General features: G+C 70.4%; 103 protein-coding genes and 1 pseudogene (1 of these 104 running past the window's edge). 68 read left to right on the top strand and 36 right to left on the bottom strand.

Annotated elements, in window-relative coordinates; all coding sequences use genetic code 11:
* The 3 genes from ACFSCV_RS05185 to ACFSCV_RS05175 form a co-directional block, all read right to left on the bottom strand.
* A protein-coding gene (locus tag ACFSCV_RS05185) for an acetyl-CoA carboxylase carboxyltransferase subunit alpha (RefSeq protein WP_378797664.1) crosses the window boundary here: on the bottom strand, positions 1–210 show its beginning. 744 nt of this gene lie to the left of the window's left edge; 210 of the gene's 954 nt are visible here — the first part of the coding sequence; it begins with the start codon at positions 208–210; its stop codon lies off the left edge, out of view.
* Between the two features lie 135 nt (positions 211–345).
* Positions 346–1,272 carry a site-specific tyrosine recombinase XerD gene (locus tag ACFSCV_RS05180; RefSeq protein WP_378797662.1) on the bottom strand — a complete coding sequence of 309 codons (927 nt, stop codon included), beginning with the start codon at positions 1,270–1,272 and terminating at the stop codon, positions 346–348.
* Entirely contained in the window at positions 1,269–1,487 is a 219-nt protein-coding gene (locus ACFSCV_RS05175) for a hypothetical protein (protein ID WP_378797660.1), read from the bottom strand. The genes ACFSCV_RS05180 and ACFSCV_RS05175 overlap by 4 nt, the downstream gene beginning before the upstream one ends.
* 148 nt (positions 1,488–1,635) lie before the next feature.
* On the opposite strand from ACFSCV_RS05175, the gene ACFSCV_RS05170 reads away from it, so the two are divergent.
* The gene (locus tag ACFSCV_RS05170) at positions 1,636–2,274 is read left to right on the top strand and encodes a shikimate kinase (RefSeq protein ID WP_378797658.1); all 639 of its coding nucleotides are present in this window, start codon (positions 1,636–1,638) and stop codon (positions 2,272–2,274) included.
* A complete protein-coding gene (aroB, locus tag ACFSCV_RS05165; protein WP_378797656.1) occupies positions 2,274–3,407 on the top strand; it encodes a 3-dehydroquinate synthase in 1,134 nt (377 codons plus the stop codon). The genes ACFSCV_RS05170 and aroB overlap by 1 nt, the downstream gene beginning before the upstream one ends.
* A gap of 22 nt (positions 3,408–3,429) precedes the next feature.
* Here the strand turns inward: aroB and ACFSCV_RS05160 are convergent, their stop codons facing one another.
* Positions 3,430–3,663, bottom strand: coding sequence for a hypothetical protein (locus ACFSCV_RS05160; RefSeq protein WP_378797654.1), 234 nt, complete (start codon positions 3,661–3,663; stop codon positions 3,430–3,432).
* 115 nt (positions 3,664–3,778) lie between these two features.
* Positions 3,779–3,988, bottom strand: a complete 210-nt coding sequence (locus ACFSCV_RS05155; RefSeq protein WP_271200716.1) for a cold-shock protein — start codon at positions 3,986–3,988, stop codon at positions 3,779–3,781.
* 343 nt (positions 3,989–4,331) lie between these two features.
* On the opposite strand from ACFSCV_RS05155, the gene cysD reads away from it, so the two are divergent.
* The 7 genes from cysD to ACFSCV_RS05120 all read left to right on the top strand — a co-directional run bounded on the left by cysD (position 4,332) and on the right by ACFSCV_RS05120 (position 11,998).
* A complete protein-coding gene (gene cysD / locus ACFSCV_RS05150) occupies positions 4,332–5,237 on the top strand; it encodes a sulfate adenylyltransferase subunit CysD (protein ID WP_378797652.1) in 906 nt (301 codons plus the stop codon).
* Positions 5,237–7,132: a sulfate adenylyltransferase subunit CysN gene (cysN, locus tag ACFSCV_RS05145; RefSeq protein ID WP_378797650.1), complete on the top strand. Its 1,896-nt coding sequence runs from the start codon at positions 5,237–5,239 to the stop codon at positions 7,130–7,132. Before cysD ends, cysN begins: the two co-directional genes overlap by 1 nt.
* A gap of 157 nt (positions 7,133–7,289) precedes the next feature.
* Positions 7,290–8,402 carry an aldo/keto reductase gene (locus ACFSCV_RS05140; RefSeq protein ID WP_378797648.1) on the top strand — a complete coding sequence of 371 codons (1,113 nt, stop codon included), beginning with the start codon at positions 7,290–7,292 and terminating at the stop codon, positions 8,400–8,402.
* 130 nt (positions 8,403–8,532) lie between these two features.
* Entirely contained in the window at positions 8,533–9,033 is a 501-nt protein-coding gene (locus tag ACFSCV_RS05135; RefSeq protein WP_378797646.1) for a retropepsin-like aspartic protease family protein, read from the top strand.
* Positions 9,034–9,103: 70 nt separating this feature from the next.
* Positions 9,104–10,756: a phosphoglucomutase (alpha-D-glucose-1,6-bisphosphate-dependent) gene (gene pgm / locus ACFSCV_RS05130; protein WP_378797644.1), complete on the top strand. Its 1,653-nt coding sequence runs from the start codon at positions 9,104–9,106 to the stop codon at positions 10,754–10,756.
* Positions 10,757–10,901: 145 nt separating this feature from the next.
* Complete coding sequence (locus tag ACFSCV_RS05125) at positions 10,902–11,324, top strand: EVE domain-containing protein (RefSeq protein ID WP_378797642.1); 423 nt, start codon at positions 10,902–10,904, stop codon at positions 11,322–11,324.
* Positions 11,285–11,998: a class I SAM-dependent methyltransferase gene (locus ACFSCV_RS05120; protein WP_378797640.1), complete on the top strand. Its 714-nt coding sequence runs from the start codon at positions 11,285–11,287 to the stop codon at positions 11,996–11,998. The genes ACFSCV_RS05125 and ACFSCV_RS05120 overlap by 40 nt, the downstream gene beginning before the upstream one ends.
* Here ACFSCV_RS05120 and ACFSCV_RS05115 read toward each other — a convergent pair.
* Both ACFSCV_RS05115 and ACFSCV_RS05110 read right to left on the bottom strand, forming a co-directional pair.
* A complete protein-coding gene (locus tag ACFSCV_RS05115) occupies positions 11,973–12,182 on the bottom strand; it encodes a hypothetical protein (RefSeq protein WP_378797638.1) in 210 nt (69 codons plus the stop codon). The two genes, ACFSCV_RS05120 and ACFSCV_RS05115, sit on opposite strands and share 26 nt — an antisense overlap.
* A gap of 23 nt (positions 12,183–12,205) precedes the next feature.
* The gene (locus tag ACFSCV_RS05110) at positions 12,206–12,424 is read right to left on the bottom strand and encodes a hypothetical protein (protein ID WP_378797636.1); all 219 of its coding nucleotides are present in this window, start codon (positions 12,422–12,424) and stop codon (positions 12,206–12,208) included.
* Positions 12,425–12,603: 179 nt separating this feature from the next.
* Between ACFSCV_RS05110 and acs the strand changes: the two genes are divergently transcribed.
* The gene (gene acs / locus ACFSCV_RS05105) at positions 12,604–14,559 is read left to right on the top strand and encodes an acetate--CoA ligase (RefSeq protein ID WP_378797634.1); all 1,956 of its coding nucleotides are present in this window, start codon (positions 12,604–12,606) and stop codon (positions 14,557–14,559) included.
* Positions 14,560–14,709: 150 nt separating this feature from the next.
* Here acs and ACFSCV_RS05100 read toward each other — a convergent pair whose 3' ends face one another.
* From ACFSCV_RS05100 to ACFSCV_RS05085, 4 genes are all read right to left on the bottom strand, one after another.
* The gene (locus ACFSCV_RS05100; RefSeq protein ID WP_378797632.1) at positions 14,710–15,456 is read right to left on the bottom strand and encodes a phosphocholine cytidylyltransferase family protein; all 747 of its coding nucleotides are present in this window, start codon (positions 15,454–15,456) and stop codon (positions 14,710–14,712) included.
* Positions 15,453–16,592: a 3,4-dihydroxy-2-butanone-4-phosphate synthase gene (gene ribB, locus ACFSCV_RS05095; RefSeq protein ID WP_378797630.1), complete on the bottom strand. Its 1,140-nt coding sequence runs from the start codon at positions 16,590–16,592 to the stop codon at positions 15,453–15,455. The genes ACFSCV_RS05100 and ribB overlap by 4 nt, the downstream gene beginning before the upstream one ends.
* A 90-nt stretch (positions 16,593–16,682) precedes the next feature.
* Positions 16,683–18,755: a response regulator gene (locus tag ACFSCV_RS05090; RefSeq protein WP_378797628.1), complete on the bottom strand. Its 2,073-nt coding sequence runs from the start codon at positions 18,753–18,755 to the stop codon at positions 16,683–16,685.
* A 146-nt stretch (positions 18,756–18,901) separates the two neighbouring features.
* Positions 18,902–19,120 (bottom strand): hypervirulence associated TUDOR domain-containing protein, encoded by a 219-nt coding sequence (locus tag ACFSCV_RS05085; protein ID WP_378797626.1) that lies wholly within the window; start codon positions 19,118–19,120, stop codon positions 18,902–18,904.
* A 125-nt stretch (positions 19,121–19,245) separates the two neighbouring features.
* Here ACFSCV_RS05085 and argE point away from each other — a divergent pair, with 125 nt between their 5' ends.
* Positions 19,246–20,403 carry an acetylornithine deacetylase gene (argE, locus tag ACFSCV_RS05080; protein WP_378797624.1) on the top strand — a complete coding sequence of 386 codons (1,158 nt, stop codon included), beginning with the start codon at positions 19,246–19,248 and terminating at the stop codon, positions 20,401–20,403.
* 10 nt (positions 20,404–20,413) lie between these two features.
* On the opposite strand, the gene ACFSCV_RS05075 is transcribed toward argE, so the two are convergent.
* Positions 20,414–21,034, bottom strand: a complete 621-nt coding sequence (locus ACFSCV_RS05075; RefSeq protein WP_378797622.1) for a TetR/AcrR family transcriptional regulator — start codon at positions 21,032–21,034, stop codon at positions 20,414–20,416.
* A 108-nt stretch (positions 21,035–21,142) separates the two neighbouring features.
* Between ACFSCV_RS05075 and ACFSCV_RS05070 the strand changes: the two genes are divergently transcribed.
* The gene (locus ACFSCV_RS05070) at positions 21,143–21,901 is read left to right on the top strand and encodes an SDR family oxidoreductase (RefSeq protein WP_378797620.1); all 759 of its coding nucleotides are present in this window, start codon (positions 21,143–21,145) and stop codon (positions 21,899–21,901) included.
* Positions 21,902–21,976: 75 nt separating this feature from the next.
* Here the strand turns inward: ACFSCV_RS05070 and ACFSCV_RS05065 are convergent, their stop codons facing one another.
* From ACFSCV_RS05065 to ACFSCV_RS05055, 3 genes are all read right to left on the bottom strand, one after another.
* On the bottom strand, positions 21,977–22,510 hold the full coding sequence (locus tag ACFSCV_RS05065; protein WP_378797619.1) for a tripartite tricarboxylate transporter TctB family protein: 534 nt from the start codon (positions 22,508–22,510) through the stop codon (positions 21,977–21,979).
* Between the two features lie 78 nt (positions 22,511–22,588).
* The gene (locus tag ACFSCV_RS05060; RefSeq protein WP_378797617.1) at positions 22,589–23,605 is read right to left on the bottom strand and encodes a tripartite tricarboxylate transporter substrate binding protein; all 1,017 of its coding nucleotides are present in this window, start codon (positions 23,603–23,605) and stop codon (positions 22,589–22,591) included.
* A 74-nt stretch (positions 23,606–23,679) separates the two neighbouring features.
* Positions 23,680–25,194: a tripartite tricarboxylate transporter permease gene (locus tag ACFSCV_RS05055; RefSeq protein ID WP_378797615.1), complete on the bottom strand. Its 1,515-nt coding sequence runs from the start codon at positions 25,192–25,194 to the stop codon at positions 23,680–23,682.
* A 213-nt stretch (positions 25,195–25,407) separates the two neighbouring features.
* Here ACFSCV_RS05055 and ACFSCV_RS05050 point away from each other — a divergent pair, with 213 nt between their 5' ends.
* A complete protein-coding gene (locus ACFSCV_RS05050) occupies positions 25,408–26,094 on the top strand; it encodes a GntR family transcriptional regulator (protein WP_378797613.1) in 687 nt (228 codons plus the stop codon).
* 64 nt (positions 26,095–26,158) lie between these two features.
* Here the strand turns inward: ACFSCV_RS05050 and ACFSCV_RS05045 are convergent, their stop codons facing one another.
* Complete coding sequence (locus ACFSCV_RS05045) at positions 26,159–26,581, bottom strand: FKBP-type peptidyl-prolyl cis-trans isomerase (RefSeq protein WP_378797611.1); 423 nt, start codon at positions 26,579–26,581, stop codon at positions 26,159–26,161.
* Between the two features lie 108 nt (positions 26,582–26,689).
* Positions 26,690–26,902 carry a hypothetical protein gene (locus ACFSCV_RS05040; protein WP_378797609.1) on the bottom strand — a complete coding sequence of 71 codons (213 nt, stop codon included), beginning with the start codon at positions 26,900–26,902 and terminating at the stop codon, positions 26,690–26,692.
* 313 nt (positions 26,903–27,215) lie between these two features.
* On the opposite strand from ACFSCV_RS05040, the gene rpsU reads away from it, so the two are divergent.
* The 4 genes from rpsU (at position 27,216) to ACFSCV_RS05020 (ending at position 31,239) form a co-directional block, all read left to right on the top strand.
* Positions 27,216–27,506, top strand: coding sequence for a 30S ribosomal protein S21 (gene rpsU, locus ACFSCV_RS05035; RefSeq protein ID WP_378797607.1), 291 nt, complete (start codon positions 27,216–27,218; stop codon positions 27,504–27,506).
* 169 nt (positions 27,507–27,675) lie between these two features.
* Complete coding sequence (locus ACFSCV_RS05030) at positions 27,676–28,794, top strand: CobW family GTP-binding protein (protein WP_378797605.1); 1,119 nt, start codon at positions 27,676–27,678, stop codon at positions 28,792–28,794.
* 154 nt (positions 28,795–28,948) lie between these two features.
* Complete coding sequence (locus ACFSCV_RS05025; protein WP_378797603.1) at positions 28,949–29,959, top strand: WD40 repeat domain-containing protein; 1,011 nt, start codon at positions 28,949–28,951, stop codon at positions 29,957–29,959.
* A gap of 95 nt (positions 29,960–30,054) precedes the next feature.
* Positions 30,055–31,239: a mechanosensitive ion channel family protein gene (locus tag ACFSCV_RS05020; protein ID WP_378797601.1), complete on the top strand. Its 1,185-nt coding sequence runs from the start codon at positions 30,055–30,057 to the stop codon at positions 31,237–31,239.
* A gap of 3 nt (positions 31,240–31,242) precedes the next feature.
* Here the strand turns inward: ACFSCV_RS05020 and ACFSCV_RS05015 are convergent, their stop codons facing one another.
* Positions 31,243–32,538: an alpha-hydroxy acid oxidase gene (locus tag ACFSCV_RS05015; protein WP_378797599.1), complete on the bottom strand. Its 1,296-nt coding sequence runs from the start codon at positions 32,536–32,538 to the stop codon at positions 31,243–31,245.
* A 211-nt stretch (positions 32,539–32,749) separates the two neighbouring features.
* Positions 32,750–33,262 carry a DUF1523 family protein gene (locus ACFSCV_RS05010; RefSeq protein WP_378797597.1) on the bottom strand — a complete coding sequence of 171 codons (513 nt, stop codon included), beginning with the start codon at positions 33,260–33,262 and terminating at the stop codon, positions 32,750–32,752.
* A gap of 198 nt (positions 33,263–33,460) precedes the next feature.
* On the opposite strand from ACFSCV_RS05010, the gene ACFSCV_RS05005 reads away from it, so the two are divergent.
* On the top strand, positions 33,461–33,634 hold the full coding sequence (locus ACFSCV_RS05005; protein ID WP_271200750.1) for a hypothetical protein: 174 nt from the start codon (positions 33,461–33,463) through the stop codon (positions 33,632–33,634).
* A gap of 38 nt (positions 33,635–33,672) precedes the next feature.
* On the opposite strand, the gene ACFSCV_RS05000 is transcribed toward ACFSCV_RS05005, so the two are convergent.
* On the bottom strand, positions 33,673–35,106 hold the full coding sequence (locus tag ACFSCV_RS05000) for a homospermidine synthase (RefSeq protein WP_378797595.1): 1,434 nt from the start codon (positions 35,104–35,106) through the stop codon (positions 33,673–33,675).
* A 214-nt stretch (positions 35,107–35,320) separates the two neighbouring features.
* Positions 35,321–36,334: a magnesium and cobalt transport protein CorA gene (locus ACFSCV_RS04995; protein ID WP_378797593.1), complete on the bottom strand. Its 1,014-nt coding sequence runs from the start codon at positions 36,332–36,334 to the stop codon at positions 35,321–35,323.
* A gap of 580 nt (positions 36,335–36,914) precedes the next feature.
* Between ACFSCV_RS04995 and ACFSCV_RS04990 the strand changes: the two genes are divergently transcribed.
* The 12 genes from ACFSCV_RS04990 to ACFSCV_RS04935 all read left to right on the top strand — a co-directional run bounded on the left by ACFSCV_RS04990 (position 36,915) and on the right by ACFSCV_RS04935 (position 50,063).
* Entirely contained in the window at positions 36,915–38,123 is a 1,209-nt protein-coding gene (locus ACFSCV_RS04990) for an aminotransferase class V-fold PLP-dependent enzyme (protein WP_378797591.1), read from the top strand.
* Positions 38,124–38,248: 125 nt separating this feature from the next.
* Positions 38,249–39,190, top strand: a complete 942-nt coding sequence (locus ACFSCV_RS04985; protein WP_378797590.1) for a D-2-hydroxyacid dehydrogenase — start codon at positions 38,249–38,251, stop codon at positions 39,188–39,190.
* A gap of 185 nt (positions 39,191–39,375) precedes the next feature.
* On the top strand, positions 39,376–40,242 hold the full coding sequence (locus ACFSCV_RS04980; protein WP_378797589.1) for an NADP-dependent methylenetetrahydromethanopterin/methylenetetrahydrofolate dehydrogenase: 867 nt from the start codon (positions 39,376–39,378) through the stop codon (positions 40,240–40,242).
* Complete coding sequence (gene fchA / locus ACFSCV_RS04975) at positions 40,242–40,871, top strand: methenyltetrahydrofolate cyclohydrolase (protein WP_378797588.1); 630 nt, start codon at positions 40,242–40,244, stop codon at positions 40,869–40,871. The genes ACFSCV_RS04980 and fchA overlap by 1 nt, the downstream gene beginning before the upstream one ends.
* Before the next feature lie 48 nt (positions 40,872–40,919).
* Positions 40,920–42,101, top strand: a complete 1,182-nt coding sequence (locus ACFSCV_RS04970) for a malate--CoA ligase subunit beta (protein ID WP_378797587.1) — start codon at positions 40,920–40,922, stop codon at positions 42,099–42,101.
* A 22-nt stretch (positions 42,102–42,123) separates the two neighbouring features.
* Positions 42,124–43,023, top strand: a complete 900-nt coding sequence (gene sucD / locus ACFSCV_RS04965) for a succinate--CoA ligase subunit alpha (protein ID WP_378797586.1) — start codon at positions 42,124–42,126, stop codon at positions 43,021–43,023.
* Between the two features lie 100 nt (positions 43,024–43,123).
* A complete protein-coding gene (locus ACFSCV_RS04960) occupies positions 43,124–45,895 on the top strand; it encodes a phosphoenolpyruvate carboxylase (protein WP_378797585.1) in 2,772 nt (923 codons plus the stop codon).
* Positions 45,896–46,016: 121 nt separating this feature from the next.
* Complete coding sequence (locus ACFSCV_RS04955) at positions 46,017–46,991, top strand: HpcH/HpaI aldolase/citrate lyase family protein (protein ID WP_378797584.1); 975 nt, start codon at positions 46,017–46,019, stop codon at positions 46,989–46,991.
* A 267-nt stretch (positions 46,992–47,258) separates the two neighbouring features.
* Positions 47,259–47,702: a hypothetical protein gene (locus ACFSCV_RS04950; RefSeq protein WP_378797583.1), complete on the top strand. Its 444-nt coding sequence runs from the start codon at positions 47,259–47,261 to the stop codon at positions 47,700–47,702.
* Positions 47,699–48,664, top strand: coding sequence for a tonB-system energizer ExbB (gene exbB / locus ACFSCV_RS04945; RefSeq protein WP_378797582.1), 966 nt, complete (start codon positions 47,699–47,701; stop codon positions 48,662–48,664). The genes ACFSCV_RS04950 and exbB overlap by 4 nt, the downstream gene beginning before the upstream one ends.
* Before the next feature lie 6 nt (positions 48,665–48,670).
* Positions 48,671–49,108 carry a TonB system transport protein ExbD gene (gene exbD, locus ACFSCV_RS04940; RefSeq protein ID WP_378797581.1) on the top strand — a complete coding sequence of 146 codons (438 nt, stop codon included), beginning with the start codon at positions 48,671–48,673 and terminating at the stop codon, positions 49,106–49,108.
* On the top strand, positions 49,095–50,063 hold the full coding sequence (locus tag ACFSCV_RS04935; protein ID WP_378797580.1) for an energy transducer TonB: 969 nt from the start codon (positions 49,095–49,097) through the stop codon (positions 50,061–50,063). Before exbD ends, ACFSCV_RS04935 begins: the two co-directional genes overlap by 14 nt.
* 347 nt (positions 50,064–50,410) lie before the next feature.
* On the opposite strand, the pseudogene ACFSCV_RS04930 reads toward ACFSCV_RS04935, so the two are convergent.
* From ACFSCV_RS04930 to ACFSCV_RS04920, 3 genes and pseudogenes are all read right to left on the bottom strand, one after another.
* Positions 50,411–52,657, bottom strand: a pseudogene (locus ACFSCV_RS04930) (DUF1989 domain-containing protein); the annotation flags it as partial.
* Between the two features lie 189 nt (positions 52,658–52,846).
* Complete coding sequence (locus tag ACFSCV_RS04925) at positions 52,847–54,211, bottom strand: NAD(P)-binding domain-containing protein (protein ID WP_378797577.1); 1,365 nt, start codon at positions 54,209–54,211, stop codon at positions 52,847–52,849.
* 158 nt (positions 54,212–54,369) lie between these two features.
* Positions 54,370–55,530, bottom strand: coding sequence for an aminotransferase (locus tag ACFSCV_RS04920; RefSeq protein ID WP_378797575.1), 1,161 nt, complete (start codon positions 55,528–55,530; stop codon positions 54,370–54,372).
* Positions 55,531–55,940: 410 nt separating this feature from the next.
* Here ACFSCV_RS04920 and ACFSCV_RS04915 point away from each other — a divergent pair, with 410 nt between their 5' ends.
* A complete protein-coding gene (locus tag ACFSCV_RS04915) occupies positions 55,941–56,996 on the top strand; it encodes an ATP-binding cassette domain-containing protein (protein WP_378797573.1) in 1,056 nt (351 codons plus the stop codon).
* A 7-nt stretch (positions 56,997–57,003) separates the two neighbouring features.
* Here the strand turns inward: ACFSCV_RS04915 and ACFSCV_RS04910 are convergent, their stop codons facing one another.
* A complete protein-coding gene (locus ACFSCV_RS04910) occupies positions 57,004–58,824 on the bottom strand; it encodes a diguanylate cyclase domain-containing protein (RefSeq protein ID WP_378797571.1) in 1,821 nt (606 codons plus the stop codon).
* A 145-nt stretch (positions 58,825–58,969) separates the two neighbouring features.
* Positions 58,970–59,743, bottom strand: a complete 774-nt coding sequence (locus ACFSCV_RS04905; RefSeq protein ID WP_378798070.1) for an SDR family NAD(P)-dependent oxidoreductase — start codon at positions 59,741–59,743, stop codon at positions 58,970–58,972.
* 224 nt (positions 59,744–59,967) lie between these two features.
* On the opposite strand from ACFSCV_RS04905, the gene ACFSCV_RS04900 reads away from it, so the two are divergent.
* Positions 59,968–60,831: a DUF2189 domain-containing protein gene (locus tag ACFSCV_RS04900; RefSeq protein WP_378797569.1), complete on the top strand. Its 864-nt coding sequence runs from the start codon at positions 59,968–59,970 to the stop codon at positions 60,829–60,831.
* 24 nt (positions 60,832–60,855) lie between these two features.
* Here ACFSCV_RS04900 and ACFSCV_RS04895 read toward each other — a convergent pair whose 3' ends face one another.
* A complete protein-coding gene (locus ACFSCV_RS04895; RefSeq protein ID WP_378797567.1) occupies positions 60,856–61,296 on the bottom strand; it encodes a MerR family transcriptional regulator in 441 nt (146 codons plus the stop codon).
* A 208-nt stretch (positions 61,297–61,504) separates the two neighbouring features.
* On the opposite strand from ACFSCV_RS04895, the gene ACFSCV_RS04890 reads away from it, so the two are divergent.
* The gene (locus ACFSCV_RS04890) at positions 61,505–62,086 is read left to right on the top strand and encodes a cation efflux transmembrane domain-containing protein (protein WP_378798068.1); all 582 of its coding nucleotides are present in this window, start codon (positions 61,505–61,507) and stop codon (positions 62,084–62,086) included.
* Between the two features lie 19 nt (positions 62,087–62,105).
* On the opposite strand, the gene ACFSCV_RS04885 is transcribed toward ACFSCV_RS04890, so the two are convergent.
* On the bottom strand, positions 62,106–63,458 hold the full coding sequence (locus ACFSCV_RS04885; RefSeq protein WP_378797565.1) for a PQQ-dependent sugar dehydrogenase: 1,353 nt from the start codon (positions 63,456–63,458) through the stop codon (positions 62,106–62,108).
* Positions 63,459–63,690: 232 nt separating this feature from the next.
* Between ACFSCV_RS04885 and ACFSCV_RS04880 the strand changes: the two genes are divergently transcribed.
* Entirely contained in the window at positions 63,691–65,886 is a 2,196-nt protein-coding gene (locus tag ACFSCV_RS04880; RefSeq protein ID WP_378797563.1) for a TonB-dependent receptor, read from the top strand.
* Positions 65,887–65,990: 104 nt separating this feature from the next.
* Entirely contained in the window at positions 65,991–66,896 is a 906-nt protein-coding gene (locus ACFSCV_RS04875) for a glycosyltransferase family 2 protein (protein WP_378797561.1), read from the top strand.
* A 115-nt stretch (positions 66,897–67,011) separates the two neighbouring features.
* On the opposite strand, the gene ACFSCV_RS04870 is transcribed toward ACFSCV_RS04875, so the two are convergent.
* Positions 67,012–68,040 carry a glycosyltransferase gene (locus tag ACFSCV_RS04870; protein ID WP_271200769.1) on the bottom strand — a complete coding sequence of 343 codons (1,029 nt, stop codon included), beginning with the start codon at positions 68,038–68,040 and terminating at the stop codon, positions 67,012–67,014.
* Positions 68,041–68,265: 225 nt separating this feature from the next.
* Between ACFSCV_RS04870 and ACFSCV_RS04865 the strand changes: the two genes are divergently transcribed.
* Complete coding sequence (locus ACFSCV_RS04865) at positions 68,266–69,369, top strand: polysaccharide pyruvyl transferase family protein (RefSeq protein WP_378797558.1); 1,104 nt, start codon at positions 68,266–68,268, stop codon at positions 69,367–69,369.
* 7 nt (positions 69,370–69,376) lie between these two features.
* On the opposite strand, the gene ACFSCV_RS04860 is transcribed toward ACFSCV_RS04865, so the two are convergent.
* Entirely contained in the window at positions 69,377–70,300 is a 924-nt protein-coding gene (locus ACFSCV_RS04860) for an ELM1/GtrOC1 family putative glycosyltransferase (protein ID WP_378797556.1), read from the bottom strand.
* 252 nt (positions 70,301–70,552) lie between these two features.
* On the opposite strand from ACFSCV_RS04860, the gene ACFSCV_RS04855 reads away from it, so the two are divergent.
* The 6 genes from ACFSCV_RS04855 (at position 70,553) to spt (ending at position 78,655) form a co-directional block, all read left to right on the top strand.
* A complete protein-coding gene (locus tag ACFSCV_RS04855; protein ID WP_378797554.1) occupies positions 70,553–71,854 on the top strand; it encodes a hypothetical protein in 1,302 nt (433 codons plus the stop codon).
* Between the two features lie 16 nt (positions 71,855–71,870).
* Complete coding sequence (locus ACFSCV_RS04850; RefSeq protein WP_378797552.1) at positions 71,871–72,926, top strand: ELM1/GtrOC1 family putative glycosyltransferase; 1,056 nt, start codon at positions 71,871–71,873, stop codon at positions 72,924–72,926.
* An 84-nt stretch (positions 72,927–73,010) separates the two neighbouring features.
* The gene (locus ACFSCV_RS04845; RefSeq protein ID WP_378797550.1) at positions 73,011–74,774 is read left to right on the top strand and encodes an ABC transporter ATP-binding protein; all 1,764 of its coding nucleotides are present in this window, start codon (positions 73,011–73,013) and stop codon (positions 74,772–74,774) included.
* Between the two features lie 110 nt (positions 74,775–74,884).
* Positions 74,885–76,597 (top strand): fatty acyl-AMP ligase, encoded by a 1,713-nt coding sequence (locus ACFSCV_RS04840; protein ID WP_378797548.1) that lies wholly within the window; start codon positions 74,885–74,887, stop codon positions 76,595–76,597.
* Between the two features lie 494 nt (positions 76,598–77,091).
* Positions 77,092–77,343, top strand: coding sequence for an acyl carrier protein (locus ACFSCV_RS04835; protein ID WP_378797547.1), 252 nt, complete (start codon positions 77,092–77,094; stop codon positions 77,341–77,343).
* 1 nt (position 77,344) lies between these two features.
* Positions 77,345–78,655, top strand: a complete 1,311-nt coding sequence (spt, locus tag ACFSCV_RS04830; protein ID WP_378797545.1) for a serine palmitoyltransferase — start codon at positions 77,345–77,347, stop codon at positions 78,653–78,655.
* On the opposite strand, the gene ACFSCV_RS04825 is transcribed toward spt, so the two are convergent.
* Genes ACFSCV_RS04825 through ACFSCV_RS04815 form a run of 3 tightly spaced genes read right to left on the bottom strand, consistent with a single transcriptional unit; the run spans position 78,573 to position 81,623 of the window.
* Positions 78,573–79,526, bottom strand: coding sequence for a hypothetical protein (locus ACFSCV_RS04825; RefSeq protein WP_378797543.1), 954 nt, complete (start codon positions 79,524–79,526; stop codon positions 78,573–78,575). The genes spt and ACFSCV_RS04825 overlap by 83 nt on opposite strands.
* Positions 79,527–79,537: 11 nt before the next feature.
* On the bottom strand, positions 79,538–80,470 hold the full coding sequence (locus ACFSCV_RS04820) for a diacylglycerol kinase family protein (protein ID WP_378797542.1): 933 nt from the start codon (positions 80,468–80,470) through the stop codon (positions 79,538–79,540).
* 10 nt (positions 80,471–80,480) lie between these two features.
* A complete protein-coding gene (locus ACFSCV_RS04815) occupies positions 80,481–81,623 on the bottom strand; it encodes a CDP-alcohol phosphatidyltransferase family protein (RefSeq protein WP_378797540.1) in 1,143 nt (380 codons plus the stop codon).
* Positions 81,624–81,731: 108 nt separating this feature from the next.
* On the opposite strand from ACFSCV_RS04815, the gene ACFSCV_RS04810 reads away from it, so the two are divergent.
* The 19 genes from ACFSCV_RS04810 (at position 81,732) to moaB (ending at position 102,783) form a co-directional block, all read left to right on the top strand.
* On the top strand, positions 81,732–82,169 hold the full coding sequence (locus ACFSCV_RS04810) for an HIT family protein (protein WP_378797538.1): 438 nt from the start codon (positions 81,732–81,734) through the stop codon (positions 82,167–82,169).
* Complete coding sequence (locus ACFSCV_RS04805) at positions 82,154–83,416, top strand: LptF/LptG family permease (protein WP_378797536.1); 1,263 nt, start codon at positions 82,154–82,156, stop codon at positions 83,414–83,416. Before ACFSCV_RS04810 ends, ACFSCV_RS04805 begins: the two co-directional genes overlap by 16 nt.
* Before the next feature lie 11 nt (positions 83,417–83,427).
* Positions 83,428–84,549, top strand: a complete 1,122-nt coding sequence (locus tag ACFSCV_RS04800; protein WP_378797535.1) for an LptF/LptG family permease — start codon at positions 83,428–83,430, stop codon at positions 84,547–84,549.
* Positions 84,546–85,670 carry a dATP pyrophosphohydrolase gene (locus tag ACFSCV_RS04795; RefSeq protein ID WP_378797533.1) on the top strand — a complete coding sequence of 375 codons (1,125 nt, stop codon included), beginning with the start codon at positions 84,546–84,548 and terminating at the stop codon, positions 85,668–85,670. Before ACFSCV_RS04800 ends, ACFSCV_RS04795 begins: the two co-directional genes overlap by 4 nt.
* On the top strand, positions 85,667–86,419 hold the full coding sequence (locus tag ACFSCV_RS04790; RefSeq protein WP_378797531.1) for an NTP transferase domain-containing protein: 753 nt from the start codon (positions 85,667–85,669) through the stop codon (positions 86,417–86,419). The genes ACFSCV_RS04795 and ACFSCV_RS04790 overlap by 4 nt, the downstream gene beginning before the upstream one ends.
* A 208-nt stretch (positions 86,420–86,627) precedes the next feature.
* Positions 86,628–88,418, top strand: a complete 1,791-nt coding sequence (locus ACFSCV_RS04785) for an IucA/IucC family protein (protein WP_378797529.1) — start codon at positions 86,628–86,630, stop codon at positions 88,416–88,418.
* Complete coding sequence (locus ACFSCV_RS04780) at positions 88,402–90,114, top strand: IucA/IucC family protein (RefSeq protein WP_378797527.1); 1,713 nt, start codon at positions 88,402–88,404, stop codon at positions 90,112–90,114. Before ACFSCV_RS04785 ends, ACFSCV_RS04780 begins: the two co-directional genes overlap by 17 nt.
* Positions 90,111–91,379 carry an AMP-binding protein gene (locus ACFSCV_RS04775; protein WP_378797525.1) on the top strand — a complete coding sequence of 423 codons (1,269 nt, stop codon included), beginning with the start codon at positions 90,111–90,113 and terminating at the stop codon, positions 91,377–91,379. Before ACFSCV_RS04780 ends, ACFSCV_RS04775 begins: the two co-directional genes overlap by 4 nt.
* Positions 91,376–92,674, top strand: coding sequence for a DUF6005 family protein (locus ACFSCV_RS04770; protein WP_378797523.1), 1,299 nt, complete (start codon positions 91,376–91,378; stop codon positions 92,672–92,674). The genes ACFSCV_RS04775 and ACFSCV_RS04770 overlap by 4 nt, the downstream gene beginning before the upstream one ends.
* A complete protein-coding gene (locus ACFSCV_RS04765; RefSeq protein WP_378797521.1) occupies positions 92,671–93,507 on the top strand; it encodes a sugar phosphate isomerase/epimerase family protein in 837 nt (278 codons plus the stop codon). The genes ACFSCV_RS04770 and ACFSCV_RS04765 overlap by 4 nt, the downstream gene beginning before the upstream one ends.
* Before the next feature lie 82 nt (positions 93,508–93,589).
* Positions 93,590–94,495: a siderophore ABC transporter substrate-binding protein gene (locus ACFSCV_RS04760; RefSeq protein ID WP_378797519.1), complete on the top strand. Its 906-nt coding sequence runs from the start codon at positions 93,590–93,592 to the stop codon at positions 94,493–94,495.
* The gene (locus tag ACFSCV_RS04755) at positions 94,492–95,460 is read left to right on the top strand and encodes an ABC transporter permease (RefSeq protein WP_378797517.1); all 969 of its coding nucleotides are present in this window, start codon (positions 94,492–94,494) and stop codon (positions 95,458–95,460) included. Before ACFSCV_RS04760 ends, ACFSCV_RS04755 begins: the two co-directional genes overlap by 4 nt.
* Positions 95,457–96,410, top strand: coding sequence for an iron chelate uptake ABC transporter family permease subunit (locus ACFSCV_RS04750; protein WP_378797515.1), 954 nt, complete (start codon positions 95,457–95,459; stop codon positions 96,408–96,410). The genes ACFSCV_RS04755 and ACFSCV_RS04750 overlap by 4 nt, the downstream gene beginning before the upstream one ends.
* Positions 96,407–97,165 carry an iron ABC transporter ATP-binding protein gene (locus tag ACFSCV_RS04745; RefSeq protein WP_378797513.1) on the top strand — a complete coding sequence of 253 codons (759 nt, stop codon included), beginning with the start codon at positions 96,407–96,409 and terminating at the stop codon, positions 97,163–97,165. The genes ACFSCV_RS04750 and ACFSCV_RS04745 overlap by 4 nt, the downstream gene beginning before the upstream one ends.
* 205 nt (positions 97,166–97,370) lie before the next feature.
* A complete protein-coding gene (locus tag ACFSCV_RS04740) occupies positions 97,371–97,925 on the top strand; it encodes an RNA polymerase sigma factor (protein WP_378797511.1) in 555 nt (184 codons plus the stop codon).
* 73 nt (positions 97,926–97,998) lie between these two features.
* A complete protein-coding gene (locus ACFSCV_RS04735; protein WP_378797509.1) occupies positions 97,999–98,967 on the top strand; it encodes a FecR family protein in 969 nt (322 codons plus the stop codon).
* A 100-nt stretch (positions 98,968–99,067) separates the two neighbouring features.
* Positions 99,068–101,455, top strand: coding sequence for a TonB-dependent receptor domain-containing protein (locus tag ACFSCV_RS04730; RefSeq protein ID WP_378797507.1), 2,388 nt, complete (start codon positions 99,068–99,070; stop codon positions 101,453–101,455).
* Between the two features lie 101 nt (positions 101,456–101,556).
* Positions 101,557–101,856: a DUF2218 domain-containing protein gene (locus ACFSCV_RS04725; RefSeq protein ID WP_378797505.1), complete on the top strand. Its 300-nt coding sequence runs from the start codon at positions 101,557–101,559 to the stop codon at positions 101,854–101,856.
* A gap of 369 nt (positions 101,857–102,225) precedes the next feature.
* Positions 102,226–102,783 (top strand): molybdenum cofactor biosynthesis protein B, encoded by a 558-nt coding sequence (moaB, locus tag ACFSCV_RS04720; RefSeq protein WP_378797503.1) that lies wholly within the window; start codon positions 102,226–102,228, stop codon positions 102,781–102,783.
* A 22-nt stretch (positions 102,784–102,805) separates the two neighbouring features.
* Here moaB and ACFSCV_RS04715 read toward each other — a convergent pair whose 3' ends face one another.
* Entirely contained in the window at positions 102,806–103,561 is a 756-nt protein-coding gene (locus tag ACFSCV_RS04715; protein ID WP_378797501.1) for a glycosyltransferase, read from the bottom strand.
* A 40-nt stretch (positions 103,562–103,601) separates the two neighbouring features.
* Here ACFSCV_RS04715 and ACFSCV_RS04710 point away from each other — a divergent pair, with 40 nt between their 5' ends.
* From ACFSCV_RS04710 to ACFSCV_RS04695, 4 genes are all read left to right on the top strand, one after another.
* On the top strand, positions 103,602–104,756 hold the full coding sequence (locus ACFSCV_RS04710) for a PA0069 family radical SAM protein (protein WP_378797499.1): 1,155 nt from the start codon (positions 103,602–103,604) through the stop codon (positions 104,754–104,756).
* Between the two features lie 52 nt (positions 104,757–104,808).
* Entirely contained in the window at positions 104,809–105,240 is a 432-nt protein-coding gene (locus ACFSCV_RS04705; RefSeq protein ID WP_378797497.1) for a VOC family protein, read from the top strand.
* A 49-nt stretch (positions 105,241–105,289) separates the two neighbouring features.
* Complete coding sequence (locus tag ACFSCV_RS04700; RefSeq protein ID WP_378797495.1) at positions 105,290–105,943, top strand: ribonuclease HII; 654 nt, start codon at positions 105,290–105,292, stop codon at positions 105,941–105,943.
* Between the two features lie 106 nt (positions 105,944–106,049).
* Positions 106,050–107,180, top strand: coding sequence for a site-specific DNA-methyltransferase (locus tag ACFSCV_RS04695; protein WP_378797493.1), 1,131 nt, complete (start codon positions 106,050–106,052; stop codon positions 107,178–107,180).
* On the opposite strand, the gene ACFSCV_RS04690 is transcribed toward ACFSCV_RS04695, so the two are convergent.
* Both ACFSCV_RS04690 and mutY read right to left on the bottom strand, forming a co-directional pair.
* Positions 107,177–108,340, bottom strand: coding sequence for an MFS transporter (locus ACFSCV_RS04690; RefSeq protein WP_378797491.1), 1,164 nt, complete (start codon positions 108,338–108,340; stop codon positions 107,177–107,179). The two genes, ACFSCV_RS04695 and ACFSCV_RS04690, sit on opposite strands and share 4 nt — an antisense overlap.
* Positions 108,337–109,449 carry an A/G-specific adenine glycosylase gene (gene mutY, locus ACFSCV_RS04685; RefSeq protein WP_378797489.1) on the bottom strand — a complete coding sequence of 371 codons (1,113 nt, stop codon included), beginning with the start codon at positions 109,447–109,449 and terminating at the stop codon, positions 108,337–108,339. Before mutY ends, ACFSCV_RS04690 begins: the two co-directional genes overlap by 4 nt.
* 61 nt (positions 109,450–109,510) lie before the next feature.
* Between mutY and ACFSCV_RS04680 the strand changes: the two genes are divergently transcribed.
* The 3 genes from ACFSCV_RS04680 to ACFSCV_RS04670 form a co-directional block, all read left to right on the top strand.
* Positions 109,511–110,029, top strand: a complete 519-nt coding sequence (locus ACFSCV_RS04680) for a DUF721 domain-containing protein (protein ID WP_378797487.1) — start codon at positions 109,511–109,513, stop codon at positions 110,027–110,029.
* 137 nt (positions 110,030–110,166) lie between these two features.
* The gene (locus ACFSCV_RS04675) at positions 110,167–110,838 is read left to right on the top strand and encodes a DsbA family protein (protein WP_378797485.1); all 672 of its coding nucleotides are present in this window, start codon (positions 110,167–110,169) and stop codon (positions 110,836–110,838) included.
* Positions 110,839–110,880: 42 nt separating this feature from the next.
* Positions 110,881–112,871: AAA family ATPase (locus ACFSCV_RS04670; protein WP_378797483.1), on the top strand; the 1,991-nt coding region annotated here is incomplete at its 3' end.

The raw sequence follows: 112,871 nt of genomic DNA, 5'->3' as shown, positions 1-112,871 counted from the left end.
CGGCCGGTTCGGATGCCGCGCCACCAGCGTCTTCTGCCAGGGCGTCAGGTTGGCGTAGAGCTCCTTCAGCGCCTGGACGGACTTCGCCTCAAGCCGCGACACCTCCTCGCCGATCGCGACGGCGTCGCCGTTCTCGCCGAGCGCGCGAAGTTCGACGATCTTGGCCTGGAGTTCGGCGACAGGCTTTTCGAAATCGAGATAGCTTTTCATGGGCTCCGCTTCGCGCCGCAGGCGCACGGGGTTTGGGGCGCTGGTCCATGCGAAGCGGCGCACACTGGTTCGGAGCCCCGACGAAAGTCAAGGCGACGGGCGGGGAAACGTAGCGACGGCGCGCCGGGGCCGGCGTCAGGCCGGCTCGACGTCCCCGAGCGGGTGCAGGTCGCGCACCATGGCGCGCGCGCGCTCGTCGAGCACGTGGGTGTAGATCTGGGTCGTCGCGATGTCGGCGTGGCCGAGCATCTGCTGCACCGCGCGCAAGTCGGCGCCGTTCTGGACGAGGTGGCTCGCGAAGGCGTGGCGCAGCACGTGCGGGCTGACCTTCGCCGGCGACAGGCCGGCGCGCGCGGCCGCGGCCTTGAGGTCGCGGGCGAACACCTGCCGCGTCAGGTGGCCGCTCGTCCCCGGCGCGGGAAACAGCCATTGCCCGTCCGCCGGGCCGAGCGCGTCGAGATAGGCGGCCATCGCCTGCTTCGCGAGCGGCGTCAGCGGCACGAGGCGCTCGCGCCCGCCCTTGCCTTTGACGGCGATCGCCTGCGCCGCGGGGCGCGCGGCCGAGCGGGGCAGGCCGACGAGTTCGGAAACGCGCAGGCCGGTCGCGTAGGCGACCTCGAGCAGGCAGGCGAGCCGCGTCGCCGCGAGCCGCGCCCGCGGCGACGGCTCGGGCCCCGGATCGCCGGCGGCCGCGATCAGCCGCTCCATCTCCTCGACCGACAGCACTTTCGGCAGCGGCCGGCCCCGCCGCGGGCCCTCCAGCGCCGCGGTCGGATCGTCGGTCCGCACCGCGTCGGTGTAGAGAAACTTGTGGAACTGGCGCACCGCCGAGAGCTTGCGCGCGGCCGACGACGCCTTGAAGCCTCGCTCCGCGAGATCGGCGAGATGGGCGCGCACGTCGTCCGCCGTCGCCCGCAGCGCGTCGCTCCCGCGGCCCGCGAGGAAGGCGCAGTAGTCGGAGAGGTCGCGCTCGTAGGCGTCGAGCGTGTTCTTCGCCGCGCCGCGCTCGGCGCTCGCCATTTCGAGGAAGGCGTCGAGATGGCGGCGGTCTCGGCCGCTCACGGTTGGCTCGCGCCGCCGCCGGCCGCGGCGTGCGGGCCGTCGCGGTCGAGCCGGGCCTCGGCCTCGGTCGGCTGCGCGCGCAGCTTGTTGGTCGGAATGGTCACGGTCATCTCGCGGGTGCGCGGCGTGACGAAGGTCGCGAGCGCGTACATCGCGCCGAAGCCCAGCCCGGCGATCACCCCGATGACGGTCAAAAAGCGCATCAAGCTCGGCATGTCGCGACCTCTCGGCCCCTATGACACGGACCGCAGCCGCCCCTGCTCCCACGACACCACGGGAACGCGCGGACGGCAACGCCTTTGGTTGTGCCGCCCGAACCTTAGGAATAGGTTGCGACCGTTTTATCGACCCTGGGGGAGCGGCGTGGGCGCTGCGACGGAGCATCTGGCCGACCGCGGCGCGGGGCATCGCGCGGACGGCGCGCGCCAGCCCGACGTGGGCGTCCGGACGGCGCTCGGAAACCGCTCGATCGTGCTGGTCGGCATGATGGGCGCGGGCAAGTCCTCGGTCGGCCGCCGGCTCGCCCAGGCGCTCGACCTGCCGTTCCTCGACGCCGACACCGAGATCGAGGCCGCCGCCGGCGGCATGACCATCCCCGAGATCTTCGCCGTGCACGGCGAGGCGCATTTCCGGGAGAAGGAGGCGCGCGTGGTGGCGCGCCTGCTGGAGAACGGCCCGCAGGTGCTGGCGACCGGCGGCGGCGCATGGCTCAACGAGGACACCCGCCGGCGCGTGGCCGAGGCGGGCGTCTCGATCTGGCTGAAAGCCGACGTGGAGGTGCTGCTCAAGCGCGTGCGCAAGCGCTCGAACCGGCCGCTGCTCGCCTCCGCCGATCCCGAGGCGACGCTGCGCGCGCTGGTGGCGGCGCGCTATCCGGTCTATGCGCTGGCCGACATTACCGTCGTCTCGCGCGACGCCCCCCATGAGCATGTGATCGCCGACGTGATCGCGGCGCTGAAGCGCGCGCTCGCGCCGGCCGCTCCGGACGAGGAACCGATCTGATGGCCGAAGCCGCCCTCAAGCGCGCGGACGCGGGCGAAACCGTGCATGTGGCGCTCGGCGACCGCGCCTACGACATCCGCATCGGCCGCGGCGCGCTCGACGAGGCCGGCGCCTCCGCCAGGGCGCTCGGGGCGCGCAAGGTGGGCGTCGTCACCGACGCGAACGTCGCCCGCGCCCACCTGCCGCGCGTGATGGAGTCGCTGAAGCGCGCCGGAATCGACGCCTCCGCCGTGACGGTCGCGCCCGGCGAGGCCTCCAAGAATCTCGGAACGCTCGGCGAGGTGGTCGACCATCTGCTCGCCGCCCGCATCGAGCGCGGCGACCTCGTGCTGGCGCTCGGCGGCGGCGTGGTGGGCGATCTCGCGGGCTTCGCGGCGGCGGTGCTGCGCCGGGGCGTGCGCTGCCTCCAGGCGCCGACCAGCCTGCTGGCGCAGGTGGATTCGTCCGTCGGCGGCAAGACCGGCGTCAATTCCCGCCACGGCAAGAACCTGATCGGCGCGTTCCACCAGCCGAGCCTCGTGCTCGCCGACGTCGACGCGCTCGACACCCTGCCCGAGCGCGAGTTCCGTGCGGGCTACGCCGAGGTCGCGAAATACGGCCTGCTCGGCGACGAAGCCTTCTTCGCCTGGCTCGAAGGCGCTCATGAGGGCGTCTTCGGCGGCGGGCCCGAGCGGATCGAGGCGATCGCCGCGAGCTGCCGCGCCAAAGCCGCCATCGTCGCGCGCGACGAGTTGGAGCGCGGCGACCGCGCCCTGCTCAATCTCGGACACACCTTCGGCCACGCGCTCGAAGCCGACGTCGGCTATGACGGCTCCCGCCTCGTCCATGGCGAGGGCGTCGCGATCGGCATGGCGATGGCGTTCCGCTTCTCGGCCGCGCTCGGCCTGTGCGCGCCGGACGACGCGGCGCGCGTCGAGCGGCACCTCGCGGCGGTCGGGCTTCCGACCAGCGCGAAGGCGATTCCCGGCGGCGTATCGGGCGCGGACGCCCTGCTCGACCACATGCGCCAGGACAAGAAGGTGGAAGGCGGGACGCTGACCTTCATCCTCGCCCGCGGCGTGGGTCACGCCTTCGTCGCCCGCGACGTCGATCCGGCGAAGGTGCTCGGCTTCCTCGAACGCGAGCTCGGCTGACGGGCGAAGCGGGGTCCGGCGGTCAGGCCGCCGGCTTGGCCGCCGCCTTGCGGGTCTTGCGGACGGGCTTGGGCGCCGCCGCGGCCGCCTCGCTTTCAGCCGCCTCCTTGGCGAGACGCGCGGCGCGCAAGCGGGCCGTCTTGGCGTCCTCTTTCGCCTTTTCCTGATCGATGATCGCCCGGGCCGCGCGCGTGGTCGCGTCGCCCTTCGCTTCGCTCTTGCTGGGCTTGAACAGCGTGTCGCGGGTCGCGGTCATGGCGTATCCACTCCTCCAGAAACGAAAAAAGGCCGGGCGTTACCCGACCTTCTCCCTGCCGCCTCGACGGTCCGCGCCAGTACATCCGTAGCCGCGGACCGGAGACGTCAATTCATTACGCGGCCGCGAGATTCTCGGCTGCGTTCTTGCCCGAGCGGCGGTCCTGCACGACCTCGAAGCTGACCTTCTGGCCCTCGACGAGGGTGTGAAGGCCCGAGCGCTCGACGGCCGAGATGTGGACGAACACGTCGGTGGAGCCGTCCTCGGGGGCGATGAAGCCATAGCCCTTCTGGACGTTGAAAAACTTTACGGTGCCGATCGTCATGGCGATTTCCCTTAGACCGATAAATATTTTCGTCGAACGGCCACATGCCGACCGACGTAGCGAAATCGATTTTGAGAGAAAATTCGTCGACGCGACGAGGCGTTTAACAAAATTCAACAAGCAAGATCGACTGCGTCAATTTAGGCGTTCGCCATGAAGAAAACAAGACACCCCGGCAGGATTTCGCTCCGGCCCTGTTCAGGCGCCGCCGCGACGCCGGTTTTCCCGCCTCGCGGCCGTCGGGCCCGGTCCGTCTTGCGGCCGACCCCGAAAAGGTTTATCGCCCCCATTCTGTAACTCACGCGATATTACATAATATCTGCGTAAATATTCGGCGCGCATCATGTCTGGTCTTTCGACCCATCTGAAGCGGCTCGAGGCGGAATCGATCCAGATCATCCGCGAGGTCGCGTCCGAGTTCCGCAATCCGGTCATGCTGTACTCGATCGGCAAGGACTCGTCGGTGATGCTTCATCTCGCGATGAAGGCGTTCTACCCGGCGAAGCCGCCGTTCCCGCTGCTGCACGTGGACACCACGTGGAAGTTCCGGGAGATGATCGAGTTCCGCGACGAGACCGCGAAGCGGCTCGGGCTCGACCTGATCGTGCACATCAACGAGGACGGCGTGCGCCGCGGCGTGTCGCCGGTCGCCTCCGGCTCGAACGTGCACACCCAGGTCATGAAGACCGAGGGGCTCCGGCAGGCGCTGGACGAGTACGGCTTCGACGCAGCCTTCGGCGGCGCCCGGCGCGACGAGGAGAAGAGCCGCGCCAAGGAGCGCGTGTTCTCCTTCCGCACGGCGAACCACGGCTGGGACCCGCGCAACCAGCGCCCGGAGCTCTGGCGGCTCTACAACACGCGGGTGAAGCCGGGCGAGTCGATCCGCGTCTTTCCGCTGTCGAACTGGACCGAGCTCGACGTCTGGCAGTACGTGCTCGCCGAAGAGATCCCGGTCGTGCCGCTCTATTTCGCCAAGGAGCGCCCGGTGGTGCGCCGCGACGGCGCGCTGATCATGCGCGACGACGAGCGGCTGCCTCTCCATCCCGGCGAGGTTCCCGAACTCCGCCGCGTGCGGTTCCGCACCCTCGGCTGCTACCCGCTGACCGGCGCGATCGACAGCGACGCTTCGAGCCTCGAGGACATCATCGCCGAGATGCTCGCCTCCACCACCTCCGAGCGCCAGGGCCGCCTGATCGACAGCGACGAGGCCGGCTCGATGGAGAAGAAGAAGCGCGAGGGCTATTTCTGATGCACGCCCCCCTGCCCTCCACCGTCTCGCTCGCCGAGTCCGTCGCCGAGAAGTCGCTGCTGCGCTTCCTCACCTGCGGCTCCGTCGACGACGGCAAGTCGACCCTGATCGGCCGCCTGCTCTACGACACCAAGCTGGTGTTCGACGACCAGCTCGCCGCGCTCGAAAAGGACAGCCGCAAGCACGGCACCACCGGCGAGGCGATCGACCTCGCGCTGCTGGTGGACGGGCTGGAGGCCGAGCGCGAGCAGGGCATCACCATCGACGTGGCCTACCGCTACTTCGCCACCGCGAAGCGCACCTTCATCGTGGCCGACACGCCGGGCCACGAACAGTACACCCGCAACATGGCGACCGGCGCCTCCAACGCCGACCTCGCCGTCATCCTGATCGACGCCCGCAAGGGCGTGCTGACCCAGACCAAGCGCCACAGCTTCATCTGCTCGCTGCTGGGCATCCGCCACGTCGTGCTGGCGGTGAACAAGATCGATCTCGTCGATTACCGCGAGGACGCCTTCGCCGCGATCGAGCAGGCCTACCGCGCCTTCGCGGCGCCGCTCGGCTTCCGCGAGATCACTGCGATCCCCCTGTCGGCCCGCGACGGCGACAACGTCACGACCCGCTCCGACCGCCTCCCCTGGCACAAGGGCCCGACGCTGCTGGAGCATCTCGAGGCGGTCGACGTCGAGAGCGACGCGACCTCGAAGCCGTTCCGCCTGCCCGTCCAGTGGGTGAATCGCCCCAACCTCGATTTCCGCGGCTTCGCCGGCACGATTTCGAGCGGAACCGTCCGTCCCGGCGACGAGATCGTCGTCGCCGGGTCCGGCAAGACCAGCCGCGTCGCGCGCATCGTCACCATGGACGGCGACCTGGCCTCGGCCTCCGCCGGCGACAGCGTGACCCTGACGCTCGAGGACGAGGTCGACATCGCCCGCGGCGACGTGCTCAGCCATCCGGCCGAGCGGCCGGAGGTGTCGAACCAGTTCGCCGCGCGTCTGATCTGGATGCAGGACGAGCGCCTGCTGCCGGGTCGCTCCTATCTGATCAAGCTCGCGACCCGCACCGTGCCGGCGACCGTTACGAGCCTGAAGCACAAGATCGACGTCAATTCGCTCGACCACCTCGCCGCCCGCACGCTCGGGCTGAACGAGATCGCCGAGGTCAACGTCGAGACCGGCGCGGCGCTCGCCTTCGACCCCTACGCCGACAACCGCGAGACCGGCGCCTTCATCGTCATCGACCGCGAGACCAACGCTACCGCCGGCGCGGGCATGATCCTGCACGGGCTTCGGCGCGCCACCAACATCCACCGCCACGCCTCCTCGGTCGACAAGGCGACCCGGGCGCGGCTCAAGCGCCAGAAGCCGGCGATCGTCTGGTTCACGGGCCTGTCCGCCTCGGGCAAGTCGACGATCGCGAACCTCGTCGAGGTCAAGCTCGCGGCCCGCGGCCAGCACACGATGCTGCTCGACGGCGACAACGTCCGCTTCGGCCTCAACAAGGACCTCGGCTTCACCGACGCCGACCGCGTCGAGAACGTGCGGCGCATCGGCGAGGTGGCGAAGCTGTTCGTCGACGCCGGCGTGATCACGCTGTGCTCGTTCATCTCGCCGTTCGAGTCCGAGCGCCGGATCGTGCGCGACCTCGTCGGCGACGGCGAGTTCCTGGAGATTTTCGTCGACGCGCCGCTCTCCGCCTGCATCGCGCGCGACCCCAAGGGTCTCTACAAGCGCGCGCTCGCCGGCGAGATCCCGAACTTCACCGGCGTGTCCTCGCCCTACGAGCCGCCGAAGGCGCCGGAGCTCACGCTCCCGACCACCGAGGCCTCGGTCGAGGAGCTTGCAGACCGCGTCGTGGAAGCGCTCGAGCAGCGCGGCCTGATCGACCGCGTCTGACCGCCTAGCGGCCGGCGCCGCTCACGGGGCGGCGCGCGGCTTCGTGAACGCGGCTCGGCTTGCCGGGCGACGGCCGAAGGGAACCTCCCACCTTCGTCGCATGACTGCTCGTCCGACGCGGGCGGGCGGTCATGCGCGACGGACACGGAGACCCGCCATGACCACGCGCCGCACCTTCCTCGCCGGAGCCGCCGCAGGCGTCGGCGTCCTCGCCGCCGGCCAGGCCGCCGCCCAAACCCTGCTGCGCCCGCTGCCGGCGAACCCTGCCCAAGCCGCCGGAGGCCGCTATCGCCCGCCCGCCCGGCTCGGCATGGGCGGCACCCAGATCTCGGGCAACTTCGTCGCCGTGGGCGACGAGCAGGCGCAGGCCACCCTGCAGGCCGCCTGGGACGCCGGCGTGCGCTACTTCGACACCTCGCCCTGGTACGGTCTCGGCCTCAGCGAGCGCCGGCTCGGGGCCTTCCTGCACGACAAACCGCGCGACAGCTTCGTGCTCTCCACCAAGGTCGGCCGGCTGCTGAAGCCGGACCAGTCCGTCGCCGGCACGAAGGTCGGCAACTGGGCCGAGGTGCCGCCGTTCCGCCATGTCTACGACTACAGCGCCGAAGGAACCCGCCGCTCGATCGAGGACAGCCTGCAGCGCATGGGGCTCGCGAGCATGGACATCGTGTTCATCCACGACCTCTCGCCGGACAACGGCGACATGAAGGAGCGGTGGACCGAGTATCTCGAGCAGGCGAAGACCGGGGCCATGCCCGAGCTGACCCGCATGAAGAACGAGGGCCTGATCAAGGCCTGGGGCCTCGGCGTCAACACGCTGGAGCCGGCGCTCGCCGCCTTCGAGGCCGCCGATCCCGACATCATCCTCTCGGCCACGCAGTACTCGCTGATCAAGCACGAGGACGCGCTCAAGCGGCTGATGCCGGTCGCCGAGAAGCGCGGCGCGTCGATCGTGGTCGGAGCGCCGCTCAACGCCGGTTTCCTCGCCGGCAAGCCGCGCTACGACTACGCCGGCAAGATTCCGGAGGGCGCGGTCGAAAAGCGCCGCAGGCTTGCGGCCATCGCCGAGAACCACGGCGCCGACCTGCGCACCATGGCGCTGCACTTCGCGGCGGCCCATCCCGCCGTCTCGGCGATCATCCCCGGCGCCCGCGACGCGACGCAGGCGGCGCAGAACGCGGCCTCCATGCGCCAGACGCTGCCGCCGGCGCTGTGGGAGGAGTTGCGCGAGGCGAAGCTGATCGCCACGGAAGCGCCGCTGCCTTCCTGAGCCCGCTTGACGCGGCGTTCACCATGCCGGGCGATGACGCCCGGTTTCGCCTGCGGCCTTAACGCCGTCGTCACGGGGCGGCGGTCAGGCTCCGCGCCGGTCAGGGCGCGCGCGGGAGGCGATAGGACAGGTGTTGAAGGCCGTTCTGGTCGCAGCCGGCGTCGTCGCCGGCGCGGCGGCCGCCGTCCCGCAGCTTCTCGACCGGCTGGCCCCGCCCGCGCCCGAACGGGCGAAGCCGGCCGCGCTCGCGCCGTCCTCCAGCCGCGAGGTGGTGCTGCGCGCCGACCGCGACGGCCATTTCCGCACGGACGCGATGATCTCCGGGCGCCGCGTGCCCATGCTGGTCGACACCGGCGCGACGGTAGTGGCGCTGTCCTACGAACAGGGCCGCACGCTCGGGCTCGTGTCCGGCGGCGACCGCTTCGACCTCATGGTCTCGACCGCGAACGGACAGGTCGGGGCGAAACGGGTGGTGCTGAGCGACGTCCGCGTCGGATCGGTCAGCGTCCCGAACGTCACGGCGGTCGTGCTCTCGCCCGGCGCAATGGACGGCAACCTGCTCGGCATGAGCTTTCTCGGCCGCCTGCGGCGCATGGAGGCGGCCCGCGACCGCCTTACCCTCGAACGCTGAGCGCCTATACTCCCCTCCGCGCGCGTGCGGCGCGTCGACATTCCCCGACACAGAGCTGGAGCGATCAAGCATGGCTGAGGTGAGCGAGTTCGCAGGCAAACTGGCCGACCCTTCGCGCCTGACGAACATTCCCCGGCTGCTGACCGAGTATTTCACCAGCCGGCCGGACATGGCCGCCGCCGCCCAGCGCGTCGCCTTCGGCACCTCCGGCCACCGCGGCACGTCGTTCGATTCGGCGTTCACCGAAACCCACATCCTGGCTATCTCGCAGGCGATCTGCCTCTACCGGGCGAAATCAGGGATCACCGGCCCGCTGTTCCTCGGCAAGGACACGCACGCTCTGTCCGAGGCCGCCTTCGCCACCGCGATCGAAGTGTTCGCCGCGAACGGCGTCGACGTGCGGATCGACGAGAAGCTCGGCTACACGCCGACCCCGGTCGTGAGCCACGCCATCCTGACCTACAACCGCGGCCGCACGTCGGGGCTCGCCGACGGCATCGCCATCACGCCGTCGCACAACCCGGCGGAAGATGGCGGGTTCAAGTACAATCCGCCGAACGGCGGTCCGGCCGACACCGACGTCACCGGCTGGATGGAGAAGACCGCGAACGCGCTGATCGAGGACGGCCTCAGGGACGTCAAGCTGATCCCGCTGCAGCGCGCGATGAAGGCGCCGAACGTCGTCCGCTACGACTTCACGACCCCTTACGTGGCCGACCTCGAGAACGTGCTCGACCTGGAGGCGATCCGCTCGGCGGGCTTGCGGATCGGCGTCGACCCGCTCGGCGGCGCCGGCCTGCCCTACTGGGCTCCGATCGCCGAGCGCTACAAGCTCGACCTGACCGTCGTGAACGAGATCGTCGACCCGACCTTCCGCTTCATGACCGCGGACTGGGACGGCAAGCTGCGCATGGACTGCTCGTCGCCCTGGGCGATGGCGCCGCTGATCGCTCTGAAGGACAAGTTCGACATCGCCTTCGCCAACGATCCGGACGCAGACCGCCACGGCATCGTCACGCGCAGCGCCGGCCTGCTCAACCCCAACCACTATCTGACGACCTCGATCGCCTATCTCTACAGGCATCGGCCCGGCTGGAAGGGGACGCCCGCCATCGGCAAGACGATCGTGTCGAGTTCGAGCGTCGACCGCGTGGCCGACCTGCTCGGCCTGAAGGTCATGGAGGTCCCCGTCGGCTTCAAATGGTTCGTCGACGGACTGCTCGCAGGAGACCTCGGCTTCGTCGGCGAGGAGAGCGCCGGCGCGAGCTTCCTGCGCCGCGACGGCGAGGTCTGGACCACGGACAAGGACGGGATCATCCCCGCCCTGCTCGCCGCCGAGATGACCGCCGTGACGGGCAAGGACCCCGGCGAGATCTACGCCGACCTGACCAGGGAGATCGGTGCGCCGGTCTACGCCCGCGTCGACGCCGCCGCGACGCCGGAGCAGAAGAGCGTGCTGAAGAAGCTCTCGGCCGACCAGATCCCCGGCGACACGCTCGCCGGCGAGCCGATCGTCGACCGCCTGACCCACGCCCCCGGCAACGGCGCGGCCTTCGGCGGCGTGAAGGTGACGACCAAGAACGGCTGGTTCGCGGCGCGGCCCTCCGGCACCGAGAACGTCTACAAGATCTATGCCGAAAGCTTCGTCGACGAGGACCATCTCAAGCGCATCCAGGCGGAGGCGAAGGAGATCGTGTCGAAGGCGCTCGCCGCCGGGGCGTGACCTGAAACCCGGCCGCGTGAAGGACGCCGCTCGCGGCGACGCGCGGACGGGGCGCCAAACAGGCGTGGATTAGCGTTCCCTGCTCGGGCATGACGTGTCGGCGGATCGCCGTGATCCGCTGAGACGTCCGAGGAGACCCGAAGCGATGGCCTACTGGCTGTTCAAGTCCGAACCCGACGCGTGGTCGTGGGAGCAGCAGAAGGCCGCCGGCCGGGACGGGACGGAATGGACGGGCGTGCGCAACTATCTCGCCCGCAACAACATGCGCGCCATGGCGATCGGCGATCTCGGCTTCTTCTACCACTCCAACGAGGGCAAGGAGATCGTCGGGATCGTCGAGGTGGCGAAGCTCGCGCATCCGGACTCCACCGCAGGCGACGACGCCCGCTGGGAATGCGTCGACATCCGCGCGGTGGAGGACATGCCCCGGCCGGTGACGCTCGCCGCCGTCAAGGCCAATCCGAAGCTCGCCAAGATGGCGCTCGTCACCTCCATGCGGCTTTCGGTGCAGCCGGTGACGGACGACGAGTGGGCCGAGGTGCGGCGCATGGGCGGGCTCGCGTCCTGAGCGAAGCGCCCGCCCGCGACCCCGCGGCCTTCGTCCGCGCCAACACGCGGGCGCGCCCGGTTCCGCACGCGCCGGAGCTCACCCTGCTCGTGGCCGACGAGGCCGTGCCGCTCTGGTCGAAGACCGAAGAGGAGCTGGAGTCGATCGGCCTGCCGCCGCCGTTCTGGGCCTTCGCCTGGGCCGGCGGGCAGGCGCTCGCCCGCCATCTGCTCAACCATCCGGACCTCGTCGCCGGACGGACGGTGCTGGACGTCGGCGCCGGCTCCGGCCTCGTGGCGATCGCGGCGATGAAGGCGGGCGCGGCCAAGGCGACCGCGGTCGACGTCGACCCGTTCGCGCTCGCGGCCGTCCGTCTTAACGCGGACGCGAACGGCGTCGAGGTGACCGTTCTGGGCGAGGACCTGATCGGCGGGCCGCATCCCGCGGCCGACGTCGTGACCGTCGGCGACCTGTTCTACGAGCGCGACCTCAGCCGGCGCCTGATCGCCTGGCTCGACGGCTTTCTCGACCGCGGCGTCCCCGTTCTGGTGGGCGATCCCGGCCGCAGCTACCTGCCGAAGGAGCGTCTCGAAGCGCTCGCCGACTACGCCGTGCCGGTGACGCGTGATCTCGAGGACGCCGAGGTGAAGCGCACGACGGTGTGGCGGCTCACGCCGGGCGGGCGCGCGCCCTGAGCCAGTCCGCGAGCGCCTCCTCGGAAAGCTCTCCCGTAGCGAGCGCAAGGAAGGTGGCGATCTTTTCAGCCGCTGGAGCCGCAGCCAAAGCTGATTCGAGAGCGGACTGGTCCCGCAGACCCGTCAGGCCGCCGTGCCGCGCGATGGACCAGTCATGGGCTTGCGAAATGACGTCGCGATCCATCCACGACGGCTCGACCGGCGCGTTCATTGCGCGAGCGCGCGCAGCACATCGTCGTCCTCGTCAAGGATACGTTTAACGATTGCAAGTTGTCGCTTCTGCTCGGAGGTCAGCCGCTCGACGGTCAGGCTTGCGTTGCTGACGTCCGACAACGTCGCCTCGTCCCCGGCCGAGAACTTCAGTCGCGCCGCGATGTGGGCGGGGGTGCGGAGCAAGAGATCGCCGTCTATCTCTTCGAAACGCACGATGCGGTCATGGGCCTTCTCCTCGCGGACCAGCCTACCACGAGCCGCAAACGCCCGCCGTCTCGCACGAAAGTACGAAGCGCGGCGCTTGAGCGCGTTCGCATCCGCACCCTACACTGGCCTCCACGAAGCCCGCCGACCGAACCACGCGGGCGCGAGGGGCCCTGGAGCGAGGCGTCATGTCCGAGAAACTGCACACTGTCCCGGCCGAGTGGGCGAAACGCGCCCATGTGGACGCCGCCAAGTACGACGCCGACTACGCCCGCTCGATCCAGGATCCGGACGGGTTCTGGGGCGAGGTGGGCAAGCGCGTCGACTGGATCACCCCCTACACCAAGGTGAAGAACGTCTCCTACGCGCCCGGGAACGTCTCGATCAAATGGTACGAGGACGGCGCGCTGAACGTGTCGGCCAACTGCGTCGACCGCCATCTCGCGACCCGCGGCGACCAGGTCGCGATCCTCTGGGAGGGCGACGACCCGAAGGACTCGAAGGCGATCACCTACCGGGAACTGCATGAGCAGGTCGGCCGCCTCGCGAACGCGCTTAAGAGCCGCGGCGTGAAGAAGGGCGACCGGGTCACGATCTACCTGCCGATGATCCCGGAAGCCGCCTACGCCATGCTCGCCTGCGCCCGCATCGGCGCGGTGCATTCGATCGTGTTCGGCGGCTTCTCGCCGGACAGCCTCGCCGGCCGCATCGAGGGCTGCGAGTCGAAGGTCGTGATCACCGCCGACGAGGGCCTGCGCGGCGGCCGCAAGGTGCCGCTGAAGGCCAACACCGACGCCGCCATCGCCAAGGCAGGCGGCGTCGACACCGTCTTCGTCGTCACCCGCACCGGAGCCGACGTCGCCTGGACCGAGGGCCGCGACGTCCGCTACGAGGACGCGGTCGCGGAGGCCTCGCCCGACTGCGAGCCCGAGGCCATGAACGCGGAGGACCCGCTGTTCATCCTCTACACCTCCGGCTCCACGGGCAAGCCGAAGGGCGTGCTGCACACCACCGGCGGCTACCTCGTCTACGCCTCGTACACCCACCAGCTCATCTTCGACTACCACGACGGCGACATCTACTGGTGCACCGCGGACGTGGGCTGGGTGACGGGCCACTCCTACATCGTCTACGGCCCGCTCGCGAACGGCGCCACCACGCTGATGTTCGAGGGCGTGCCGAACTATCCGTCGTCCTCCCGCTTCTGGGAGGTGGTCGACAAGCACAAGGTCAACATCTTCTACACCGCGCCGACCGCGATCCGCGCCCTGATGAGCGGCGGCGAGGAGGCGGTGAAGAAGACCTCGCGCGAAAGCCTGCGCCTGCTGGGATCGGTCGGCGAGCCGATCAATCCGGAGGCGTGGGAATGGTACTACCGCGTCGTCGGCGACAGCCGCTGCCCGATCGTCGACACCTGGTGGCAGACCGAGACCGGCGGCATCCTGATCACCCCGCTGCCCGGCGCGACCGACCTGAAGCCGGGCTCCGCCACCAAGCCGTTCTTCGGCGTCCGGCCGGAGCTGGTCGACGCGGAGGGCAAGGTTCTCGAGGGCGCGGCGGAGGGCAATCTGGTGATCGCCGACTCGTGGCCGGGCCAGATGCGCACCGTCTATGGCGACCACAAGCGCTTCGAGGAGACCTACTTCTCGACCTACCCGAACAAGTACTTCACCGGCGACGGCTGCCGGCGCGACGCCGACGGCTACTACTGGATCACCGGCCGCGTCGACGACGTCATCAACGTCTCCGGCCACCGCATGGGCACGGCAGAAGTGGAAAGCTCGCTGGTGGCGCATGAGAAGGTGTCGGAGGCCGCCGTCGTGGGCTACCCGCACGACATCAAGGGCCAGGGCATCTACGCCTATGTCACGCTGATGTCGGGCGTCGAGGGCGACGACGCGCTGCGCAAGGAGCTGATCGCCTGGGTGCGCAAGGACATCGGCCCGATCGCCGCGCCGGACCTGATCCAGTTCGCGCCCGGTCTGCCCAAGACCAGGTCCGGCAAGATCATGCGCCGCATCCTGCGCAAGATCGCCGAGGACGAGTTCGGCGCGCTCGGCGACACCTCGACGCTGGCCGACCCCGGCGTGGTCGACGACCTGATCGATCACCGCCAGAACAAGAAGAAGGACGCCGCGGCCTGATCGGACCCTTCCCACGTCCTCCGGCTCCGGCCGGAGGACGTGGGAAGGTCAAAGACCGGCCTTTGGGGGGCCGCCGTCCCTGACGGATTGGTCGTCGCCGTGTTCCGTGGCCCGACGGCCTGATCCGAGGCGATCAGGCCGAGGAGCCCCTCAGAGCCCGCGCTTCACCCAGCCGTCGGTCATGGCGACGCCATGGTCGAGGTCCGCGGGGAAGTCGAGTTCGCCCCATTCGAGACCCTGGATCGAGCGCACGCCCACATTGCCGTGGTAGCGCGCGATGCCGTCGATCGCCGACAGGTACCAGCGCTTCAGGCCGTCCTCGTTGCGCAGCAGGCGCTCGATCTCGGTCACGAAGGAGCGTCCGCCCTCGCGCGTGAAGCGCAGGAAGCCAATCGACTCGCCCGTCACCATGTCGAGCGGCAGCGTCTTGCCGATCGCGAGCAGGCGGTCGCCTTCCGCGCGCACCTTCATGTCGTCGGTGTCGTAGTCGTCCTTGATGTCGATCGTGACCGTGATCGGCGCCGTCGCCGGGCTTTCGAGCACGCGGGCGGCGATCTCGGGCGCGATCAGCGTGTCGCCGTTCAGGATCAGGAACTCGTCGGCCATCTCGTGGCGCGCGATCCAGCAGCTCGCGAGGTTGTCGGCGAGCTCGAAGAACGGGTTGTGCGAAGTCCTGAGCCGAGCGCCGGGCAGGTCGATCTCGTCCAGCGCGGCGGCGACCTTGTCGGCCTCGAAGCCGGTCACGACGACGACGTCCATCACGCCCGCCGCGTGCAGCGCGCGCACCTGCCATTCGAGCAGGCTGCGCCCCGAAAACGGGATCAGGCACTTCGGCGTCTCGGCGGTCAGGGGCAGCAGCCGCCGCCCCTGCCCCGCGCTCAGGATGATGGCTTTCACGCGCCGTCCCTTTCGACGATTTCGGTCTTCTCGATCGCGATGCCGAAGCCGGCGAGGCCGACGAACTGGCGCTCATGGCCGGCGAGCAGCGAGATCTTGCGGACGCCGAGGTCGCGCAGGATCTGCGCGCCGACGCCGATCTCCCGCCATCGCGCCCGGCGCTGGCGGGCGGAAAGGTGTTTTTCGTCGGACGGGTCGGCCGCGCTCTGCCCGTCCGATCCGGCCTGGACGTCAGCGGCGTCGCGCAGCACGGCCGGGTCGCGGATCAGCACGAACACGCCGCGCCGGGTCTCGCCGAAGCGCGCCAGCGCGTTGTCGAGCCACCCCTTGGAGGTGGCCGGGCCGCGCAGCAGGTCCGAGAGCAGGTGCTCGCGATGGATGCGGCAGGGCGCGGGCGCCTCGCCCTTCACGTCGCCGACGGTGATGGCGAGATGCTGGGTCTGCTCGAACGGCGTCTCGTAGATCGAGACCACGGCGTCGAGGCCGTTGATGCGGCGCTCGAAGCTGTCGACGCGGCGCACGAAGGTCTCGCGGCGCGAGCGGTGGTCGATCAGGTCCTCGATCGAGATGATCTTCAGCCCGTGCTCGCGCGCGAACGGCACCAGCTCGGGCAGGCGCTTGACCGTGCCGTCGTCGTTGACGATCTCGGCCAGCACGCCGACGCCGGGAAGGCCGGCGAGGACCGCGAGGTCGACGCCCGCCTCGGTGTGGCCGGAGCGGGTCAGCACGCCGCCCTCGCGCGCGATCAGCGGGAACACGTGGCCCGGCCGCAGGAAGTCGCCGCCGACCGCGTTGTCGCTGGCGAGGCCGCGCACCGTGTTGGCGCGCTCCTCGGCGGAGATGCCGGTGGTCAGCCCGATCTTGTAGTCGACTGACACCGTGAAGGCGGTGCGCATGGGGTCGCGGTTGTTCGCGACCATAGGGGCGAGGTTGAGCTCGTCCGCCCGGTCGGCCGACATCGGAGCGCAGATGATGCCGCTCGTGTGCCGGATCATGAAGGCGAGCTTCTCCGGGGTCGCCTTGGAGGCGGCCATGATCAGGTCGCCCTCGTTCTCCCGGTCGGTGTCGTCCACGACGACCACGAGCTCGCCGGCGGCGATGGCCGCGATCGCGTCGTCGATGCTGTCGAGTTCCATTCCGTCACGCCCTGCTGCGGCACATGCGCCGGCCGCGCCCGCGCGGGGGTCGAATGCACCTTGGGCGGCGAGCGGGTCAAGTCCGAGGCGTCAGCTCACGCAGCTTTCGAGCGCGGAACGCAGCGTCCCGCTGTCGAACGGCTTGGTCACGACCCGCACCGGACCGCCGTCCACGAGCTCGGGCCGCGGGGTGAAATCGCCGAGGCCGGTGGAGAACACGATCGGCACGCCGGGGCGCTCGCGGCGGAACCAGTCGGCCAGATCCTCGCCGTCCATGTCGGGCAGGCCGAGATCGGAGAGGATCAGGTCGACGCGAGGCCCTTCGCGGAACAGGCGCTGGGCGTCGGCCGCGTTGCGCGCCTCGCTGACGCCGTAGCCGAAGCTGCCGAGCAGGTCGACGAGGCTCATGGCGATCAGCGGCTCGTCCTCGACCAGCAGCACCCGCCGGGGCGCGGCCGGCTCCGCGGCGCCGTCCGGGGCCGGGGCCTCGTCGAGCAGCCGGCGCAGCCGGAGCGACAGCTCCTCCTTGCGGTAGGGCTTTTCGATCAGCTGCACGTCGGCGTCGATCCGCCCCTGATGGACGATGACGTCCTCGGCGTAGCCCGACATGAACAGCACCTTGAGCCGCGGCCGCGCGGCCCGGGCGGCGCGGGCGAGTTCGGGCGGGCTCGGGCTGCCGGGCATCACCACGTCGGACAGCAGGGCGTCGAACGGCGCGGCGCTTTCGAGCAGGGCCGCCGCCTCGACGGTCGTGGCCGCGGTCATGACCTCGTAGCCGAGAGCCAGCAGGAGGTCGCCGACTGCGCGGCGCACCGCGGCGTCGTCCTCGATCACCAGAATGCGCTCGCCGCGGCCCCGCACGTCGAACGGGGCCGGCTCCTCCGCCTCGACCGGCCGCGTGTCGCTGCCGGGCAGCGACAGCTTCACGGACGTGCCGACGCCGATCGCGCTCTCGATGTCCATGCGGCCGTGCGACTGCTCGATGAAGCCCTGCACCTGCGGCAGGCCGAGCCCGGTTCCGCGGCCTTCCGGCTTGGTGGAGAAGAACGGCTCGAACACCCGCGCCAGCACCGCCGGCGCCATCCCGTGGCCGGAATCGGAGACGGACAGGTCGATCCAGCGCGCCGCGGGATCGTCGCCGTCGAGCCGGTTGCGGACCTCGATGGTGAGCTTGCCGCCCTCCGGCATGGCGTCGCGGGCGTTGATCGCGAGGTTGAGCACCGCGTTCTCGAGCTGGGTCGGATCGACAAGCGCGGTCCAGGCCGGCTCGTCGCCGGCGATCTCCACCTGGACGGTCTCGCCGAGCGTGCGCTGGAGCAGCTCCGACATGGCGGCGATGAGCGCGTAGACCGCGACGGATTTGGGCGCGAGCGGCTGCCGGCGCGAAAAGGCGAGCAGCTGGCGCGTCAGCTTGGCGCCGCGGGCGGCGCCCTCCATCGCGCCCCGAAGCCGGGCGTCGACGGTCGGCGGAAGGCCGGACGCGCCTGAGGCCGCGAGTTCGAGCGCGAGCAGGTCCAGATTGCCCTTCACCACCTGCAGCAGATTGTTGAAGTCGTGCGCGACGCCGCCGGTGAGCTGGCCGATCACCTCCATCTTCTGGGCCTGGCGCAGCTGCTGCTCGGCGCGGCGGCTCTCCGTCAGGTCGCGCGCGGCGCCGACCACGCGGGTCGGAAGCCCCGCGATCGTCACCGGCGTCAGCGTCACCTCGAACACGCGCTCGCCGCCCGGCAGCGCGACGGTCTCCTCGTAGCGCAGCGGCTTTGAGGAGGCGAGGCATCCGGCGATCTGAGCGGTGAGGCGTTCGGCGGCCTCGCCGGGCATGACGTCGCGGAGGGCCATGCCGCGCACGTCGCGGCCGCGCAGCGGCAGCGAGCGCATGATGACGCGGTTGACCGTCTCGACCACGATGCCGTCTTCGGGCCCGATCGAGACCACGAACACGCCGTCCGGGGTGTTGTCGATGTAGGCGGCGTAGACGGCGTCCACGCCGCGCCGGGCGGCGTCGACCCCGCGCCGCTCCTCGAGCGTCGCGGCGAGCTGCAGGTTGGCGTCGCGAAGCCGCGCCGCCGTTTCATCCAGCTCCCGGCGCAGCCGCTCGATCTCGGCGCGATCGGACGACGTTTCGGACAGCCCCAAAGACACCAGCGGCGTTACCCTGCTCATCGACCCGGCGGCCCTGACCGCGCCGCGGCGAAGACCCCCGGCGGCGCTGGGCGACCGTAGCACAAAATTTCGCGGGGAAAGGGGTCACGGCCCCGCCTGCCGACGCAGGGCTGGTCACTCCGGCGTCGGCGCGCGGGGCTCCGCGGTCAAGCCTTCTCGAGTTCGGAGTGCGACTTCAGCGCCTTCGCGCCGTCGTCCTGAACCACGAGATAGGCGGGATTGGCCTCGGTCGCCCTGCGGGTGATCTTCGCGCCCTTGATGGTGCGCTGGACCCGTTTCCGGAACACGTCGGCCACCTTTCCCGTCGCCTCGCCGCGCCCCCAGGACCACGACACCTTCGCGCCGACAGCGTAAGCCTTCGTCATCGCCTGCTCCTCCGCACGCCTTCGCGAGGCTCAACGCGACCGCCCCACGCGCGTTCCCGACAGGTCTTCTGGCGATCGCGCTCGGGCTCTATGGTGGGGGCGCCGACATCACCCCACGGAGCGACATGGCCTCCCAAACCACGATCGACCTGCTCGGGCGGCTGCTCGCCTTCGACACCACCAGCCGCAACTCGAACCTCGCGCTGATCGCGGACGTCGAGGCCTATCTCGACGGGCTCGGCGTGCCGCACGAGCGCGTGACCGACGCCGGCGGGGAGAAGGCGAACCTCTACGCCACGATCGGCCCCGCCGACCGGCCGGGGATCGTGCTGTCCGGCCACACCGACGTGGTGCCGGTCGACGGCCAGCCCTGGTCGAGCGATCCGTTCGCGCTCCTGCGCCGCGACGGGCGGATCTACGGCCGCGGCGCGTGCGACATGAAGGGCTTTCTCGCGGTCTGCCTCGCGCTCGCGCCCGAGATGGCGAAGGCCGACCTCAAGATCCCGATCCACTTCGCCTTCTCCTACGACGAGGAGGTCGGCTGCCTCGGCGTGCGCGGCCTGCTCGCCGCGCTGGCGGCGCGGCCGGTGAAGCCGCTCGGCTGCATCGTCGGCGAGCCGACCGACATGCAGGTGGTCATCGGCCACAAGGCCAAGCGCTCGCTGATCGGCGTAGCGCGCGGCACAAGCGGGCACTCGTCGCGGGCGCCGGAGTTCGTCAACGCGGTCGAGCACGCCGCGCGGCTGGTCACGGCCGTGACGGAGATCGGCGGGCGGCTCGCGTCCTCCGGCGGCCGCGACGAGCTCTACGACGTGCCGTTCAGCACCGCCCATGTCGGCGTGTTCCACGGCGGGACCGCGCTCAACATCGTGCCCGACGAGGCGACGCTGGAGTTCGAGTTCCGCGTGCTGCCGGAGGAGGACGCGGACGCGCTGGTCGAGGAGGTCCGCGGCGTCGCGGCCGGGATCGAGGCGGAGATGAAGGCGCGCGATCCCCAGGCCTCGTTGGACGTCCGGATCAAGTCGGAGTTTCCGGGGCTTTCGACGGATCCGTCCGCCGACATCGTGACGCTCGCAAAGCGGCTCGCCGGCCGCAACGACCACGCCAAGGTCGCCTACGGCACCGAGGCCGGCCTGTTTGTGGAGATGGCGGGAATCCCGACCGTGATCTGCGGCCCTGGCTCGATCGGCGAGGCGCACAAGCCGGACGAGTTCGTGACCGAGGCGCAGCTCGCCGCCTGCGAGGCCTTCGTCCGGCGGCTGATCGCGCACTGCTCGGCGTGAGCCGCCGACGTCAGCCCGACGCCGCGCCGCCGGCGATAACGGCGTCCCACCCCGCCATGGCGACCTCCGCGATGCGCTCGAGGTCGCCGGGCGAGGCGCCGTCCCGCGCCTGGATCGACATGCCCTGCTGCACGGCGACGTAGAAGGCGGCGACCGCCTCCGCGTCGGCGTCGGCCGGAATCTCGCCGTCCTGCTGCCCGCGGCGCAGGCGCTCGGCCAGCCGCGCGCAGCCGGCGGCGCGCCGCTCGCGCAAGCCCCGGCAGGTCGCCTCGCTCGCCCCGACGGCGTTGACCGCCGAGAAGGTGACCATGCAGCCCGCCGGGTGGCCGCCCCCAGCGAGGGAGGCGGCGCTCCGGCGCAGGAACGCCGACACCGCCTCGCGCGCCGTCGCGGCCGTGTCGACCGCCGCCGCGAGAGGCGCGCCCGCCGTGCGTTCGAAGAGAGAAACAGCCTCCCCGAACAGCGCGTCCTTCGAGCCGAAGGCGGCGTAGAGGCTCGGCGCGCCGATGCCCATCGCCGCGGTCAGGTCGGCGATCGACGTCGCCTCATAGCCCTTCGCCCAGAATTCGCGCATCGCCGCCGCGAGCGCCACGTCGCGGTCGAAGCTTCGCGGGCGTCCACGCTCCGCCATGGTCGAGACCGGCTCCTGTGTTTTTGTTACGATCGATATATAATTCTCTTGACGCGCTGCGGCAACGCTCATATTTCCGTATCGATCAATACAGAAATGGAGGCGGCGATGTCCGCGCAGGTTCAGAACGGCCGGCTCGCCGGCAAGAAGGCTCTCGTCACCGGCGCAAGCCGCGGCATCGGCGCCGCGATCGCGAAGCGCCTCGCGGCAGAGGGCGCGGACGTCGTCATCACCTACGAGCGTTCCGCCGAGAAGGCGGAGGCGGTCGCCGCGGAGATCCGGGCGCTCGGGCGCAAGGGCGTCGCGATCCAGGCCGACGCGGCGGACGTCGCGGCCACGCAGGCGGCGGTCGAGAAGACGGTCGCCGAACTCGGCGGGCTCGACATTCTGGTCAACAACGCCGGCATCGCGCGCGGCGGCCCGATCGGCGACATGACGCTGGAGGACATCCGGGCGACCCTCGACGTCAACGTGCTCTCGGTGATCGTCGCGTCGCAGGCGGCCGCGAAGCATCTGCCGGACGGCGGCCGGATCATCTCGATCGGCTCCTGCCTCGGCGAGCAGGTCGGCTTCGCCGGCATCGCGGTCTATTCCGCCAGCAAGGCCGCTCTGGTCGGCCTGACCAAGGGCCTCGCCCGTGATCTCGGGGCCCGCAAGATCACGGTCAACGTGGTGCAGCCCGGTCCCGTCAACACCGACATGAACCCTCAGGACGGCGATCAGGCCCCCGCCATGCTCGCCGGCATGGCGATCAAGAGCTACGGACAGCCCGACGACATCGCCGGCGCGGTGGCCTGGCTGGCGAGCGCCGAAGGGCGATACGTGACCGGCGCGCGCATCACGCTCGACGGCGGCGTGAACGCCTGAGCGCCGTCCCCGGAACGCGATCGGCCCGGACGGCGTCGCGCCGTCCGGGCCGATCGGAGCGCGGGATGGGCGGCTTCAGAACCCGAAGGCGGCCTCGAGCGGCCCCTTGGGCAGCGGCACCAGGAACCAGACCTCGAACATCAGGAAGCTGATGAAGGACACGCCGAAAGCGACGGCCAGCGCCTTCCAGATCGGGAACCGGCCGACGAAGACCATGAAAGCGGCGATGTAGATCGCCGACGACACGTAAATCCCGATCCAGCCGATCGCGAACACGAACACGACCGCCGGCACGAAGATCGCGCACATGCGCAGGAAGCCGGGCTTGCTGGTCATGACGCCCGCCTCCTCGCCCTCGGGCTTCGGCAGCGCGCGGGCGAGGTTGACGAGGCTCGCGATCCCCATCACGACGGCGATGTAGAACGGGAAGTAGCCGGGCGCCGGCCCCTCGTTCGGCAGCCACGCGAAGCCGAGGCGGTGGCTGTCGACGATGACGATCGCGCTCGCGAGCAGGAACAGCAGCGCGACGGCGATGTCGGCGGCCCGCAGGCTCACGAGCGGCTTTTCGGCCTCGACGTTGTGGATCTGGTCCGGATCGATCGCGCTCATCTCTGACTTCCGCCCCCTGTCATCGTCCGTTGCGCCCCCCGCCCGCGCGGCGAGGGGCCGTTCTCGACCGCCGGCGCGTTACCGCGCCGCCGCCACGAAGCCGGCGCCGGTCATCAGCTCGCGATGCCGGGCTTCGGCGTCGGTCAGCCAGGCCTCGAACTCGGAGCCGGTCATGGTGGTCTGGTTAAAGGCGCCCTTCTCCATGAACTCCTTCCACTCCGGCGTCTCCATCACCTTCTTCAGCACGCCCTCGTAGTAGGAGACCTGCTCCGGGGTGGCGTTCTTGGTGGTGAAGATGCCGCGGAGCATCTGGTACTCGATCGGCAGGCCGGATTCCGTGCAGGTCGGGATGTCCGACCAGGCCTGGGTCTCCGTCACCTTGTTGGCGTAGGTCGAGCGCGCCTTGTCGAAGATGCAGAGCGGGCGGAGCTGTCCGCCGCGCCACTGGGCCACCGCCTCGATCGGGTTGTTGACCGACGAGTTGACATGGCCGCCCACGAGCTGGACCGCGACCTTGCCGCCGCCGTCGTAAGGCACGTAGGTGAACTTCTTGCCGCCGGTCTCCTTCTCGATAGCGACGGTGATGATCTGGTCTTCCTGCTTGGAGCCGGTGCCGCCCATCTTGAACGCCCGGTCGTCGCCCGCCTTGACGGCGTCGACATACTCCTTGGCGGTCTTGTAGGGCTCGGCGGCGTTCACCCACAGGATGAACTGGTCGAGCGCCATCATCTTCACCGGCTTCATGTCCTTCCAGCTGAAGGGCGTGCCGGTGCCGAGCGGGGTGGTGAACAGGTTCGACAGGGTGATGATGATCTTGTGCGGGTCGGCCGCGCTGGCCTTCATCTCGAGGAAGCCCTCGGCGCCCGCGCCGCCGCCCTTGTTCACGACGATCAGCGGCTTCGACATCAGTTCGTGCTTCTGGATCACGCCCTGGATGAAGCGCGCCATCTGGTCCGCGCCGCCGCCGGTGCCGGCGGGGATGATGAGCGTGACCGGCTTCGTCGGCTCCCAGGCCAGCGCGGGGGCGGCGAGCGCCGCGATGCCCGCGGCGAGGCCGAGACGCGCGGCGACCGTCTTCCACGTCTTCATGCGCATGACGTCCATCTCCCATAACGAGCCGCTCTGACGCGGCTTCTTCAACAGAGGCGGCGCAAGGAGCGCCCGGCGGTTCAGGCCGCCGGCGCCGTCCGGCCGGATTTTCCGAAGCGCGCCATCAGGCCCGAGACCAGCGGCCAGAAGGCGAGGATGACGCCGAGCGTCATGATCGAGCCCGACAGCCAGTTGGACCAGAACACCGTCACGTCGCCCTGGCTCACCAGCATCGCCTGGCGGAACGAGCTCTCGGCCTGGTCGCCCAGCACGAGGGCGAGGACGAGCGGAGGCAGCGGATAGCCGAGCTTGGTGAAGAGGTAGCCCATGACGCCGAACACCAGCATCATCCACACGTCGAACATGGCGTTGTTCACGGTGTAGGCGCCGATCGCGCAGATCACGACGATCACCGGAGCGATGATCGAGAACGGCACGCGCAGGATCGCGGCGAACAGCGGCACGCAGGTCAGGACCATGATCAGGCCGACGACGTTGCCGAGATACATCGACGCGATCAGGCCCCAGACGAAGTCCTTCTGCTCGACGAACAGCAGCGGTCCGGGCTGGAGGCCCCAGATCAGCAGGCCGCCCAGCAGCACCGCCGCGGTGGGCGAGCCGGGAATGCCGAGCGTGAGCATGGGCAGCAGCGCCGAGGTGCCGGCGGCGTGGGCCGCGGTCTCCGGCGCCACCACGCCCTCGAGTTCGCCCTTGCCGAAATTGTTGCCGTTCTTCGAGAACCGCTTGGCGAGGCCGTAGCCCATGAAGGAGGCCGGGGTCGCGCCGCCCGGCGTGATGCCCATCCAGCAGCCGACGATGCAGCTGCGCAGGAAGGTGAAGAACATCTTCGGAAGCTGGCGCCAGGTGCGGATCACCGCGTCCATCTTCAGCTTGGCGTCGGCGCCGGAGAACTTCAGCCCGTCCTCCATGGAGGTCAGGATCTCGCCGATGCCGAACAGGCCGATGACCGCCACCAGGAACTTGAAGCCGTTCAGCAGCTCCTCATGCCCGAAGGTCATGCGCAGCGAGCCGGTGACGCCGTCGAGGCCGACGCAGGCGAGCGCGAAGCCGAGGCACATGGAGGCGAGCGTCTTGGCCGGCGAGCCGCGCCCCATGCCGATGAAGCTCGCGAAGGTGAGGAACTGCACCGCGAAGAATTCGGCCGGCCCGAAGCGCAGCGCGAACTTGGCGACCACGGGCGCGAGGAAGGTGATGAGCGCGACGGCGAAGATCGCGCCGACGAAGGAGGAGGTGAAGGCGGCCACCAGCGCCTCGTCGGCGCGGCCGCGTTGGGCCATGGGATGGCCGTCGAAGGTCGTCGCGACCGACCACGGCTCGCCGGGAATGTTGAACAGGATGGCGGTGATCGCCCCGCCGAACAGCGCCCCCCAGTAGATGCTGGTGAGCATGATGATCGCCGAAGTCGGCTCCATCGAGAACGTCAGCGGCAGCAGGATCGCGACGCCGTTCGCGCCGCCGAGGCCGGGGAGCACGCCGATGACGACGCCGAGCGTGATGCCCAGGATCATCAGCGCCACATTGTACCACGTCAACGCGACGGCGAATCCGCCGACGAGAGCGCTGAGCTCGTCCATGCATATCCTCCCCGAGCGAACGGCGATCGAGCTCGAAAGCTTCGTTTCGCCAGTCATGGAGGACGCTATTCGCGGCCGTCATGGCATGCAATATTCCATTTGCATGTGCGACGCAGCAATATTCTAAATGATTAGACGGCGACGCTGAATGAATGCTGACGTTCCTGTGGTATACACTTGTCACGCAATCGCGAGGGGTGGAGCGGGCGCCGCATGTCGGAGAACGGACTCGAGCTGCAGCCGATCGAAGGTCTGCAGAGCCTGAAAGCGCGCACCTACGAGGCGCTGAAGGCCGCGATTTTCGAGATGAACCTCTACGACGAGAAGGCCCAGCTCAAGCTGGACGAGCGCGCGCTCGCGCTGAAGTTCGGCGTCAGCCGCACGCCGCTCCGGGAGGCGCTGGCGCAGCTCGAGCAAGAGGGTCTGGTGCGCACGGCGCCACGGCGCGGCATCTTCATCGTGCGCCGGACCAAGGCCGAGATCCTGGAGATGATCACCGTCTGGGCCGCGCTCGAAAGCATGGCGGCCCGGCTCGCGACCGTGGTCGCGAGCGACGCCGAGATCGCCGCCCTGCACGGGCTGACCGACACGTTCTCGGGCGCCGACGTCGACGCCCACATGGGCGAGTATTCGGACGCCAACATCCGCTTCCACGCCGCCATCATCGCGCTCTCGCGCTGCCGCCTGATCGCGGACATCACGAGCGGCCTGTTCATGCATGTCCGCGCCATCCGGCAGCGGACCATCTTCGAGCAGGACCGCGCCCGACGCTCGATCGTCGATCACAAGGAGATCGTCGATGCGCTGGAGGCGCGCAACGGCGAGCGCGCCGAACGTCTGGTGCGCGAGCACACGCTCCGGCTCCGGGAGCACGTCGAGCGCTACGTCACGATCGACTGACGCGGCGCGCGCCCCGCAAGGCCCGGACGGGGCCGCGCGGCGCGCGCCGCGTCAGGCCAGGGCGTCAGCGGACGCCGAGCAGCTCAACGTCGAAGACCAGGGTCGCGTTCGGCGGGATCACGCCGCCGGCGCCGCGCGCGCCGTAGCCGAGTTCGGCCGGGATCGTCAGCGTGCGCTTGCCGCCGACCTTCATGCCGGCGACGCCCTCGTCCCAGCCCTTGATCACCTGTCCCGCGCCGAGGCGGAACGCAAAGGGATCGCCCCGGTCGCGCGACGAATCGAACTTCGCGCCCTTGGCGCCGTTCTGGTCCAGCCAGCCGGTGTAGTGGACCTGCACCGTCTTGCCCGCCACGGCCTCGGCCCCCGAGCCGACGACCTCCTCCTGGATCTTGAGCCCGGAGGGCAGCGTCTTGGTTTCGGCGGCGGATGCGGAAAGGGTCATGGCGAGGGTCAGGGCTCCTGTGGCGAGGGCGAGCGAACGGATCATAGACGGCTCCTCCTTCACGCCGCCGCGCTCGTGCGGGCGCGGTCGGCCGGCGGGGTTATAGCGCGGCCGGTCGATGTTCGAACAGGGACGGCCGAAGCCGGGGGAGGATCAGCCCGCGCGGGCCGCCGCAAGGCTCAGCATGCTCTCCTGAACCACGCGCTCGTGGCTCTCGGCATGGCTCTTGACCCGGTACTGGGGCTCCAGATCGTCGCGCATCGCGGGGAGCAGGCGGACAACCTCGACCACGCCGCCGGCGCGGCCGACGCTGCTGGGCGACAGCTCGAGACGCTGTCCAATTTTGTATTTGTGGGAATCTGACATGAATTCTTGTATCATGCCGCACAGGCTTTGAAAGCATCCGCGGGCAGGCGCCGAAAATAAATCGCCCGCAGGGCCTGCAGGAATTGCGGCCGGCGCGCGCTTGATAATTTCGCCGCGCAGCCTATGTTGGCCATGAATTTTTCGCGCTCTTTCGTGAAATTTTCCGCCTGACGCGCTTCGCTGTCGGGCTTTCATCGCCTTTTCCGAGGGCGTCCACCGCGCGATGGCTGACCGGCGCGCGGGTCGAGCGCATTTTTCCTCCGCGCCCGTCCCTTCCGCCGGGCCGCCGCCCGCCGCAAGCCAAGGAGATCACGTGCAGGTTCTCGTACGCGACAACAACATCGAGCAGGCGCTCAAGGCTCTGAAGAAGAAGATGCAGCGCGAAGGCGTCTTCCGGGAGATGAAGCAGCGCAAGGCCTATGAGAAGCCGTCCGAGAAGCGCGCCCGGCAGAAGTCCGAGGCGGTGCGCCGGGCCCGCAAGGTCGCGCGCAAGGCCGCTCAGCGCGAGGGGCTGATCCCCGGTCCGAAGAAGAAGCCGCGGCCGATGGCGCGTCCCCGCGCCGCCGCCGCGCCCGCGCCCGCGCCGGCCGCGATCAACGGCTGAGCCCCAGCCGCGTTTCGAACGCCAAAGCCCCCTTCCGCCCGGCGGAAGGGGGCTTTTTCGTGCGCCGCCGGAGCCCACGTGACGCTGGGGCGGCGCGTCGCTATATCAGGTGCGAACCCTCGATCGGCCGCCCCTCGCGCGCGGCCCGCCTGACGCCTCCGGAGGCCTTATGTCGTCCGCATCCGACAAGACGCCCGTCACCGTGCTCACCGGCTATCTCGGCGCCGGCAAGACCACGCTGCTCAACCGCATCCTCTCCGAGCCGCACGGCAAGAAATACGCCGTGATCGTCAACGAGTTCGGCGAGATCGGCATCGACAACGACCTTGTCGTCGGCGCCGACGAGGAAGTGTTCGAGATGAACAACGGCTGCATCTGCTGCACCGTGCGCGGCGACCTGATCCGCATCCTCGAAGGCCTGATGAAGCGCAAGGGCAAGTTCGACGCGATCATCGTCGAGACCACCGGCCTCGCCGACCCCGCCCCCGTCGCGCAGACCTTCTTCATCGACGAGGAGGTGGGCCGGAAGGCCCGGCTCGACGCCGTCGTGACCGTCGCCGACGCCAAGTGGCTGACGGACCGGCTGAAGGACGCGCCGGAGGCCAAGAGCCAGATCGCCTTCGCCGACGTGATCCTGCTCAACAAGACCGACCTCGTCACCAAGGACGAGCTGGAGGAGGTCGAGGCCCGCATCCGCGGCATCAACCCCTACGCCCGCGTCATCCGCACGGTGAAGAGCGCCGTCGCGCTGGACGAGGTGCTGGACAGAGGCGCGTTCGATCTCGACCGCATCCTCAGCATCGAGCCGGCCTTCCTCGAGGCCGACGACCACGACCATCACCATCACGGCCATGATCATGGTCATGACCATCACGAGCACGGCCCGGACTGCGGCTGCGGCCACGACCATCACCACCACGGCCATGACCACGGGCATGAGAAGCACGACCACGGCGCGCACGCGCACGGCGGCCTGAAGCACTACCACGACGAGACCATGCAGTCGGTCGCGCTGGAGATTCCGGGCGAGGTCGACCCCAACAAGTTCATGCCCTGGGTCAACGCGCTGGCGCAGTCCGACGGCCAGAACTTCCTGCGCTGGAAGGGCATCCTCGCGTTCAAGGGCGAGGACCGCCGCTTCGTTTTCCAGGGCGTGCACATGATCCTCGACGGCGACCTGCAGCGCGAGTGGAAGGCCAACGAGGCCCGCCGCTCCAAGCTGGTCTTCATCGGCAAAGAGCTCGACGAGGCGAAGCTGCGCCGCGAGTTCGAGGCCTGCGCGGCTTAAGAAGACCGCCGCGCTCCTGGGTCCCGGCCTTGCGCCGGGACCCAGACCCTCACCGCTTTCCGCACGTCATTCGAACGGCGCCCGCGCGGCTTTCCAGCCGCCGGCGTTTCTGGGTCCCGGCGCCAAGGCCGGGACGCGAGGCCTGAGTTTCCCCATGTCCATGCCCATCGAAGCCGGCTACCCTTCCCTCTCCGACCGCGTCACGACGGTCGAGGCCGGGGCCTATGTGGTCGCGGCGACGTTCCTCGGCGACGCGGCCGTGTTCGCGCTCGGCGACGGTTCGGTGCTGTTCTCGGGCGAGGACGGCGACACCCGCGCGCCCGCCCATGACGGCGGCGTGCTGTGCGCGGCCGTCGCGCCGGGCGTGCTCGTCACCGGCGGCGACGACGGCAAGGCGTTGCGCTTCAAGGCGGGCGCCGCTCCGGAAACCGTGGGCGAGGCTCAGGGCTGGATCGACGCGGTGGCGATCGGGCCGGACGGCGCGGTGGCCTGGTCGTCGGCGAAGAAGGTGTTCGCCCGCGACGGCAAGGGCGACCTCCGCACCTACGAGGCGCCCTCCGCCGCGCGCGGCCTCGCCTTCGCGCCCAAGGGCTACCAGCTCGCCGTCGCGCGCTACAACGGCGTCTCGCTCTGGTTCCCGCGCGCCGAGGGCTCGCCGAAGGAGCTCTCCTGGAAGGGCAGCCACGTCGACGTCACCTTCGCCCCCGACGGCCGCTTCGTGGTGACGACCATGCAGGAGAACGCCCTGCACGGCTGGCGCGTCGCCGACGGCGCGCACATGCGCATGTCGGGCTATCCCGGCAAGGTGCGCTCGCTCGACTGGACCGCGGACGGCAAGTGGCTCGCCTCCGCCGGCGCCGACGCCGCCATCATCTGGCCGTTCCAGGCCAAGGACGGACCGATGGGCAAGGCGCCGAAGGAGCTCGGCGTTCGGCCTTCGCGCGTCGCACGCGTCGCCGCCCATCCGAAGGCGCCCGTCATAGCGCTCGGCTACGAGGACGGCTGCATCCTGTTGGTGCGGATGTCCGACGGCGCGGAGATCCTGGCGCGCCCCGCGCTCGCCGGCGGGCCCGTCACCGCGCTCGGCTGGGACCGTATCGGCTCCCGCCTCGCCTTCGGAACCGAGGACGGCCAGGCGGGCGTGGTGGCGCTGCCGGAAGGCTGACGCCGCACTGCACATAATTTGTTCGCACGCGCGGGAACGACCTCCGCACGCGCCCGTTCCCAATAGCGATCCACCGCTTTCGGGGAAGGTCGCGCATGGACAACGCCGTCGCCGCCGTCGAGCAGGTCGCCGGACGCCTCGAATGGCTGCCGGACTGGGCCGTCACTCTGGTCCTCTTCGCCGCGGCGATCGGCGTGGTGGTGCTGGTGCACGGCGCGATCTTCCGGCGATTGCAGGCCCTCGTCGCGGGAAGATCGCTGTTCTGGCGCTCGCTGGTGGCGCGCACGCGCGGGCCTAGCCGCCTCGCCTTCTTCATGTTCACGCTGAGCGTCGCGACCGCCTCCTCCCCGGCGCCGCCGCAGTTCGCCGGCTTCATGCGGCACGCTCTGCTGATCGCCTTCATGGTGCTGATCGGCTGGACCGCCACCACCGCGCTGCACATCTGGACCGTGGTCCATATGCGCCGCTTCAAACTCGACGCGGAAGACAACCTCCTCGCGCGCAAGCATTACACGCAGATCCAGATCCTGAAGCGCGCCGGCGTCATCCTCGTCTTCGTGGTGACGCTGTCGGCCGCGCTGATGACCTTCGAGGGCGTACGGCAGTACGGCGTCTCGCTGCTCGCCTCCGCCGGCGCCGCGGGCCTCATTCTCGGCCTCGCCATGCAGCCGGTGCTCGCGAACCTCGTCGCCGGCATCCAGCTCGCGATCACCCAGCCGATCCGGATCGAAGACGCGATCGTGGTCGAGAACGAATGGGGCTGGGTCGAGGACATCACCTCGACCTATGTCGTCGTCCGGCTCTGGGACTGGCGGCGTCTCGTGCTGCCGCTGAAATACTTCATCGAGAAGCCGTTCCAGAACTGGACCCGCGAGGGCGCCTCCATCATCGGAACGGTGATGATCTATGTGGACCACGCGGCTCCGATCGCGCTGATGCGGGAGAAGCTCGAGGAACTGGCCAGGGCGAGCCCGCTCTGGGACGGCCAGGTGGTCAACCTGCAGGTCTCCGACGCCATGGAGCACGTCATCCAGGTGCGCTTCCTGGTTTCCGCCGGAACCTCTCCCCGGGCCTGGGATCTCCGCTGCGAGATGCGGGAGAAGATGATCGGCTGGCTCGCCGAGGAGCACCCCTACGCGCTGCCGCGGCTGCGGGCGGACATGGGCCGCCAGCCCGCATCCGATCCGCTTCAACGCCAGACCCGCGAAAGCCCCCGGGAGAGCCTCGCTCCGGCGACGCCCGCCGCCCCGCGCCGGGCGCGGCAGACGGCGCGCGCCTGATCGTCAGGCGCGGGTGACGGCGTCGGCGTTGATGTCCTCGATGCGCAGCGCGCCGACCTGCTTCATGATGGTCTCGAACTCGCGCTGCATGAGGGTCAGCACCGCCGCGACGCCGGGTTCGCCGAAGGCCGCGAGGCCCCAGCAATAGGGCCGGCCGATGCAGACCGCGGTCGCGCCGAGCGCCAGCGCCTTGAGGACGTCGGTGCCGCGCCGGAAGCCGCCGTCGACCAGGACGGGGACCTTGCCGTTCACCGCCTTCACCACCTCGGGAAGCACGTCGATGGTCGGGTAGAGGCTCTCCTCCGCGCGGCCGCCATGGTTCGAGACGATGATGGCGTCGACCCCGTGCTTCAGCGCCTCCTCGGCGTCCTCGTGGGTGACGATGCCCTTGAGCACCAGCTTGCCCTTCACGATCTTGCGGAGCCGGTCGACATAGTCCCAGGTCATGCCGGTGCCGTAGAGGTTCGTGACCTTCGTGACGTCGAGGTCGTCGAACATCGGCTTGCGGCTGACCTCGTTGGCGAAGCCGCCGAGGTGGCAGTCCTGGCAGACGCGGCTGTCCTCGCGGCGCAGGCGGAACAGCGTCTCGGTGTTGCGGCCGCCCTGCCGGTCGACGGTCAGCACGATCGCCGGCGCGCCGGCGGCCTCCGCGCGCTTCACCAGCGCCTCGGTCACGGTCCAGTCGTCGGTCGGGTAGAGCATGTACCAGACCGGCGCGCCGCGGGCTTCGGTGACGTCCTCGATCGAGGTGGAGCCCACCGTCGACAGGATCATGCCGTTGCCCTTGAGCTTCGCCGCCTTGGCGACCGCGCCCTCCGCCTCCGGGTGGAACGCGCCCTGGCTGGAGACCGGCGCCAGCATGATCGGCGTGCCGAACTTCTGGCCGAAGATCGTGACGCTGGTGTCGATCTTGCGGACGTCGATCAGGCGCCGCGCGCGGATGCGGATGCGCGAGAAGGCCTCATGGTTGGCCTTGAGCGTCTCGTCGCCGTCGACGCCGCTCGCGAGGTAGCCGTAATGGGCCGGCGGCAGCGCCTTCTTGGCGGCGGGCTCGAAGTCGAACACGTTCAGCGCCTGCTCCGGCGCCGAGATGATCCCGTCCGCGGTCGCCTGCTGGGGCGCGCGCAGCACGTCGTAGCTCTGCGCGAACGCGTCGCTGGAGCCGGCCGCGAGCGCGGCGGCGATCGCGCTCATCGCCGTCGGCGTCATCACGGGGCTCGCCGCGAGGAAGCGCAGAAAGGCGCGCCGGTCGGAGAGGCGCGCGGCGGAGGGCCCGGAGGCTTGGGTCTGGTCGGACAAGGCGTCGTCTCCGTTCGCAGGTTCGCGGGAGTCCCACGCGGATGGCCGGATCGGCGGCGATCGGCGCGGCGGGATTCCGGCCGTCGCTGGCGACGACCGGACGACACAGGCTGTATACGACTAAAGTCTAGGCTTAAAGATAAGAATGATTAGAAACCGCGACGGGCCGCCTTGCAAGCGGAGCGGCTCTCGGGAGCGCGGCGACGCGCGGTCAGAGCGCCCGCCGCGCCCGGCGGATGACCCAGATCGCAAGCACGCCGAAGGCGCCGAAGAAGAAGATGTTGAACCAGGGGATGATGGTGGGGTTCGGCTCGGTGCGGCGGATGTTGATGGCGTTCGGGAACCACGAGAACAGGTTCACGCGCCAGCCGTACTTGGTGACGACGGCGAGCCCCTTCTCGGAGGCGATCGACGCCGCGACCGCCTGCTCGTCGGCGCTGTCGAACTTCAGGTAGAACGGGAAGCCCCAGCCGGTGTCCTCGTTGCGGTAGACGTGCGGGGCCTTGGTCTCGGCGTCCTCGGCGAAGATGTAGTAGACGTCCCGCCCCGTCTGCGGGCGGTCTCCGCCCTGCAGCGGCTTGCCGCTCATGTCGACCCGGCGGTTCTCGACCCCGATGATGCGCACCACGTCGTGCCGCGGCAGGTAGTAGTGCAGGAACGCCGCCCCCGGCAGCACCGCGAGCAGGGCCACGACGGCGACGATCACGCGGGTGCGGTTGAACATGGGACGGAAGCTCCTCGGGTCGGGAATGTGCGTCCGTTATGTGGGACGCGGCCGGCGCGCAGCAATCGGAACGGTCGGCGGACAGCCGACATTCCCGCGGTCCGGGCCGTCAATCCAGCCATGCGCGACGGCCGTCATCTTTGGCACGGCGCTCGCTTCGCCTTTCGTCGCAGTGTGGGCGGCAGCGGGAGCGGCGGCATGGGAATGATCGAACTGGTGGTGGCCATGTGCCTGCAGGCGGAGCCCGCGGCATGCCGTATCACGCGGACCGCGCTCGTGGGCTCGCCGAACTCTTGCGCCTCCGCCGACAGCGAAAGCGTCCGGGAGCCCGGCTGGTACATGGCGCGCTGGACCTGCCGCTGGCGGCGGTGACGGGCGGGGCGCCGTGAGGCGCCGCGCCCGCCGTTCGCTCACCGCACCAAGAAATTCCGGAACTGCCAGGGATCGCTCTCGTCGAGGTCCTCCGGGAACAGGCCGGGCCGGTTCTCGAGCGGCGTCCAGTCGGTGTAGTAGCCCTTCACCGGACCGAGATAGGGCTTCTGGATCTCGAGGCAGCGCTTGAAGTCCATCTCGTCGGTCTCGACGATGCCCTCGTTCGGGTTCTCGATCGCCCAGACCATGCCGGCGAGGATCGCGGAGGTCACCTGCAGGCCGGTCGCGTTCTGGTAGGGCGCGAGCGTCCGCGTCTCCTCGAGCGAGAGCTGCGAGCCGTACCAGTAGGCGCCCTTGGCGTGGCCGTAGAGCAGCACGCCGAGTTCGTCGATCCCGTCGACCAGTTCGTCCTCGTCGAGCACGTGCAGCGTGTCCTGCACCTTGCCCTCGGCCCCGAACAGCTCGTGCCACGACAGCACCGCGTCGTCGGCCGGGTGGTAGGCGTAGTGGCAGGTCGGACGGTAGACGGCCTTCCCGTCCTCCCAGACCGTGAAATAGTCGGGGATCGAGATCGACTCGTTGTGGGTGACGAGGAAGCCGTATTGCGGCCCCGGCGTCGGGCACCAGGTGCGGACCTTGGTCGCCGCGCCCGGCTGCATCAGGTAGATCGCCGGCGCCTTCGGGTCGTCATGCGTCTTCGCGTTCTCGGGCATCCAGGTCTCGTGCGTGCCCCAGCCGAGTTCGGCAGGCTGCAGGCCCTCCGAGATGAAGCCCTCGACCGACCAGGTGTTGAGGAACACGCCGCGCGGCTTCGGGTCGGTGGTGCGCTGGGTGTCGCGCTCGGCGATGTGGACGCCCTTCACGCCGATCTGGCGCAGCAGCGCCGCCCATTCCTCGCGGTTCGTCGGCTCGGGGGTGTTGAGGTTCAGGTCGGCGGCGATGTTCAGCGCCGCCTGCTTCACGAAGAACGAGACCATGCCCGGGTTCGCGCCGCAGGTGGAGACGGCGGTCGGCAGGCCCTTCGGGCTGCGGGCGCGCAGATCGAGCGTCATCTGGCGCAGCGCGTAGTTCGAGCGCTCCGACGGCCCCTTGTTCTTGTCAAAATAGAAACCGAGCCACGGCTCGTTGACCGTGTCGATGTAGAGGACGCCGAGCTCCTGGCAGAGCGCGATCAGGTCGGCCGAGCCGGTGTCGACCGAGAGGTTCACGCAGAAGCCGCGGCCCTCGCCTTTAGTCAGCAGCGGCGTCAGCAGCTCGCGGTAATTCTCCTTCGTCACATGCTTCTGGATCAGCTCGTAGCCGTGCTTGTCCAGGATGTGCTTGTTGTGGTCGCTCGGGTCGATGAAGAAGAAGCGCTCGCGGTCGAACTCGAAATGCCGCTCGATCAGCGGCAGCGTGCCTCGGCCGATGGAGCCGAAACCGATCATCACGATGGGGCCGTCGATCTTGGCGTACACCGGATGGTCAGACATTTTTTGGCGGCTCCGTCTTTAGGATGACTTGGGGGAAGCCGGGCGATAAAGGCGGATCGGACCGTCAAAATCAACCGCGCGCGACGCCGCTCCGGCGACCTGCGACGTCGCCGGCCGCCTCCGGGACGAGCGCCGTCCGCGTTGAAGCGCGTCGCCGCGGCCGGCCTTGAGCGGAAGGCGAGACGCGGACGAGGCGGCGTTCCGCCGCGGCGGGCTATAGCCAGCGCTTGCGCCGGAAATAGGCGTAGAGGCCGCAGCAGACCGCGGCGATGACGCCGAGGACCGCGAAGTAGCCGTAGCGCCAGTGCAGCTCCGGCATGTGGTCGAAGTTCATGCCGTAGACGCCGGCGATCGCGGTCGGCGCCGCAAGGATCGCGGCCCAGGAGGCGAGCTGGCGGGCGATCGCCGTCTGCTGCGCCTGCCCCAGCATCATGCTGGCCTCGAACGCGAAGGCGAGCACCTCGCGCATGGCGTCGATGTCGTCGCGCGTGCGGTCGATCCGCCCCGTGACGTCGCGGAAGCGCGGCGCCATGTCCGGATCGATCGCGATCACGTCGGAGCGCTCCAGCCGCCGGCACACGTCGAGCAGCGGCGTCGCCGCGGTGCGGAGCCGCAGCAGGTTGCGCCGCAGCCGGTACAACCGCTCGATCCGGCCCGGCGGCTGCTCGCCCTGCAGCACATGGTCCTCGATCCGCTCGACCTGCGCCCGGATCTTCTCCAGCACCCCGTCGTAGTTCGAGACGATGAAGTCGAGCAGCGCATAGAGGATGTAGTCCTCGCCATGCGTGAGCGCGGCGGGCGAGGCCTCGCAGCGCTCCCGCACCGGCGCGTAGGACGAGGACGCGCCGTGGCGGATCGACACGACGTAGCCGCGACCGACGATGATGTGGGTCTCGCCGAGCGCGAGCTGTCCGTCCACGATCTGCGCCGTGCGCGCGGTCACGAAGCAGGCGTCGCCATAGGTCTCGAGCTTTGGCCGCGGGTGCTCGCGCAGCGCCTGGCGGATCGCGAGCTCGTGCAGGCCGAACTGCCGCTGCACGCGCCGGAGCAGCGGCTCGGGCGGATCCTTCAGGCCGATCCAGACCACATGGCCCGGCCGGGCCGCCCAGTCGCCGGCCTCGTCGACCGCGATCTCGGACAGCCGCTTGCCATGGGCGTAGACGCCCGCCGCCACGAGGCCCGGCTCCGCCCCTGCGGGCGTCGGCGTGTCTGGCTCGGTCTCTGTCATGGGAGCGTCCGGAGGAACGGCGCGGCGGCGGCCGCGCGCAGGACCCAGAAGCTGTCAGGGACCATGGACGGGGTCCAGTCCGTCCATGCCCGCCGCGGCCGCGCCGGAGGGAGGCGCGCCCTCCCCCGACGGAACGACTGGGGCTCGCGCGATGATCGAGCGCCTCTATCGCGCGATTTTACTGGGAGATCGAAAAATTATACTGCGCGGCCGTTGGTCGCCGAGACGCCGGCGGATTGGCATGCCAGATTCGGCCCGCGTGCCCGCTCCGCGAGCCTCCCTCCGAAAGTCGACCTCGCTTAGGCTGTCGTTTCGAGGGCATCTTGCGGCGTCGTGCGCATGCCCTGCGCAGCGGGCGATCGCGCGCGACCTCCGTCCGGCGGGCGCGGCGCCTACCAGAGAAACTAAAGTCGACCATGATCTGCTAGAAGATTTTCTGAACGTCAAGAATAGGTCGACTGAATTCACCGAGACTAGCTGACAGAATGACTGGTACTGATGTAGCGTGACCAGCTGTCGCATAGTCAAGTTCTGACCGATGTTTATTTTGCGCGGCAATCACGCGCTTCAGGAGGAAACGATGGCGAGACGCCCCGGTAAGAATTTTCTGTTCGTCCCCGGCCCGACGAACGTTCCGGAGCGCGTGCTTCGGGCCATGATGGTCAGCCAGGAAGACCACCGCTCGCCGATCTTTCCGGAGCTGACCAAGCCGCTCTATGAGGGCCTGAAGAAGGTCTACAAGAGCAAGGACGGCCAGGTCTTCATCTTCCCGTCCTCGGGCACCGGCGGCTGGGAAGCCGCGCTTGCGAACACGCTCGCCCCCGGCGACAAGGTGCTGACGGCCCGCTTCGGCCAGTTCAGCCACCTCTGGGTCGACATGGCGCAGCGCCTCGGCCTGGACGTGCAGATCCAGGAAGAGGAGTGGGGCACCGGCGCCCACGAGGAGAAGATCGAAGAGGCTCTCGTCGCCGACAAGAACCACGAGATCAAGGCCGTCATGGTCGTCCACAACGAGACGGCGACCGGCGTGACCTCGAACATCGGCGCGATCCGCAAGGCGATGGACGCCGCCGGCCATCCGGCGCTGCTGTTCGTCGACTCGGTCTCGGGCCTCGGCTCGATCGACTTCCGCTTCGACGAGTGGAAGGTCGACTGCGCCGTCTCCGGCTCGCAGAAGGGCCTGATGCTGCCGGCCGGCCTCGGCTTCGTCTGCGTCAGCCAGAAGGCGCTCGGGCTGCGCAAGAACGCCGGCCTGAACAAGGTCTATTTCGACTTCCAGGACCACATCAACACCAACCCCTCCGGCTACTTCCCCTACACGCCGGCGACCAACCTGCTGCACGGCCTGCGCGAGTCGCTCGCCTGCATCGAGGAAGAGGGTCTGGAGAACATCTTCCGCCGCCATCACGTGCTGGCCGAGGCCACCCGCCGGGCCGTCGACGCCTGGGGCCTCAAGCTCTGCGCGAAGTCGCCCCGCTGGCACTCCGACACGGTGTCGGCGATTCTGGCGCCGGAAGGCATCGACGCGGCGAAGATCATCCGCCACGCCTATGACCGCTACAACCTGGCGCTCGGCGCGGGCCTCTCGAAGGTCGCGGGCCGCGTGTTCCGCATCGGCCATCTCGGCGACCTGAACGAGCTGATGCTGCTCGGCGCCATCGCCGGCGCGGAGCTGTCGATGCTCGACAACGGCGTGAAGATCAAGGCCGGCTCCGGCGTCGGCGCCGCGCAGGAGTATCTGCGCGACAACCCGATCGAGGCGCAGGCCGCGGCTCCCAAGGCGGCCTGACCGGACATGAATCCGACCGGGCGCGCTTGAATGCGCGCGCCCGGTCGGCATTGTTCCGGAGCCAACGAAGCGCCTGACGCACGCCGCGGAGCTCCTTCCGCGCCGGCTGGCGCATGGGGAGCGCAATGACGCACAAGATCGTCTTTCTTGACCGCGAGAGTGTCGACGCGAACGTCCGCGCGCCGAACTTCCCGCACGACTACGTCGAATACCAGTCCACCTGGACGCCCGACGAGATCGTCGAGCGCCTGAAGGACGCCGACATCGCCCTGATCAACAAGGTGCCGATGCGGGCGGACGTGCTGAAGCAGCTTCCCAAGCTGAAGCTGATCGCCGTCGCCGCCACGGGCACGGACGTGGTCGACAAGGCCCAGGCCAAGGCCCAGGGCATCACCATCTCCAACATCCGCGGCTACGCCTTCAACACCGTGCCGGAGCACGTGATCGGCCTGATCTTCGCGCTGCGCCGCGCGATCGTGCCCTACGCCAATTCGGTGAAGCGCGGCGACTGGAACAAGTCGCAGCAGTTCTGCTACTTCGACTATCCGATCTACGACGTCGCGGGCTCGACCCTCGGCATCGTCGGCTACGGCGCGCTCGGCAAGTCGATCGGCAAGCGGGCCGAAGCGCTCGGCATGAAGATCCTGCCCTACGACGTCTTCCCGCAGGACGGCCTGGTCGATTTCGAGACCGTGCTGACCCAGTCCGACGCCATCACCATCCACGTTCCGCTGACGCCCGACACCAAGAACATGTTCGGCGCGGAGCAGTTCAAGAAGATGAAGAACAGCGCGATCCTCATCAACACCGCCCGCGGCGGGCTGGTGGACGAGGCGGCGCTGCTCGAGGCGCTGAAGTCGGGCGAGATCGGCGGCGCGGGCTTCGACGTGGTGGCGCAGGAGCCCCCGAAGGACGGCAACATCCTGTGCGACGCCGACCTGCCGAACCTGATCGTCACGCCGCATGTGGCGTGGGCGTCCAAGCAGGCGATGCAGATCCTCGCCGACCAGCTGATCGACAACGTCGAGAACTTCGTCGCCGGCAAGCCGACGAACGTCGTGGAGTGAGGCTTTCGGCCTCGAACGCCGCCGTCCCGCCCGGCAGAGCCGGGCGACCGCGACTTGCTCGCGCGGCGTGACGGCGGGGCCGGAAATCGTGAACGCCCGCGAAGGCGGGCATGACGTCGCGTGAGGCCGGCGGCCTCCGGCGTCAGACAGAAAACGTCCGCGGACGCGCGGCACCAGGGAAGATCATGACCAAGAAGCTTCTGTTCCAATTCGACACCGATCCGACCCCGAGCGTCTTCGACGTGGTCGTGGGCTACGACGGCGGCGCCGACCACATCACCGGCTACGGCAACGTCACGCCCGAGAACGTCGGCGCCTATGTCGACGGCACGATCTACACCCGCGGCGGCAAGGAGAAGCAGTCCACGGCGATCTTCGTCGGCGGCGGCGACATGGCGGCCGGCGAGGCGGTCTACGACGCGGTCCAGAAGCGGTTCTTCGGACCCTTCCGCGTCTCCACCATGCTGGACTCGAACGGCTCGAACACGACGGCGGCGGCCGGCGTGGCGCTGGCGGTCAAGGCGCTCGGCGGCGACGTCAAGGGCAAGAAGGCCGTGATCCTGGCCGGCACCGGCCCGGTCGGCATGCGCTCCGCCGCGATGCTCGCCAAGGAAGGCGCGGCGGTCACGATCGTAGGCCGCGCGCTCGACAAGGCCCAGAAGTCGGCGGCCAACGTCGAGAAGCGCTTCGGCGTGAAGATCGACGCGGTCGAGGCCAAGTCCGGCGAGGACCGCGCCAAGGCGGTCGCGGGCGCGAACCTCGTGTTCTCCGCCGGCGCGATCGGCCTCGAGCTGCTGGCCGAGGACGTCTGGAAGTCGGAATCCTCGATCGAGATCGTGGTCGACTACAACGCCCAGCCCCCGCTCGGCATCGGCGGCATCGACGCCATGGACAAGGCCAAGGAGCGTCACGGCAAGCTGGCGCTCGGCGCGCTCGGCCTCGGCGGCCTGAAGCTCAAGCTGCACCGCACGCTGATCGGCAAGCTGTTCGAGGCGGCCGACCAGTCCTTCGACGCCGACGAGATCTACGCGCTCGCGAAAGAGATGGCGTGATGGCGCGCGAACAGACCCTCGGCGTCTTCCTCGACGAGCTCGCGAGCGAGGCTCCGACGCCCGGAGGCGGCGGCGCGGCCGCCATCTCCGGCGCCATGGGCGCGGCGCTGGTGTCGATGGTGGCGAACCTCACCGTCGGCAAGCCGAAATACGCCGAGGTCGAGGAGCAGGTGAAGGCGGTGCTGGCGAAGTCCGAGGCGCTCCGGGCCAAGCTCACCGACGCCATCGCCGACGACGTCAAAGCCTTCGACGCCGTGATGGGAGCCTACGGGCTCCCGAAGGGCGAGGACGACGCGGCCAAGGCCGCGCGCACCGCCAAGATCCAGGCGGCGCTCAAGGAGGCCACCGACGTGCCGCTCGAGGCCGCGCGGCTCTGCCGCGAGGCGATCGAGCTGTCGGCGGAGATCGCCGAGATCGGCAACCTCAACGTAATCTCGGACGCGGGCGTCGCGGTGCAGTCGGCCTACGCCGGCCTGATGAGCGCGGCGCTCAACGTGCGCGTCAACGCCAAGTCGATCAAGGACCGCGACTTCGCGGAGGCCCGGCTCGCCGAGCTCGAGACCCTGATCGGCGAGGCCACCGCGCTCAACGCCAAGACCTACGAGCTCGTCAAGTCCAAGCTGGCGTGAAGACCGGCGCCGAGCTCGCGACAGACCCGGAACGCAAGGAGGATCGTGATGGACGTTCACGAGTACCAAGCTAAGGAGCTTCTCGCGAGCTTCGGCGTCGCCGTGCCCAAGGGCGCGGTCGCCTTCAGCCCGGACCAGGCGGTCTACGCCGCCACCGAACTCGGCGGCTCGTTCTGGGCCGTGAAGGCCCAGATCCACGCCGGCGCCCGCGGCAAGGCGGGCGGGGTCAAGCTCTGCCGCACCTACAACGAGGTGCGCGACGCCGCCAAGGGCATGCTCGGCAAGCGTCTCGTCACGATCCAGACCGGGCCGGAAGGCAAGCCGGTCCAGCGCGTCTACGTCGAGGCGGCGGACCCGTTCGAGCGCGAGCTCTATCTCGGCTACGTGCTCGACCGGAAGGCCGAGCGCGTGCGCGTCATCGCCTCCACCCGCGGCGGCATGGAGATCGAGGAGATAGCCAAGACCGAGCCGGAGGCGCTCATCCAGGTCGTGGTGGAGCCCGCCGTCGGCCTGCAGCAGTTCGAGGCCCGCGAGCTCGCCTTCAAGCTCGGCCTCAACATCAAGCAGGTCTCGGCCGCGGTGCGGGTGATCATGAACGCCTACCGCGCGTTCCGCGACACCGACTGCACCATGCTCGAGATCAACCCGCTGGTCGTCACCCGCGACGACCGCGTGCTGGCGCTCGACGCCAAGATGTCGTTCGACGACAACGCGCTGTTCCGCCGGCACAACGTCGCCGACATGCACGACCCCTCGCAGAGCGACCCGCGCGAGGCGCAAGCGGCCGAGCACAACCTCAGCTACATCGGCCTCGAGGGCGAGATCGGCTGCATCGTCAACGGCGCCGGCCTCGCCATGGCGACCATGGACATGATCAAGCACGCCGGCGGCGAGCCGGCGAACTTCCTCGACGTCGGCGGTGGCGCGAGCCCGGACCGCGTCGCCACCGCCTTCCGGCTGGTGCTGTCGGACAAGAACGTCAAGGCGATCCTCGTCAACATCTTCGCCGGCATCAACCGGTGCGACTGGGTCGCGCAGGGCGTGATCCAGGCCGCGAAGGAGGTGAAGATCGACGTGCCGCTGATCGTGCGCCTCGCCGGCACCAATGTGGAGGCCGGCAAGAAGATCCTCGAGGACAGCGGCCTCGACCTGATCGCCGCCGACACGCTGACGGAAGCCGCCCAGAAGGCGGTCGCGGCCTGCGACGCCTTCAAGAAGTCCGCGGCCTGAAGCTTAAGGGGAGGATACGGCCATGAGCATTCTCATCGACGAAAAGACCCCGATCATCGTCCAGGGCGTCACGGGCGACAAAGGCACCTTCCACGCCAAGGAGATGATCGAGTACGGCTCGAACGTCGTCGGCGGCGTGACGCCGGGCAAGGGCGGCCAGACCCATCTCGGCCTGCCCGTCTTCAACACCGTCAAGGACGCCGTCGCCGCCACCGGCGCCACCACCTCGATCACCTTCGTCGCCCCGCCCTTCGCGGCGGACGCGATCATGGAGGCCGCGGACGCCGGCCTGAAGCTGGTCTGCTCCATCACCGACGGCATCCCCGCCCAGGACATGATGCGGGTGAAGCGCTACCTCTACCGCTACCCCAAGGAGCGGCGGACCATGGTGGTGGGCCCGAACTGCGCCGGCATCATCTCGCCGGGCAAGTCCATGCTCGGCATCATGCCCGGCCACATCTACCTCAAGGGCAATGTCGGCGTGATCTCGCGCTCGGGCACGCTCGGCTACGAGGCCGCGAGCCAGATGAAGGCGCTCGGCATCGGCATCTCGACCTCGGTCGGCATCGGCGGCGACCCGATCAACGGCTCGTCCTTCCTCGACCACCTCGCGCTGTTCGAGCAGGACCCGGAGACGGTCGCCGTGCTGATGATCGGCGAGATCGGCGGCCCGCAGGAGGCCGAGGCCTCGGCCTGGATCAAGGACAACATGTCGAAGCCGGTGATCGGTTTCGTGGCGGGCCTCACCGCGCCGAAGGGCCGGCGCATGGGCCACGCCGGCGCGATCATCTCGGCGCAGGGCGACAGCGCCGCCGAGAAGGCCGAGATCATGAAGTCCTACGGCCTGACGGTCGCCCCCTCGCCCGGCGATTTCGGCACGACCGTTGCAGAAGTCCTCGGCAGGCTGAAGAGCGCGGCCTGATCCGCGACGATCCGGGCGGCGGCGCCTGTTCCTTGCGCCGTCGCCCTGCGTCATCCGCCTGCGGCCGCGGCGCCTCGCGCCCGAACACATGGACCTCGCGATGACCCTGCATCCCCAGTTCTCCCTTTCGGCGCCGGTTTCCATGGACAGCTTCGCCCCGCCGATGATCACCGGCACCGAGCCGGACGCCGCGACGGAAATCCTGTTCCGCGCGCTGGTCGACGTCTGCCGCCGCCACCAGCCGGAGCTCGAGGCCGTGCTGAAGGGCGAGGCCGACATCTCCCAGCTCACGCCCGAGCTGATGGGCCGGGCCCTGCACGCGCAGGGGCTGTGGTTCCGGCTGCTGTCGATCGTCGAGGAGAACACGGCGATGCGCCGGCGCCGCAACGTCGAGCGCACGCAGGGGCGCGACGCGGTCAACGGCACCTTCTCGCACGTGCTGGCGGAGGCGGTCGCGGCCGGCGTGAAGGCCGACGAGATCCACGCCCTGCTGAACGACATCCGCATCCGGCCGACGCTGACCGCCCACCCGACCGAGGCGAAGCGCGTCACGGTGCTGGAGAAGCTGCGGCGCATCTACCTGATCCTGCGCGAGCTCGAGCTGCCGCGCTGGACCGAGCGCGAGCGCAATTCGCTGATGGCGGAGCTTCGCGACCAGATCGAGCTGATCTGGATGACCGGCGAGCTGCAGCTCGAGAAGGCGACCGTGGTGCGCGAGGTCTCTTGGGGCCTGCACTTCTTCGACGAGTCGCTGTTCGACACCCTGCCGGAGCTGCTGGAGTCGCTGGAATCCTCGCTCTCGGAATACTATCCGGACGAGACCTTCGAGGTGCCGGCCTTTTTCCAGTTCGGCAGCTGGATCGGCGGCGACCGCGACGGCAACCCGTTCGTCACCTCCTCCGTCACCCGCACCACGCTGAAGCGCAACGGCCGCGCCTCCATGCGCCGCTTCCGCGCCCGCATCGTGGATCTCGGCAAGTTGCTCTCGATCACCGAGCAGGCGCTGCCGACGCCGATCTCGTTCCGCAAGGAGCTGACCGCGCGGCTCGCGGCGAGCGGCGACGGCGAGGCGATCCAGGCCCGCAATCCCGGCGAGCACTTCCGCCAGTTCCAGACCTGCATCCTGCGCAAGCTCGACGCCACCATCGAGCGCAACAAGGAGGAGCCGGTCATCCTGCCCGGCCCCTTCTACGTGGACGCGGACGAGCTCATCAATGACCTCAAGGCGCTGGAGCAGGGGCTGACCGACGCCGGCTGCCGCTCGCTCGCGACCAATCAGGTGCGGCCGGTGCGCCGGATGGTGGAGATCTTCCGGTTCTCGACCGTTCTGCTCGACATCCGCGAGAACTCGACCCGCACCACGAACACGCTGCGGGAGATGTGGGCAGCGATCGAGGGCGCGACGCCCGCCGACGCGCCGGACGTCGAGTCGAGCGCCTGGCGCGCCTGGCTCACCGCCGAGCTGTCCAAGCCGCGCACCACGCGCCGCGTGCTCGAAGGCCTGTCGGACGAGGCCCGCGAGACGCTCGCGACCTTCGCGCTGGTCGGCGAGATGCGCACCGAGCTCGACCGCGAGGCGGTCGGCTGCTTCATCCTGTCGATGACGCGCTCGGTCAACGACATCCTCGGCGTCTACCTGCTCGCCAAGGAGGCGCGCATCTATCTCGACAGCCCCGGCGTCGAGATCTGCCAGCTGCCGATCGTGCCGCTGTTCGAGACCATCGAGGACCTGCGGGCCGCGCCGGCGATCATGAAGGAGCTGCTGTCGATCCCGCTGATCCGGCGCTCGGTGCGCTGGCAGGGCGGCTTCCACGAGGTGATGATCGGCTATTCGGACAGCAACAAGGACGGCGGCTACTTCGCCTCCAACTGGGAGCTCTACAAGGCGCAGGCCAAGCTGACCGAGGTCGGCCAGCAGGCCGGCGTGCCGATCGCCTTCTTCCACGGCCGCGGCGGCTCGGTGTCGCGCGGCGGCGCGCCGACCGCGCGCGCGATCGCGGCGCAGCCGCCCGGCTCGATCCGCCGGCAGTACCGCGTCACCGACCAGGGCGAGGTGGTGTCGTTCAAGTACTCGAACCGCGGCACCGCCGCCTACCAGATGGAGCTGACCGCTGCCTCCATCATGGAGCAGGTGCTGCGCTCGACGACGGAGAAGCAGGCCTCCCGCCCCGAATTCGACGACGCCATGGAGGCGCTGTCGGGCGCCTCGCGGGCGATCTACACCCAGCTCATCCAGCATCCCGGCCTCGTCGAGTATTTCCAGAACGCGAGCCCGCTGGACGAGCTCGCGCTGCTCAACATCGGCTCCCGCCCGGCGCGCCGTTTCGGCGCCCGCTCGCTCAGCGACCTGCGCGCGATCCCCTGGGTGTTCGCCTGGGCGCAGAACCGCCACATCATCACCGGCTGGTACGGCATCGGCTCGGCGTTCAAGAACTTCATCGAGGTGCGCGGCGAGGACGGCGAGACGCTGCTGAAGCGCATGTTCGAGCAGTCGAAGCCGTTCCGGCTGATCCTCGACGAGGTCGAGAAGACGCTGCGCATGGTCGATCTCTCGGTCGCGCGCGAATATTCGAAGCTCGCGCCCAACGCCCAGACCCGCGACGAAATCTTCGCGCTGATCGAGGCGGAGTACGCGCTGACCTGCGAGATGTGCCTGCGGGTCTCCGGCGGCGGCGAGATCGCGTTCCGCTATCCCGCCTTCCGCGAGCGGCTCTCCGAGCGCCTTCCGGTCATCAACCAGGTGAGCCGCGAGCAGGTGGAGCTTCTCCGCCGCTACCGCTCCGAGACTGACGAGTTCAAGCGGGAAGAGACAAAGTCCGCCCTTCTTCTTTCAATCAACTGCATCGCGGTCGGCTTTGGCGCGACGGGCTAATTCTTATCGGCAATATTACATCCGTATGACTTAGTTCGAACTGCTAGATTGCTCGCACAGCCGGGCCATATAAGGTCCCCGCTGAGCCGATTTGCTTGCACGAGCGCTCCAGGAGGAAAGAATGAGCTTCACCCTTATCCAGCAGGCGACGCCCCGTCTGCACCGTTCCGAGCTGGCCGTGCCGGGTTCGAACCCGACCTTCATGGAGAAGTCGGCGCAGTCGAAGGCGGACGTGATCTTCCTCGACCTCGAGGACGCCGTCGCTCCCGACGACAAGGAGCAGGCGCGCAAGAACATCATCCAGGCCCTGAACGAGATCGATTGGGGCTCCAAGACCATGATGATCCGCATCAATGGTCTCGACACCCACTACATGTACCGCGACGTGGTGGACATCGTTGAGGCCTGTCCGCGCCTCGACATGATCCTGATCCCGAAGGTCGGCGTGCCGCAGGACGTCTACGCGATCGACGTGCTCGTCACCCAGATCGAGCAGGCCAAGAAGCGCGAGAAGAAGATCGGCTTCGAGGTGCTGATCGAGACCGCGCTCGGCATGGCGAACGTGGAGGCGATCGCGACCTCGTCGAAGCGCCTCGAGGCGATGTCCTTCGGCGTGGCGGACTACGCCGCCTCCTGCCGCACCCGCACCACCGTCATCGGCGGCGTGAACCCGGACTACTCCGTGCTCACCGACAAGGACGAGGCCGGCAAGCGCGAGACGCACTGGCAGGACCCGTGGCTGTTCGCCCAGCAGCGCATGCTGGTCGCCTGCCGCGCCTACGGCCTGCGTCCGATCGACGGCCCGTTCGGCGACTTCTCCGACCCGGAGGGCTACCTCTCGGCCGCGCGCCGCTGCGCCGCCGCCGGCTATGAGGGCAAGTGGGCGATCCACCCGTCCCAGATCGAGCTCGCCAACGACGTGTTCACCCCGTCCGAAGCCGAGGTCACCAAGGCCCGCCGCATCCTGGAGGCCATGGAAGAGGCCGCAAAGGCCGGCCGCGGCGCCGTGGCGCTCGACGGCCGCCTGATCGACATCGCCTCCATCCGCATGGCGGAGGCGCTGATCGAGAAGGCCAACGCCATGAAGGCCGCCTGATCTTCAGCCGATCCGGCACATGAGCGAGGGCCGGAGGCGCAAGCTTCCGGCTCTCTGCGTTTTGATGATCACGACGACCGCACGTGATCGTGTCGCAGGACCAGCGGCGGATAGCGACATGGTGGGCGTCGCACGCGAAGTCCTCGCGAGGACTTCGGCCCAGTTTTGAACAATTATCAATTAGCCCACTGAGTCTTGAAGTGGGCGCGGGCTCCGCTTATTCCGGCTGCATTCCACGTTGTTGTGGCCGGTCACGGAGGCAAGCACTTGGCGCTGTTCCATTTCGCGCGCGCGGCGCGCACGTCCGCCCTTATCGCGGCCGGCGCGGCTTTCGCTCTCGGCTGCGCCTCGTCCGCCTTCGCCGCCTCCGGCGTCGCGCTGGAGCTCAACCGCTTCGAGCCGCGCGACAAGGCCTGCCGGATCTCGCTGGTCGCCAACAACACCACCGACAAGGCGCTCGACAGCCTCAAACTCGATCTCGTGTTCTTCGACAAGGAGGGCGTCATCGCCCGCCGCCTCGCGGTGGAGGCCGGCCCGCTGCGCGCCTCCAAGACCACCGTCAAGCTGTTCGAGGCCACCGAGATCGCCTGCGGCGACGTCGGCCGCGTGCTTCTGAACGACGTCACGAGCTGCGGCGCCGGGACCGGCGAGGACTGCCTCGCCCTCGTCGGCGTGACCTCCCGCGTCAAGGACGTGGAGTTTTCGAAGTGAGACTCGCCGCCGCGTTCCTCGCCCTCGCGCTCGCGGCCGGCGCCGCGGCCGGCCCTGTCGCCGCGCAGCAGCAGCAGGCGCCCTCGCCCGCGCAGACGCTGCCGCCCGCCGACGAGGTCCAGGCCGTCGAGCCCGGCCAGCCGCTGCCCGCGCCGTCGACCGCCCAGCCGGCCGCAGGCGCGCCCGAGGCGGCGCAGCCCGACGCGGCGGGACCGGCGGGACAGCCCGCCGGCGCCCCCTCCGCCATGGCCGTCGACCCCAAGACCGTGCCGCACGACCTGTCGCCCTGGGGCATGTTCATGGCGGCGGACTGGGTGGTGAAGGGGGTCATGATCGGCCTCGCCTTCGCCTCCGTCGTCACCTGGACCATCTGGCTCGCCAAGTCGCTTGAGATCGCCGCCGCCACCGCGCGGGTCCGCGCCGGACTGCGGGCGCTCGGCGGCGCCCGCTCGCTCCACGACGCGCAGCGCGCCTTCGAGAACCGCCGCGGCGCGATCGCCTCGTTCGTGGCCGCCGCCGAGGCCGAGATGGACGCCTCCAGCGACGCGCTGATCGCCGAGGGCGTGAAGGAGCGGCTGGCCTCGCATCTCCACCGGCTGGAGATTCAGGCGGGCCGCAAGCTCACCATCGGTACCGGCCTGCTGGCCACGATCGGCTCGACCGCGCCCTTCGTCGGCCTGTTCGGCACGGTGTGGGGCATCATGAACTCGTTCATCGGCATCTCGAACGCGCAGACCACCAATCTCGCGGTCGTCGCTCCCGGCATCGCCGAGGCGCTGCTCGCCACCGCGATCGGCCTCGTCGCCGCGATCCCGGCGGTGATCATCTACAACGTGTTCGCCCGCGCCATTACCGCGCACCGCGCCCAGCTCGCCGACGCTTCGCAGGCCGTGCAGCGGCTCGTCAGCCGCGACCTCGACCGCGCCGCGCTCATGCCCCGGCGCGCCAAGGCGGCGGAGTAAGGCCCGATGGCCGCGCGCATCGACGAGAGCGGCGGGGACGACCTCGTCGAGACCCACGAGATCAACGTCACGCCGTTCATCGACGTGATCCTGGTGCTGCTGATCATCTTCATGGTCGCCGCGCCGCTCGCGACCGTGGACGTCGGCGTCGACCTGCCGGCCTCGACCGTCAAGCCGCAGCCGCGTCCCGACAAGCCGGTCTATCTGACGGTGAAGCAGGACCTCGCGCTCGCCATCGGCAACGAGACGCTGCCGCGCAACGCGGTCGGCGCCGCGCTCGAGAAGGCGACCCAGGGCGACCGCGAGCAGCGCATCTTCCTGCGCGCCGACAAGACGGTGCCCTATGGCGAGCTGATGGCGGTGATGAACGACATGCGCCGCGCGGGCTACCTCAAGATCGCGTTGGTGGCGATCGAAAGCGCTGGCGGCGATGGCGCACGCTGACGCGCTGACGCTGCTCTCCGACGATCGGGGAACGGCGCGCGACATCGCGCGCTGGACGCTCGCCGGCGCCGTGATCCTCGCGGCGCACGCGGGCGTCTGGGTCGTGCTGCAGAACGCCCCGCCACCCGCCGGCGTCGAGGCCCCGCCCGCGATCGAGATGGATCTGGTGCCGCCGCCGTCCGGCGAGGCGCAGACCGCCGACGCCGGAGCGTCGGCCGCGGAATCCCAGGCCTCGGCCGAGTCCGCCAACGATGCGCCTCCGGAAGAGACCGAGAAGGTCGAGGACGAGCCCGAGACATTGCCGGAGCTGACCACCGACGAAACGCCTCCGCCGCCCGAGGAGACCGTCACCGCCGAGGCCGAACCCGAGCCGGTCGAAGCGCTGGAGCTCCCGCCGGACCTCGTCGAGGTTCCCGACGACGTGACCCCCGCGGTCGCTCTCCCGCCCGAGGACATGGTCGTCGCGAAAGAGGAAGAGCCGGAGCAGCCGAAGCCCGTCGCGAAAAAACCGGAGCCGAAGCGTCCGGTCGAGCGCCGGCGCGAGCCGGAGCGCGACCAGGCCCGCAGGCCGACCCGCCAGCCGCCGCCGGCCGTCAACAGCGCGGCCCAGCGCGCCGGCGGCGCCTCGGGCGTGGCGAGCAATTCGGGCGCGGCGCGGGCCGCGGCGGCCGATTACAGCCGCCGCATCTCGGCGCTGCTCGCGGCCAACAAGCGCTATCCCGCGGCGGCGCAGGCGCAGCGGCTGCAGGGGCGCGGCTCGATCGCCTTCACCGTCTCGCGTTCGGGCGGCGTCAGCGGCGTATCGGTCACCTCGAGCACCGGGCATTCGATCATCGACGCCGAAATGCAGGCGACCGTGCGCCGCGCGGCGGGCTCGTTCCCGCCGTTCCCCGCGGACATGCCGGGCGCGAGCAAGCGCTTCACGGTTCCGATGTCGTTCACCGTGCCGCGCTGAGCGGCCGGGCTGACGTCAGGCGCGCGGCCTGTCGCGAAGCGGCAGGCTTCGGAGCGCCGTTCGTTCGCATCGCACCGGACGTCTTGGATCCGGCTTGGCCGGACCTTCCATGCGCGGCGTTTGAGTTGGGTCCTCCGGAAACTCGAAGGTTTCGAGTTTCCGTCTCGAAGTGGTTCAGATCGGCAAAAGCCGATCTGAACGCAAGCCGGAGGACGACGAGCGGGTATGGCGTCGCCCAATCGGACGACTGACGATCCTTAGGCCCGCGCCGCAGACGTCCCCGCCGCAGGCTCCGACCGCGCCACGGCCGCGGCCTCGACGGCCGGCTCCGCTTTCGGCTCCGCCTCCGCGCGGACGCGCGACTTGGTCGGGTCGTAGTGAGGGAAGGCGACCACGGTCGCCGGAATCCGCTTCTGCTGGCCGTCGAGCTTGCCGATCTCCACCGCCGTCCCGAGTTCGGCGTAGGTCACGTCGAGGCGGGCGAGCGCGATGGTCTTGCCGAGGATCGGCGACCGGGTCGCGCTGGTGACGACGCCGATCTGGGCGCGGCCCACATGCACGCAGTCGCCATGGCCGATATGCTCGGCTCCTGTGACGTCGAGACCCACGAGCTTCTTCGACGGCGTCTCGCGGCGGCGCTTGAGCGCCTCCGCGCCGACATAGGGGTCGGTCTTCTCCTTCGGCACGGCGAAGCCGATGCCGGCTTCGAACGGGTCGGTCTGGTCGCAGAATTCGTAGCCGGCGAAGGCGAGGCCGGCCTCGATGCGCAGCATGTCGAGCGCCTTCAGCCCGAGCGGCGCGATCCCGTGGGGCTCGCCCGCCGCCATGATGGCGTCCCACACCTCCGGCGCCCTGTCCGGGTGGCAGAACACCTCATAGCCGAGTTCGCCGGTGTAGCCGGTGCGGGAGACCACGACCGGAATCCCGGAAATCTTGCCGACGGTGAAGCGGAACCACTTCAGCTCGGCCACGGTCGGCTGGTGCGCCGGGGTGACGACGATGGCCTCTAGGATCTCGCGCGAGCGCGGGCCCTGGACGCCGACATTGTGAAGCTGGTCGGTCGAGGTCTTCACCCAGGCCTTGAGGCCGTGCTTCGCGGCGAGCTCCCGCAGGTGGACGCCGCAGTAGTCCTCGCCGCAGATCCAGCGGAAGTTGTCCTGGCCGAGACGGAACACGGTGCCGTCGTCGATCATGCCGCCGTGGTCGTAGCACATGGCGGTGTAGACCACCTGGCCCACCGCGAGCTTCTTCATGTTGCGGGTGACGGCGAGCTGCATCAGCGCCTCGGCGTCGGGGCCCAGCACCTCGAACTTCCGCAGCGGCGAAAGGTCCATGATCGCGGCGCGCTCCCGGCACGCCCAGTACTCGGCGATCGGCCCCTCGTCGGAGTAGCAGTCCGCGAGCCAGAAGCCGCGGTACTCCACGAACTTGCGGGTCAGCGCGGCGGTGCGCGGGTGGAACCCGCTTTCGCGCGTCAGGCGCGGCTCGGCGTCGGGCGTCATGCGGTGGGCGATGCCTTTGGAGAAGTTTTCCGACGCGTCGTAGACGCGCACGTGGATGTCGGTGGGCTCCCAGGCGTTGGCGACGTCGATGTCGTCCGCGCAGGAGGAGGAGGAGCAGACGAGGTCGGTCAGCGCGCGCAGCAGCACGTAGTCGCCGGGCCGCGACCACGGCTCGTCCATGGTGATGCCGTCGTCGGCGCCGACGACCGTGTTGAAGAAGAAGTTGATCGCCGGCCAGCCGGCGCGCGGCTCGATCCCGTAGGGCCTGAGCGCGCGGTTGAAGTTGTCGGTGCAGTTGTCGTGGCCGGGATAGCCCATGTCCTCGTAGTACTTGGCCGAGCACGCCAGCAGGAAGGCGTCGTGCCGCCCGACCGTGTCGCGCACGATCTCGACCAGCGGCGTCATGCGCGCGTCGAAGTACTTCGAGTGCAGGCCCGGGCCGGGATTGGCGGTGCCCATCAGCGTGCGGGTGACGGTGGGATCGAGACCGAACTCCTTGCCGCGCTCCAGCGCCGCGGCGTCGAAGGCGAGGAAGTCGGAGCACTGCTTGCCGTCGACGTCGATGATCTGGATGTAGTCGCCGGCCTTCACGCGGTAGGCCTCGGCGGTCGCGGCCCGCACGCGCAGGTCGAGCTTCGGCTCGGCCAATGGCTGAGGCGCCACCCCGCGGTTCGGGGCGTTGGTCGCGATTTCGAGCTTGAGGTCGGTGGGCGGCGTCTGCTCGTCGGGCGCCATGGCGCCGCCCGCCGGGATCAGCGCCACGACGGAGTCCGCCGAAGCTTCGAAAGCTGCGACCGCGCCGGGCGCCGTGTCCGTCGACAGCAGGCGGAAGCCGGCGAAGCGCGAGACGTCGACGCCGCGAGCCGCGAGCGCCGCCTTGGCGGCGCCCGCCGCCTCCGCGTCGTCGTCGGACACCTCGGCGAAATCGCCCGAAAGCGCGCCGGCGCTCGCGAAGATCAGGCCGGGCTGGCGCCCCTCCGGATCAACCACGCGGCAACGGTCGCCGGCCGCGAGGTCGAACACCAGCGCCTCTCCGCCACGGGCGACGAGCGTGGTGAGGCGGACGGGATGCGGGGCGGGCGAGGCGTCCATTGATAGTCCCTCGGAAAATTGAGGCGTCCTTGATCCCTCCCCGCGCGTCAGCGTGGAGAGGGTGGCCTTGGCGAAGCCAAGGTCGGGTGGGGTCTCAGGCGTGGGGCGCAACCTAGCGCGATCCCCACCCGACCCGGCTGACGCCGGGCCACCCTCCCCTTTCAAAGGGGAGGGATCAGAAAGACTCCGTCACTCCGCGGCCTGGCTCGCGGGCTGGTTCAGGAAGGCCTCCAGCGAGTCGTCCATGGCCAGCATCCAGGTGGTGTGGTGCGAGGGGGCCATGGTCCCGGTGATCACCGAAGGATAGGCGCGGTCGCGGTAGGTGAGGATGCCCTCGACCTTGTGGTGCTCCCACTCCTTGAACAGCTTCGCCACGGTGTCGACGTCGAGATGCGGGTAGTCGGTCGGCTCCAGCAGCTCGCGCACGTAGTCGGTCTGGAAGTCGATCATCTGGTCGGCGCCGGCGAGCTCGCCGTTGCGCGCCACCCAGGCCTCGCTGTCGGCGTGCATCGTGTCGTAGTCCGGCAGCGCGATGCGCCCGAGCACCACGTCGCGGGCGTACCACGCCTGCGCGTCGAACATGTTGAAGGTGTAGAACTGGTCCTGCGCGCCGATGTACATCAGTTTCGGGTTCTTCTCCCAGAAGATGCCCTTGTAGATGTTCGGCGGATAGAGGCTCGTGCGCGTCTCCAGCCGCAGGTCGTCCGGCAGGAACGGGTAGTGGTTGAGGTAGCCGGTGCAGAAGATGATCGCGTCGACGTCTTCCGCGGTCGAGCCGTCCTTGAAGTGGCAGGTCTTGCCGACGACCTTGGTCAGCAGCGGCTTCTCGGAGAAGCTTTCCGGCCAGTCGAAGCCCATCGGCCTGGTGCGGTAGCTGAAGGTGATCTTCTTCGCCCCGTACTTGTGGCACTGGGTGGCGATGTCTTCCGCCGAATAGCTCGATCCGATCAGCAGCACGTGCTTGCCGGCGAACTCGTCGGCGCAGCGGAAGTCGTGGGCGTGCAGCACGCGGCCGAGAAACTTCTCAACGCCCTCGAAGGTCGGCACGTTCGGGGTGGAGAAATGGCCGTTGCAGACGAAGACGTAGTCGAACTCTTCCGTCACGCGCTTCTTCGCGGCGAGGTCCGTGACGGTGACCGTGAACGTCTCGGTCTCGGCGCTCCACTCCACGTCGCGGACGGCGTGGTTGAACTTGCAGTATTTGCGCACGCCCGAGCGCTCGACGCGGCCGGCGATGTAGTCGTGCAGCACCGCGCGCGGCGGATAGGACGGGATCGGCCGGCCGAAATGCTCCTCGAAGGAGTAGTCGGCGAACTCGAGGCACTCCTTCGGGCCGTTGGACCAGAGGTAGCGATACATTGAGCCGTGGACGGGCTCGCCGAACTCGTCGAGACCGGTGCGCCAAGTATAGTTCCAGAGCCCGCCCCAGTTGGACTGCTTCTCGTAGCAGACCATTTCGGGGACCTCGACGCCCGCGGCGCGGGCGGATTCAAATGCGCGGAGCACGGCGAGCCCGCTCGGCCCCGCCCCGATGACTGCGATCCGTTTGCTCAAGACATTCCCCTCGACGGTCCGATTGATCGGTTTATGCTGCGTCGGTCCGCCCGGGCGGCGTGAGCGACCCGTGCGTTGTGCCGGGATGCTCCGCGATCCTTTCGTGGGTGTCAATCAATTTTCTTCGGACGAAAGTCAGACGGTCCCGCTCCGGCCTTTCAGAAGCGGAACGCGGCCAGCCGACCGGCCGCGGCGTCGAGAGTGGCGTCGTGCTTGGCGAAGCAGAACCGCGCCACCGTCGTGACCTTGTCCGAGGCGTAGAAGGCTGACACCGGGATCGCCGCGACGCCGGCCTCCCGCGCCAGCCGCTCGCAGAAGGCGGCGTCGTCGGTCACGCCGAGCGGGGCGACATCGACATTCAGGAAGTAGGTTCCGGCCGAGGCCAGCGGCGCGAAGCCGGCGGCGCGCAAGGCCGCCGCGAAGCGGTCGCGCTTGGCGCCGAGCGCGGCGCGCGCGTCGAGGAACCAGGCGTCGTCCTTGCCGAGGCCGTAGGCGACCGCCTCCTGCAGGCTGGGCGGCGTGGTGAAGGTCAGGAACTGGTGCGCCCGCGACAGCGCCCGCATCAGATGCGGGGCGGCGCAGACCAGCCCGACCTTCCACCCGGTCATGGCAAAGATCTTACCCGCCGAGCCGATCTTGACGGTGCGGTCGCGCAAGGCCGGGACTGCGAGCGCGGAGACATGCGCGCGCCCGTCGAAGGTGACGTGCTCCCAGACCTCGTCGGAGATCAGGACGGCGCCCGAGCCTTCGAGCGCGCCGGCGAGCGCCTCGAGGTCTTCGCGGCCGTAGACGGCGCCCGCCGGGTTCAGCGGGTTGTTCAGCACCACCGCCTTGGCGCGGGGGCCGATGGCCGCGCGGATGGCGTCGACGTCAAGCCGCCAGTCCGGGGGACCAAGCCGCACGAAGCGCGGCGTCGCGCCGGCGCGCAGCGCGAGCGGCAGATAGGCGTCGTACATCGGTTGGATCAGCACGACCTCGTCGCCCGGCTCGACCAGCGCCAGAAGGGCGCCGGCGAGCGCCTCGGTCGCGCCGGACGTGACCATCACCTCGCGCTCGGGATCGAGCGACACGCCCTGCCAGCGGGCGTAATGGGCCGCGGTGGCCTCGCGCAGTCCGGCGAGCCCCATCATCGGCGGGTACTGGCTCCAGCCGTGAAGCGCGGCCTCGGCGGCCTTCGCCCGCACGTCCTCGGGGCCGGGGTCGTCCGGAAAGCCCTGGCCCAGATTGATGGCGCCGGTCTCGCGGGCGAGCCGGGACATCGTCTCGAACACCGTGACCGGCAGCGCGTCGAACACCGGATTGAAGCGGGTCGGGGGCATGATGCGAAGGTCGACTTTCAAACCGGCCGGGCGGGCCGGCGCCTAAAGCACACATTCATAACGATTATATATACAATCTACCAAACTGATCATGTTTTATATTGACATTGGGCCGGCCCACTACGAAAGTACAGCCCGGCGTTGCGCTGGGTGGCGATCCGGCTTTCGGATCGCGACGCTTCACGCGTCGCCAAGGGGCCTCGGGAGACATCCCGTTTCGCCGCCCTAGGGCCTGCAGGCTCCAGAGGAAGCGTCATGACGACATCGCTCAAACGTCCGACCTGTCGACGCTGACCAGACGGGCCATGTTGCAGCCCGTGCATATACACGCAAAACGCGAAACATTGTTCCAAAGAACTTTTGCGGGAGCCGCCGACGCCCGATAGGGTGGCTCGCTCCGAGGACGCCCCATGAACGCCCCCATGCTCGCTGCGAGGCTCGCCGCTCCCGTCGTCCCGTCCGCCGCCGTCGTGCGGATCAAAGACGTGCGACTCGCCTACCGAGCCGCGGACGGCTCCGACGTGTTGGTGCTCGACGGCGTGAACCTCGAGGCGGCGCGCGGGGAGATCCTCGCCGTGATCGGCCGCTCCGGCGCCGGCAAGTCGGCGCTGCTGCGGCTGGTCGAAGGCCGCGAAACGCCGGATTCCGGCGAGATCGAGCTTGCGGGCGAGAGCCCGACCATCGGCGTCGTCGCGCGCCATGGCGGCCTCGACGCCAAGCGCACGCTGGGGGAGAACCTCGCGGTCCGGCTGCAGGCGGCGGGCCACGACGCGGCGACCATCGCGCGCGAGGTCGACCATGCGCTCGAACTCGCCGACCTCGCCTCCGCGCGCGGACGCCATCCGGCCCAGCTCTCCGACGGCGAGCGCCGCCGCGCGGTCTTCGCCCGCGCGCTCTGCGGCGCGCCCGACGTCCTGCTGCTCGACGAGCCGACCGCGGGCCTCGACCCCGAGAGCGCGCGCACGCTGCTGTCCGCCGTCGCGCGCGCCAGCAAGGAGCGCGGCGCGACCGTGCTGCTCGCGAGCCACGACATGACGGCGGTGGCCGCCATCGCCCACCGCGTCGCGATGCTCGACGGCGGCCGCATCGTCGAGGAAGGGCCCACCGCCCAGGTGGTGGCGCGGCCGAAGCGCAGCGTGACCCGCCGGTTCGCGGCCGCGGTCTCCGGCGCCGCGCTGCCCGCCTTCCTCAAGGAGAAGCTGTCGCAGGAGCCGACGCCGCGCGGCAAGGCGCTGCTGCGGCTCGCCTTCGAGGGCCCGGCCGCCACGCGGCCGGTGCTGACGGAGGTCGCGCGCGAACTCGGGTTCGATCTCGGCATCGTCGCGGGCTCGCTCGGCGCGCTGGGCGGCCAGCCGTTCGGCGTGCTGATCGTCGCCGCCCCCTCCGACGAGCCGTACTACACCGCCGCGGTCGAGCGGCTGGAGGATGCGGGCCTCGGCGTCGAGAAGCTGGGCTTCGTCGCCTGACGCGCCGTCAGGCGACGTTGCTGGCGCCGCCGAAGAAGCGCCACGTGCCGCGCCCGGCGCTCTTCGCGGCGTAGAGCGCGCGGTCGGCACGCTGCACGAGCTGGTCGCCGACCTGCGAGCCCGAGGTCGCAACCGCCACCCCGATCGACACGCTCGGCGTGACGGTGAAGCCGTCGCCGGTGACGGGGGCCGCCAGCGTCTCGCACAGGCGGGCGGCGAGCGCGTCGAACTCCGCCGCCGACTGGCCGGTCGCGACCACCGCGAACTCGTCGCCCCCGAGGCGCGCCACCAGGTCGTCCGTGCGCGCGGCGCCGCGCAACCGGACGCCGGTCGCGAGCAGCAGCGCGTCGCCGGCGGGGTGGCCGTAGGTGTCGTTCACCGACTTGAAGTGGTCGAGGTCGATCAGGAGCACGCCCACGCGTCCGCCCTGGCGGTCGAGCCGCGCCGCGGCGCGGACCATGCCGCGCTCGAAGGCGCCGCGGTTGGCGAGCCCGGTCAGCGTGTCGTGCGTCGCGAGATGCTCCAGCGCGCGCTCGAGCTCCTTGCGTTCCGAGATGTCGGTCAGCGTGCCGACCGCGCGCACCGGGGCGCCCCCGGCGTCGCGCTCCACGACCTTACCGCGGTCGAGCACCCAGATCCAGCGGCCGTCGCGGCGCTTGAACCGCATCTCGTTCTCGTAGAACGGCGTCCGGCCGGCGACATGGTCCTCGAAGGCGCGCGTCACGTGAGGCATGTCGTCGGGATGCACCAGTTGCGCCCAGGACAAGCGTCCTGGCGGGCACGCGTCCGGCTCGAACCCGAGCATGCGGTGGTAGCGCGCGCTGAAGAAGGTCTTCCCCGTTCGCAGGTCCCAGTCCCACAGCCCGTCGTTCGCGCCTTCGAGCGCATAGGCGAGCCGGCGTGCGTCCGTGTCGAGCTGCCGGCGCGCCCGCTCCCGCTGGGACATGATCGCGGCCACGATCAGCGACGGCAGCGTGGTGAGCGCGAGCGTCGCCTGCAGCGGCAGCAGGATTTCGGCGACGCGTCCCTCTGCGCCCGGCCACACGCCGATAAGGGCGGAGGCGACGACGCAGGCCGAATAGATGGCGATCGACAGCGCCGTCACCAGCATGCCGAAGCGAAGCGCGAACCAGAGCAGCACCGTGGCGCTGAGTTCGAGCAGCACCATCTCGCCGGTGAGCGGCACCAGCAATCCGGCGACGGTCAGCGCCGCGGCGGCGAGCACGATCTCGACGCCCCGGCGCTGTCGCAGGCTTCTTCCCTCCGGCGTCGCGGCGGCCGCCTCGCGCGCGGCCGCGCGGCGCTCCCGGTCGCGCCAGAACAGGAACGGCGGAACGAGGATGAGGAGGCTGACGAAGTGGGTCAGCCACCACGACAGCACGAACGGCGTCGGCGGCTCGCCGCGCCACACAGCGATCGTGACGCCGCCGATCGCCGCGCCCGGCAAGGTGCTGAACGCGGCGATGACGAACAGCGCGATGACGGAGCGGATTCGCGTCGGCTGGTCGCGCGACACGCCGGCTTGTTCGAACATCCAGAGCGCGGCCGCGAGGGCGACGCCATTGGCGACGCCGAGCGTCAGGGACACCCAGACCGGGTCGCCGACCACCAGATGGCCGACGGCGTTGACGACCGCGACGATCGCGACCGCGCTCGCCATCTCCGCCGCGGAGCGATGGGCGAAGGCGACCATCATGCCGATGGCGAGCGCCCCCGCCGGCCAGATGACCGCGGAGACCCCGGCCGCGCGGCCGAAGCGCATCGTCAGGTACGCTACGACGCCGTAGACCAGCGCGAAGACGACGATCCGGGGAAGGCGGTGCTTCATTCGGACTGTCCCGGCCCTGCTTATTCGGCCTTCTGTATCACGCGACAACCTCCGATCCCGGCATCTCGCGCTCGGAACGGCTAGGATTTCGTTTCACCGGACGCGTAAACCTCGGGCGTCCCGTCACGATCGCATCAGCGCGCGGTCAGACGCGCTTGACGTCGAAGGCCGAAAACGCCTGCTGCACCGGCATCATCTGCAGGCGGTTGATGTTGACGTGGCGCGGCAGCGTGGTCGACCAGAAGATCGTCTCCGCGACGTCGTCCGCCGTCATGCCTTCGATGCCGTCGTAGACGCTCGCGGCCTTGCCGTCGTCGCCCTTGAAGCGCACGAGCGAGAACTCGGTCTCGACCATGCCGGGCTCGATGTTGGTGACGCGCACGTTCTTGCCCTGCACGTCGGAACGCAGCGACAGGGCGAACTGCTTCACGAAGGCCTTGGTGCCGGCGTAGACGTTGCCGCCGGGATAGGGGTAGTCGCCCGCGACCGAGCCCACCGTGACCACATGACCGCCGCCGCGTTCGATCAGGCCCGGCAGCGCCGCGCGCACCGTGTTCACGAGGCCCGTGACGTTGGTGTCGATCATCGTGTGCCAGTCGGCGATGTCGACCTCCTGCGCGGGCCCGAGGCCGAGCGCGAGGCCGGCGTTGGCGATCAGCACGTTGACGCCCGCGAACGGCTCCGGCAGCCCTGCGAGCATGGCCTCGATCGCGGCGAGGTCGCGCACGTCGAGCGTCTCCACGTGCAGGCCGTCGCCGAGCTCCGCCTTGAGCTCGTCCAGCCGCTCCCGGCGGCGGCCGGCCGCGATCACCTTCGCGCCCTCCGCCACATAGCGGCGCGCCAGCGCGGCGCCGAAGCCGGAGGTGGCGCCGGTGACGAGAACGGTCAGGGTCTTCGGGTCGAGCATGGCGTAGGACATGGGCGATCGCTTCCATTCGTCTTCGGGCGAGAGCCCGACATAGCGCAGCGCCACGCGGCGCGCCACGCCGGCCATCCGCGGCGCGCGCGGAACGCGCTGGCCTTCGCCGCGGATCGGCGTAGGCTCGTCGTCAGGAAGAAGCGTCGCGCCGCAGTCGCGATTTCCGATCGTCGCGGCCACGCGCTCCGTGACGCCTCGAACGCAACCGTTCGGGAGGATCGGACATGTCTGACATTCGCAATCCCGCCCAGTGGACCGTCGACGGCCTCGGCCGCTCAGGACAGGCGATCGCCGCCGCCCGCCGCGCCCTGACGCGGCCGGAGGCCGACTACGACGCCGTCGAGCCGCAGGTGCGCCGGATCGGCTTCCGCGACCTCGGCGCGGCGCTCAGGGAAGGCTTCGACGATTTCGCCGCCTGCCGCAGCGACGTGCTGTTCATCGGGCTGATCTATCCGCTCGCGGGCCTCGCGCTCTACCACGCCGCGACCCGGATGGAGCTGCTGCCGCTCTTGTTCCCCATCACCGCCGGCTTCGCGCTGGTGGGGCCGTTCCTCGCGATCGGGCTCTACGAGATGAGCCGCCGCCGCGAGGCCGGCGAGGAGCCGTCCTTCGCCGACGCGACCCGCGTGTTCGCCTCGCCCTCGACCGGCGCGATCCTGACGCTCGGCGCGCTGCTCGTCGGCGTGTTCGCGCTCTGGCTCGCGGTCGCGTGGGTCATCTACGCCATCACGCTCGGGCCCGACCTGCCGGCCTCGTTCGCGCAGTTCGTCGACGACGTGCTGCACACCTATGAGGGCGCGCGGCTGATCGTGCTCGGCTGCTCCGCGGGCTTCGTGTTCGCGCTCGGCGTGCTGGCTGCAAGCGTGGTGTCGTTCCCGCTGCTGCTCGACCGCAAGGTGAGGGTGAGGACGGCGGTCGCGACCTCGCTGCGCGCGTTCCAGGCGAGCCCCGGCCCGATGCTGGCCTGGGGCCTGATCGTCGCGCTCGGCCTCGTGCTCGGCAGTCTGCCGGCGCTGCTCGGGCTCATCGTCGTCATGCCCGTGCTCGGCCACGCGACCTGGCGGCTCTACCGCCGGGCGGTGGTCTGACCGGCTGCGCGCCCCGCGGGCGGATCACGCCCGCGGGTGCTCGCCGCGGCAGAGGTGGTGGTCGCCGAGCGTCTCGATCACGCGGCAGTCGGCGACCCGGCCATGGGCGCAGGAGCGCACCATGGCCTCGAGTTCGCCCTTCAGCGCCGCCAGCGCCGCGATCTTGCGCTCGACCTCATCGAGCCGCTCCCGCGCGATTGCGTCGGCCTCGGCGCAGGGCGCGTCCGGGCGGTCCTGCAACGCGAGCAGGGCGCGGATCGCCGGCAGGTCGAAGCCGAGATCGCGGGCGTGGCGCACGAAGCCGAGGCGCGAGCGCGCCGCCGGGCCATACAGTCTGCGGTTGGAGTTTGTGCGCGGCGGCGCCGGAATGAGCCCAATCTCCTCGTAGAACCGGATCGTCGGGACCTTGACGCCCGTCGCCTTCGCGAGCGCCCCGATCGTCACATGCTCATCCGCCTTCGCCATGGGCTTGATCCTCCAGTCGCTAGAGCATTTAGGGTCGGCTCCGGCGATTCAAAAGGAGGAGCGAGTGGCCCACACCCACGCTCACGAGCACGAGCACGAGGCCGAGGCGCACGGCCATGGTCACGGCGACGCCTGCTGCGGAAGCGAGGCGAAGCACGACCACGGCCTGTTCGGCTGCGCGCACAGCCACGACGTCGTCTTCGACGGCATGGACCCCGCCTACAAGCGCGTGCTCTGGACGGTGATCGCGCTCAACGGCGGCATGTTCGTGGTCGAGACCTTCGCCGGCGCGCTCGCCGGATCGCAGGCGCTGCAGGCCGACGCGCTCGACTTCCTCGCCGACAGCGTGACCTACGGCATCAGCCTCGCCGTGATCGGGGCATCCGTGCGCACCCGCGCCTATGCGGCCCTCGCCAAGGGCCTCAGCCTCGTCGCGATGGGGCTGTGGGTGTTCGGCGCGACCGCGTGGAAGGTGCTCGTCGTCGGGGTTCCGGAGGCCGAGATCATGGGCGCGATCGGCCTGATGGCGCTCGCCGCCAACCTCGCCAGCGTCTGGCTGCTTGCCCGCTACAAGGACGGCGACGCCAACGTCCGCTCGGTCTGGCTGTGCTCGCGCAACGACGCCATCGGCAACGTCGCGGTCATGGGCGCGGCCGGCCTCGTGTTCGCGACCGGCTCGGGCTGGCCCGACCTGATCGTCGCCGCCGGCATGGCGGCGCTGTTCCTGACGAGCGCCTGGCAGATCTGCCGGCAGGCGCTCGCCGAGACGAGGGCGGCGCGGGCGGCCTGAGCGCCCGCGCCCTGACGCCTCAGGGCCGCGCGGCGGCCGTCTGCGCGCCCGGCGTGACGCGCCAGACCGTGTTCCCGACGTCGTCGGCGACGAGCAGCGCCCCCGTCCGGTCGGCGATCACGCCGACCGGACGGCCATAGGCGACGCCGTCCTTCATGAACTCGGTCAGCACCGGCTCCGGCGCGCCGGACGGCTTGCCGCCTGAGAACGGCACGAACAGCACCTGGTAGCCCGAGGGCGGCTTGCGGTTCCACGACCCGTGCTGGCCGATAAAGGCGCCGTTCCTGTACTTCGCCGGCAGCAGGTCGCCCTCGTAGAACATCAGCCCGAGCGAGGCGGTGTGCGGTCCGAGCGCGTAGTCCGGCTTGATCGCCTTGGCGACGAGGTCCGGCCGCGGCGGCTTCACCCGCTCGTCCACATGCTGGCCGAACCATGAATAGGGCCAGCCGTAGAAGCCGCCGTCCTGCACCGAGGTCATGTAGTCCGGCACCAGATCGGACCCGATCTCGTCGCGCTCGTTGACCACCGTCCAAAGCGCCCCGCCCTCCGGCTGCCACGCCAGACCGTTGGGGTTGCGAAGCCCGCCGGCGAACAGCCGCGAGGTCTTCGCGACCGGATCGACCTCGAGGATCGCGGCGCGGTTGACCTCGTGCTCCATGCCGTTCTCGCCGACGTTTGAGTTCGAGCCGACCGTGACGTAGAGCTTCGAGCCGTCCTTCGAGGCGATGACGTTCTTGGTCCAGTGGTGGTTGAGCGGACCGCCGGGAAGATCGACCACCTTCTCGGGCGTCGCCGAGATCTTGGTGTCGCCCTCCTTGTAGGGGACCGCGACCACGGCGTCGGCGTTGGCGACGTAGAGCCGGTCCCCGACGAGCGTCATGCCGAAGGGCGACATCAGCCCGGTCATGAAGTCAGTCTTGGTCTCGGCCTTGCCGTCGCCGTCGGCGTCGCGCAGCAGCACGATCTTGTTCGGGCTTTCGACGCCCGCGCCCGCCTGATCCTTGACGAGCCCCGCCACCCAGTCCTTGGCGCGGGCGAAGATGCTCTTCTGGCCGGCGCTCTCGTCCTTGGGCGGCGCGTTGGACTCCGCCGCCAGCACGTCGCCGTTCGGCAGCAGATAGAGCCAGCGCGGATGGTCGAGCCCTTCCGCGAAGGCGGCGACCGCGAAGCCGGGGGCCGCCTTCGGCGTCTGGCCGGCCGCCCATCCCTTGGCGTCGGCGACGTTGACGGTCGGGACCCAGCTCGTTTTCGGCTCCACGAGAACCGGGTTCGGGCCGTAGGTCTTCTCGATCGGCACCGTCGCCTGCTCGCCGCAAGCGGCGAGCGGAAGGCTGACGGCGGAGAGCAGCAGCAGCTTTCTGGACAAGGTCATAACGGACAAAAACGCCCTGTTTCACGCGTCCGCCTGCCGGACGCGCTCCGTTGTCCATCGAACGTCGCACGTCCGCCCCGGTTCCTGAAGCCGCGCGACGCCGGCCGGCGAAAGGCGCTGTGGCGGCGACGACACGCCGCGGATTTACGCGGTCCGCGGCGCCCCGGAGCCGGGTGACCTGCGGCGCTACGATATGTAATGTTATAACGTTATTTCATGGAGCGTACCGAAAATGAACTGGACGAGGGGGCGACACGCCGCGATCGGGCTTGCCGCGGCGGCGGGGGTTTCGGCCGGCGGGGCCACGGCGCAGACGATAGAACTGCCGGAACTCAACGTGACGGCGGCGAGCCCGATCCTGCGCGACGAGCGCGCCGCGGCGGCGGGCGGCCGGACATGGCCCGTGGGCGTGCTGCCGGTGGCGACGGACGTGTTCGCGCCGGTCACCGTTGTTCCGCGCGACGAGATCGTCCGCCGCCAGCCGGCGACGCTCGGCGAGGCGCTGCGCGACAGGCCGGGCCTGTCCGGCTCCACCTTCGCGCCCGGGGCCGACCGGCCGATCATCCGCGGCCTCGAAGGGCCGCGCGTGCGGATCATCGAGAACGGGCTCGGCGTCCATGACGTCTCGGCGCTCGGCGAGGATCACGCCGTGCCGTTCAATCCGCTCGGCGCCGACCGGATCGAGGTCATCCGCGGCCCCGCGACCCTGCGCTACGGCTCGTCCGCGATCGGCGGCGTGGTCAGCGCGACCAACAGCCGGATTCCGCAGTTCGAGCCGCCGGGCGGCTACTCCGCGGAGGCGATCGCCGGCCTGTCTTCGGTCGATCGCGGCCGCTCGACCGCCGCGCGGATCGACGCCGGCCACAACGGCTTCCTGTTCCACGCCGACGGCTTCGCCACCCGGTCGGAGAACTACGACACGCCCGACGGCCGCCAGGCCAACTCGCAGGCGCGTTCGACCGGCGGCGCCGTCGGCTTCTCGAAGGCGTTCGAGCAGGGCTATGTCGGGCTGGCCTACAGCCGCTACGACAGCCGCTACCACATCCCCGGCGGCGAGTCGGCGGAGCTGAACTCGAGGCTCGATCCGGAGCAGGACAAGATCCAGGCGCAGGGCGAATACCGTTTCGCAGCCGGCCCGTTCGAGGCGGTCCGCTTCTGGGTCAACGCCTCGCGCTACAAGCACCGCGAGCTCGGGCTGGAGCACGAGGAGCACGGGCACGACGACCACGACCATGATCACGACCACGACCATGATCATGAGCACGAGGAGGTCGGTCGGGACACGGTCCACGGCGTCTTCAGGAACCGCGAGGCCGAGGCCCGTCTGGAGCTCCAGCACGCGCCCGTCGCGCTGTCCTTCGGCGGCCTCACCGGCGCCTTCGGCGTGCAGGCCGGCCGCGGCAAGCTGAAGACCTCCGGCGAGGGCGAGAGCCTGATCGCGCCGACCGACACGCGGACGATCGCGGCCTATGTGTTCGAGCAGATCGATTTCGGACAGGGCCTCAAGCTGCAGGCCGCGGGCCGCATCGAGCATGCGAGCGTCGACGGCACGGCGACGACCTATCCCGGCCTCACGCCCGACGGGTCCGATCCGGTCGACCGCGGACGCAAGCGCAAGTTCACGCCCGTCAGCGGCAGCGTCGGGCTGCTGCAGGACCTTCCGCAAGGCTTCGTGGCGAGCCTGACCGGCCAGTATGTCGAGCGCGCGCCGAGCGGGCTCGAACTGTTCTCGCGCGGCGCCCACCACGCCGCCGGCCTGTTCGAGATCGGCGATCCGAACCTGAAGCTCGAGAAGGCGAAATCGCTCGAGATCGGCCTGCGGCGGTCCGAAGGCGCGCTCAGGATCGACGCCAGCGCCTACCACACCTGGTTCGACGGCTTCATCTACCGACGGCTGACCGGCGTCGGCTGCGGCCACGAGTTCGAAAGCTGCGGCGAGGAGGACGAGTTCGAGCAGAGCGTCTATTCGCAGAAGAACGCGAGGTTCTACGGCGTGGAGCTCGCGGCGCAGTTCGACGCGGTCACGGTCGGCCGGCACACCTTCGGCGTCGAGGGGCAGTACGACTTCACCCGCGCGAAATTCACCGACGGCGCCAACGTCCCGCGCATTCCGCCGCACCGGCTCGGCGGCGGCGTGTTCTGGCGCAGCACGGACGGCTTCTTCGCCCGCGTCGGCCTGCTGCACGCCTTCGCGCAGAACAGGACCGGCGAGCTCGAGACCCGCACGCCCGGCTACGACAACCTCAAGGCCGAGTTCAGCTACACCCGCGCGTTCGACCGCGCGACGGCGCGGATCGACACGCTGACCGTCGGCGTGATCGGCGACAACCTGCTCGACGACCGCATCCGCAACTCGGCTTCATTCAAGAAGGACGAGATCCTGCTGCCGGGCGCCGCCGTCCGGGCCTTCGTGAAGGTCGGCTTCTGAGCCGAGCCTCACGCGCGGCGCGCGTTTGACTTTCCGGCTCCGGCGGGAAAAGTCTCGCGCGCCGCGCCGCCCAGGGGGCGGCCGATCCCAGCGGAGAGGCGCGCGTGCCATCGATCTCGGTCGTGATGCCGGTCTACAATCGCGAACGCGTCGTGCGCCGGGCGGTGGACAGCGTGCTGGCGCAGACCTTCGTCGATTTCGAGCTGCTGGTCGTCGACGACGGCTCGTCGGACGGCACCGCCGCCGCCGTCGAGGCCTTCGCCGACCCGCGCGTGCGCCTGCTGCGGCAGCCGGAGAACCGCGGCGGCAACGCGGCGCGCAACCGCGGCGTGCGCGAGGCGCAAGCTCCCCTCATCGCCTTCATCGACAGCGACGACCGCTTCCTTCCGGGCAAGCTCGCCTACGTCGCGGACTATTTCGCCCGGCGGCCGGACGTGGACGTGCTGATCGACAGCTTCGAGCTGGTCTATCCGCCCGAGACCGGCAAGCCGAAGGCGCTGCGGACCAATCCCGTGCTCGACGACAGCGCCGCGGTCGAGACCGCGATCTTCGCCCGCCGGATGTTCAAGGCGACGCCATCGATCAGCCTGCGCAAGGAGGCGATCGTCCGCGCCGGGCTGTTCGACGAGGCGCTGAAGCGCCGGCAGGATTTCGACCTGATGCTGCGGCTCGTGAAGACCGCGCGCTGCGCCTCGACCGACGCGGTGCTCTGGACCAAGGAATGGTCGACTGACGCGATCTCGGCCAAGGCCGACACCTTCATGGCGGCGACGATCGACCTCTGCCGCCGGCATCCGGACTATCTCGGCGCGCCCGCGCACCGCGTCGGGCTCGCCCGCGACCTCGCCCGCCACTTCCTGCGGCTCGCGGGCAAGGGGCGGATCGGAGCCGCCGTCGCCGACGCCCGCCGCTTCAGCTCCGAGTTCGGAGCCGGCCGGCTCGCGGGCCTCGTGGCCGAGGGCGTCGGCGAGATCGTGCGGCGGAAACGCGAACGCTCCCGCAAGGGCTGATCTTCACCCCTAGGCGCCGGAACGCGGTCATGGTCCGGCTTGACCGGACCAGCCATCTCGCCGCTGGAGGCGGATCCTCCGGTCGAGCCGGAGGACGACGCGCGGTAAGCGGCCCTCAGCCGTGCCCGTGGGCGATCGCGCGCGGGGGTTCGTTGTTGCCGGTCTTCGGCAGCGGGCCGAAGCTGCGGGTCGCGGCGCTCGAAAGCTCGCCCAGCAGCGCGGTGAAGAAGTAGGCGAAGGACAGCGCCATCGCGATCGGGCGCTGCCACACCGGCAGGTCGACCTCGTCGCCCTTGGAGAGGATGCGGCTCCACGAGCGCGACAGCTTGCTCGCGAAGAACTTGAAGCTGTAGCCGAGCCGGCCGAGGCGGGACTGGGTGACGGTGTGGAACGCCTGGAAGTCGCGGTCCATGCCGGTGGTCCAGGCGCGCCAGGCCAGGAACTTGTAGCCGGGATGCGGCGCGTGCACCGTCATGGCGTCGGCGGTGCGGACATATTTGTAGCCGCGCGCCTCGATGTCCCTGAGCCAGAAGCCGCACTGCTTCTTGAACGCGCCGGGCAGGTCCGGGAACGGGTTGCGGCGGAAGAACTCGGTGCGGAAGGCGCAATTGTTGGCGTGGATCTTCTTGCGCTTCTCGGTCTTGGTCCGCTCGCTCGGCAGGTTGAAGATCCAGCTTAGCGCCATGGTCTTGGACAGCAGGTCCTCATGGCCGAGCACGGTGAAGCCGCCGACCGCCATGATCTCCGGATCGGCGAACGGCTTCAGCAGGTTCTCGAGCCAGCCCGGCTGCGGGCCGGCGTCGCTGTCGAGCATGACGACGAGCTCGGTGTCGGTGCGGGAAACGCCGAAATTCTTCAGCTTGTAATAGGTCATGCCCGGCGCCGGCACGATCTCCAGCGTCGCGAGGTCCTTGAGCTTCGGGGCGACCTCGTCGATCACGCCCTGGATGGTCGAGGCCTGAACCGCGCCGTCGTCGTAGAGGTACATGATCCGCGGCTTGGCGGCCATGCGGTGCTGGTTGGTCTCCAGCTCGTTCTGGAACGAGGACATGGCCTTCTTGGCCCACTCGTCCTCCACGTCGATGGCGTTCTCCCATTCGATGATGAAGGTGACGGGCGGTATCGTGCTGTCGGTCGTCGTCATGGCGGCATCCTCACCTGGGCGCCCAGGGCGCCGGCGCGGGCGTGAAGCACGCGCGGCCTCGGCCGTACGGCGCCCGCTCTGCGGCCCCGGCGGATCGTCGCCCTGCCGGTCCGCCTCTCATCTGCCGCGATATCATGGCGGTTGTGGGGAGCACAAGCGAGCGGCCGCGCGCGTTCCCCGCTTCGCGTGCTATGAGCGCCCGCCCGCAAACGGAGACCGCCCCGCATGAAGGTCATGCTGTGCAACGACACCGCCACCAAGGCCCATGTGGGCTGCCGCGCGGTGTCCGACGCGCACGCCCGCATGCTGGGCCGCCTCGGCCACGCCGTGACGGCGCGGTTCTTCGTGAACGAGATCCGCATCGACGGCGTCGACCGCTTCGAGGACCTGGTCGCGGCCATGGAGCGGAACGAGCGCTTCATGGCCGCGCTGGAAGAGGTCGAGGCCGTCGTCGTCAACGGCGAGGGCACGATCCATCACGGCTCCGGCCTCGCGCTGGTGGCGGCGCTTCACGTCGCGAAGCGGCGCGGCAAGGCCACCCTGCTCGTCAACTGCCTGCTGGAGGAGGTGCCGCTCGAGCCCGCCCTGCTCGACGCCTTCGACCGCCTCAGCGTGCGCGAGACGCGCTCGGCCGCCTATATGGCCACGCTCGGCGTGCGCTGCGTGCAGACCTTCGATTCGGTGGTCGCGGCGCGCTTCGCGGGAGAGGGAAGCGACCTCGCCGGCAAGACGGTCGTCACCGACTGGACCGCGAAGAACGATCCCGGCGCGGGCGCGGCCTCCATGCGGCTGATGCGGTCGGACGACCTCGGCCCCTCGGTCGCGTTGTTCCAGGTCCACGGCGAGCGCGGCGGCCTCGATGTCTGGCCGGGCGCGGTCGCGACGCTCGCCGCGGCCCGCGCCGTGGCGTCGAGCCGGCACCACGGGCTCTATCTCGCCGGCCTCGCCCGGACGCCCTTCGTCGCGCTGCGCGGCCGGACGTGGAAGGGCGAAGGCCTGCTCGAGACGCTCGGCGGCGACCTGCCGATGGTCGACGGCTACGACGCGCTGCGGGACGCGCTGGCGCGCGTCGGGGAGCGCCGCGCGGCCTATGAGGCCGCCTTCGACCGCCTCGCGGAGGCGCGCGACCTCCAGCACTTCGACATTCTGGGCCGTGGCGACGACTCCGACGAGGCGGCGGAAGTCGCCCGGCTCCGGCGCGACGTCGAGGCCCGGCCGGACCTCGCCGAGGCTGACGCCCGCAACGTCGCCAAGCGCCGCGCGCAGGAGGCGGCCTGGACCGGCGCGAAGCCGAAGAAGCGCTCGTTCCTGCGCCGCCTGTTCGGGTGACCCCGCGTCAGGCCTGCTGGAGCCGCCGCGCCTCCCACTGCTCGTAGATTTCGACGGCGGCCCCCGAGGCCTCGAAACACCCGGCCGGCGGCGGGGTCGGCTCGCCATCCGGAGCGAGCGCCACCTCGCCGCCGTCGAGCAGATCCTGGACGCAGCGCGCGGTCGTGGACCCGGGGTCGAAGCAGACGAGATCGAACACGCGCACCGGCTTGCCCGTGTCGCAGGCCTCGCACAGCATCGTCAGCGAATCGGGAGTCACGACATATTCCGCGGCGCCGACGAGCGCGGTCTCGAACCCCGCGCGGTCGCGACGGTCGACGAAGAACACCCGATCGCCGAGCGCCGCCCGCAACCAGCTTTCCACGCCGGCCGGCGTGCGACGCGAGAACGCGACGGTGAACGGCGGCGGCGCCCCGTTCTCCAACAGGCGTTCGATCTGGGCCACGATCCGGTCCGGATCGATCTCGAACGCCTTGTTGACGCCTCCGATCATGGCGAAGACGCCCTGCGGCGCGTCCGAGGAGGCCGGGGCGCGCCGCACGGGAACGCCGCGCCGCAGGATCGAGCGCTTCGCGGCCGGAAGGCCGAACCCGCTTTCCTGTTCGCCGGGCTTCAGCGAGTGCCGCGGCACCAGCGCCACGTCGAAGATCGGCGCGCTCCATGACGGCCGCCCGCTGAACGCGGCGAACAGATGCTCGCCGTAGAGCGAACGGTAGGCCGCGACGACGCGCTCGGCGGCGGCGCCGCTGGCGACGATGCGCAGCGGGCCCGCCTCGCGGGCCGCCGGCGTAGCGCGCCATGTGTCGATCCGGCGCCTCAGCTTGAGCCCGATCCGCTTGAGCGGCGGCGTCATACGGCCGGGCGACACGATCTGGACGATCTGGTCCGCGCGCCAGCCGGCGCGTTCGCAGAAGGCGAGGCATTGATTCACGTGGCCGGCCTTCGCGGCGCTTACGATCAGGGTCTTCATACGCGAACTGGGGACTGCTCCGAGCGCGGGCGCGGGCCGCGACAACGCTAAGGACGCGCCGGCGCCGCTGCGTCTTTAGCGCTTTTGGCGCGACCTCGCGGCGAAATGGAGGCGGCCGCGCGGCCTTGCCCTCGCCCGAGGCCGCGGCGTAGGTTCCGCGAACGATAGGATCGCGCTCATTTCAGAAGCGTTACAAAGAGACGAAAGTCCGCCGTGGCCAAGACTTCCGACACGCGCGTCAAGTTCAAGACGCGCTGGTATCATCGCCATCCCAAATACTGGTTCCGGAAGGACAAGCCCCGTCCCGCCGGCCACCGCGACGCGCCGGAGGTGGTGCGGCTCGATCCCGAGCCGGGCGTGACGCCGAGCCCGAAGCCGCCGGTGCGCATCTTCCTCGGCACCGAGCCGATGCAGGCGCGGGCGGAGCGCGTGTTCATCTGGTCCGTCGTTCGGCGCCGCGACCCGGCCCGCGCCTACGAGATCCATCTGATGAAGGACCTCAAGGGCTTCGACCGCAACGGCTGGACCACCGGCTTCACCAACTACCGCTACGCCATTCCGGCGCTCGCCGGCGAACAGGGCCGCGCGATCTACAACGACGTCGACCAGATCTACCTCGCCGACCCGGCCGAGATGTTCGACCTCGACATGAAGGGCGCGGGCATCCTCTGCGTGCAGAAGGACGAGACCTCGGTCTCGCTGCTCGACTGCGCCCGCATGGCGCCGCACTGGCGCATCGAGGAGGCGCGGACGCCGCTGAAGCGCAAGCACTTCCTCGACATCATCGCGCGCGAGGACCTGTGGGGCGAGCTCCCCGGCGTCTGGAACGCGCGCGACACCGAGTACGGCCCCGACGTGGCGAAGTGCTTCCACTTCACCACGCTGCGCACCCAGCCCTGGCGGCCGTTCCCCGACCAGCTGTTCTACGAGGACCACCCCGAAGGCGAGTGCTGGTTCGCGCTCGAACGCTCCTCCAACGACGCCCGCTTTAACGGCTTCACCCGCGAGCGGCCGAGCCGGGGCTTCGCCGCGGCGCTCGCGGCCCTCGGCCAGGCGCCGCGCGCCGACGCGGCGCGTGCGGCGCAGGACGCCCGCAAGCTCGCGCAGGCGGCCGGCGCGGCGAGCGTCCTCGTCGTCTCGCCCGAGGGCGACGCGCAGCCGGACATCCGCGGCGCGAGCGTCTCGGCGGCGCGGCTCGACGAGACCTTGCGCGCGGGCGCCAACCGGCGCGCCGACGGCGTCCTGTGCGTCGGCGGCCTGTCGGGCCTGCCCGAGGAGGACGTGGCCTGGGCGCTCGACGCGCTGTTCGACGCGGGCGGCGGCTTCCTCGCCGTCAGCCTGAAGCTCGACCCGGCGCGCATCGGAACCGCGGCGGCGCTGCCGCCGGAATGGTGGCGGCTGCAGCTCGAACTCGCCTCGGCCCGCGCGCCGGACCGGCTCTGGAGCCTCGCCGTCACCGGCGCCGGCTCCGCGAAGACGTTCAGGGGCGGCGCGACCGCGTCCCGCGCGGCCTGAGGCCGGGAGAGCGCGCATGGCGGCGCTGACGCTCTGGGCGCTCACCGGCCGGCGCGCCGGCGACAACCGGCAGGTCCTCGCGCTGGCCGAGGCGACCGGCCTGCCCTTCGCGACCAAGCCGCTCGTCTTCTCCGATCTCCGGAAGCGGGCGGCGCGGCCGGAGGGCTCGATCGCGGCCCTCGACGCGGCGTCGCGGGCGAGCCTCGCGCCGCCCTGGCCGGACCTCGTCGTCGCGGCCGGACGCTGGTCGGCGCACGCCGCGCTCTGGATCCGGGCGCAGTCCGGCGGCCGCGCCCGCCTCGTCCATGTCGGGCGTCCGTGGGCGCCGCTGCCCTGGTTCGACCTCGTCGTGACGACCGCGCAATACGGTCTGCCCCCGCGCCCCAACGTGCTGGAGAACGCCTTTCCGCTTTCGGGCTGGCGCGACGAGGCGGCGGCGGTTCCGCCCGACATCGCCGCCCTGCCCCGTCCGCGGCTGCTTGCGATCGTCGGCGGCGACAGCCCTCCGCGCGTTCTCGACGTTGACGCGGCGACGGCGCTTGCCCGCGCGGCTCTGGCCAGGGTCGGGCGCGAAGGCGGCTCGCTGCTGCTCGCGACCTCGCCGCGCACGCGTCCCGAGGCCGTCGCGGCGATCCGGGACGCGCTCGCGGACGCTTCCGCGCCGACGCGGCTCTCGGTCTTCGGCGAGGAGCCGAACTTCTACAGGGCGTTCCTCGCCGCGGCGGACGCGATCATCGTCACCGACGACAGCGCCGCGATGACGGCCGAGGCCGCCATGACCGGCGCGCCGGTGGCGCTGCACCCACTGCCGCAGCGGCCGAGCGCCGCGCAAAACCGCGTGAGGCTGCTGCGGCGGCTGGCAGGGCTCACGCCCCCGACGCGGTCCGCCTTCGACGCGCTGGTCGCGCGCGGGACGATCACCTCCATCCGCGACCTCGACCGCTACGCCGCGCGGCTCCGGAGCGAGGGCCTGCTCGACGGCGGATCCGCCGCAAGGGAACGGGCCGCGGCGGAGCTCGACGAGGCCGCGCGCAGGGCCCGCGCGCTGGTCCCGGCGCAACGGCCGGCTTGAGGCCGGCGCGGATAAGGTCTACCCCGCTGCTCGACCCGCGGCGGCTTTCGCCTCGCTTCACGGTCTCCGTACGGAATGGATCGCGTGCCGACCAACTCGCCCTCGCCAGCCTCTTCGCGCAAGACGCCCCGGCGCCTGTGGCGGTCGATGCTGCGGCTTGCCTCGATCATCCCGGCGCGGCGCACCGTCCTGACCCTCGTCTGCCTCGTGTTCGCGGGAATCGCCGAGGGGCTCGGCATCGCGAGCCTGCTGCCGCTCGTCACCCTGATCAGCGACGGCGGCTCGGGTTCGGGGTCGACCGCGCAGGCGCTCGCCTTCGTCCGGGGCCTCGGCGTCGAGCCGACGATCGGCTTCTTCCTGCTCGTGCTGGTGATCGGCATGGCGCTCAAGGCCGGCCTGATACTGATCGCCATGCACCAGGTCGGGCGCGCCGTCGCGGACGTCGCCGTCAAGGTCCGCCTCGACCTGATCGACGCTTTGCTCGCGGCGCGGTGGTCGTTCTACGTCCGCCAGCCAGTCGGGCGCTTCGCCAACGCGCTCTCGACGGAGTCGCATCAGGCTGGCGAGGCCTACAACCAGGCCGCCCTGCTGACCGCGGAGCTGATCCAGGTCGCGACCTACGTCGCGATCGTGATGGCGGTGTCCTGGAAGCTCGGCGTGCTGTCGCTCGGCGTCGGGCTCGTGATGGTGCTGACGCTGAACCGCTTCGTGCTGATCGCGAAGCGCACCGCGCGCAAGGAGAACCGCCACCTCAAGCGGATGATCGGCGGCCTGACCGACCTGCTCGTCGGCATCAAGCCGATGAAGGCGATGGGGCGGCACGCCCGCTTCCAGGCGCTGTTCGAGCGCGACGCCGAGGTCATCCGCAGGGCGCAGCGCAAGCAGTCCTTTGCACGCCACGCCACCAAGGCGCTGCAGGAGCCGATCCTCGCCTTCTGCCTCGCCGTCGGCATCTACTTCGCCCTCGTGGTCTGGGAGCTGCCGGCGGGCGAGGTGCTGGTGATGTCGCTGCTGCTCGCGCGCACCGTCACCACCATCGGCAAGGCCCAACAGGGGCTTCAGGCCGTGCGCATCGCCGAGGCCGGGTTCGTGTCGGTCGCCGACGCGATCGACTTCGCACGCGCGGCCCGCGAGACCGCCCATGCCGGCGCGCGACCGACCTTCGACCTCGGCGCGGCGATGCGTGGGGTGACGTTCGGCTACGATCCCGAGCGGCCGGTGATCGCGAACGCCACCTTCGAGATTCCGAGGGGCCTCGTCACCACGATCACCGGCGGATCCGGCGCCGGAAAGACCACTACGGTCGACCTGCTGCTCGGCCTGAACGAACCGCAGTCCGGCGAGGTGCTGATCGACGGGACGCCGCTCGGCGACATCGACATCGTCGCGTGGCGTCGGATGACCGGTTACGTGCCGCAGGACCTGATCCTGTTCCACGACACGCTCGAGGCCAACGTCACGCTCGGCCAGCCCGAGTTCGACGAGGCCGACGTGGCGCGCGCGCTCGAGGCCGCCGGGGCGAGCGACTTCGTCGCCGGCCTGCCGGAGGGCCTCAAGACCGTCGTCGGCGAACGCGGCGCCCGCCTCTCCGGCGGCCAGCGCCAGCGCATCGCCATCGCGCGCGCCCTCATCCACCGGCCCGCGCTGCTGATTCTCGACGAGGCCACCACCGCGCTCGACCCCGAGACCGAGGCCAACATCGTGCGCAACGTCGTAGAGCTCGCGCGCGACACCGGGCTGACGGTGCTCGCGATCTCGCACCAGCCGGCATGGGCCCGCGCCGCCGATCACGTCGTCCATCTGGCGGAGGGCCGGGTCGTGAGCGTTGACAGGCGGGCCGCGGAATGATCGACGAAAGCCGAAACGGCGGCGGCCGCCCCTGAGGCCGTGCGCGCGATCGGCGGCGCCTCGGCCGCGGACCGCGTCCTCCGCCCCAGAATCCGGACGATGCGCCTGACATGACCGACCGCCTGAGCCCCGACGCGACGACCTCCGCCCCTGGGGCCGCCGCGGAAGCGACCATCCTCGACGCGCTCGACGCGGCCGCCGCCAGCGATCGCGGCTTCGACTTCTACTCCGCGCGCGGCGCGCTGTTGGAAAGCCTGCCCTATGCGCGGCTGCGCGAGGACGCGCGGGCGCTCGGCGCCCGGCTGCTCGCGGCGGGCCTCGTGCCCGGCGACCGCGTCGCGCTGATCGCGGAGACCGAGGCCGACTTCGCGCGGCTGTTCTTCGCCTGCGGCTACGCCCGGCTTATCCCGGCCCCGATGCCGCTGCCGATGGCCTTCGGCGGCCGGGAGAACTATCTCGCCCACATCCGCCGCATGATCGAATGCGCCGACGCCGCGGCCGCCTTCGCGCCCGCCGCGCTGAAGGACTGGCTCGACGAGGCCGCCGCCGGCCTGCCGCTGAAGCTCTCCGGAACCGTCGCTGACATTCCGGAGGCCGCGGCGCCCGCCGACTTGGCCCCGCCCTCGCCGGACGATCTCGCCTATCTGCAGTTCTCGTCGGGCAGCACGCGCTTCCCGAAGGGCATCATGGTCACCCACCGCGCGCTGATGGCGAACGCGACCGGCATCAGCCGCGACGGGCTGGAGACAACGCCCGCAGACCGCTGCGTGTCCTGGCTGCCGTTCTATCACGACATGGGACTGGTCGGTTTCATGCTCACCCCCGTCGTGGCGGGGCTCTCGGTCGACTACCTCTCGACCCGCGACTTCGCCCGGCGGCCGATGATGTGGCTGGAGCTGATCGCGCGGAACAGGGCGACGATCTCCTACAGCCCGAGCTTCGGCTTCGAGCTCTGCGTCCAGCGCGCGGCGACGCTCGACCTCGGCGCGCTCGACATCTCGACCTGGCGCGCGGCCGGCATCGGCGGCGACATGATCCGGCCCAACGTGCTGCGCCGCTTCGCCGACCGTTTCGCCGCCCACGGCTTCCGCATGGAGAGCTTCGTGCCGAGCTACGGCATGGCGGAGGCCACGCTCGCGCTCTCCTTCGCGCCGCTCCGGCGCGGCATGCGCGCCGAGACCGTCGACCTCGACCGGCTGGAAAGCGGGCATGCGGCGGCCCCCGCGACGGCCGAGGCCCGCACCCGCGAATTCGTGCTGTGCGGGCGCCCGCTCGACGACCATGCGATCGAGGTGCGCGACGCCGCCGGCGCTCCCCTCCCCGAGCGTCAGGTCGGGCAGGTGTTCGCGAAGGGCCCGAGCCTGATGACGGCCTACTATCGCGAGCCGGAGGCGACCGAGGCCGCGATCCGCGACGGCTGGCTCGACACCGGCGACCTCGGCTACTTCGCCGACGGCGAGATCGTCATCACCGGCCGCGCCAAGGACCTCGTGCTGGTCAACGGCCGCAACGTCTGGCCGCAGGACATGGAGTGGACGGTCGAGAGCGAGCTCGACGGCGTCCGCAGCGGCGACGTCGCCGTGTTCTCCGTCGACGCCGACGAGGGCGAGGACGTGGTCGCGCTGGTGCAGTGCCGCGCCAGCGCGCCGGAGATCCGCGAGAAGCTCGCGACGGACGTGGCGAGCCTGCTGCGGCTGCGGTTCGGCGTTCCCGTGACCGTGCGAATCGTCGGGGCGCACGCCTTGCCCGTCACCTCGTCGGGAAAACTCAGCCGAAGCCGGTCCCGCGAGCTGTTTCTGGCCATGAAGTCGGCTGAGGCCTGAACACATTCGGCAACGAAATATTTCATCTTGAAACGCGGCGGGCGCGCCCCAGAGACGGCCTCCGGTGCGCCGCCGCACGGTCTCTGAGGCGCCGGCGCACGCCGCGCCGTCCCCTCGTCTCCCACGCGACGGGACGTGGACCGTTTTTTAACCATCGCCGTCGTTTCCTCAATCTTCAGGGCTTTGACCGGGTCCGGCGACAGCCGGCGCGGGGCCCGGAGACGCCCCGGCAGGAGCCGGACCGCGCCCTGCCGCCGCCGCCCCAGGCGCCGATCCGCGGGGCCCGACAGGACTCACGTCACTGTGTCCGTCAGAGCACGGACCGGCGGACGAGGAAGACCGGACCGGCGGCGCCAGCCGCCGCTCTCGAACGTAAGCATCTGATTAATATGGCTTTTTAGCCGTTTGGGGGCGAACTTTACAGATCGGCGACAACTACATACTTTGCGGCCTTCATAAGTATGGGTCGCGTAAGTGCCCGGCAGGTCGGGAAGATGAATGAAGATAAAGACCAGTTGATTGCTGACATCGAGGACGTTCTTGAGTCAGTCATCAACCGACGGGTCGAATTGCGGACGGAAATGAACATCGTGAACGATCTTGGACTCGACTCAATAGCTGTGATGAACTTCTGCATGGCGCTCGAGGACAAGTTCGACATCTCGATACCGTTGCATGACATGGCCAGCGTCGTGACCGTCGACGATCTCGCGAAGACGATCGAAACGCTGCGGAGTAATGCGTGATATGTCGATATTCGGAAAGTTCGCGGCGCTCACCGACCGCTATGATCGTCTCAGGGAAGTCGGAGCTGATCCGTTCGCCGTGAAATTCGACGACATCGTCTCGTCGGTCGAAGGCGTCGTGGACGGCAAGCGGACTCTTCTGTTCGGCACCAACAACTATCTCGGCCTGACCTTCGACGAGGCGGCCAAGGAGCGGTCGATCGACGCGATCCGCCGCCACGGCACCGGCACGACCGGCTCGCGCATCGCCAACGGCAGCTACAAGGGCCATCAGGAGCTGGAGCGCGAGCTCGCGGACTTCTACGGCCACAAGCACTGCATGGTGTTCTCGACCGGCTATCAGGCCAATCTCGGCATGATCTCGACGCTGGTCGGCAAGGACGACCATCTGTTCCTGGACGCCGACAGCCACGCCTCGATCTATGACGGCTCGCGCCTCGGCCACGCGCCGGTGGTCCGCTTCCGCCACAACAACCCGGACGACCTCGCCAAGCGCCTGAAGCGCCTGTCCGACCAGCCCGGCGACAAGCTGATCGTGGTCGAGGGCATCTATTCGATGCTGGGCGACACGGCTCCGCTGAAGGAGTTCGTGGACGTCAAGCGCGAGTTCGGCGCCTACCTGATGGTCGACGAGGCGCACTCGATGGGCGTGCTCGGCCGTCACGGCCGCGGCCTCGCCGAGCGCGAGGGCGTCGAGGACGACGTCGACTTCGTGGTCGGCACCTTCTCGAAGAGCCTCGCCAGCGTCGGCGGCTTCTGCGTCTCCAGCCTCGACGGCTTCGAGATCCTGCGCCTCGCCTCGCGGCCCTACATGTTCACGGCCTCGCTGCCGCCGGCGATCGTCTCGTCGACGCTGTCGGCGCTGCGCACGCTGCGCGCCGAGCCCCAGCGCCGCGACAAGCTCACGGCCAACAGCCAGCGCTTCTACGCGGGCCTGCGCAACGCCGGCTTCCATGTCGGCCCCGAGTGCTCGCCGATCGTCGCGGTCATCATCGACCAGCCGGAGATCGCGGTGGCGTTCTGGAAGCGCCTGCTCGAGGAGGGCATGTACCTCAACCTCGCGCTGCCGCCCGCGACGCCGAACTCGTCCGCCTTCCTGCGGTCGAGCGTGAGCGCCGCCCATTCGGACGAGCACATCGACTTCGCGGTCGCGCTGATGACCCGCATCGGCCGCGAGTTCGGCCTGCTGCCGGCCGAGAACAACGTGTGCCCGTTCCCGGCCGCCGCCGTCAGCGCAGAACGCCTTGGCGCCACAGCCGCCATAGCACGGGCCCTGCCGCCAGCAGTGGGTGCCGGCGCTGGAATGGCGTGACCTCGATCCGGTGGCCCGAGTGCCGCTCGATCTTCCAGGCGACGTAGTCGGCGCCGCCTGAGAACGTGAACACCGCCTTCGCGAGCCGCGCCAGATTGAGCGGCTTCGCGAGGCGGCGGCGAAGCCCCCAGGCGCGCTCCGCCTTCCGACGCTCCCGCTCCGGAATAGCCGTCGTCAGCCGCGCCCCGTCGCGCGCGAAGCCGAGGCCCGCGGCCTCCCAGCCGAGCTCCAGCATGCGCGCGAAGCGCTCCGGCGCGCGCTCGACGATCGCCGACGGCTGCGCCGCGCTCTCCACCCGAAGCTCCGAGGCGTAGGTCCGGCGGAACAGCCCGGACCAGAACTCCGCCGCCGTCCCGCTCTCGGGACCCAGCAGCGCCGCCCACCACGCCGCCGAGCGCACCGCGACCGCGACCGCTTCGGCGACCTCACGCGCGGCATCCGGGTCACGCGCGAAGGCGAGCGCGGCCGGCTGCGTGAAGCGGGTCCAGATGGTGGTGTCGCGGCTGAGCGCCCGCGCGTGGGCGCGGAACTGCGCCACCGTCATGATCGCGATCTTGGCGCGCAAGCCGCCATCGGGGCCTGCGCTCTCCGCGTACTCGACGTTCGGCGGCAGCGTGGCGTTGGCGCGCCGGGCCATGGGGCCCGCGTCCCAATGCGCGAGGTCGTCCAGCAGCACGTAGAAGTCCAGCAGCCCGTCGGTCGCGCCGGTGCGCAGGGCCGAGCCGTAGAACAGCACGCCCGCGGCGCGGCCGCCGGAGCGCGCCGCGAGCTCGGCCGCGAAGCGGCGCACGCCAGGGACCACCGGCGCGGCGAGCTCTTCGGCGACCGCGGCGGCGAGGCGTTCGAGGCCGGGTTCGGCGGGCGTCGTCATGGCGCGGACCGTCAGTAGGAGAGGAAGGTCACGGGCGGGGCGGCGCGCAGCTCCACGCGGCCGTCGGCCCCGGGGCGGAACGTGTCGCCGTCCATGATGAACGGCGCGCGCAACGAGATCGAGAGCGCGTCCGAGCGGCCGCTGCGGTAGCTGTCGCGCATCCAGGGCCGCGGCCGGCCGCGCGCGATGGCGGGGAGCGCCGCGGCGAGCCGCGGCGGCGGCGCGTCGGCGACCACATGGTCGATCGCGCCGTCGCCCTCGCCCCAGAACGGCCAGAGCCCCAGCATCAGCTTGTCCAGCGTGGTGGCGAGGAAGAAGAAGGCGGCGCGCTCCTCCGCCTCCGCGCCGGCGGGGCCGATCGCGGCCGGCACGCCCGCGCGCCATTCCGCGCGCTCGGCGCCCGAGAGCGCGGCCCGGACCGCGGCGGCGATCCCGACCGCGACGCCGAGCCGCTGGGCGAAGCCGCGGCTGTGCACCTGCTCGTTGACGAGCCGCGTCGCGCGCTCGAACGCGCCGAAGCCGAACACGAAGCCCTGCCGCGCCCGCCCGTCCGCCGAGACCTCCAGCGGTCGCCGGACCGCGCGCTTCAGGCTCGCGCCGGAGGCGAGCGCAGCCGACAGCCGCGCGAGCGCGTCCGGGCGGTGGCCCACGCTCCCGACGTCGCCCGCGGCGGCGTTGGTCTTGCCCAGAGGCGCCAGCGCGATCTCGGGCAGGCGCTCGCCATAGGCCGGCCCCAGCGCGCTCAGCACGTCCCGCAGCGTGCCGTCGCCGCCCGCGACCGCGATCACGTCGACGCCCACCTCCCGCATCCGGGCCATCGCCGGCCCGTAGCCGTCGATCGTCTCCGGCGCCTCGAAGGGAACGCCGGGCGGCGCGGCGGGCGCGCGCTTCGCGCGCGCGTTGCGCCAGCTCCGGCCGTTCGCGACGACGCCGAGCTTCGGCATGGCCCGACCTTTACGCGTCGAGCCAGGAGGTGATCGGCCCGCGCCGGCTGGCGATCAGCGCCTGGACGATCTGGGCGGTGTGGACGAGGAAGCTCAGCACGATCCAGACCACCACCAGCCACATGCCGACGTCCGGCCGCCCCACCAGCGTCGCGGCGGTCAGGATCACGAGGTTTGGGTTCCGCCGCGCGGTGATCAGCCGGAAGAAGCTGTCGAACGGCCGCCAGACATGCATGTGCATGCCAAACAGCCGCAGGAAGATGCCCTCCTCGACCCGCTGCAGGATGTAGCCGCCGAAGATGATCGCGATCATCAGCCCGGCGTAGTCGCCGGAGAAGCCCGCGGCCGGCAGGCCGATCACCCAGGCGAGCCACCAGAACGGCGGATGCACGAGGTCGATGCCGTGGTCGAGCACGTTGCCGAACTCGCTCGACGTCATGGTGACGCGGGCGAGCTTGCCGTCGACCGTGTCGAGGAAGGTCATGATCCAGGCCGCGACGAGGCCGGACAGGTAGAAGCCGTTCCAGAACGCCCACAGCGCCACGAACACCAGCACGAGCCCGACATAGGTGACGGCGTTCGGGGTGATGCGGCGCTCGGCGCACCACTTGGTCACGATCCGGGCCGGCTTCGGCCAGACGTATTTGGTGACGAAGTCGGTCACGCCCTTGTAGGAGCCGGCGAAGCTGCGGGCCTCGACGTCGTCCACCGTGCGCTCGTTCAGCGGAATGAGATAGGCGATCTCGCGCTTGCGGAGCTTGCGGTTGTAGGAGCCCGCGAGGCCTTCGGAATCGAGCCGCTCCACACCCGCCGGCAGCGCCGATGCGTCGCCCGCGAGGAGGGCCGCCGCGACCGCCGGCGCATCGGCGCCCCGCACGTTCGCCGCGACCGGCTCCGTCCCTGCGAGCAGCGCGGCACCGGGCCGGACCGCGAGCGCGTCGACCAGCCGCTGCTCGAAGGCGTAGTCCACGCGCAGCAGCAGCACGTCGGCGTCGGCGGGCAGGCCGTCGAGCGTGTCGCGCACCTCGGCGACGCCCGCCCGGTTCAGCTGGCGGGTCAGCCGCTCGGCGGAGCTCATGCCCCAGATGCGCACGTCGGACCGGCCGAGAAGAACCGCCATGCGCGCCGGGGCCGTGCGGCTGTCGTTGGTCATGATAAAGTCGCTTGCCTCGCGTTCGCTTGTCCGGACGTGTCATTAGCGGCCAAACGCCTATCCTGCCACCCGCCTCGTTCGATCCGAGCCCTTCCGCAGACGGAGCCCATGCCCAACGCCACGATGACGAAATTCGGCTATCCTCACACCGCGATCCGGGAAACGGAGCTGTGGTCCGTGCAGGTGCGGCCGAAGCAGCCGGGCTTCGGGTCGCTGGTGCTGGTCTCGAAGGAGCCGGCGCAGGCCTTCGGCGGGCTGAGCGCCGCGGCCTTTGCGGAGCTCGGGACGCTCGTGCCGCAGATCGAGGCGGCGCTGAAGGCCGTGACGGATTATGACCGGATCAACTATCTGATGCTGATGATGGTCGACCCGGACGTGCATTTTCACGTGATCCCGCGCCACGAGACGCCGCGCGACTTCGCCGGCCTCGCCTTCCGGGACGCCGGCTGGCCTGGCCCGCCCGCGCTCGGCGAGGGGCCGGAGCTCGACGCCGCCGCCATCGATTCCCTGAAGAACGAGATCCTCCGGCGTTGGCCCTCAGCGTAAACCTGTTCCGTTCCGATCAGCGGGCGTCGTTCTTTCCGAGCGGCCTGCTGGAGCGCTACGTCATCGGCCTCACGCTGAAGCCGATGCTGATCGCGCTCACGGTGGTGCTGCTCGGCCTGCTGATGGAGCGCGTGCTGCGCATCGTCGACGTGCTCGCGGTCGCCGGCGCGCCGGTGATCCTCGTCTTCGCGCTGTCGGCGAACCTGATCCCGCATTATCTCGGCTTCGCCGCGCCGGCGGCCTTCGCGCTCGGCGTGTTCTCGGCCTTCTCGCGCATGTCGAACGGCGCCGAGCTCGAATCGATGATAGCGACCGGCGTCTCGGTCTGGCGGCTGGTGAAGCCGCTCGTCGGCCTCGGCGTGCTGCTGGCGCTCGCGAACCTCGTGGTGATGGGCTTCCTCGACCCTTACAGCCGCTACGCCTACCGCGAGATACTGAACCAGTCCGTCACCTACGCCTGGCGCGCGCACGCGCCGGCCGCGACCTTCATCTCGGTCCGCGACGGGCTGACCGTCACCGCCGACGAGGTCGACAACACCGGACGCCGGCTCAAGGGCGTGTTCATCGAAGACCGCGCCAACGGCCGCGAGACGCTGACGACCGCCGCCGGCGGCACGCTGGAGGTGACGCCGGACGGCAAGCAGCTCCAGCTCCGGCTGCACAAGGGCTTCGTGCTGCGCAACGCCGAGGTCGGCGGCCGCCCGAGCTCGGCGCGGTTCAACGAGCTTGTGTTCGACAAGAAGTTCGCGCTCGAGGCCCCGCCGTTCCGTCCCCGCGGCAGCGACGAGCGCGAGCTGTCCATGACCGAGCTGTGGTCCGAGATGGGGGCGGCCGCGCCGGTGCAGCCCTATCGCGAGCTTTCGGCGGAGTTCCACGCCCGCATCGTGCGCTCGCTCGCGATGATCTTCCTGCCGATCCTGATCGCGCCGCTCAGCATGACGATGCGGCGGCAGAGCCGCTTCGCCAACATAGCCCTGGCGGCGGCCCTGCTGCTGGCGTTCCAGAACCTCGCCCAGGTCGGCGAGACGCTGGCGCACAAGGGCGTGCTGCCGGCGATCATCGCCTGCTGGGCGCCGCTCGCGGCGCTGGCGGCGATCTCGTTCTGGCTGTTCGCGACCAGCACGGACCGGCCCGGCGACACCGCGCTGTCGCGCATGCTCGACCGCGTCAACGCGGTCGCCGCCGCGATCGGGAACGCGATCCTCGCGCCGTTTCGACGGCTGCGCCGCGCCGCCGCGAAGGGCTGAAGGTCCGCTCCATGCGCCTGCTCCGCTATCTCAGCTTCCGCTTCTTCGCGCTCGCCGTCACGGCGACGCTGATGCTGGCGGCGATCGCCGAGGTGCTCGACCTCGTCGACAACGCCGGCGACATCCTGGACCGCGGCGAAGGCGCGGCCGGCTTCATCGAGTATCTCTCGCTGCGCACCCCGACGCTGATCGCCCACTCCCTGCCGCTCGGCGCGCTCATCGGGGCGCTGGCGGCGCTCGCCTTCCTCGCCCGCAACAGCGAGATCGTCGCGATGCGGGCGGCGGGCCGCAGCTCGTGGGAGCTGTTCGCGCTGATGGTCCCCGGCGCCTTCGTGCTCGCGGTCGCCCAGTGCGCGCTGCTCGACGTGGTGCTGCCGAAGACGCAGCGCTCGCTTGCGGTGTGGTGGGCCGCCGGCCCTGACCCCAAGATCCACTCCGACAAGCCCGCCTGGCTCCGGCTCGGCGACCAGATCATCTCGTTCGAAGGCCTGCGCGACCGCGGGCGGACGCTCGTGAACCTCAAGGTCTACGACCGCGACGCCGAGAAGGTGGCGATCGGCCGGACCACGGCCGCCGAGGCGCGCTACGAGAAGCGACGCTGGACGCTCGTCGGCGCGACCCACACCTCCTGGCTGCGGGACAGCTTCAACGTCCAGACCCCGGCCGACGGCCCGTGGCGGACGACGCTGACGCCGGCCGACGCGGTGGCGGCGCTGACGCCGGGCGGGCTGATGTCGTCGGACTCGGCGCAGGAGGTGCTCGCGGGCGAGCGGGTGGCGAACGCGCCGCCGAGCTTCTACGCGACGCTGATCCAGCGCATCTACGCCGGCCCGATGGGCGTCGCGGTGATGCTGCTGCTCGCCATGCCGGCCGCGTTCCTGAACTGGCGCGACGCGCGCTCGGCGCGCTACGTCTTCGTCGGCCTGGGGCTGGGGCTTTCCTTTCTGCTCACCGACGGCCTGCTCACCTCGCTCGGCGGCGCCGGAGTGCTGAGCCCGGTCGTGGGCGCGTGGTCGGGCGTGATCCTGTTCGCCGCCATCGGCGCCTTCAACCTGTTCCGGATGGAGCGCGGCCTCGCCCGCCCGCGGCTGAGCCGCGCCGCCGGAAACCTGCTGCCGGAACCCAGCCGATGAGCGCGATCGACGTCCGTCCGGTCGAGGGCAAGCGCGACCTCGACCGCTTCATCACGCTGCCGCAGCGGCTGCAGGCGGGCGAACCGAACTATGTCGCGCCGCTGACGATCGAGCGGCGGGAGTCGCTGTCGCCCGCGAAGAACCCGCTGTTCAAGCACGTCGAGGCGCAGTTCTTCATGGCCTGGCGCGGCGGCGAGCCGGTCGGGCGCATCAGCGCCCAGAGCGACGACCGCGTCGCGGACTGCGGCCATTTCGGCCTGCTCGCGGCCGAGGACGACCCGGCGGTCTTCGCCGCGCTGTTCGGAGCCGCCGAAGCCTGGCTGAAGGCCAAGGGCCGGACCGAGGCGCGCGGGCCGTTCAACCTGTCGATCAACGAGGAATGCGGCCTGCTGGTCGATGGGTTCGACACGCCCCCGATGCTGTTCATGCCGCACGACGCCCCTTACGTCGCAGCGCGGGTGGAGGAGCAGGGCTACGCCAAGGCGATGGACCTGTTCGCCTATCTCCACCGCACCAGCGAGCCGTTCCCCAAGGCGATCGAGCGCATCATCGAGCGCCCGCGCCCGCCGGAGGTGGTGGTGCGCCATCTCGACTGGAAGCGCTACGACGCCGAGATCGCGACCGTCATCGACATCTTCAACGACGCCTGGTCGGAGAACTGGGGCTTCGTGCCGTTCAGCCCCGAGGAGCTCGACCACCTCGCCAAATCGCTGAAGCTGCTGATCGACGAGCGGCTGCTGTGGATCGTCGAGGTGTCGGGCCGCCCGGCCGCCTTCGGCGTCGGCCTGCCGAACCTCAACGAGATGATCTCCGACTTCGGCGGCAAGCTGCTGCCGTTCAACTGGGCGAAGCTGATCTGGCGGCTGAAGCGCATGACCTACACGAGCGGCCGCGTCGCGCTGATGGGCGTGCGGAAGGAGTACTCGCGCTCCTTCCTCGGCCGCGCCATGCCGATCTACATCTTCGACGAGTTCCGCAAGGAGGGCCGCCGCCGCGGCATCGACCGGGTCGAGATGTCGTGGGTGCTCGAAAGCAACCTGCCGATGCGGCACATGGGCGAGGCGCTGTCCGACGGCCGCGCCTACAAGACCTACCGGCTCTACGCCAAGGCGCTCGCATGACCCGCACCGCGCTCGTGCTGGCGGGCGTGCGCCCCGGACGCGATCCGCTGGCGGAGTTCGCGGGCGTCAGCCACAAGGCGCTGATCCCGATCGGCGGAACGCCGATGCTGGAGCGGGTGATCGCGGCGCTGCGGGCGAGCGGCCGGATCGACCGCATCGCGGTCTCGATCGACCGGCCGGAGCTGGTGACGCTGCCCGGCGTCGAGGTGCTGCGGTCGTCGACCTCGGTCAGCCGCAGCGTCGGCGAGGCGCTGGAGGCGCTCGGCGGCCCGCTGCTGGTCACGACCGCCGACCACGCGCTGCTCGAGCCGGACTGGGTGCGCTACTTCCTCGATCACCTGCCCGACGTCGACGTCGTCGCCGGCCTCGCGCGCGACCGCGACGTGATGGCGGCGGCGCCGGACACCAAGCGGACCTTCCTGCGCTTCCGCGACGGCCGCTTCTCGGGCTGCAACCTGTTCCACCTGCGCGACCTGAAGGCGCTCAGGGCCATCCAGCTCTGGCAGATCGTCGAGAACGAGCGCAAGAAGCCGCTGACGCTGCTCCGCCGGCTCGGCCTGCGCGCCGTGTTCGCCCATCTCGCGGGGCGGCTGACGCTGGCTTACGCCGTGCGGCGGATCGAGGAGATGGCGGGCTGCACCGCCGGGATCGTCGAGCTGCCCTTCGGCCGCGCCGCGATCGACGTCGACAAGCCCGACGACCTGATCCTCGTGCGCCGGATCGTCGAGCAGGACGCCGCCCGCGCCTGAACGCTCGACGCCTTAAAAACCTCTCCGCCCCAGCCTTTCGCGACAGGCGCGCCGCGCCGCCGCCGGTCCGGCCCCCGTAAAATTACGGGGCTCGCCGTCCTGCCTCGTTCTTCACTCAGGGACCGCATCGCGGTCGCGGAGCGACGAGGCCCATGACCGATATCGACTTCGACGCCACTGAAGCGCGCGCCGGGACGGGGGCGATCTCATGATCCCCTCGGCGCGCGAGATCGCCGAACAGGCGACGCTGGAAAGCTTCGTCAACTGCTACCTCCGGGAGATCGACCCCGGGACCTTCGGCCGCCGGCCGGTCGAGCCGGGCGCGCCCGTCGACTGCATCGAACTCACGCTGTCCTCGCAGCAGGCGGCGTTGCGGCTGGAGCTGGTCTCGGCCTCGCGCTGCGGGCCGCACCGCTTCGGGCGCGCCGTACTGCGCCGCGGCGCGGAGGCCGTCTGGCGCCCGGTCGCCCCGCTCGACGCGCTCGCCGCGCTGCTGCGCGAGGCCTATGGCCGCTTCGGCGAGGACAAGGCGAAGCGGCTGCGCGGCGCGGAGCTAGAGCTGCTCGGCCGCGCGCTCGACAGCTACCAGTCGATCGCGGCCAACATCGAAGCCCGCGCCTCGGCGCCCGCCCCCGACGACGACTTCCTCGCCGCCGAGCGCTCGCTGACCTTCGGCCACTGGCTGCACCCGACGCCGAAGAGCCTGCAGGGCATGACGAACTGGCAGCGTCCGGCCTACGCACCCGAACATCGGGGCAGCTTCCGCCTCGCCTTCTTCGCGGCCAAGTCCTCGATCGTGCGCCATGACGGCGCCGGCGGAGCGGTCGCGCCGGACATCGCCCGCGCGCTGCTCGCCGCCGGCCCCGACGCGCCGGCGCTCGCCGACGACGAGATCGCGGCGCCGATGCATCCGCTGCAGGCCGAGGCGCTGCTGCTCGATCCGGACGTGCGCGCACTCGAAGAGGCCGGCCTGCTGCGCCGCCTCGGACCCGCCGGCCCGGCCTTCGCCGCGACCTCGTCGGTCCGCACCGTCTACTCGCCCGGCGAACCGTGGATGCTCAAGTTCTCGCTGCCGGTCCGCATCACCAACTCGGTGCGCGTCAACCGCCGCCACGAACTCGCCGCCGGCGTCGCCATGGCGCGGCTGTTCCAGCGTTCCGGCTGGCTGCAGACGCGCCCGCGCTTCCGCATCATCCAGGATCCGGCCTGGATGACGCTCGACCTTCCCGGCCGCAGCGAGAGCGGCTTCGAGGTCATCTTCCGGCAGAACCCGTTCATGGCCGGCCATGAACGCGGCGTGGCGACGATCGCGGCGTTGACCGCCGCCCCGCTGCCGGGCGAGCGCTCCCGGCTGGAGACGCTGGTGCGCCGGGTCGCGGCCGACCGCAGGCTCCGGCCCGCGCAGGCGGCCTCCGTCTGGTTCGAAGCCTATCTCGACTGCGCGCTGGAGCCGCCCATCGAGCTCTACGACGCGCTCGGCGTGGCGCTGGAGGCCCACCAGCAGAACGTCGTGCTCGACGTGTCGCAGGGCCTGCCGACCGTCTGCCACTACCGCGACAGCCAGGGCTTCTACCTGTCGGAGGCCTACCGGCCGAGCCTCGACCGCCTCGCGCCCGAGGCCGCCCACATCTCCGGCCTCTATTACGAAGACGCCGAGATCCAGCGCCGTTTCGGCTACTACCTCGTCGTCAACCAGGTGTTCTCCGTCATCAGCCGCATGGGCCATGACGGGCTCGCCCGCGAGGACGACCTGCTGGAGGCGCTCGGCCGCCGGCTGGACGGGCTGTCGCGGCGGCTCACCGGCGCCGGCCGCGACTTCGCGCTCGACGCGCTCGAGCGCCCGACGATCACCTCGAAGGCCAATCTCGTCACCCGCCTTCTCGACATCGACGAACTGGAGACCCGCGACGAGCAGGCCGTCTACGCGCATATGCCGAACCCGCTGTTCGAACTCGCCGCCGAGGCCCGCCGCGGAGAAGGCCATGCCGTCGCGGTGTGACGCGCCCGAGGACGCCGAGGCGCGCGTCGTGCGCCAGCTCGCGGCGGCGCTGATCTACGAGGAGCTGGTCGAGGCCGTCCCGATGCAGGTCGAGGGCGCGGCCGGCTTCGTCTGGACGCTCAATGGCCTGCGCTGGCGCGCGCAGGGCGCGACGGGCCCGTTCGGACGCCCGCGCCTTCGGCCGGGCTCGGTCGAGGTCCGGTCCCGCGCCGGCGTGTGGGCCGCGGCCCGGCTCGACGCCTTCGCGTCCGCCCTGCCGGGCGACGCGGGCGAACTCGGCCGTGAGCTTGCGCGCACCGTCGCGCTCTGCCGCTGGAACGCCGCGCATGTCCACCGCGGCGACCGCCGCGACCTCGCCTTCTCCGAACTCGACGCGGCCCTCGACGAGGGCCACCCCTATCACCCGTCGTTCAAGGCCCGCACCGGCTTCAGCGACGACGACCACCGCCGCTTCGGGCCGGAGGCGGGCGCGACCTTCCAGCTTCACTGGCTCGCGGTCTCGCCGGAACGGATCGACGCCGCGCTGCCCGCGGACGAGGCGACCTTCCTCGCGCGCGAGTTCGGGCCGGAGACCTTCGCCGAGCTCGACCGCCGGCGAACGGGCGCGGACGCCGACGGCTTCGGCCTCTGCCCGATCCACCCGTGGCAATGGGCGGCGCTGAAGGACGGCGCGCTCGCGCCGCGGCTCGCGGACGGCTCGATCCGCGCGCTGGGGCCGGCCGGCCCCCGCTACCGCGCCACCCAGTCGGTGCGCACGCTCGCCAATGTGGACGATCCGGCGCGGGCGAACGTCAAGCTCGCCATGAACATGGGCAACACCTCCGCGCTCAGGACCATCGAGCCGCATTCGGTCACGGTCGCGCCGGCGCTGTCGGACTGGCTCACGGGAATCGTCGCCGGCGATCCCGGCTTGAGCGGGCGGCTCGCGATCCAGCGCGAATACGCCGGGATCGTCGTCGACCGCGACGGGCCGCTCGGCGGCCAGATCGCCGCGCTGTGGCGCGAGAGCGTCCCTGGGCTGCTCGAACCCGGCGAGGAGGCGGTCCCGTTCAACGCGCTGATGGCGACGGAGCGGGACGGCGCGCCCTTCATCGACCGCTGGCTGCGCCGCCACGGCGCCTCCGCCTGGGTCGACCGGCTGATCGAGGTCGCGGCGCTGCCGGTCTGGCGGATGCTCGCGGCTCATGGCGTCGCGACCGAGGCCCACGGCCAGAACATGGTCCTCGTCCACCGCGGCGGTTGGCCGGAGCGCGTCATTCTCCGCGACTTCCACGACAGCGTGGAGGTGACGCCGGACTTCCTGGCCGCGCCGGACGCCTTCCCGGATTTCGGGGCCATCGACCCCGTCTACCGCGACGCCGCGCCGGACGCCTATTTCGTCATGAGCTCGGTCGAGGAGCTGCGCGCGCTCGTGATGGACGCGCTGTTCGTCTTCAACCTGACCGAGGTCTCGGACCTGCTGGCGCGCCGCTACGGCTTCCCGGAGGCCGAGTTCTGGCGGCGCGTCGAGCGGGCGCTCTACACCCACGCCGCCGCGCACGGGCTTGGCGCACGGCAGGCCCGCCTCGGCTTCACCGCGCCCGAGATCGCGGTCGAGCGCCTGCTCGCGCGAAAGCTCGATCCGGGCTCGGCCCGCAGCCGCGCGGTCCCCAACATTTTCGCGCCTTCGGGCGCCCGCGCCCGGGAGGCGTCATGATCGCGATCGACGACCGGCTGCTCGACCCGGAGGAGCTCGCCCGCTCCGGGCCGGCGCACGCCGCCATCGCCCAGTTCGGAAATCCGGACGGCCGCCGCTTCGCGGTGTGCCTGGCGGACCCGGCGGACTGGCTCGGCCTGTTCTTCGCGATCCGCGCGGTCGGCGCGAGCGTGCTGCCGATCCATCCGGCGACGCCCCACGCCGCCGCGCGCCGGCTCGCGGTCTCGGCCGGCTGCCACGCGCTGCTGCACCACGCCGCCGAGCCCGAGGCGCTGCCGGACGCCGCCCCCTCGCCCGGCATGCTGCTGCAGATGAGCTCCGGCACCACCGGCGCGCCCAAATGCGTCGCGCGGCCCTGGGAGCACATCGAGCGCGAGCTCTCCTCCTACGTCGCGACCTTCCGCGAGCCCGACGACATGACGCCGATCGTGGCCTGCCCGACGACGCACTCCTACGGGCTGATCTGCGGCGTGCTGGCGGCGCTGAAGCGCGGCCGCACGCCCGTTCTCGTCGATCCCGGCAACCCGAAGCACCTGCTGAAGCGCCTGCGCGAGACGGACCGGCCGCTGCTCTACGCCTCGCCCGCGGTGCTGCACACCGTGGCCCAGCTCGCGCCGAAGGACGAGACGCTGCACGCGGCGATGACCTCGGGCACGCTGCTGCCGGCGGCGTGGTTCGACCGCATCCGCGCCCGGACCCGCCACATGTTCCAGCAGTACGGCTGCTCGGAGGCCGGCGTCGTCGCCGTCAATCCCGACATGGCCGCGCCCGAGGACATGGGCCGTCCCCTGCCCCATCTCGCGGTGACCGCCGGAACCGCGGACGCGCCGGCCGAGATCCTGGTGCGCGGCCCCGCCGGCGAGGTCCGCACCAGCGACCTCGGCGCGTTGCGCCCCGACGGCATGCTGCTGTTCGTCGCCCGGCTCGACGACACCATCAACGTGTCCGGCCTGAACGTCTATCCGCAGGAGGTGGAGGACGTGGCGATGACCATGCCCGGCGTCGCCGACGCGGTGGCGTTCCGGCTCGCGGACCGTTTCGCCGGCGAGCGCGTCGGTCTGGTCTTCAGCGCCGGCGGGACCGTGCCCGTCGCAGCGGTGATGGACTGGCTGCGCGGCCGCCTCGCGAGCCACCAGCTGCCGGCGCAGGTGATCCAGCTTCCCGCCGTGCCCCGTCAGGCCAACGGCAAGGTCAGCCGGCGCGAGATCGCCGCCCGCCACGCCGAGGGCCGGCTCGTCCCCGCATTGGAAGGAGCGGCGTCATGACCCGCGACGAGATCGTCGAGGCCGTTCTGGTCGTGCTGCGCGACCACATGGAGCGGCCGCATCTGGACGCCTTCGGACCCGAGGCGCGGCTGAACGAGGACCTCTACCTCGACAGCATCCTGATGCTTCACCTGTTTCTTAACCTCGAATTGCACTTCGGGCTCGCCGCCCCGGAGGAGGCGATCATCCGGCAGGAGCTGTCGACGGTCGCTGATCTCGCCGCCCTGTTCGCGGGCGAACGCGCCCCGGCGGCTGCGGCGGAAGCGCCGGAAGGCCAAGGGGTTCACGGCGAGGACTACGTCGACATCAAGGTGCACTGCTTCGTGAGCTGCGTCTGCGCCGCGCTGAAGGAGCGCGGGATCGACCACCGCGCGTTCTATTTCGGGGTGTTCGACGCCGACTTCGCCTTAACCCCGGAATTCACCCTGCGTTACCACGCCCCGACGGTGAGCCACGCCTTCTTCCGGCGCTGGTTCGAGCGGCTCTACGGCGCGACCCTTAGGGAGTGGTACGACCCGAAAAAATCGAAGGAAATCAACGTCGCGACCCTGCTGGACCTGGTCGACCGCCGCCCGCCGGACGAGCGGGTGATGGTGATGCTGGACCTGTTCCACCTGCCGGAACGGGAGAACAAGTTCAACCAGAACCCCTTCCCGCATTACCTCATGCTGGAGAACGCCGAGGACGATCCCGACGTCTTCGAGGTGCTGGACCCCGACTTCCGCTGGGAAGGCCGGATCGAAAAGGCCAAGGTGCTCAACGCCGTGCGCCAGCCGACGGTCGGCGGCGGCTACGTCTTCGACGCCGCCGCCCTGCGCCCCGCGCGGCCCGCCGACCTCGCCGCCTACATCGCGACCTGTCGCCAGACCACCGGCAACCCGCTGGTCGAAGCGGTCCGCACGATCGTCGCCGCCCATCTCGACGGCCGCGGCGGCCTGACGCTTCAGACGCTCCCCGAGGCGCTGAAGGAGCTGCCGGTGCTGTCGATCCGGAAGTACGCCTACGAGCACGCCTTCGCCTTCCTCTGGCGCGCTCTCAAGCTGCCGGACCCCGAATTCCAGGTCTGGTGCGACGACATCGAGACGCTCGCGCTCGGCCTGAAGGGCCTCAATTTCCAGGTGCTGAAGCTGGTCGAGACCGGAGATCGGAGCCTCGCCGCGCCGCTGTTCGCGGAGCTCGACCGCTACGACCGGCTGGAGAGCGCGATCAAGCGCCGCCTCGACGAAGCTTTCGCGCAATGGCGCGACGCCGCCGGCCTGCCGGCGCTTCCCCAAACCGAAAGGGCGATCGCATGAAGGTCTCGCTCTGCACCATCACCTTCCGGCACTGCCTGCTGTCGCTGAAGGACATCGCGGTCTGGGCGCGGGCGAACGGCTTCGACGGCGTGGAGCTGTGGGGCGCGCACGCCCGCAACCTCGCCAGGACGCCACTCTACAACGCCGACTGGCTCGCGAGCTTCGGGCTCGCGACGCCGATGCTGAGCGACTATCTGCCGACCGAGGGCGAGCGGTCCGCGATACAGGCGCGCGCCGAGCGGCTGTGCCGCCTCGCCGGACACTGGCGGGCGGGCAAGATCCGCACCTTCGCCGGCGCCCGCGGCAGCCGCTCGACCTCGGCGGAGGAACGCCGCGCGATCATCGCCGCGCTCCGCCTCATGTGCGAGGTCGCGGACGATCACGGCGTCCGGCTGCTGGTCGAGACCCATCCCAACACGCTGGCGGACAGCCTCGCCTCGACCCTTCGGCTGGTGGAGGAGATAGACCACGCCACGCTCGGCCTCAATTTCGACGTCCTGCACGTCTGGGAGGGCGGCGACGACGCGGCCGAGGCGCACCGGACGCTCCGGCCGTGGATCCGGCACTATCACCTCAAGAACGTTCGGACCCGAGAGGACCTCGGCGTGTTCGAGCCGGCCAACGTCTACGCCGCGGCCGGCCGGCGCGAGGGCATGACGCCGCTGTTCGACGGCGCGTTCGACTATGACGGCTTCCTCCCGGAGCTCGACGCCGACGCGGAGGCGTCGCTCGAATGGTTCGGCGACGACGGCTTCGACGTGCTCGCCCGCGACCGCCGGCTGCTCGAAAGCCGGAGCGGCCAGAGCGCGGCCGTCGCGGTCGGCGGGAGCTGACGCTATACACGGCGTTGCGTCTGGCGTCGGAGCTTGCTTCCGTCCTAGGACGCGCGCAACGCAATCCGGACGCCCCGCGACCATGACCCTGACGATGCGATCGCTGTTCTCCGCCCTCGCTCTGGCCCTCGTCGCCCTCCCCGCGGCCGCCGTCGAGATCAAGACGGCGACCGGGCCGGCGTCGTTCAACGCGCCGCCGAAGCGGGTGGCCGTGTTCGACCTCGCGGCCCTCGACACGCTCGAACGCCTCGGCGTCACGCCGGTCGGCGTGCCGAACCAGCTCTACCTGCCCGAGTTCAAGCAGATCGCCGCGAAGGCCGCCCCCGTGGGCACGCTGTTCGAGCCGGACCTTGAGGCGTTGAACGCCGCGGAGCCGGACCTCGTCATCGTCGGCAGCCGCTCCTCGCCGCGCGCAGCGGCGACCCGCCGGGTGGCGCCGACGATCGACATGACCATCACCGGGGCCGACCTGATCGCGCAGGCCGAGGAACGGCTCGCCGCCTACGGCGCGCTGTTCGGCAAGGAAGCGGAGGCCGCGGCGGCCAAGGCCGAGCTGGACGCGGCCGTCGCAAAGGCGCGCGAGGCGGCGGCCGGCAAAGGCTCGGCGCTGATCCTGATGACCAACGGGCCGAAGATCACGGCCTACGGCGCGAACTCCCGTTTCGGCTGGATGCTGACCTCGCTCGGCCTGACCTCGGCCATCGGCGGCTCCCAATCGACGCCGCACGGCGAATCCGTCTCGTTCGAATTCGTGGCCAAGGCGAACCCCGATTGGCTGATCGTCATCGACCGGGCCGCGGCGATCGGCGCGAACGACCAGAACGCCAAGGCCACGCTCGACAACGAGCTCGTGGCCGGAACCACGGCGTGGAAGAAGAAGCAGGTCGTGTACCTGCCCGCGGCCGACGTCTACGTCGCCGCCGGCGGCGTGCAGGCGACCGGCAGAGTGCTGGCGCGGCTGACGAAAGCCTTCTCCGGCGCGGAATGACCGCGATCGCCGCCCGCCTGACGCGTCCTGGCCTCGCCGCCGGCGGGGCGCTCGCGCTTCTGTTCGTGGCGAGCCTCGTCGTCGGAGTGGGCGACGTCTCGCTATCCCGACTTACGCACGACCCGGAAGCGTGGCGGCTCGTGTTCGCCAGCCGCCTGCCGCGGACGCTTGCCGCCGTGCTCGCCGGCGCGGGGCTCGCCGTCGCAGGGCTTGTGATGCAGGCGCTGGCGCGGAACCGCTTCGTCGAACCCACCACCGCCGGCACCGACCAGAGCGCCGCCGCCGGCGTGCTGCTGATGACCCTGCTGTGGCCGTCGTCCTCGCTGCCGGTGAAGACCGCGGGCGCAGCCGCCGCGGCGCTCGCCGGCACTTCGGTGTTTCTCGCGGTCGCGCACCGCCTGCCGCCGAACCAGCCGTTCCTGGTCCCGCTGTTCGGGCTCATCTACGGCGCCGTGCTCGGCTCCGCCGCCATGTTCGTCGCCTGGCAGGCGGATCTGATCCAGTTCTTCGAGATTTGGACCCGCGGCGAGTTCTCGGGCGTCCTGCGCGGGCGCTACGAGCTGCTGTGGTTGAGCGCGGCGATGGTGGCTCTCGCCTGGTGGGCGGCCGATCGGCTGACGATCCTGTCGCTCGGGCGCGACGTGAGCATCGGGCTGGGCCTCGACTATGAGGCGATGATGCGGCTCGGCCTCGTCATCGTCTCGGTGGTGTCCGCCCTGACGGTCGTCGTGGTGGGCATGATCCCCTTCGTCGGGCTGGTGGCGCCGAACCTCGTCACCCGCGCGCTGGGCGACGATCTGCGCCGCGCCGCGCCCTGGACGGCCTTTGCGGGCGCGGCGCTGACGCTGAGCTGCGACATCCTTGGCCGTATCGTGCGCTACCCCTACGAAATTCCGGTCGGGACCATTCTCGGCGCCGTCGGCGCAGCGCTGTTCCTGTGGCTGCTGTTCGGGCGTCGGGCATGACCGAACGCGCCCCCCTCGCGCTCGCGGCGCTGGCCGCGCTCGCGCTGCTTGCGACCGCGGCGTTTCTGGCGCTCAACCTGCGCGGCGACATCGGCTTCGCGCTGGAACTGCGCGGCGCGCGCCTGCTGGCGCTCGTCTGCGTCGGGGTCGCGATCGCGACCTCGACCGTCGTGTTCCAGACCGTCACCGGCAACCGGATCCTGACGCCGTCCGTCATGGGCCTCGACGCCCTCTATGGCTTCGTCCAGATCGGGCTGGTGTTCGCGCTCGGAGGCCTCGGCTTCGCGACGCTCGACCCGCGCGCGAAGTTCGCCGGCGAGACCGCCCTGATGACCGCGATGGCGCTCGCGCTGTTCCTGCCCATGCTGCGGGCCCGGCTCGACATGACGCTGATGCTGCTTTCAGGCGTCGTCCTCGGCGTGCTGCTGCGCAGCCTGTCATCGCTGCTGGCCCGGGTGATCGACCCGAACGACTTCGCCATCGCGAGCGGCGCGAGCTTCGCGAGCTTCAACGCCGTGCGCGGCGATCTGCTGGCCGTTGCGTCCGTCATGACCATCGCGGCCTGCGCCGTCGTCTGGCGCGTGCGCCACGTGCTCGACGTGCTGGCGCTCGGTCAGGACGCCTCGACCGCGCTGGGCGTCGACTGGCGCCGGACCGTCGCAGGACTGCTCGCGCTGGTGGCCGCGCTGGTCGCGGTCTCGACGGCGCTGGTGGGACCCATGGTGTTCGTCGGCCTTCTGGTCGTCGCCCTGGCGGAGCGACTGGTGAACACCCGCCGGCACGCGGTACTGCTGCCCGCCGCGGCGCTGACCGCCATCGTCGTGCTGGTCGGCGGACAGGCGACGTTGCAGCACGGACTGGGCGGCGCCTCGGCGCTCGCCATCGTGGTCGAATTCGCGGGCGGGCTGCTGTTCCTCGCCCTGCTGTTCGCGGAAAGCCGTCGACGATGATCCGTATCGAGAACGTCTCCTTCGCCCGCGGCGGAACCGAAATCCTGCGCGACGTCTCTCTGGAGCTGCCATCGGGCGGCGTGACCGCGATCGTCGGGCCGAACGGCGCTGGCAAGTCCACGCTGCTGTCGCTGATCGGACGCCTACAGCCGCTTCAGGCGGGCCGCATAACGGTCGGCGGCCACGCGGTCGACTCCACCCCGGGCGCGGAACTCGCAAAAGTTCTCGCCATCCTGCGGCAGGACAACGGCGTGGCGAGCCGGCTTCGCGTCAGGGAGCTGGTGGCCTTCGGCCGCTTCCCGCACAGCCGGGGACGCCTCGGGGAGGATGACCGCGCGTGCGTGGCGGCCTCGCTCGCCGCATTCGGCCTCGACTCGTTCGCCGAGCGGTTCGTGGAGACGCTGTCCGGCGGGCAGCGCCAGCGGGCGCTCATCGCCATGGCCTTCTGTCAGGACACGCCCTGCCTGCTGCTCGACGAGCCGTTGAACAATCTCGACATGTTCCACGCTCGCGACCTGATGCGCCGCCTGCGCGCAGCGGCGGACGAACGTGGGCGCACCGTGGTGGCGGTGCTGCACGACATCAACCACGCCGCCGCCTACGCTGACCGCATCATTGCCATGAAGGACGGCCGCGTGGTCGCTGACAGTCCGCCCGCCGAGCTGATGACGCCGGAAACGCTTGAACGCGTCTTCGGACACCGCATCCGCGTCACGACGATCGACGGTCGACCGGTCGCTCTGCACCACCTCTGACCGCGGCTTGGGAGACCGAGGCGGCATTCGGTCGCGGCGCGCAATCCTGCGGCGCGAACGCGCTCTCCGCGCACGAGCCAATCGGCCTACTCTGATTTATTACAATTCTAGTTTGCATAAAGAAATTGACAGGGCTTAGGAAATCCCGTTCTTCGCAGAGGTGTGAGCATTATATTTTCGAATTGTTCCAGTCTACTTGAACATCATGAAGCAGCACGCCTCAGACATCGCAGCTTTTGGCTATGGTTCCGGCGCCCAGGAACGCGCTCGTCCGGGCGGCGAGCTTCGTAAGCTCTATGTGACGGAACGCGCGCGTCTTCGCCGTCTGGTGCGCCGGATCGTCGGCAGCGCCGACGTGGCCGAGGACGTGGTGCAGGATGCTTTCGTCAAGCTCAGCGGCCGCGACATCGGCTCCGCCGACGTCGGTCTTCTCGTGCGCACCGCCCAGAACCTCGCGCGCGACGTCATGCGCTCGGATCGCGTACGCGCGGCCTACGCCGACCAGATGCGCCCGGAGCAGATTGCGGCGGGGCCCGTCGCGCCCGACGACGCGGCCGCACGCCGCGAAGAGCTGGGCGACCTTCTCGATGCGCTCCAGGCGCTGCCCGAGCGGACCCGGCGCATCTTCCTCCTCAGCCGCGTGGACGAGGTGAGTTACCCGCAGATCGCGCGGATGCTCGGCGTCTCGGTCTCGACGGTCGAGAAGGACATGATCTCTGCGATCGAGTTCTGCCGCAGCTGGCGCCGCCGTCGCGGATAATTTGAGGACGTCCAACTCCAGAAACGTTCCGGTATATAGACTGAGCCGAGCGTTCCGGGGACGACCTCAAAGCATGATCCGCACCGAGTCAGACGGCGATTCCGCCGACCGCGCTGCGCGCGAAGCGACCGGTTGGTTCGTGCGCCTCAACAACCCGCTCGCGACGGACGACGACCGGCGGGCGTTTCGCGCCTGGCTCGACGCCGATCCGGCGCACGCGGACGCCATCGGCGAGACCCGCGATCTGTGGGACCGGCTTGAGGCCCCCGCCAACCGTCTCGGCGCGAGCGGGTGGCACCGCGAGATCACTCCGCCGCGCCGTCGAAAACGTAGAACGGCCGCGATCGCGGCCGCGCTTCTGGCCACGGGCTTTGCCTGCCTCGCGATCTGGCGCGACGCCGGATTGATCGATCGCGCCTTCGCGGATCACGCCACCCGGCCGGGCGAGCGGCTTGAGGTCGTGCTTTCCGACGGCACGCGGCTTTATCTCGATGGCGACAGCGCTCTCGACGCCTCGTTCGCGCCGGCCGCGCGCGACGTGACGCTGCTGCGCGGACGGGCGTGGTTCGATGTGGCGCCCGACCCGGCCAGACCGTTCATCGTCCATGCCGGAGCGATCCAGGCGCGCGTGCTTGGCACCGGGTTCGCCATCGACCGCGACGCCGGCAGCGTGGTCGTGGACCATGGCTCGGTGCTGGTGATGGTCAGGGGCGCGCAGACCGTCGGCCTAGCCGCGAACCAACGCACTGCGCTCGCCTCAGACGGCGCGCTCGAGCCGCCGACGATGGTGGATCCGGGCGTCGCGCTCGCCTGGCGCCACGGCCTCATCGTTCTCGACGCCGCGCCTCTGGCCGACGTGGCGACAGAACTCGCCCGGCTGGAGCCCGGCCGCCTGCTCATTCCGGACCCGAAGCTCGCCGCCCTGCGGCTGTCGGGCGTCTTCCGGGCCGACGACCCCGACGCGATCGTCGAGGCCATGCGCGCCGGCCTTGGCCTCAAAGCCATGTCGCTGCCCGGCGTCGCGACGGTGCTCTACCGCTGAACAATTCCGATCGGAATTTTTACGGGGTCGACCGGCATTGCCCGTTTCCGCTTTGGGAGCCGCGAGCGCGCGGCCCGTGCGCGACGGGGCCTTGGCGACCATGAAACTCCTGAGGCGAGCGGCGCTGCTGTGGGCAAGCGCGCCCCTGCTCGCAACCGCAGCGTCGCTGGCGGCGGCCGGTGCTGCGAACGCGCAGACCGAAGCCGGGGCGACTTATACCTTCGACATTCCGGCGAAACCGCTGCTCTCCGCGTTCGCCGATTACACCCGACTGACCGGCGTGCAGATCCTGCGCCCCAGCGCTCAACGGCTCACCGGCCGATCACGGTCGGTCTCGGGCCAGCTCGACGCCGACACAGCGCTGCGCCGGATGCTCGAGGGCAGCGGCCTCGTCCACTCCTTCAGCACTCCGAGCGCCGCGACGCTGTATCCCCTCAACGAACCGCTCGCGCCGGTCCAGCTTGCGGGCGGGGCGACGCCGCTCGAAGAAATCACCGTCACGGGCGAAGGCGCCGAGGACGCGCCGAGCGGCGCGCCCGGCTCGTTCGTCGTGACCGCCTCCGACATCGCGCGCAAGAACCCGCAGGACGTCAAGGACCTGTTCGGCGGCGAGCCAGGCGTGCAGGTCGGTTCCTCGATCCCGTTGTCGCAGAAGGTCTATGTCCGCGGCATTGAGGAGACCAACCTCGCCGTCTCGATCGACGGCGCGGCGCAGAACAACAAGGTCTTCCACCACAACGCCACGACCTACATCGATCCCGGCCTTCTGAAGCAGGCGCGCGTCGACCCGTCCGTGGCTCCGGCCAACGCCGGCTTCGGCGCTCTCGCAGGCTCGATCGCTTACGAGACCAAAGATGTTGCGGACCTGCTCGGCCACGACCGCGAGGGCGTCGGCGGCGTCGTGAAGGGCACGTTCAATTCGAACGGCGGCGTGTTCGGAACGTCCGTCACCGGTTACGGCAAGCAGAACGGTTTCGAGGCGCTCGGCTACCTCAACTGGGAGAAAGGCGGACGCTACGAGAACGGCGGCGACGACAAGATGCGCGGCACCGCGACCGACCTGCTGAGCGGTCTTGGCAAGCTGGCCTACGAAAGCGCGGAAGGCCACCGCTTCGAGGCGAGCTACCAGCGGGTGCTCGACGACGCCATCCGGCCGTTTCGCCCCAACGCCGGGCGGGTCGTGCGCCCGCTGCCGGACGGCGCCACTCCGGAGCCTCCAACCCGGCCGTTCCGCCTCGAGCGCCAGAACGCGATCCTGCACTACAGCATGATCTCGCCCGAAGGGTGGTTCGATCCCAAGGTCGTGCTGGCTTACGGCTCCACGAAAGTGAAAGTGCCCACCTACCCCCGCGATCCCGACACGGGCAGTTTCTTCTACAGCTACGATTCCACCGGCGTGACGAGCACGCTCAACGGCAGGATCGAGAACAAGTTCGCCTTCGCGTTCGGCAGCGTCACCGCAGGCGTCGACTTCCGCAATGATCGCGCCGATCTCAGGGACCGCTTCGACGGCGCCGACGAACGGATGACCAACCTCGGCGCCTACGCCCAGGCGAGGCTGGAGCTGTTCGACCGGACGCGCGTGTCGTTCGGCGCGCGCGGCGATCGCCAGTGGTTCCGAGGATCGAGCGACAGCGACGGCGCGAAGAAGGACCACGGCGGCGTCAGCGTAAACGCGTCCGGCGAATATGACCTGATCGCTGACCTGCTGACGGCGAAGGCCGGCTACTCCCACGTCTGGGCCGGCGTTCCGCTCGCAGAAAACTTCATCATAAATCCGGCCTGGGATTACGCCGGCGGCAGCGGGAAAGACCTCAACGCGACGACGTCCGACAACTATTCCGCAGGTCTGATGGTGCGGCGCGACGGATTCACCGTCGAGGGCTCGCTCTTCAGAACGCAGATCGAGAACGCCCGCAACGCGAAGTTCTCGAACAGCTATCACCCGCCCTACGGCGAAGCGACGGTCCCTGGCGCAACCTGGGCGCCCGATCTGGACACGCGCGGTTTTGAGCTAGGCGTCGGCTATGAGTGGAAGACGGGCTTCGTGCGCGTGAAGTACGCGCATATCGACGTCGATATCGACGGCCGTCGCGGCGACTCGGACACCGGCAACTACATCGCGACCCCCGTGGGCGACATCATCACCATTTCGGCCGCGCACACCTTCGTCGACTGGAACGTCACCGTCGGCGGCGACGTCGAGATCGCGCCCACGTACAGGCGGACGGCGATCAATCCAGAAACGATCACCCCCAAAAAGCCGCGCGGCGATCGCTATCCCGCCTATCCCGCCTACGAGATCGTCAACGCTTTCATCGAATATAGGCCGAGGTTCAAATACGAAACGACGCTGCGGCTCGACGTGACGAATATCTTCGACGAGAACTATTCGAGCCGAGCGTCCTACGGCAGCGAGTTCAACAACGTCACGCCCTTGTTCGAGCCGGGCCGCGCGTTCCTGATGACCGCACAGGTCAAGTTCTGAATGACGGACCTCTCGTTTTGCAGTGACGCGACACGCCTCCGCTGGCGTAGGCGTGTTCGTTCGACGCCGAATGGACCGGAAACAGCCGAAAGGATTTTACGATGCCCGTCACCGAAGGGGCCCGCGTGCCGACCGCGAACGGCGCTCGCTACGTGGCTCAGCTCTGCAAGCACTGGAGCCACAAGCTGGAGGTCGCGCAAAACGGCGATTCCGCCCGCATCGTGCTGCTGAACGACGCCGTGGTGACGCTCGTCGCCCAGCCAGAGACGCTGGACGTCGGCATCGAGGCGGCGTCGCCCGAGGATCTTGAGCTGGCGAAGGACGTCGTCGTCCGCCATCTCGACCGCTTCGCCTTCCGGGAAGCGCCGCTGGCCTATGGCTGGCGCGACGGCGAGGCCTGAGGAGACCGGCTCAGAGCGGCCCGAACCCGCGGATCGGGATCGCGTTCGCGGCGCGCCGGGTTCGGTCGGCGCGCTCTTGCGCGAGACGCTCCACGCACGCCCTTTCGGCCTCGGAGCCCGGCCGGGCTCCCGCCGCCGCGCAACGGTCAGCGTCGCGGCTCGGATCGGCCCCCGCGCATCCCGCAAGCAGCATCAGGACAGGCGCCAGCATTATGGCCTTCATCGGCGCATCCTTCCCGTAACGCTCGCCCGGCCAACGCCAGACGGCGAGACCTTAACCAGCAGACGCGCGGGCCGGAAGCATGCGGGGCGACAAAGGCGGCGCGCAGGCCTAGGCTCGCGCCGCGCAGCGCATCCGAGGCCGCATCCATGTCCCGTATCGACGACTCCCGCCCCTTCGTGCCGCTCGGCGTCGCGATCGTCACCGTCTCCGACACCCGCACGGAGGCTGACGACACGTCCGGCGCGACGCTTGCGGGGCGCGTCGCGGAGGCCGGCCACCGCGTCTCCGGCCGGCGGATCGTGCGCGACGACCGCGAGGCGCTGCGCGCAGCGGTGTGCGCCTTCGTGGCGGATCCTGCGACCGACGTGGTGCTGACGACCGGCGGCACCGGCTTCACAGGCCGCGACGTCAGCCCCGACGCGCTGGAGCCGCTGTTCGAGAAGCGGATGGACGGCTTCTCAAACCTGTTTCACGCCTATTCCAGCGGCGTGATCGGAACCTCGACGCTGCAGTCGCGCGCCACCGCCGGCGTCGCCGGCAAGACCTTCGTGTTCGTGCTGCCGGGCTCGTCCGGCGCCTGCCGGGACGCGTGGGACGGCGTGCTGAAAGCCCAGCTCGACTACCGGCATCGTCCGTGCAATTTCGTTGAAATTCTTCCCCGCCTCGACGAGCACCTGAAGCGCGGCAAGCTGCGCACCGCCTGACGCGGCGCCCGCGGGAACATCCCTAGCTGTAGAGCCGGGACACCAGCCGCGGCGGCACCCGCAGCATCAGCAGGCCGGCGCCGAGCGCGGCCCTCGGCCCGGCGAACGGACGGCGCAGGCGCGGCGCAAGCGCCAAAGACCTGAGCCGCACGATGCGGCCGCGACCGATGCGTCGGATCAGATCGGCTTCCGCCATGGCGGGGATGGACCGGAAGCCGCCGATGCGCGCATAGAGCGAGGCGTGGATGAGCAGGCCCTGCTCGGGCTTCGGCAGGCCCGTCAGCGCGGCACTTAGGGCGGCCAGCCGCTCGACGGCGCGCGCCCGCGCGCCGAAACCGTCGAGGCCGAATGCGAACACCGCCGCGCGCTGATTCTCCTCGCCCCGGCGCTCGACCATCTCGACGAAGCTCCGCACCTCGTGGCGCCAACCCTCGCCGAGCACGACGCCCGGCTCCAGAAACAGGATCCATTGCGATTTCGCGCGCCGGACCGCAGCGTTCAGCCGGCCGGCGCGATCGGCGAAACCGCCTACGACGTTGCAGCCCGCGAGATCGGCGATTTCCAGCGTGCCGTCCGTTGAACCGCCGTCGGCAAGCGTGACGTCGCGGACGACACCGTCCGCCGCGCCCGCCACCAGGGACGACAGCGTCGGCACCAGAGTGCGCTCGTCATTGCGGGTCGGAATGATCACGCTCAGCATGAGCAGGAGGTGTACCACGGCGGAAGCCAGGAGTCTGTGGCGCCGTTGCGCGGGCGAAGCGTCGCGTACGGACGACAACGTTCTTGATTTGTTCCAGAAGCTCTCTTAGCTTCTGGTCATGGCCCAGACTGCTCGCTCCTTCGCTCCCCCACACGCGGCTCCGCCGATCGTCGACCCGGCGCGGCGGCGCGGGCGGGGCGTGGTCTCCAACGCCAGCGGCCGCTTCGAGCCTTACGCCCGCGTCGAGGAGGACGACGGCTGGGAGAGCCTCGCCGAGGCGCCGGCGTTCCGCACCGACGTCGCGCTCGAGACCGCGCGCACCGCGATCACCCGCAATCAGTCGCCGGACATCGCTTTCGACCGTTCGATCAATCCCTATCGCGGCTGCGAGCATGGCTGCGTCTACTGCTTCGCGCGGCCGACGCACGCCTATCTCGGGCTGTCGCCGGGGCTCGATTTCGAGACCAGGCTGACGGCGAAGCCGAACGTCGCCGAACTGCTGCGCCGCGAGCTCTCGGCGCCGTCTTACAAGCCGCGCACGATCGCGCTCGGGACCAACACGGATCCCTACCAGCCGATCGAGCGGACGCACCGGCTGACGCGGCAGATTCTCGAGGTGCTGGAGGAGACCCGGCATCCCGTGGGCATCGTGACCAAATCGGCGCTTGTGCTCAGGGACCTCGACATCCTCGGGCGCATGGCGGCGCAGGGGCTTGCGAAGGTCGCCGTTTCGATCACGACCCTCGACCCGACGCTCGCGCGAGATATGGAGCCCCGCGCGCCGACGCCCGCCCGGCGGCTCGAAACGGTCGCGCGGCTCGCCCAGGCGGGCGTGCCCGTGACCGTCCTGACCGCGCCGATCATTCCGTCGCTCAACGAGCACGAGATCGACCGCCTGCTTGAAGCCGCCAAGGCCGCCGGCGCGACCGAGGCCGGCTATGTGCTGCTTCGCCTGCCGGACGAGATCAAGGACCTGTTCCGCGAATGGCTGATGGAGCGACATCCCGCGAAGATGCGCCGAATCCTGTCGATCGTGCGCGAGACCCGCGGCGGCAAGCTCTACGATTCGGGGTGGGGCGTGCGGCAGACCGGGGAAGGCGTCACCGCCTGGACCATCGGCCGCCGCTTCGAACTGGCCTCGCGGCGGCTCGGACTCGACCGGCGGCATCTGAGGCTGCGCACCGATCTGTTCACGCCCCCGCCTCGTAAGGGGCAGGCCGGCGAGCAGTTGTCGCTTTTCGATGACAAACCGGCGGCGCGCGTTAACGTGTGACTCACTATGAGCAGGGGTCATCGTCAACACACCCCTCGAGCCTAGGCGCCGGATGCCGCTTCCCCTCAATCTCACGCTCGTCACGCTCGGCGTCGCCGACATCGCGCGCTCGACCGCCTTCTACGAGGCGCTCGGGCTGAAGGCCGCGCGGGACAGCAACGCAAACGTGACGTTCTTCAACACCAGCGGGCCGGTGCTGTCGGTCTACAGCCGCGCCGCGCTCGCCGCCGACGCGCAGCTTCCGTCCGAAGGCGATGGTTTTCGCGGGCTGTCGCTGGCGTGGAACCTCGCCTCCGAAGCGGACGTGGACAAGGCGATCGTCCGGATCGTCGCGGCCGGCGGAAAGCTGATCAAGGCCGCCGAGAAGACCTTCTGGGGCGGCTACTCCGGCTACGCCGCCGACCCCGACGATCACCTCTGGGAGATCGCGCACAATCCGGGCTTCCCTTTCGACGACGCCGGCCGCTTGCGCGCCCCCGAATGACGGGCCAATCCCTGCCGATGTCTCCCGTAACGCCTGTCCGAGCCGATCGATGCCGCCGCTGAAGCCGCCCCGCCCGACGCCGTATGTCGCGACCTTCGAACGCGAGCGCGCGTTGATCGCCGCGGGCTGCGGCCCGGTCGCCGGCGTCGACGAAGCCGGACGGGGACCGCTTGCGGGACCGGTGGTCGCCGCGGCCGTCATTCTCGATCCCGATCGTATTCCGGCCGGCCTCGCCGACTCGAAAGCGCTGTCGGCGCAGCGGCGGGAAGCTCTGTTCGAGAACATCCTCGCGACCTCCACGGTGTCGTTCGTCTCGGCGTCCACGGCGCGGATCGAACAGTTGAACATCCGCGGCGCGACGCTCTGGGCGATGCGTCAGGCGCTCGGCGGTCTCGCGACCCAACCGGACGTCGCCCTGATCGACGGACGCGACGTCCCGCCGGGGCTCGCCTGCCGCGGCGAGGCTGTGATAGCCGGCGACGCGCAGGTTCTCTCCATCGCCGCGGCCTCGATCGTCGCCAAGGTCGTCCGCGACCGGATGATGCGGCGCGTCGCCGTGAACGCCCCCGGCTACGGCTTCGAGCGTCACATGGGCTACTGCACCCCGGAGCATCTGGCGGCGCTCGCCGCGCTCGGCCCCTGCCCGCACCACCGCAGGGGCTTCGCGCCGGTCGCGGCGCTGCTCGCGGCGGCCGCAGAGTGAGCGACCGCCGCCGCAACGTTCCGTTTACCGTCTTCCTTGACCCGGCCTTTACGTTACCGAACCGAGAATCCGGCCGTTAAGCAGCGTAACGGACGGAGCGTATCTCATGGCTTTTCGGCGCAACGGCGCGGCCCTCGCCGCCGAGCGACCCTCGGCTCCGGCCCTTCCCCTCGACACGATCCTGATCGGCGACTGCATCGCCGAACTCGAGAAGCTGCCGCCGGCCTCGGTCGATCTCGTCTTCGCCGATCCGCCCTACAATCTGCAGCTCCAGGGCGATCTGCGCCGGCCGGACCAGAGCCTGGTCGACGCCGTCGACGACGCCTGGGACCAGTTCGAGAGCTTCGCCGCCTACGACGCCTTCACCCGCGCCTGGCTTCTGCAGGTCCGCCGGGTGCTGAAGCCGACCGGCACGCTCTGGGTCATCGGCAGCTATCACAACATCTTCCGCGTCGGCTCCGCGCTGCAGGACCTCGGCTACTGGATCCTGAACGACGTGGTCTGGCGCAAGACCAACCCGATGCCGAACTTCCGCGGGCGGCGCTTCACCAACGCGCACGAGACCCTGATCTGGGCGGCGCGGGGCGCGGACGCCAAGGGCTACACCTTCAATTACGAGGCGCTGAAGGCCGGCAACGAAGATCTCCAGCCGCGCTCCGACTGGCTGATCCCGATCTGCTCCGGCGGAGAACGGCTCAAGGGCGACGACGGCCGCAAGGCGCACCCGACCCAGAAGCCGGAGGCGCTGCTCGCGCGCGTGCTGCTCGCGGCCTCGAAGCCCGGCGACGTGGTGCTGGACCCGTTCTTCGGCTCCGGCACCACGGGGGCGGTGGCGAAGCGGCTCGGACGCCGTTTCGTCGGCGTGGAGCGGGACCGCGACTACGCCGCGGCGGCGCAGGCCCGGATCGACGCGGTCACGCCGGACAGCGCGGCGGCGATCGCCCCGGCGCCGGCGAAGCGGGAGGCCCCGCGGGTCGCCTTCGCCACCGTGGTGGAGCGCGGCCTGATCCAGGCCGGCGCGCGCCTGACCGACGCCAGGCGGCGCCATGAGGCGATCGTGCGCGCGGACGGGACGCTGGCGCTCGGCTCCGTCGTCGGCTCGATCCATCGCATCGGCGCCATCGCCCAGAGCGCGGAAGCCTGCAACGGCTGGACCTTCTGGCACATGGAGACCGCCGCGGGGCTCGCCCCGATCGACGCTCTGCGCGAGATCGTCCGCGCCGGGGACGCGGCCTAAGCCCGCGGAGCGGCGCGGCGGACGCCGAGCGCGATGACGAGCCCCGCTGCGACCAGCAGCAGGAACGCCGCGCGCAGGCCATAGGCGTTCGAGAGAAAACCGATCAGCGGCGGCCCCATCAGGCCGCCGCCATAGGCCATGGTGGCGACCATGGCGAGCGCGGCGCCGGGCGCCACCCCCGGCAGGCGGGTCGAGGCCGAGAACAGCACCGGCACCACATTGGCGAAGCCGAGACCGGCGATCGCGAAGCCTGCGAGCGCGACCCACGGCGCGGGGGCCGCGACCACAAGGCCGAGGCCTGCGGCGGCGACGACGCCCGACGCCTGCACCGTGCGCAACGGACCGAGCCGCCCCACCACGCGGTCGCCCGTCAGCCGCGCCGCCGTCATGGCGGCCGAGAAGGCCGCGTAGCCGTAGGCCGCGAGCGCTGGGCCCGCGCCGACCGCCTGGCTCATATAGACCGCGCTCCAGTCGATCATCGCGCCCTCCGCGAGGAAGGCGAGCAGCGCGAGCGCGCCGAGGCCCAGAACCGCTCCCTTCGGCAGGCGGAGGCCGTGCGCCTCCTCCGCGCTCCCGCCGGGAATGGAGAGCCTGAGCGCCGCGAGAGCCGTGATCGCGAGCAGCGCGGCGGCCCCCGCGCCCATGCCCGCCGCCGGCGACATGCCGAGCGCGATCAGGCCGCCGGCGCCCGCAGAGCCCGCCAGTCCGCCGATCGAGAAGAAGGCGTGGATGGACGACATGATCGGCCGTCCGAGCGCCTTCTCGATCGCTGCCGCATGGGCGTTCATGGCGACGTCGAGGCCGCCGATCAGGGCGCCGAGCATGAAGGCCGACGCCATCAGCGCCGCGGCGCCCGGCGCGTGCGGCGGCAGGGCGACGGCCGCGGAGAACAGCGCGCCCGCCACGATCGTGGTCGGAGCGGCCCCGAATCGGTGGAGCACGAGCCCCGTGACCGGCATCGCAAGCACCGCGCCGACGCCCATCGCGAGCAGCACGAACCCGAGGCCGGCGTCGTCGAGCCCGAGGCCCGCTTTCAGCAGCGGGATATGCGCGGCCCAGACGCCGAGGCCCGCGCCCGAAACCAGGAAAATCGCCGCGACCGATATCCGGGCGAGCGTGAGCGTGCGGCGATCGACGGCGCCGGTCTGCGGAGCGGTCATCGGCTGGCGGCGGTCCGGGACGAGGATGGGGCGTTTTCGCGCGCGAGCGCGACGACCTTGCGGAACACCGAGGGCAAGGCCTCGCCGTCGAGCTCGTTCCGCGCCGCCCAGCGGGCGCCGGGAGGCGCGGCGAGGGTCATCGGCGCCTCCGCGGCCAGCACCGCGAGTTCGAGCGCGAAGTGGCTGAACACATGCGTCACCGCGCCGGGCAACCGCCGCCATCGCGCCGCGACGGGGGCCTCGACCGCGAGCGCAGCGACGGGAGCCGCGAGGTCGACGTCCTCCGCCCAACGTCCGGTCGGGGTCTCGGTCATGCCGCCCAACAGCCCCTTCGGCGGCCGGCTGCGCACCAGCACGGCGCCGTCCGCGCGCTCCAGCCAGAACGCGACGCCTCGGCGCGAGGGCCGCTCGGCCTTGGCGGCCTTTCGCGGAAAGCTGTCCTGATCGGCGCGCGCGCGGGCGAGGCAGGGATCGTCCCACGGACAGAGCGCGCAGGCCGGCCGCTTCGGCGTGCAGATGGTGGCGCCGAGGTCCATGGTGGCCTGGGCGAAATCGCCGGGCCGCTCCGCCGGGGCGATCGTCGCGGCGAGCGCGCGCAGCTTCGGCTTGGCCGCCGGCATGGCCTCCTCGACCGCGAACAGCCGCGCGACCACGCGCTCCACATTGCCGTCGACCACGACCGCAGGCTGGTCGAAGGCGATCGCGGCGATCGCGGCGGCCGTGTAGGGCCCGACGCCCGGCAGCGCGAGCAGCTCAGCCTCGCGCGCGGGAAAGCGGCCGCCGTGCCGCTCGACCACCGCCTGCGCGCAGGCGTGCAGGTTGCGGGCGCGGGAGTAATAGCCGAGCCCCGCCCACAGCTTCAGCACGTCGTCGAGCGGCGCCGCGGCGAGCGCGCGAACGTCCGGGAACCGCGCGAGGAACCGCAGGAAATACGGACCCGCCGCCTTCACGGTGGTCTGCTGCAGCATGATCTCGGACAGCCAGACCCGGTACGCATCGACGCGCTCGCCCGCCTCCGCCCGCCACGGCAGGCGGCGACGGTTGCGGTCGTACCAGGCGAGCAGCGCCGCCGGCTCCGGCGCGCGCAGGGTTTCGGCGGAAGGCGCCAAGGCCTAGACTCGGGACTGTCGGAAGGTCATGTCGCCGGCAGCCTAACGGGAGCACGTCCGGATGAAAACGCCCCGCCGCGCCGCCGCGCTGTCGGAACTTGCGCCGAAGGCGCTCGGGCCGGCGGTGGCGCGTCAGGGCTTCGCCGGCGCGGAGATCGTGGCGCGCTGGGCGACGATCGTCGGACCGGAGATCGCGGCCTGCTCGGTGCCGGTCAAGCTCAGCGCCCCTCCGCGCGGCCAGGCGCCGGACCCCGACGCGCCGCCGCCGCTCTCCACGCTGCTGATTCGGGTCGAGGGCGCCTTCGCGCTCGAAGTGCAGCACCGGACGCCGGACATCCTCGCACGGGTGAACGCCCATCTCGGCTGGGCCTGCGTCGGCGCGCTGCGGCTGCGGCAGGGTCCGATCTCGGGCTTCAAGCGGGCGAGGCGCGCCGAGCCGGAACCGCCTCCCCCCGCCACGCCGGAGGAGGAGGCGCGCGTCCGCGCGGCGGCGGCGGGCGTCGACGAGCCGGCGCTCGCCGAAGCGCTCGACCGGCTCGGGAAAGCCGTGCTCGCCCGCCGGCGCGTCACGCGAGCGTGAGGCCTCGCGTGAGCGGCGAGCATGCTCCCGCCACATTCCGCTTGCGAATAACGGACTTCGGGTCGACCTTGCGCGCCCGCTGAACGCTCCGATGCGAGACCGCTGCCCGACGTGGCGCATGACCGAGGACGCCGCCTGTGATCCTGAACCGCCGCCGCTTTCTTGAGACCGCAGCCGTGACGACCATGGGCGCGGCCGCCGCCGCCGCCCTGCTGCTGGAGCCGCGCTTCGGCTTCGTGGCGGCCGCCGCAGCTCAGGCGCCGAGCGCCGACGAGCTCGCGGTCGCGGGCCCGCTGGGCGAGAACGTGGAAGGCAAGGACGACGCTCCGGTCACCATCATCGAATACGCCTCGATGACCTGCGGACACTGCGCCGTCTTCGCCGCCGAGACCTTCCCCAAGCTCAAGGCGAACTACATCGACACCGGCAAGGTGCGCTTCGTGCTACGCGAGTTCCCGCTCGATCCGCTGGCGGCGGCGGGCTTCATGCTCGCCCGCTGCGCCGGCCAGGACAAATTCTTCCCCGTGGTGGACGCGCTGTTCGCCAAGCAGAAGGAATGGGCCTACTCCAACGATCCGGTCGCCGGCCTGCAGAACATCAGCAAGCAGTTCGGCTTCACACAAGAAAGCTTCGAGTCCTGCTTGACGAATCAGGAGATGCTGGACGGTGTGAACTGGGTGCGCCAGCGCGGCGCGGAGAAGTTCGGAGTGAATTCCACCCCGACCTTCTTCATCAACGGCAAGATCCATCGCGGGGCGATCAAGTTTGAGGACCTGGAGAAGATCCTGGAGCCTCTGCTCAAGGCCTGATCGTACGGGCCTGACCTTCCCTCGCGCCCGTGAGGCGCGGCGATGAACTTCACCAAGCTCCGCGTCGTCGGCTTCAAGACCTTCGTCGAGCCGACGGACGCGCCGATCGAGCCGGGGCTGACGGGCATCGTCGGCCCCAACGGCTGCGGCAAGTCCAATCTCGTCGAGGCCATGCGCTGGGTGATGGGCGAAAGCTCGTTCAAATCCCTGCGCGCCTCCGGGATGGAGGACGTGATCTTCGCCGGCAGCGGCGGCCGGCCGGCGCGCAACCACACCGAAGTCACGCTCACCCTCGACAATTCGGCCCGCACCGCGCCCGAGCCCTTCAACGGCTCCGACGAGATCGAGGTCAGCCGCCGGATCGCGCGCGGGCTCGGCTCCACCTACCGGATCAATGGTCGCGAGGTGCGCGCCCGCGACGTGCAGCTGCTGTTCGCCGACGCCTCCTCCGGCGCGCGCTCGCCGGCGCTCGTCGGCCAGGGCCGCGTCGGCGAGATCATCAACGCCCGCCCGGAGCAGCGCCGCCGCATCCTTGAGGAGGCCGCCGGCATCGCCGGCCTGCACCAGCGCCGCCGTGAGGCCGAGCAGCGGCTCGACGGCGCCGAGCAGAACCTCGCCCGCGTCGAGGACGTGCTCGGCCAGCTCGACCAGCGCGGCGAGGCGCTGCGCCGGCAGGCGAAGACCGCCGAGCGCTACCGCGCCCTGACCGACGAGATTCGCTCGATGGAGAGCGTCGCGCTGGTGGTCGACCACCAGGCGGCGGCCGTCGCCGAGGCCGAGGCCGCGTCCGCCGAGGCGGCTGCGGTGGCGGCGGTGGGCGCAGCGATGCGCGAACAGGGCGAGGCCGCGCGCGCCGAAGCGGTGGCGGCCCATGCGCTCGGGCCCGCGCGTTCCGCGGCGGCGGACGCGGAGGCGGAGCGGCTGCGGCTCGCGCAGGAGGCCGCGGCGCTCGAAGGCGAGGAGGCGCGGGCGCGCTCCCGCCTCGACGAACTTGCGCGCCAGATCGCCCAGATCGACGGCGACCTCGCCCGCGAAGCGGCCCTCGCCGAGGACGCCGCCGCGAGCCTGTCGCGGCTCGCCGAAGCCGAATCCGCGCTTGGATCCGACGACCCTTCGATCACGGACGCCGCTCGCGCGGAGGTCACGGCGCGGCTTGAGGCCGCCGAAAACCGCCTCGCCGAGGCCGAGGCCGCGGTCGCCACGGCGACGGCCGAAGCCGCGGCACGGCTCGCCGAGCGCCGGGATCTCGCCCGGCGCCGCGACGACGCGTCGGCGCGCCGCGACGCCCTTGCGCGCGAGGCCGAGGCGCTTGCTCGCGAGGCCGCTACGCTTGCGCGCGAAGCCGGCGCGCTCGGCGACGCCGACGCGCTCGCGCTCCGGGCCGAGGAAGCGCGCGCCCGCGCCGGGCAAGCGGAACGCGCCGCGGAGGCCGCCGAGGCCGCCCATGTCCGCGCGCGCTCCGACGAATCCGCCGCGCGCGGCCCGGCGGCGCAGGCCAACGCCCGCGCCGAGCGCGCCTCGTCCGAAGCCCGCACCCTCGCCAAACTGCTGGCGACCGACGCCGGCCGAGCGTTCCCGGCGGCGCTCGAACTGCTCGTTGTCGACCGCGGCTTCGAGACCGCGCTCGGGGCCGCGCTCGGTGACGATCTCGACGCCGCGATCGACCCGCGGGCGCCGATCCGCTGGGCGGGCGCCGAAGCCGACGCGGCCGACCCTGCGCTTCCCGCCGGCGTCACCGCGCTTGGCGTCCATGTGGTCGCGCCGCCGGAGCTCGCGCGGCGGCTGGCGCAGATCGGCGTCGTCGACCGCGCCGACGGCGAGCGGCTACGCAGGAGCCTTGCGGTCGGCCAGCGGCTCGTCAGCCGCGAGGGCGACCTCTGGCGCTGGGACGGTCTGACGCTCGGCGCCGACGCGCCGACCCCCGCCGCGCGCCGGCTGCAGGAGAAGAACCGGCTTGGGACGGTGGAGCGCGAAGCGGCCGCCGCCCGCGCCGAGGCCGACCGGCTGCGGCTGGTCGTCGACGAGGCCCGCCG

Source organism: Methylopila henanensis (assembly GCF_042681025.1).
GTDB classification, from domain to species: Bacteria; Pseudomonadota; Alphaproteobacteria; order Rhizobiales; family Methylopilaceae; genus Methylopila; species Methylopila henanensis.
This window is presented reverse-complemented; position numbering and strand designations above follow the sequence as displayed.

Coding starts and splice junctions, on each gene's coding strand:
- ACFSCV_RS05175 (WP_378797660.1), bottom strand. CDS start 1,487: ATGCCGAGCTTGATGCGCTTTTTGACCGTCATCGGGGTGATCGCCGGG.
- aroB (WP_378797656.1), top strand. CDS start 2,274: ATGGCCGAAGCCGCCCTCAAGCGCGCGGACGCGGGCGAAACCGTGCAT.
- ACFSCV_RS05160 (WP_378797654.1), bottom strand. CDS start 3,663: ATGACCGCGACCCGCGACACGCTGTTCAAGCCCAGCAAGAGCGAAGCG.
- ACFSCV_RS05155 (WP_271200716.1), bottom strand. CDS start 3,988: ATGACGATCGGCACCGTAAAGTTTTTCAACGTCCAGAAGGGCTATGGC.
- cysD (WP_378797652.1), top strand. CDS start 4,332: ATGTCTGGTCTTTCGACCCATCTGAAGCGGCTCGAGGCGGAATCGATC.
- cysN (WP_378797650.1), top strand. CDS start 5,237: ATGCACGCCCCCCTGCCCTCCACCGTCTCGCTCGCCGAGTCCGTCGCC.
- ACFSCV_RS05140 (WP_378797648.1), top strand. CDS start 7,290: ATGACCACGCGCCGCACCTTCCTCGCCGGAGCCGCCGCAGGCGTCGGC.
- pgm (WP_378797644.1), top strand. CDS start 9,104: ATGGCTGAGGTGAGCGAGTTCGCAGGCAAACTGGCCGACCCTTCGCGC.
- ACFSCV_RS05125 (WP_378797642.1), top strand. CDS start 10,902: ATGGCCTACTGGCTGTTCAAGTCCGAACCCGACGCGTGGTCGTGGGAG.
- ACFSCV_RS05115 (WP_378797638.1), bottom strand. CDS start 12,182: ATGGATCGCGACGTCATTTCGCAAGCCCATGACTGGTCCATCGCGCGG.
- acs (WP_378797634.1), top strand. CDS start 12,604: ATGTCCGAGAAACTGCACACTGTCCCGGCCGAGTGGGCGAAACGCGCC.
- ribB (WP_378797630.1), bottom strand. CDS start 16,592: ATGGAACTCGACAGCATCGACGACGCGATCGCGGCCATCGCCGCCGGC.
- ACFSCV_RS05090 (WP_378797628.1), bottom strand. CDS start 18,755: ATGAGCAGGGTAACGCCGCTGGTGTCTTTGGGGCTGTCCGAAACGTCG.
- ACFSCV_RS05085 (WP_378797626.1), bottom strand. CDS start 19,120: ATGACGAAGGCTTACGCTGTCGGCGCGAAGGTGTCGTGGTCCTGGGGG.
- argE (WP_378797624.1), top strand. CDS start 19,246: ATGGCCTCCCAAACCACGATCGACCTGCTCGGGCGGCTGCTCGCCTTC.
- ACFSCV_RS05075 (WP_378797622.1), bottom strand. CDS start 21,034: ATGGCGGAGCGTGGACGCCCGCGAAGCTTCGACCGCGACGTGGCGCTC.
- ACFSCV_RS05070 (WP_378797620.1), top strand. CDS start 21,143: ATGTCCGCGCAGGTTCAGAACGGCCGGCTCGCCGGCAAGAAGGCTCTC.
- ACFSCV_RS05065 (WP_378797619.1), bottom strand. CDS start 22,510: ATGAGCGCGATCGATCCGGACCAGATCCACAACGTCGAGGCCGAAAAG.
- ACFSCV_RS05060 (WP_378797617.1), bottom strand. CDS start 23,605: ATGCGCATGAAGACGTGGAAGACGGTCGCCGCGCGTCTCGGCCTCGCC.
- ACFSCV_RS05055 (WP_378797615.1), bottom strand. CDS start 25,194: ATGGACGAGCTCAGCGCTCTCGTCGGCGGATTCGCCGTCGCGTTGACG.
- ACFSCV_RS05050 (WP_378797613.1), top strand. CDS start 25,408: ATGTCGGAGAACGGACTCGAGCTGCAGCCGATCGAAGGTCTGCAGAGC.
- ACFSCV_RS05045 (WP_378797611.1), bottom strand. CDS start 26,581: ATGATCCGTTCGCTCGCCCTCGCCACAGGAGCCCTGACCCTCGCCATG.
- ACFSCV_RS05040 (WP_378797609.1), bottom strand. CDS start 26,902: ATGTCAGATTCCCACAAATACAAAATTGGACAGCGTCTCGAGCTGTCG.
- ACFSCV_RS05030 (WP_378797605.1), top strand. CDS start 27,676: ATGTCGTCCGCATCCGACAAGACGCCCGTCACCGTGCTCACCGGCTAT.
- ACFSCV_RS05025 (WP_378797603.1), top strand. CDS start 28,949: ATGTCCATGCCCATCGAAGCCGGCTACCCTTCCCTCTCCGACCGCGTC.
- ACFSCV_RS05020 (WP_378797601.1), top strand. CDS start 30,055: ATGGACAACGCCGTCGCCGCCGTCGAGCAGGTCGCCGGACGCCTCGAA.
- ACFSCV_RS05010 (WP_378797597.1), bottom strand. CDS start 33,262: ATGTTCAACCGCACCCGCGTGATCGTCGCCGTCGTGGCCCTGCTCGCG.
- ACFSCV_RS05005 (WP_271200750.1), top strand. CDS start 33,461: ATGGGAATGATCGAACTGGTGGTGGCCATGTGCCTGCAGGCGGAGCCC.
- ACFSCV_RS05000 (WP_378797595.1), bottom strand. CDS start 35,106: ATGTCTGACCATCCGGTGTACGCCAAGATCGACGGCCCCATCGTGATG.
- ACFSCV_RS04995 (WP_378797593.1), bottom strand. CDS start 36,334: ATGACAGAGACCGAGCCAGACACGCCGACGCCCGCAGGGGCGGAGCCG.
- ACFSCV_RS04990 (WP_378797591.1), top strand. CDS start 36,915: ATGGCGAGACGCCCCGGTAAGAATTTTCTGTTCGTCCCCGGCCCGACG.
- ACFSCV_RS04985 (WP_378797590.1), top strand. CDS start 38,249: ATGACGCACAAGATCGTCTTTCTTGACCGCGAGAGTGTCGACGCGAAC.
- ACFSCV_RS04980 (WP_378797589.1), top strand. CDS start 39,376: ATGACCAAGAAGCTTCTGTTCCAATTCGACACCGATCCGACCCCGAGC.
- fchA (WP_378797588.1), top strand. CDS start 40,242: ATGGCGCGCGAACAGACCCTCGGCGTCTTCCTCGACGAGCTCGCGAGC.
- ACFSCV_RS04970 (WP_378797587.1), top strand. CDS start 40,920: ATGGACGTTCACGAGTACCAAGCTAAGGAGCTTCTCGCGAGCTTCGGC.
- sucD (WP_378797586.1), top strand. CDS start 42,124: ATGAGCATTCTCATCGACGAAAAGACCCCGATCATCGTCCAGGGCGTC.
- ACFSCV_RS04960 (WP_378797585.1), top strand. CDS start 43,124: ATGACCCTGCATCCCCAGTTCTCCCTTTCGGCGCCGGTTTCCATGGAC.
- ACFSCV_RS04955 (WP_378797584.1), top strand. CDS start 46,017: ATGAGCTTCACCCTTATCCAGCAGGCGACGCCCCGTCTGCACCGTTCC.
- exbD (WP_378797581.1), top strand. CDS start 48,671: ATGGCCGCGCGCATCGACGAGAGCGGCGGGGACGACCTCGTCGAGACC.
- ACFSCV_RS04935 (WP_378797580.1), top strand. CDS start 49,095: ATGGCGCACGCTGACGCGCTGACGCTGCTCTCCGACGATCGGGGAACG.
- ACFSCV_RS04920 (WP_378797575.1), bottom strand. CDS start 55,530: ATGCCCCCGACCCGCTTCAATCCGGTGTTCGACGCGCTGCCGGTCACG.
- ACFSCV_RS04915 (WP_378797573.1), top strand. CDS start 55,941: ATGAACGCCCCCATGCTCGCTGCGAGGCTCGCCGCTCCCGTCGTCCCG.
- ACFSCV_RS04910 (WP_378797571.1), bottom strand. CDS start 58,824: ATGAAGCACCGCCTTCCCCGGATCGTCGTCTTCGCGCTGGTCTACGGC.
- ACFSCV_RS04905 (WP_378798070.1), bottom strand. CDS start 59,743: ATGTCCTACGCCATGCTCGACCCGAAGACCCTGACCGTTCTCGTCACC.
- ACFSCV_RS04900 (WP_378797569.1), top strand. CDS start 59,968: ATGTCTGACATTCGCAATCCCGCCCAGTGGACCGTCGACGGCCTCGGC.
- ACFSCV_RS04895 (WP_378797567.1), bottom strand. CDS start 61,296: ATGGCGAAGGCGGATGAGCATGTGACGATCGGGGCGCTCGCGAAGGCG.
- ACFSCV_RS04890 (WP_378798068.1), top strand. CDS start 61,505: ATGGACCCCGCCTACAAGCGCGTGCTCTGGACGGTGATCGCGCTCAAC.
- ACFSCV_RS04885 (WP_378797565.1), bottom strand. CDS start 63,458: ATGACCTTGTCCAGAAAGCTGCTGCTGCTCTCCGCCGTCAGCCTTCCG.
- ACFSCV_RS04880 (WP_378797563.1), top strand. CDS start 63,691: ATGAACTGGACGAGGGGGCGACACGCCGCGATCGGGCTTGCCGCGGCG.
- ACFSCV_RS04870 (WP_271200769.1), bottom strand. CDS start 68,040: ATGACGACGACCGACAGCACGATACCGCCCGTCACCTTCATCATCGAA.
- ACFSCV_RS04865 (WP_378797558.1), top strand. CDS start 68,266: ATGAAGGTCATGCTGTGCAACGACACCGCCACCAAGGCCCATGTGGGC.
- ACFSCV_RS04850 (WP_378797552.1), top strand. CDS start 71,871: ATGGCGGCGCTGACGCTCTGGGCGCTCACCGGCCGGCGCGCCGGCGAC.
- ACFSCV_RS04840 (WP_378797548.1), top strand. CDS start 74,885: ATGACCGACCGCCTGAGCCCCGACGCGACGACCTCCGCCCCTGGGGCC.
- ACFSCV_RS04835 (WP_378797547.1), top strand. CDS start 77,092: ATGAATGAAGATAAAGACCAGTTGATTGCTGACATCGAGGACGTTCTT.
- spt (WP_378797545.1), top strand. CDS start 77,345: ATGTCGATATTCGGAAAGTTCGCGGCGCTCACCGACCGCTATGATCGT.
- ACFSCV_RS04825 (WP_378797543.1), bottom strand. CDS start 79,526: ATGACGACGCCCGCCGAACCCGGCCTCGAACGCCTCGCCGCCGCGGTC.
- ACFSCV_RS04820 (WP_378797542.1), bottom strand. CDS start 80,470: ATGCCGAAGCTCGGCGTCGTCGCGAACGGCCGGAGCTGGCGCAACGCG.
- ACFSCV_RS04815 (WP_378797540.1), bottom strand. CDS start 81,623: ATGACCAACGACAGCCGCACGGCCCCGGCGCGCATGGCGGTTCTTCTC.
- ACFSCV_RS04810 (WP_378797538.1), top strand. CDS start 81,732: ATGCCCAACGCCACGATGACGAAATTCGGCTATCCTCACACCGCGATC.
- ACFSCV_RS04800 (WP_378797535.1), top strand. CDS start 83,428: ATGCGCCTGCTCCGCTATCTCAGCTTCCGCTTCTTCGCGCTCGCCGTC.
- ACFSCV_RS04795 (WP_378797533.1), top strand. CDS start 84,546: ATGAGCGCGATCGACGTCCGTCCGGTCGAGGGCAAGCGCGACCTCGAC.
- ACFSCV_RS04790 (WP_378797531.1), top strand. CDS start 85,667: ATGACCCGCACCGCGCTCGTGCTGGCGGGCGTGCGCCCCGGACGCGAT.
- ACFSCV_RS04785 (WP_378797529.1), top strand. CDS start 86,628: ATGATCCCCTCGGCGCGCGAGATCGCCGAACAGGCGACGCTGGAAAGC.
- ACFSCV_RS04780 (WP_378797527.1), top strand. CDS start 88,402: ATGCCGTCGCGGTGTGACGCGCCCGAGGACGCCGAGGCGCGCGTCGTG.
- ACFSCV_RS04775 (WP_378797525.1), top strand. CDS start 90,111: ATGATCGCGATCGACGACCGGCTGCTCGACCCGGAGGAGCTCGCCCGC.
- ACFSCV_RS04770 (WP_378797523.1), top strand. CDS start 91,376: ATGACCCGCGACGAGATCGTCGAGGCCGTTCTGGTCGTGCTGCGCGAC.
- ACFSCV_RS04765 (WP_378797521.1), top strand. CDS start 92,671: ATGAAGGTCTCGCTCTGCACCATCACCTTCCGGCACTGCCTGCTGTCG.
- ACFSCV_RS04760 (WP_378797519.1), top strand. CDS start 93,590: ATGACCCTGACGATGCGATCGCTGTTCTCCGCCCTCGCTCTGGCCCTC.
- ACFSCV_RS04755 (WP_378797517.1), top strand. CDS start 94,492: ATGACCGCGATCGCCGCCCGCCTGACGCGTCCTGGCCTCGCCGCCGGC.
- ACFSCV_RS04750 (WP_378797515.1), top strand. CDS start 95,457: ATGACCGAACGCGCCCCCCTCGCGCTCGCGGCGCTGGCCGCGCTCGCG.
- ACFSCV_RS04745 (WP_378797513.1), top strand. CDS start 96,407: ATGATCCGTATCGAGAACGTCTCCTTCGCCCGCGGCGGAACCGAAATC.
- ACFSCV_RS04740 (WP_378797511.1), top strand. CDS start 97,371: ATGAAGCAGCACGCCTCAGACATCGCAGCTTTTGGCTATGGTTCCGGC.
- ACFSCV_RS04735 (WP_378797509.1), top strand. CDS start 97,999: ATGATCCGCACCGAGTCAGACGGCGATTCCGCCGACCGCGCTGCGCGC.
- ACFSCV_RS04730 (WP_378797507.1), top strand. CDS start 99,068: ATGAAACTCCTGAGGCGAGCGGCGCTGCTGTGGGCAAGCGCGCCCCTG.
- ACFSCV_RS04725 (WP_378797505.1), top strand. CDS start 101,557: ATGCCCGTCACCGAAGGGGCCCGCGTGCCGACCGCGAACGGCGCTCGC.
- moaB (WP_378797503.1), top strand. CDS start 102,226: ATGTCCCGTATCGACGACTCCCGCCCCTTCGTGCCGCTCGGCGTCGCG.
- ACFSCV_RS04710 (WP_378797499.1), top strand. CDS start 103,602: ATGGCCCAGACTGCTCGCTCCTTCGCTCCCCCACACGCGGCTCCGCCG.
- ACFSCV_RS04705 (WP_378797497.1), top strand. CDS start 104,809: ATGCCGCTTCCCCTCAATCTCACGCTCGTCACGCTCGGCGTCGCCGAC.
- ACFSCV_RS04700 (WP_378797495.1), top strand. CDS start 105,290: ATGCCGCCGCTGAAGCCGCCCCGCCCGACGCCGTATGTCGCGACCTTC.
- ACFSCV_RS04695 (WP_378797493.1), top strand. CDS start 106,050: ATGGCTTTTCGGCGCAACGGCGCGGCCCTCGCCGCCGAGCGACCCTCG.
- ACFSCV_RS04690 (WP_378797491.1), bottom strand. CDS start 108,340: ATGACCGCTCCGCAGACCGGCGCCGTCGATCGCCGCACGCTCACGCTC.
- ACFSCV_RS04680 (WP_378797487.1), top strand. CDS start 109,511: ATGAAAACGCCCCGCCGCGCCGCCGCGCTGTCGGAACTTGCGCCGAAG.